Consider the following 90,842-nt stretch of genomic DNA (forward strand, 5'->3'; position numbering starts at 1 on the left):
CCAAGGACGGCACCGAGGCCATCCTGGAGGTGGCGGCCGAGCGCGGCGAGGTGGCGAGCAACTGGCACGCCGATTTCACCTTCGTGGACACCTATCCGCAGCTCACCTTCCTGCGGCCGGTGGTGCTGCCGAGCCACGGCGGTGACACGCTGTGGGGCAATACCGAGGCCGCCTATGACGAACTGCCCGAGTCCCTGAAGGCGCTTGCCGAGCAACTGTGGACCCTGCACACCAACGACTATGACTATGTGAGCGATCGTCCGGTCCGCGAAAAGGGCAAGATTCGCCACGGCGAGGTCTTCATCCGCAAGGTGTTCGAGACCGAGCAGCCGCTGGTGGCGGTGCATCCGCACACGGGCAAGAAGGTGCTCATCGTCGGCAATTTCATCCAGCGCATCATCGGCTACCGCTCGCCGGATTCCCACGACCTGCTCCAGATCTTCCAGCGCCACGCGACCAGCCCGGAAAACACCCTGCGCTGGTCGTGGAAACTGGGCGACATCGCGGTGTGGGACAACCGCGCCACGGTGCATCGCGCGGTGGACGATTTCGACCGCGAGCCGCGCACCCTGCGCCGCTCCACCGTGGTGGGCGAGCCGGCGGTGAGCGTCGATGGGCGCCGGGCCTCCACCCGCATCGTCGGCGAGAAGCCGAAGGCTGTCGTCGCCTGAGACCCCTGCGGTCCGGGCGTTCCCCGCCGCCTGGACCGCTCATTCATCCGGAGCGTCGTCCCATGTCCCTGCTGGTCCGTGTGGCAGCCCTGCTGCTGGCTGTCTTTCTGCCCGTCGCGGCCTTTGCCGAGTCGGTGGTCATCCGCATCGGCTTTGCCGAGGTGGGCGTCGGCGGACGCCAGTTCGGTACCCAGGGCGGTGCCAGCGTCGCCCACGCCAGGACGCTTCTGGAAAAGGAGTTCGCGGGCGAGGATGTGACCGTGCAATGGGTCTTCTTCCGGGGCGCCGGACCGGCCGTGAACGAGGCCATCGCCGCCGGCCAGCTCGATCTTGCGCTCCAGGGCGACCTGCCGGCCATCGTCGGCCGGGCCAACGGCCTGAAGACCAAGCTTCTGATGGGCTCGGGCGTGCGCAACAACATCTATCTCGCGGTGCGGCCCGATGCGCCCATCACTGGCATCGACGACCTGAAGGGGCGAAAGGTGGCCCAGTTCCGTGGCACCAACCTCCAGCTCGCCGCCGACCGGGTGCTCGCCGCGCACCACCTGACCGAGCGCGACATCCGTTTCCTGTCCATGGATTTCGAGGCGGCGGTGGCGGCCCTGCGGTCCGGCGACATCGACGCCACGTTCGGACAGGCGGACCTGTTCGCCTTGCAGGACCAGGGGCTGGCCAAGGTGGTCTATTCCACCCGTGGCGACGATCCCACCTTCACCCGCCACAGCCATGTGCTGGTGACGGAAGCTTTCGAGACCGCCCATCCCGAACTCGTGCAGCGGGTGGTGACCACTTTCGTGAAGGCCGCCGACTGGGCCAGCGACGAGAACAACCGCAAGGAATTGTTCGAGATCTGGGCGCTGTCGGGCCGCCCGGTCGCCGGCTTCGAGCATGATTACGAGGGCCAGACCCTCGCCTATCGCCAGAGCCCGCTGATCGATCCGTTCCTGATCGAGTCCTACGCCTCCAAGATCCAGCAGGCCAAGGACTACCGCCTGTTGCGCGGCAACGCGAGCGTGGAGGGGTGGTTCGAGCCGAAATACCTCAATACGGCCTTGAAGCAGCTCGGTCTCGAGCGGCGCTGGACCCCCCTCGACGCCGCCGGCAAGCCGGTCGCCACCAACTGAGGGGCCGGACATGACCTCCACCACGTCAGCGGTTGATCTGCCGCTGCCCTCCGGGGCGGTGGCCCGCCCCCGCCGCCTCTTCCTGCCGCACCCGCGCCGGCTGTTGCCGGTGCTGGAAGGGCTGGTGCTGCCGGCCGTTCTCCTGGGCGCGTGGGCACTGACATCCCATCAGGGCTGGCTGCCGGCGCAGATCCTGCCGGGGCCGGGCAGCGTCCTCGACGCCTTCCGCGAGCTTCTGGCCAGCGGCGAGCTGGGCGATCACATCCGCGCCAGCCTCTCGCGGGTGATCCTCGGGTTCGCTCTGGGCGGTGGCCTGGGGCTGCTGCTCGGCGTCGCCATGGGCGTGTCGCGTGCCGCGTCCGAGATCATCGAGCCGGTATTCGTCTGGTTCGCCCAGGTGCCGCCCATCGCGCTGGCGCCGCTCCTCATTCTCTTGGTGGGCATTGATGAGGCGCTGAAGGTGCTCATCGTCGCCAAGGCGGCCATGATCCCGCTCGCGGTCAATACCGCCGAGGGCGTGCGCAATGTGCCGCGGCAGTGGCGGGAGGTGGGGCGCGTGTTCGGCTTTTCGCCGGCGCGCACGGTGTTCGGCCTGGTGCTGCCGGCGGCGCTGCCGACCGTATTCTCGGGCGTGCGCACAGGTCTCACCCATGCCTGGCTCACGCTGGTGGCGGTGGAACTGATCGCCTCCACGGAGGGGCTCGGCTATCTCATGGTGTGGGGTCGCCAGTTGTTCCAGCTCGAATTCGTGCTGCTGTCGGTGGTGGTGATCGCCCTCATCGGCTTCGCCCTGGACCGCGGCCTCAACCGTATCGAGGCCCGCATCGGGGCTTGGCGATGACGGCCGGTCTTGCGCCACGTGTGCTGCGCTTCAGCCTGTTGCCATTGGCGCTGCTGGCCCTGTGGCAGGGGGTGACGGCGGCGGGCTGGACCGACCTTCGGGAATTCCCGGCCCCCGCCACCGTATTCGCCCGCGCGCTTGGCGAATGGCAAAGCGGTGTGCTGCCAGAGGCGTTGCTTGCGTCTCTGGCGCGTGACCTTGCGGGCTTCGCCTTGGGCGCGGCGGCGGGTATTCCGCTGGGCCTGACGCTCGGCCTCTCGCCGTGGTTCGGGCGCCTGGTGGGGCCGACGTTCGATTCCTTCAAGCAGATCGCCATTTTCGCCTGGATTCCTCTGTTTGGCCTGTGGTTCGGCATGGGGGAGAGTGCCAAGGTGGTCTTCATCGCCACCGCGGCGTTCGTGCCGATCACGGTGAATGCCTGGGCCGGGGCGCGGGCCCTGCCGCAGACCCTGGAGGAAGCCACCGCGGTCTTGCGCTTCTCTCCCTGGCAGCGACTCATATGGGCGCGGTTGCCGGCGGCCTTGCCGGACATTGTCGCCGGTCTGCGGGTGGGGCTCATCAATGCCTGGCTTGCCACCGTCGGGGCTGAATATTTCATGAGCGTGGCGCCCGGCCTCGGCTCGGTGCTCATCTCCGGGCGCGATCTCTATGCGATGGATCTGGTTCTGGTCGGGGTGCTGGTGCTCGGGTTGACGGGCGTTGCCCTCGACACCGTCGCAAGCCGGCTCGGCGCCATCCTCATCCGCTGGCAGTGACGGGAGCAGACCATGGCCGCGACGGCCCTCGAAATCCGCGATCTCAGCAAGTCCTATGTGGTGAACGGCGCGCCGCTGCCGGTGCTCGCTGGCATCAGCCTCGATGTGGCGCCGGGCGAATTCGTCTCCGTGGTGGGGGCGTCGGGCTGCGGCAAGTCCACCTTGCTGCGCCTCATCGTCGGGCTGGAACAGGAGCACGACGGGCGGCTCGCTTATGATGGGCGGCCCATCGACGGGCCTGGCCGGGAGCGGGCTATCGTATTCCAGGAGCACCGGCTTTTCCCGTGGCTGACGGCGGTGCAGAACGTGGAGGCGGGCCTTGCCCGGTCCGATCTCGGCAAGTCTGAGCGGCGGCGTATCGCGCTCGAACATCTCGCTTTGGTCGGGTTGTCGAACTTTGCCGAGGCGCTGCCGAAGCAGCTCTCCGGTGGCATGGCGCAGCGGGTCGCCATCGCCCGCGCGCTGGTGAGCCGGCCCGGCCTGCTGCTGCTGGACGAGCCCTTCGGCGCGCTCGATGCGCTCACCCGCAGCCACCTCCAGCGCGAGGTGCTGCGCATCGTGCGGCAAGAGGGTTTGTCGGCCATCATCGTGACCCACGATGTGGACGAGGCCATTCTGCTCGGTGATCGGGTGGTGGTGATGCAGCCCCATCCCGGTCGCATCGCCGAGGTGATCGTGGAGGAGGAGGGGCCGGCACGCGAGCCGGGCACGCCCGAAGCGGTGGCGCTGCGCAGGCGCATCCTGCATCGGCTCGGCGAGGACTGAACCGCATCGCCGCCGCCGGCCACAAGCTAAGGGTCCGATAGCCGGGTCCATGAAGCTTGGCTCAAAACCTGGTGTGCTGCTTCAGCGTCGCCGGCGTGGCGCTCCCTGGCGTGTCTTCTGTTCGTGCTGAATGATGTCATCTGCCCCAGGCTTTGCATTTACGCATTTTCTTCACGCGAACCGGAATCCACTTCGGTTGAAAATGCTCTAATACTTCAGCCGCGCGTAATAAGAATCCTCCGAAGCCGCGCGCGCCTCGCCCAGGGTGCGGATGCCCTGCTGGCGCAGCAGGGGCAGCAATTTCAGGAACACCTCGGCGCAGGCCAGCGCGTCGCCAAGGGCGGTATGGCGTCCGCAGACCGTCACCCCAAGCCGGGCCGCGATGGCCTCCAGGCTCTGGGCGTCCGCATGGGGATGCACGATCGAGGCGAGCAGGAGCGTGTCGAGCACCGGCTGGTCGAAGATGGCGCCGGTCGCGGCTTCCTTCAGCTTCAGAAACCTGAGGTCGAACGCCACATTGTGCCCGACGAGAACGGTGTCGGAGGCGAAAGCGTGGAAGGCGGGCAGCGCTTCGCCGATGGTGGGCTGGCCACGCACCATGGCGGGGCGGATGCCGTGGATGGCGATGCCGGCCTCGGGAATGGAGCGGCGCGGGTCCACCAATTGGTCGAAGCATTCCGCCCGCAGTAGCTTGCCGTTGACGATCCGGGCCGCGCCAATCTGGATGATCTCGTCGCCGCCGGCGGGATCAAGGCCGGTGGTCTCGGTGTCGAACACCGTAAAGCTCAGGTCCTCCAGCGGGCGATCGTCGCGCTCGTGGTGGGCGTCGCTGGCGGCGAACAGGTCGAAATCGTAGAATTCCGGGCGGCTCTCGCCGGGATGGGATGGGCCATCGACGCCGCCCGCCGCCAGCGGCAGCAGGAAGCGGAATGCCGCGCGGGGCGCCTCCGCCGTGCGCTTATGCTCCAGCCAGACTTCGCCGCCGTGACGCTCGGCCACGTCACGCACGCTCAGGGAGGCGCCCCCTTCGGTCCCGTCCATGGGACAGGCCTGCCAGCCGGCGGCAATGGCGGCGCCACCGGCGAAGGCAAGGTCCAGATGGGCGTGACCGTCGGCGCGGGCGAGGCGCAATTCCAGGCTTGGCGCGGCGCGCCCCTCGGCCGCCCGCCGTGCCAGGAACGAGAGGGCGGCGATAAGGGAGAAACTGTCGACGCTCAGCCAGAGTCCGGTATCCACGTCAGGGGTGGCCACCGCTTGCCCGGTCTCGTCGTGGATGCGTTGGGCCGCCGCGGCGACGAGGTCAGCGCCCAGCATCTCCTGAAGCGGCCAGCGGCTCTTGAGGGCGGTGGAGGCCTCGATCGCGAGCGCGGTGATGCGGGCGCCCAGCGCGGCCACTTCCTCCCGCACCACCTGTTGGAAGCGGTCCCGGTCGGCGCCGTCGAGATCGGGATAGTCCAGCATGTCCAGGGCCGCCTGAATACTGGCCAGGCCGGCGCGGCTGGTTTCGGTGAGGGCGAGCCATTGCCGGTCGGTGCGGGCCTCGGCCTCGTATTCGTCGGTGATGTCGTCCAGCAGCAGCACGAAGCCGGTGGCGGGCGCCCCTTCCGCCGCTTCGCGCACGGGGGCAAGGCTGACGCGGAGCAGATGGCCCGAGGGCGTATGGGTGACGAAACGGGCCGAGGGCGCCGGCTCACCCCGCACGATGCGCCGCTCCACGCCGTCGCGGGCATGGGCGATAAGGGCGGCGTCCACCACCTTGTGAATGGAGCGGCCAAGGCCGATCAATTCCGCGCCGGCCGCTCCGCCCGGCGCGCGGGAGATGCGGCGGCACAAAGCGCGCGCTCGGGCATTGTAGAGCAGGATGCGCCCGTCGAGATTGCAGACCACCACGCTTTGCTGAAGCTCCGCCACCAGGGCGCCGAGCTGATCGCGCTGATGGGCGACGGCGCGGCTGGCGTCCTCCACGAGGCGCGCCATCTCCTGCCGGAGCGTGCGACGCTCCAGGGCCAGCCCATTGAGGGCGTCCGCGAGCGCCCCATTGGCGGAAGCGCCTACCGCTGCCACCGGCGGGGCGCTGGCGTCGCTCACCAGGACGCGCGCACCCTCGGCAAGGCGGGCCGGGGCGGCCACATAACGGATGTGCAGCAACCGCACCGCCCAGGCGGCGCCGGCGGCCGCCACCAGCCACCAGAACCCCAGCAGCATGCCGTGGGTTTCCACGAGCGGGGCGAGGAGGGCGGAAAGGGCGGTCGCGGCCGAAGTATCGAGGGCGGCATAGACACCGGCCGCGCCCAGCGCCAGCCACAGCGCCAGGGCAAGCCCCGGCGCCAGCATGGCGGCGATCAGCGACCGGTCGAAGTTCATTCGGCGGCGTCCCGCGCCATCATCTCCTTCACCGTCTGCACCAGGTCACGGGTGGAAAACGGCTTGGTGACATAGGCATCCGCCCCGGCGCCGACGCCGCGCGCCTTGTCGGTCTCGCGTCCCTTGGCGGTGAGCATCACGATGCGGGTGTCGCGGGTGTCCACGTCGGACCGCACGGCTTCGCACACGTCGAAGCCGGTCATGCCGGGCATGGTGGCGTCCAGCAGCACGAGGCGCGGATGCTCGCGGCGGATGGCCTCCAGCGCGCCGAGCCCGTCGCGCGCCACCAGCACATGGAAGCCCTCGCGCTTCATCATGAATTCGAGCGACACGACAATGTTCGGCTCGTCGTCGGCGATCAGCACCTTCTCGCCGGCCTTGCCGCTTGCGCCCGCGCGCGCGTTCACCTGTCCGTTCATGGCGTTCTTCCTCCTCCGGGCTGGAGGGGCAGTCTGAACGCGAAGGTCGCGCCGCCGCCCGATTCTTGCTCCAGCCACATGGCTCCCCCGAAATGATCCACGATCTGGCGGCTGATCGGAAGCCCCAGACCCGTGCCTGAAGGCCGGGACAGGGCATCGCCACCTTGGCGGAACTTTTCGAATATGGTGTCCCCCTCGCCCGCAGGCACCCCCGGCCCATTATCTTTTACCGCCACCACCAGGCTGTCACCCTCCCGCCGCAGGGTCACATCCACCCGGCCGCCGCCTTCGGGCACGAATTTGGCGGCATTGGAGAGAAGGTTCATCAACACCTGCATCAGGCGGTCGGCGTCGGCCCGCACGGTGGGCAGGCCCTGCGGCAGATGAGCTTCCACCTGGGCGCCGCGGGCGCGGAACAATTCACCGGTGGCCTTCACGGCGGCTTCCACAAGGTGGGCGAGATCCACGTCCGCGGTGTGCCAGTCGGCAAGGCCGGATTCGATCTTGGCGAGGTCCAGCACCTGGTTCACCAGCCGCCCCAGCCGCTCGCTCTCGGCGACGATGATGCGCAGGAACTCCGCCTTTTGGGCCTCGTCCATGTCGGGGGCGTCCAGCATCAGCTCGGACAGGGCGCGGATGGAGGTGAGGGGCGTGCGCAATTCATGGGTGACGGACGAGACGAAATCGTCCTTGAGCTGGTCCAAGGTCTTGAGCTGTGCGTTGGCGGCCTTCAATTCGGCGCTCGCGGCCTCCAGCTTGTGCGCATAAATGCGCACCTGGGACGCCTCGTCGAGGATCTGGAGCACGTCTTCCATGTCCACCGGCTCCTCGTCCACGACCGAGGCCACCAGTACGCGGGCCGAGGCGCTGCCCACGGCGCCGGCAAGCGCCCGTTCCACCCGTTCCACGAGGCGGGCATCGGGCGTGAGGTCGCCGATATCGGCGATCCCGGTTTCCGTCGCATGGGCCTCGAACACGGCGCGGGCGCGCTCGGGGCCGAGCAGCCGCCCCGCCAGCGCCATGAGGTCGTCGAGCCGCGCCGCGCCGCGCCAGAACACCGGGGCGCCGGCCCCCGGATGGCGCGCGAACGCGTCGACGAACAGCAGGGCCTGGCTGGCCTCCGCGCCGGAAGGCGCGCGGCGCAGGGATAGCCCCACATAGAGCCCGATATTGACGAGGAGGCTCCAGAACAAGGCATGGGTGAGCGGATCGAGCGCGCTCAGGCCGAGCAGCCGCTCGGGCGCGAGAAGGGCGATGCCCAGCGGTCCGTCCCGCACGAAAGCGTCGGGGATCCAGCCCGATTTCGCCACCGACGGCAGCATGAGCGTGTAAGCCCACACCAGGAAGCCGCCCGCAAGTCCCCCGAAAGCCCCGGCGCGTGTCGCGCCGCGCCAATACATGCCGCCCAACAGCGCGGGGCCGAACTGCGCCACCGCCGCGAAGCTGATGAGGCCGATGGAGACAAGGGCATAGGCCTCCCCGGCCACCTGGAAATACAGATAGCCGAGCAGCAGCACACCGACGATGGCGAGGCGGCGGATGTTGAGCAGCAGCCCGGTGAGGTCGCCGGGCGCGCGCGCCGCAAATCCAGGCCGCCGCAGCACCGCGGGCATCACGAGGTCATTGCAGACCATGGTGGAGACGGCGATGGTCTCCACGATCAGCATGCCGGTCGCCGCCGAGAGCCCGCCCACATAGGCAAACAATGCCAGCGCCGGCGCGCCCTGTGTAAGCGGCAGGGACAGCACGAAGGTTTCCGCATCCATGCGGCCGGGGCCGAACAGCACCAGCCCGCCGATCGCTACCGGCAGCACGAACACGTTGATGGCCAGGAGATAGGCCGGAAACACCCAGGCGGCGCGCCGCACATGCCGCTCGTCGGTGCACTCCACGACCATCATCTGGAACTGCCGCGGCAGCAGCAGCACCGAGAGCATGGACAGAAGCGTCAGCGCGAACCACTGCGTGTAGTCGAACGCCCGGCTGGTGTTGGGCGAGAACAACGCGGCGATTTCCGGCACCGACTGGGCCTTGGCCCAGATGTCCGCCATGCCGCCGAACAGCCCGTAGGTGACGAACAGGCCGACCGCGAGGAATGCCACCAGCTTCACTACCGATTCGAAGGCGATGGCCGCCACCATGCCCTCGTGCCGCTCGGCGCTGTCGAGGTGGCGGGTGCCGAACAGAATGGTGAACAGGGCGAGGGCCAGGGTGACGATGAGCGTGCCGTCCCGCCACCACGGCAGGGCCGCGGCCGGCGTCGCGCCGCCGCTCGCGGTGAGGATCTGGTAGCCGGCGGATACCGCCTTCAGCTGGAGCGCGATGTAGGGAATGATGCCGATCACTGTGATGAGCGTCACCAGGGCCGCCAGGGTCGGGCTCTTGCCATAGCGGCTGGCGATGAAATCGGCGATGGAGGTGATGCGGTGGGCGTGGGCGATGCGCACCATCTTGCGCACCACGATCCAGGCAACAAGCATCGCCACCATGGGGCCGAGATAGATGGGCAGAAACCAGATGCCCCCCGCGGCCGCCCGCCCGACGCTGCCGAAATAGGTCCAGGCGGTGCAATAGACCGCCAGCGACAACGCATAGACCCAGGCATTGGAAATCATCGAGCGCCCGTGCGCCGCCGCACGGTTCGCCGCCGCCGCGATGGTGAACAGCAGCGCCAGATAGCCGATGGAAACGGCAAGCACGAGGGGCGCGGGGATCATGCCGGCCCGTCTCCGCCCTCGCGCCGGCGCTCGCTGACCATCGCCAGGATGGCCACCAGCCCGGCCCAGATGACGAACAGCGCCACCGGCAGCACCGGCAGGCCGAACACGGTGGCCGGCACGTTCCACACCGCGAGCAGCGGGAAATTGAAGAGCAGCAGCGCCGCCGCGAACAGGGCGAGCAGCACCTCCGGCCGTGGGCCTGGGTCATTGCCGGGCCGGTTGCGCGCGCCTTTCATAGCAGGTCGAACCGGTAGTGGCGGCCGAGCCATTGCTTGAAGCCGCGCACGATGGCGAGCGAATCCCTCAGGGCCTGTCGGTCCAGGGTGCCGAGCGCGCTCAGGGGCAATGTGTTGCCTGGTGCCTGGCCGGCGGCCATCTGGCGCAGGTTGTTGGACAGTTTCAGCCCCATCAGGCAATGGAGCGCGTCGGCGAGGTCACGGCCCAGGGGCGCGTCGAGCCGCCCCTCGTCCACCAGCGCCTTGATGCGCGCCACCGTGGCGAGCGGCATCACCCGATACTGAAGCGACAGCGCGCGCACCCCGTGCACGATCGGGAAGATGCCGAGCTTCTTCAGGTCGATCTCCGCCGCCGCACGGCCCCTGAGGCCCGGCAGGCGCGACCACCAGGCGCCGCCATCACCGAATTGCTCCACGGCGCGGGCGAAGCGCCCGAAATAGGCGGCATCATCCTGCAGCAGGAAATCCAGGTGGGCGCGGGCCTGCTCCAGCAGGTGCGGGTCGCCGGCCGCCACGGCGGCATCCAGGAAGATGGCGAGATTCATGGGGCCGTCGGCCTCGGCGGCGAACAGCCAGCGCTTCAACGTGTCCTTGAAGCCGGCGAGCGGCTGGCACCACAGGGGCCGGCTCACCATGATGCCGCCGGGGCAAGGGGGATAGCCGAAGTCGATCAGGCCGGCGGTAAAGGCTGCCGTGATGGCCTCCAGCCCCTCCAGGGCGAACCCGTCGCGCAGGATGAGGGCGTTGTCCTGGTCGGTCTTGATGAGCTGCTCGCCGCGCCCCTCGGAGCCCATCACCAGCAGGCAGGAGTTCTCGCGCAGGCTCTGCGGCGCCAGAAGCTCCCACAGCCGTTGGAACAGGCGGCGGTTCAGCTCGCCCACCAGCTCGCCGATCACCTCCACCCGCACGCCATCGTCCTGAAGGTCGGCGATCAGGTCGTCGATTTGCCGGGCGGCGGTCTTCAACTCGTCCTGATCGGTGGCTTCGGCGATCTCCAGCGCGATCAGGTGGGAATGGCTGGCCACGAAGGCCATGAGGTCGATCTGGCTCAGGAGCCCGACGATGCTCGGCCCCTCCCGCACCACCACGCGGTGGATGCGGTGGCGCAGCATCAGCAGCATGGCGTCATAGAGCTCGTCGTCGATGGAGACGGAATAGGGGTCGAACGTGGCCGCCTCCCGCACTGGCAGGAGATGGGGCGGGGTCTCGCGCAGGAGCGCGTCGCGCAGGTTGGTGGTGGTGAAGACGCCGATGCGGTCCCCGTCGCGGACCAGCGCGTCGGTCAGCCCGCGCTGGGACAAGGCGCGGCAGAGGCTGACGAGGTCGGTGCCCCCGTCCACGAAAAACGGCTTGCGCACATAGGCGTCGCGCACCCGCGAGGCCATGACGGAAACGAACTCCCGGCGCTCGCGGCGCCGGGAGCGGACCCGCCCTTGTTCGGGCAGGTCGTGGGGGGATGGTGTCCCGACGGGGAGGGACCCTGCGGAGGAAGCCTCCGCCGCGGGGTCCTGGGGCACCGATCCCCCTGCCGAGGAAGAGCCCGGCCGCGACATGGCTCCGGCCTAGTGGGCCGAGGCTTCCGACGCGCCGATGCCAGTCTCCGAGCGCACTTCCTGCGCCGGGAAGCCGGCACGGTCAATGCTGGCCCGCGGGCTCTTGTCCAGGATGGAGAACAGCCAGATGCCCGCGAAGCCCAGGGTCATGGAGAACAGGGCCGGCGAGGTGTAGGGGAACGGCGCGGAGCCGACCGGATAGCCGAGCGTGGCCTCCCACACCGATGGCGACAGGATGGTGAGGAGCACCGAGGAGGCGAGCCCCAGGAAGCCGCCGATCACCGCGCCCCTGGTGGTGCAGTCCTTCCACAGCACCGACATGAACAGCACCGGGAAGTTGGCCGAGGCCGCCACCGCGAACGCCAGCGACACCATGAAGGCAATGTTCTGCTTCTCGAAGGCGATGCCCAGCAGCACCGCGATGATGCCCAGGCAGATGGTGGTGATGCGCGAGACCTTCAGCTCGGACGCGCTGTCGGCCTTGCCGCCCTTCAACACGGTCGAGTAGAGGTCATGGGACACCGCCGACGCACCGGACAGGGTGAGGCCCGCCACCACCGCGAGGATGGTCGCGAACGCCACCGCCGAGATGAAGCCGAGGAACACGTTGCCACCCACCGCACGGGCGAGGTGCACCGCCGCCATGTTGTTGCCGCCGATCAGGGTGCCCTTGGCGTCCAGGAACTCGGGGTTGGTCAGCACGAAGGTGATGGCGCCGAAGCCGATGATGAAGGTCAGCAGGTAGAAGTAGCCGATCCAGCCGGTGGCCCACATCACGGACTTGCGGGCTTCCTTCGCGCTCGGCACGGTGAAGAAGCGCATGAGGATGTGCGGCAGGCCAGCGGTGCCGAACATGAGCGCCATGCCGAACGAGATGGCCGAGATCGGGTCCTTGATGAAGGTGCCCGGCCCCATGATGGCCTGCCCCTTGGCGGCCGCCGCTTCAGGGGTCGTGCCGGCGATCGAGGAGGCGAGCTTCGTCTTCACCTCGACGGCGGCGGCGAACATGGCCTCCGGGCTGAAGCCGTAGCGCCACATCACCATGAAGGCCATGAAGCTCGCGCCGCCCAGCAGCAGGCACGCCTTGATGATCTGCACCCAGGTGGTGGCCGTCATGCCGCCGAACAGCACATAGACCATCATGAGCACGCCGACGATCACAACCGCGATCCAATAGTCGAGGCCGAACAGCAGCTTGATGAGCTGGCCGGCACCCACCATCTGGGCGATGAGGTAGAACGCAACCACCACCAGCGTGCCGGAGGCCGCGAACACGCGCACCGGGGTCTGGGCGAAGCGGAAGGCCGCCACGTCGGCGAAGGTGAACTTGCCGAGATTGCGCAGGCGCTCGGCCATCAGGAAGGTGAGGATGGGCCAGCCCACGAGGAAGCCGATCGAATAGATCAGGCCGTCGTAGCCGGAGATCATCACCGCCGCCGAGATGCCGAGGAAGGAGGCCGCCGACATGTAGTCGCCGGCGATGGCAAGCCCGTTCTGGAAGCCGGTGATGCCGCCGCCGGCGGTGTAGAAGTCGGCCGCCGATTTGGTCTTGGCCGCCGCCCACTTGGTGATGAACAAGGTCAGCACCACGAACAGCGCGAACATGACGATCGCGGTCCAGTTGGTGGCCTGCTTTTCCGCGGTGCCAAGGTCACCGCCGGCGGCGAGGGCCGGCGCGGACAAAAGCGCAAGGGTCGCCACGCCCGCGGCATGGCTCAGAAGGCTGCGTACGCGGATCACTTGAGCACCTCCGCCTTGATCTTCTCGGACAGGGCATCGAACTCGCTGTTCGCGCGGCGCACATAGATCGCGGTGATGAGGATGGTGAACACGATCACCCCAAAGCCGATCGGGATGCCCCAGGTCATGACTCCCGAGCCGATCTTGGCGGCGAGCACGTCCTTCTTGAAGGCGATGAGGATGATGAAGCCGTAGTAGACGATGAGCATGGCGAAGGTCAGAAGCCAGCCAAACGTCGAGCGTGTGGTCTTCAGGCGTTGATAATCAGGATTGGCCGCGATGCGCGCGGCCAGTGACTGTTCCATGGGAAGCTCCCTCTCCAGCCCGTGGGCAATTCCGCGGGCCATGTTCTTCTGTGCGGACACCGGACGGTGTCATGGTGGAGAACCGCGCACACGCCCTCTCATCCGATGGCGGTCCGCCGTCGGAGGCATCAGCACGCGCGCAGTCCCATGGTTCCTCCGCGGAGCGGAATACACCGCTGCGCCGGGATCCAAGGTCTGGCGTTGACGTCCATCTCGCCCATGCGCCGGGACGGTTGCGTGCGCATTCCGCGCGCTCCGTCCTGATGCTGGCGACTCTTTCACAAGGTTTGTCGTTCCATGCTTCGGCATCCTCCCCATGCCGAAAAGCGAAACGGTTGGAAGTCAGCGGCGGATCGGTCGCTTTGGTTGGCCCTTGGCCGCATGTCGCGGTTGGTACCATGAGGCGATTCTCAATACGCCGAGGCTTCGTGAACAGACCCTATGCGACCACGGCTCCAGAGGCGACTCATACTTAGGTCAGAAACCGAGGGGTGCCGACGCTGCGGCAGGCCGCCAGGTCTGCCTTTAAGGCAGCTCCGGCTGCGGTGGCGCTTGGCATCTTCCCGCCACAATCGGCGCCACATTGTATCCGTCCGCCATATTGTTAATCATCTTCCGCTATAGATGGCCCCGGTAGGGGCGGTTGCGCAGCGGCCGTGTTCTCGAGACCTTGAGGGGTGCGCGTGCAGGATCGGACGGGAAACAGCGTGGGCCGCGCGGATCTGGACGACGTGTTCACCGAAGCCGCGAAGAACCAATATCGCGCGCTCTTCTCCACGGTGATGGCGGAGTACAGTTCCCGCGTCTCCAAGCGCTCGCTCGGTGTGATCGAGGAGCTTTTCAGTCTGGGCATCATGACGGGCGGCATGCTGCTTCTGCGTGTCCTGGCCGGAGCGCCGACGCACCATGGCATGCCGATCATCCCGTTCGTGGTCTCGGGCCTCGTGCTGTTCTGGATGCTCAGAACGACCATGTTCCGCGTCGCGACATTTAAGAGCGCGAAGGCAGCCTTCAAGAATAATCCGCGGGTGACGGCGCTGGATGTCCTGGCGTCTCGGGCGATATTGAATACGGCGTTTTATGTGGTGCTGGCCTATCCGATTTTCGGCCTCATGTACCTTTTTGGCGTGTCGCCACCCGTTCATGATCCCTGGGCGATGTTTCTTCTCATGCTCCTCATGGGGGTGTGGGCCTTTTCGCTTGGATTGTGCTTTGGCGCCTTGTTTCTCTATGTGCCCTTCGCGCGCACTGTGGTACAGGGCATGATGATGGCCGTGATGTGGACCAGTGGCATTTTGTTCATCTGGCCCGAGGCCCCCTACATGTTCCGCGGAGCTTTGTATTACAATCCGGTGTTCCATTTCATGGAACTGATGCGGACCGTCTATTTCAGCAGTTATATTACGGCCATGGGGAGCTGGTATTATATTGGCATCGTTGTCAGCGTGACCTTGGCGTTTGGGTTGATGCTTGAGCGGGTGGTGCGCAGGCGGGCGGAGAGTACCGTGCAGCGCGTGGCCGCGACTGAAGAGAGCTTCGATGGTGAAGGCCTATGATGCGCGCCGTCTGCCAGAATGATCGTTCCCACCTGATCATCGATGGGGTGGGGAAGTGCGGATGCTGAGATCGTTGTGGCATGTCCTTCCCCGTCGTCGCGCGGCAACCGCGGCAGAGCCTCGCCTTCAGGAGGCGCCGCCGCCGGTGCAAGAGGGGCGCTCGTCGGTCGTCACCCTCGATCAGGACCGGAAGCCGAGGGTGCGGGGGAGCGGTGCCATCGAGCTGCACGGTATCACCAAGACGATCGGTCTGCGCCCGCGCGAAACCCTCGTGCTGAATGGCTTGGATGCAATTTTTCCACGCGGACGCGCCATCGGCGTGCTCGGCGCGCCGGGCGCGGGCAAGACAACCCTCATCCAACTCCTGACCGGCAATCTGCGGCCGGATGCCGGGCGCGTGATACATGGCATGAGTGTGTCTTGGCCCATGAGTGCACGCGACATCTTCCGCAAGGAGATGAGCATTCGGGCCAATGTTCGGCTGCTCAGCACCCTCTATGGGGCTTGGGCGCCCGACATGATCGATGCGGTTAAGGAAATTGGAAAGATCCGTAGGCAAGATCTCGACATGCCGATCGGCGAGTTGGCCCCTGATTTTATGATTCGAGCCTCGACCAGTTTATGCTATGCACTTGATTTTGATTGTTATATCACTGACGACATGTTGTGTTTAGGTGCTCGCCCATTTCGCGATACAATTAAGGAATTGATGCTTGCGCGGCAAAAGACGCATAGTTTCATTATTGCCTCAAAGAGTGCGCCGGCGATTAGGGACTTGTGCGATGATTTCTATATACTTGAAGATGGGGTCATAAAGACCTTTGGGGATAGGCGTGCGACTTTCAAGGCGTTTACCGGTGTCGCTCTGACCGCGCGGCTTGATCCGCGGGGCGAAGCGAGAGATGATGAGTTCTAACGCGCGAAGAGGTTCAGCTTGAACAGTCCCGTGGATATGCGTCACCGTTCGGCTGCGCCGATCGACGTCGCCGACTTGCAGGGCGTGCCGGGAGAGGGCGCTCTAGCCGCACGTCGGCGTCGTCCGGCGGCCGTGGTGCCTTTGCCGGGCGTCTCGGGTGCGGAAACTCCGGCATCGCTCCGGCGGCGCCGCGCTGCGGCATTGCGGCCCGCGGCTGACGAACCCCGTGACTTCTTCGGTCGCCCCGAGGACGGCGGCGATGCGCCTCGGGTACGGCGCATCGAGACGGTGCCGGCGACGGATCCCGGTCAGCCGCCGGTGCGACGCGGATGGCGCCAGCGCGCGGCCAGCGTCAAGTCGATTTTCAATTGGCTGAAGGTGCCGGGCGACGATCTTCCCACGGAGGAAGAGAAGGCCTCGCTCCTGCAGCGGATGGCGGTGCGCGAATTCTGGCAGTCGAACATCAAGCTGTTCAACCGGCTGTTTCTCGCGCTACCGGTCATCGCGGCGGCCGGTTATCTCTATCTGATCGCGCCCGATGGGTATCAGGTGGACGCGGTGCTGGCGATCCGCAATCCGAGCAACAACGTGGCCCTGGGCGGTTCCATGGCCGGCATTTCGGCGGCGCTGGCGTCGACCGGACAGCCCTTTGCTGAGCGTGCCATCGATGAATCCTATGCGGTCGTGAACTTTATCCGGTCGCGCGAGGCGTTCAACGAGCTCGAAAAGAGCATGAATTTGAGCAAGCGCTTCACGGCGGGTAACATCGACTGGTTCCATCGGCTTCCGCAGAAGTCGGATTACGAGCAGCGCTACGCCAATTTCCTCGCCCACACGTCCGTTTCCTACTCGGATCTTGAAGGGCAGGTCACCCTGACGACCGATGCCTATGACCCCGAAACGGCGTTTCAAATGGCGCGGGAACTGGCACGGATCAGCGAGCGGCTGGTGAATCAGTTCAACGAGCGGTCGCGTAGCGACACCGTGCGGCTGGCAAGGGTTCAGATGACCGAGGCCGAGGATGGCCTGCGCTCGGCGATGCTGGCCATGACGGACCTGCAAATCAAGAACGGCATGCTCGACCCCACGGGCGAGGCCGCGAGTTACAACAACATCATCTCGTCCTTGCGGGAACAGGTGGCGGTGAAACGGGCTGAACTTGGCTCCCTCATGAGCAATGCGTCGCCGGATTCTCCGCGCGCCGTGGAAATCCGCAACATGCTGGCGTCTCTTGAGGCGCAGATCCGCATCGAGCAGAGCCGGTTGACCGGGCGCACGGATGCTTTGGCGCCATTGATCACGAAATTCAAGCTGCTGGGCATCGATATCGATTTGGCGCAGCAGAAGTACAATACCGCGGCGGCCATGGTGCAGAGCGCCATGCTGCAATCGGAGCATCAGAAGCTTTATGTGGTGAATGTGGTCTCGCCGTCGCCTCCGATGGAATCCACCATTCCCAAACGCTTCCTCATTCTTCTGAGTGTAGTGGCGTTGACGTTCCTGGCTTGGTTGATCGCGCGTCTGATCCTTGCGTCGATCCGCGACCACAGCGTCTGAGTGACAGTCCGGACCCTGCCATCAGGGTCCGGCATTCACCGTTCCGCATCGGGAAGATCGTGGGGCGCCCTCGGGACAGCGTCTCCGCGGCCTTGTTGCGCGGAGTGATGTCAGGGGCGGCTTACTGCGAGCGTGTGCGGCGCAAGCCTGAACTGCACGCCTGAACCATGCGCGGCATGGCGGAGCCCGCGGATAGGCGAGTTCGCGCCGAAGCACGTCAAGGGCGCGGTGAATACCCAAGACCAGTGAGCATGACGCGCGGACCTTTGCTTCAGCGCGCGGCGTCTGCGAGGACTCGACTGGCGCCGATCGCGGACCGGGGCCAAGGGTTTATGGGCGTCACGCATCCGGAACAGCGCTTTCTTTGTTCCGGCCAGGGCGGGACGCCGGGAGCAAAGTCGCGTATATGCGCGACACCTGCGGCGCGCGCCCCTTGGGAAATGGCCGGTTGTGCCGATGCGGCAACCGCACGTTGATGGCGTGCGGCATGCCGATGGCGAGCCTCACAGGCTCCTGGGTTGTCCGATGCTGTATTCGTCGCGCTCGTGGACGGCGTTGGCGCGACCGACCAACAGGCCGTCAATGGGGCCGATCCGGTCGGTGTCCTTGCCCTTGTAGGGCAGGGAGTGCAGCACGTAGCGCATGGCGTTCAATCGCGCGCGCTTCTTGTCATCGGATTTGATGACCGTCCATGGTGAATCGGGTGTGTCGGTGTGGAAGAACATGGCTTCCTTGGCCCGCGTATACTCTTCCCATTTGTCGAGCGATGAGAGGTCGATGGGGGAAAGCTTCCATTGCTTCAAGGGGTGAACTTTCCGTTCCTTGAAGCGCCGGCGCTGTTCTTCGCGGCTGACCGAAAACCAGAATTTGATGAGGTGAGTGCCGCTGCGCACCAGATTCCGTTCGAACTCGGGGGTCTGCCGCAGGAATTCGCGGTATTCGTCCTCGCTGCAAAAGCCCATCACGCGCTCGACGCCCGCGCGATTGTACCAGCTACGGTCGAACAGCACGATCTCGCCCATGGTCGGCAGGTGCTCGACATAACGCTGGAAATACCACTGGCCGCGTTCGACCTCGCTCGGCTTCTCCAGCGCCACGACGCGCGCGCCACGGGGATTGAGGTGTTCCATGAAGCGCTTGATGGTACCGCCCTTGCCGGCGGCGTCGCGACCCTCGAACACGATGATGAGGCGTTGCCGCGCCTCCTTCACCCAGGACTGGAGCTTGAGGAGCTCGCTCTGCAGGAGGAACTTCTGCTGCTCGTAGTCCCGGCGCAACATGCGGTATTTGAAGGGATAGCCGCCGGTGCGCCAATCGTCCGAGAGCGCGTCGCTGGTGCCGCGGCGCTGTCCCTTTTGCCGCGGCAGGCCGAGCGAGGCGCGCAGGCGCACGGCATCATCGGGCGAGGCGCCGGCGATGATCGCATCAAGCCCATCCTGCAGCCCCGGCGCGACGGCAATGTCGGTGACGGCGGAAACCTTGGCCTCTTGAGCGGCGGCAACGCGCTCCTCCGCGAGGCTGCTTTCGGCGCCCTGGGGGAGAGAGTCCGGCCGGTCGGCGGTATCGACCTCCTGGGGCGTGAAGTCGTCGGTCATCACGAGTGTCTTTCTCTCTATTCCGGCTTTGAATGCTGAGGCCCATTTCCGTTCGTGGCGCCTCTCGTAACCAATGCATGGCATCGGTGCGGGGGCCTGGAATCTTAAACGGAACAGTCGCTCAGCTTGATCTTAGTGCAATTTTCTCTTCGGAAGCTTTGCAGCATAGCCGACCAAGGAGCTTTGACCAAAATCAAAAAGGATGGGCCTGTCTGGGGAGCACCGAACGGGTGCGCGTACGGTCAGACAACGATCGGCTCCGGCGCGCGCCCGGCAACTCGTAGGGCGTGCATCCGCAGATAGGCGGTTTCGATGGCGCGGGTGTAGGCGCCGGTATCGAACAAGGGCGCGTGGGGACGCACTTCGAGCAGGTGGGCCTTGAATGCCGCGAGGCGCGCGGGGTCGCGGGCAAGGGCGAGGGCGAGGGCTTCATATTCGGCAGCGGACGAGGTCGCCAACTCCGGAAGTCCCACGGCGTGAAGCAGGCTGGCCGCGACCCGCGATGCGAAGCTCTCGCCGGGAAAGGTCACCACCGGAACACCGCACCACAAAGCATCGCTGGCCGTGGTATGGGCATTGTAGGGTCGCGTATCCAGGAACAGGTCCGCGTGAACGTAGCGGGCGAGGTGGTCCGCGGTGTCCACCAGCGGTGCGAAAATGAGGCGCTCGGGCTCCACGCCCTGGCAGGCCGCCACATAAGCGAGATTGTCCCGGGCCGCCGGATTGGCCTCATACAGCCAAAGCACGGATCCGGGCACCTGATCCAGCAATCGCATCCAGATGTCGAACACGGATGGTGTGATCTTATAGGTATTGTTGAAGCAGCAGAACACGAATGCCTCGTCGGGCAGTCCGCATTCGGCGCGGGTGGGGACGGTTATGGCGACGGCGCGCTGGCTGTCATTGGGCTGATAACTATGGGGCAACTGGACGATCCGCTCGTCATAATCGGATGCGGCCGACAGCGGCGTGACAATGGGATCGCCGATGACATAATCGATGAAGTCCGCCCCCATGGTGCCGGGATAGCCGAGGAAGTTCACCTGAACCGGAGCCGGACGCGCGGCCAGAATCCTGGGGCGGCACCCCTTCGTGTAGCCCTTCAGGTCGACCAGGATGTCGATGCCGTCTTCGCGAATGCGATGCGCCACCTCGATATCCGTCATGGCACCGACCTCGACGAAATGGTCGAAGGCGGCGACAATGCGGCGGCGCATGGCGGTCTCGTCATCGGGGCCGTAGGAATAGGCGAAGATCTCGAAGGTGTCGCGGTCGTGCCGCTCCAACATGTCCGCCGCCAGGAAAGCGGTGGCGTGTCGGTGCAGGTCGCACGACAGATAGCCGATGCGGATGCGCCGTCCGGGGTCGGCGGGCGGAGCGGGTGGGAGACGGTCGTGGGGCGCGACGGTCTGTTGGCGGGCATAATCGCGGGCCGCGCGCAGGTGATCGGTCGGTGTGACATGACAGGAGAGAAGAACGAATGGGTCGGCGTGCGTGTTCTCGTCCCGCGCCATCCGGCGGGCGAAGTCCGCCTCCGCCTCTTCCACGCCTGTCCATTGGCAGATGTGCCGGCTGTTGTTCATGGCACCGTGAAGCGCCGCTGGATCATCCGGATTCAGGGCAAGAACCCGTCGGTAATAGGTGAGAGCCTCCGCATATTTCTTTTCGTTGAAATACAGGGCGCCAAAATTCAGTAAGCTTTTTATGTGGGTCGGGTTGAGGTTCAATGCCTTCTGTAGGGCACTCGCGGCATCGCGAGGCCGGCGCAGATCCAGAAGCAGGGCGCCGATATTGCATTGGATCGCCGCATCGGAGGGCTTCAGGGCCGCGGCCACCTGAAACAGCGCAAGCGCTTCTCCCGGGCGGGCCTCCTGGGATGCGCGGGTGGCCTCCTCTATGACGCGGTCGAATGTGAGCATCCCCTGCTGCGCCGCCCGCAGCCATTCCGCGATGGCGCCGGCCGGGTCTTCACCGGCCGCGATCATGGCCTTGCCAAGCGCCACCACGGTGTCCGCATCCACCGGCTCCCGCGCCATGCGCTGGCGCAGGAGATCGACATCGCCGGTGATGGCCGCGAGGCGCATCACGGCGGCGCGGGCGCCCGTGTGATCGGGTGCGAGGGCAAGGGCGCGCAGAAGGGCCGCCCGCGCCTCGGCGTGCTGACCCATATCGGCCAGCACATTGCCAAGGCCGGCCGCGATGTCGGGGTTGTCCGGCAGGCCCTGAGCAGCTGCCCGCAGGGCATCCGCCGCCTCCGGCAGCCGGCCGAGCCGGCAGAGGCAGAGCGCCAGCATATGCTTGACCTGGGGATTTTTGGGCTCGCGCTTCAAGAGGCTGGCATAAAGATCCGCCGCCTCGGCGAAGTTGCCGGCGCGATGCACCGCCGCCGCCCGGCGCGCATCCTCCGCCCATTTCAGCGCGGCGCTTCTTGTTTGGACGTTGATCGCCCTTTGCCCTTTGGCCATGCCCTTTTCCTCTTGCATCCGCCCGGCCGTACCGGGAGGCGGATCACGCAATGCGGTACCCTCGGAGCCGACACTTGCCCGTGGCTTGTGTCGCGCGCGCCGCACCCGGTCTTCCCGCAACGACGACCGGGCGCGGCTTTCCACGCCATCAAGCTGGCGTGATCGGCGCCGGGCGCTCGGGTTCACGCGTTTTCGTCACGCGAACCGGAACCTGTGTCGCTTGAAAATGCCCCAGGTTTGGCCCAGGCAAACAGGTCTTGGCCCAGGCAAAACGAGGGCGCTGGCGCAGGCTCGCACGCATGAAAACGCCCGGTCCGAGGTGGACCGGGCGTTTTCATGGGGCTTCGGTCGGCAGCGGACAGGGCGTTCAGACGCCGCGAAAGACCGGTTTGCGCTTTTCCAGGAAGGCGGAGATGCCTTCCTCGTAGTCGGCGCTTTCATAGACCGCGCGCCGCATGTCCTGGATACGCTCGAACACCTGGGCGGCCACCGGCTGGAAATCGGTGAGCACGCGGAGCTGCTCCTTCACCACGGCGATGGCGAGCGGCGCCTTGGTGGCGATGTGGGTCGCCAGCTCAGTGGTGAAGGTCTCGATGTCCGCCGCCGCGACAAGATGGTTGATGATGCCCCACTTCGCCGCCTGTTCCGCCTTTACCGGATTGGCGGTGAAGAACATTTCCTTGACGAGGTTCAGCGGCAACCGGTTGAGGCAGTGAAGCAGGCCCGTGGTGTTGTAGGGCAGGCCGAGATTGGCCGGCGTGATGGCGAAGGCGGAGGTCTCGTCGGCGATGATCATGTCGCAGGACAGCACCAGGTCGAACGCCCCGCCCCAAACCGAGCCCTGCACCAGGGCGATCACCGGGCCGGGATAGCTCCGGATGGTCCGGAGCGCCCGCTCCAGCGGGTCGCCATAGCCCAAGGGATCTTCATGCCCGCGCGGCAATTCCTTGATGTCGTGGCCGGCGGACCAGACCTTGAGGCCCGGCGCCGCGCGCAGGATCACCACCCGCACGGACTTCGCCTCGAACGCGGCGATGGCACCGATCACCGCATCCAGCAGCGCGGCGCTGAGCGCGTTGCGCCGCGCATTGTCGTTGAGGGTGATGGTGCCGACCGCACCGACGATGGACGTCAACACCATGGGGTCCGTGGTGGACGCCGCCGGGGCGGGCGTGTCTGGCGCGTCGGTCATTCGGCCGCTCCCTCGGTGGAACCCACGAATTGCGCGAGGATGGCCGCGCGGTGCTCGTCGAGCTGGGGCGGCGGGGAAAAGGTCTTGGCGTCGGGCAAGCCCACCACCTTCACCGGATTTCCGGCGACCTTGATCTCACCGGCGACCTTATCCTGAACCGACACCACCATATGGCGCGCCTGGACCTGGGGGTCAGCGATCATATGGGGGATGTCGTTGATGGGACCGGCCGGCACACCTTTGGCCGTGAGGGCATCGAGCCAATAGGCCACCGTGTTCTTGGACAGCGCCTTTTCCATCTCGTCCTCGAGCGCGTCCACATTTTCGTGGCGCAGCTCGTTGGTGGCGAAGCGGGGATCGGTCACGAGGCCGGGTTCCTCGAGCGCCTGGGAGGTGAGATTGAACAAATGGTCGTTGCCGGCGGCGATGACCACATAGCCGTCGGAGGCCTTGTAGGCCTGGAAGGGCGCGATGGACGGATGGCGGGTGCCATGGGGGCTGGGCACCTCCCCGGTCTTGTCATAAGCGGTGATGGCGTCTTCCATGATCGCCACCTGGCAGTCCAGCATGGCGACGTCGATCTTGGAGCCGACGCCGGTCGCCGCCCGCTGGAACAGGGCGCCATTGAGCCCGATGGCCAGGTAGAGGCCGGCGGTGATGTCGCCGATGGAGATGCCCACGCGGACCGGCCTTCCGCCCGGATATCCGGTCAGGGAAATGATGCCGCCCATGCCCTGCACGACCATGTCGTAGGCGGCGCGCTTGGAATAGGGCCCGCTGTCGCCGAAGCCCGAGGCTGCGCCATAGATCAGGTGCGGATAGCGGGCGTGGAGGGTGTCCCAGCCATAGCCCAGCTTTTCCATGGTGCCGGGGCGGTAGTTTTCAACCAGCACATCGGCCTTTTCGAGCAGCTTTTCAAAGATGGCCCGGTCCTCGTCTTTCTTCAGGTTGAGGGCGATGCTCTCCTTGTTGCAGTTGATGGCCGAGAAATAGAGCGATTTGCCATCCGCGAACGGGCCAAAAGCGCGGGAATCGTCACCGGTACCCGGAATTTCCACCTTGATGACCCGCGCGCCCATGTTCGCAAGCGTCATGGTGCAGAACGGGCCCGCCAAGACGCGCGACAGGTCGATGATGGTCACGCCGGAGAGGAGGGGCGTCGGCGTGGGAAGGGGCGTTTCAACCACAGTGTTATCCTTGCCAATTCAGGTGGTAGCGAGGGGATGTGTCCAACACAAGCTCACCCCGTAATTAGCTACCTAAGCATTATTCATTTTGCTCTTGGAATCAGAGCTGTTATTTTCTGATTAAGCGCACAGTCGCAAAGGTCCGTGCCGAAAGCATTAAAAAAAGCGACAGTGAAGCCTGTCGATTTTTGCGGCGGGTTGAGGTCGTGGACGGACGCGACGGAAGCCGGGACGCTCCGGGGGGAGCCGGCCCGCGCAGCTCGATGGGTCTTGAGGCGGGGACGGGACCGTATTCCTCTTGGGCTACCGTCATCGGTCTCGCGGCGCGGCGGGGCACCGCGTGGCGTGGTGGTAATGAGGTGTGTGAGAGGCGCGCCGCGGGAGCCCGAAGCTCAGCTCCAGGCCAGATCGGCCCGCAGGCCGCTCCGGTCGGTTCGGTTCTCCAGCCGCAGCCGTGCCCCGGCGCGCGCGGCGGCCAGACTGGCGATGGTCAGCCCGAGCCCGCTGCCGGAGGCGCTGCGGTGCCGTCCGCGATAGAAGCGCTCCATCACCCGCGGCAGCTCTTCCTGGGGAATGCCCGGCCCTTCGTCTTCCACGCACAGCCCATCCGGCGTGCGGCGCCAGCGGATGAGCCCGGTGCCGCCCATGTGCTCCACCGCATTCTCATGGAGATTGCGCAGCACCAGATGCAGCGCCTCGCGGCCGCCGGGGCGCGTCAGGCCGTCCAGATCCGCGTCGATGAGCACCGTGACCCCGGCGGGAGGCGGCGATTGCTGCGCGATCTCCCGCAGCAGCGCACCCGCGTCCACCCATTCAGGCGCCTGGGGCGGATCGGCTTCGAGCTTTGCGAGCGCGAGCAGTTGGCGCACCAGGCGCGCGGTGCGGTCCACCGAAACGAGGATCTGCCGCAGCGCCCCCTCGCGGGTGGCGCCGTCAGGGGCGGAAAGGGCAATCTGGGCCTGGGTCTTCAGGCCGGCGAGGGGGGTGCGCAGCTCGTGGGCGGCGAAGGCGGTCACCTCGCGTTCGTGGAGCCGGGCGGCCTCCACCTTCCGGAACAGGCCGTTGAGGGCTTCGAGCAGGGGCCGCACCTCGATCGGCGCGTCGGCGGGAGAGACGGCTCGCATGTCCTCCCCGTCGCGCTGGGCAATGTCCGTCGCCACCGTTTCGAGCGGGCGCAGGCCGCGACCGAGGCTCACCCAGATCAGCAGCCCGAGCAGCGGCACCACCAGCACCAGCGGCCCCAGCAGTCCGGCCACGAGGTCCCTCACCAGGCGGTCGCGCAGGCCGGAGCGGTCGCCCACCATGACCCGCACGCCCTTGTCGGTGTCCAGGATGGTGTAGACGCGCCAATCCTCGCCATTCACCTCCCGCTGGGAAAAGCCTTCGTCCGGGCCGGATAGCGCCGAGTCGGGGGCGCCGCTGGAGCGGGCGACGAGCTTGCCGCCCAGGGACCAGATCTGGCACGAGAGCTGGCGTTCGTAGCCGGTGTCCGAGAAAGCGGGCGCCTGCGCCGCCGCAGTGACGTTGCCGTCCGCCACCAGCGAATGCACCATCCGCGCCGCCTCCTGCAGGCGGGTGTCGAGGACGCGCTCCAGCTCGCTGCGGCTCGACAGGGTGGTCCAGGCCGCCGCGCACAGCCAGATGGCGCCGGTGGCCACAAGCAGGATGAGAAAGAGCCGCCGCCTGAGGGAGTTCATTGCGGCCCCGGCAGCCGATAGCCCAGCCCGCGCACGGTCTCGATGACGCCGCGCCCGACCTTGGATCGGAGATTGTGGATGTGGACTTCCACCGTGTTGCTTTCCACCTCCTCTTGCCAGCCGTACAGCCGCTCCTCGATCTCCGCCTTGGAGCGGATGATGCCCGGCCGCTCCATGAGCGCCGAGAGCACAGCGAATTCACGCCGCGACAAGGTCACCGCATGCCCGTCCAGGGTCGCGGACAAGGTCGCGGGGTCGAGTTCCAAGCCGCCAGCCTTGAGGGTCGGCCCGGCGCGGCCGTGTCCGCGCCGGGCGATGGCCCGCACCCGCGCGGCCAGCTCGTCGAGGTCGAACGGCTTGCCGAGATAATCGTCGGCCCCCGCGTCCAGGCCGCGCACGCGGTCGCCGGTGTCGTCGAGGGCGGTCAGCAACAGCACCGGGGTGGCATCGTCGCGGGCGCGCAGGGCGGCGAGCAGCTCGAGCCCGGACCCGTCCGGCAGCATCAGGTCCAGCACCACCGCATCGAAACGGCTGGAGGCCAGGGCCGCGCGTGCGTCGGCGCAGGTGGAGACCTCGTCCACCGTCGCCCCGGACAGCCCGAGCCCCACCTTCAACCCATTGAGCAGCACCGGATCATCCTCGACCACGAGTATGCGCATTGCCTGTGCCTCCTGCCGCAACCTTCTATCCGCAGCTTAAGGCTGGCTTAAGGTGGGCATCCGAGGGAGCCCGTCATGATGATGAGAATGCTCCTTCGTATCGCTGTGCCGGTGCTGGCGGCGGTCTCGACGCTGGCGGGACCGGCCGCCGCCTCGAAGCCCCTGAAAGCGGACGAGGCCTTCCGCCTGGAGGCGACGCGCGCCGCCGATGGCACGCTGGCCCTGCGCTGGCAGATCGCGCCCGGCACCTACCTCTATCGCGACAGCCTGAAGGCGGCGCGCGCCGGCACGCCCGTTGCCCTCGCCACTAGCCCCGGCGAGGCGAAGGACGACCCGAACTTCGGTGCGGTCGAGGTGTATCACCACGCGGCGGAAGCCACCGTCGGGGGCCTGCCGGCGCAGGGCGAGATCAAGGTGTCCTACCAGGGCTGCGCGGAGGCGGGCATCTGCTATCCCGTGGTGGAACGCGTGGTGGACCTCGCCAGCCTGAAGATCGAAACGGCTGGGTCGGAGTTCGCGGGGGCGGGCGCGACGCTGGCGCGCCTGAGCCCGGCGCCGCTGTCGTCGCCGCCTTCGGCCGGGGTGCCGGCCGGTGCGCAAGGCTCTCCCCCGATGGCGATCGCGCCAAAGACGATCACGCAAATGCCTGCCGCCGCGGGCCTTCCGGAGGACGCCGCGCCGGATCGGGCGTCGGCGCTGTTCGGCGGCAACCTGGCGGTGCTGCTGGTGGCTTTCCTGGGCTTTGGCCTGCTGTTGGCCTTCACCCCTTGCGTGTTTCCCATGCTGCCCATTCTCTCCGGCATCCTGGCCGGGGCGGGGGAACGGCCGGGACCCGCGCGCGGCTTTGCCCTTTCCGCCGCTTATGGGCTGGCGATCGCCGTTGCCTATGGGGTGCTCGGGATCGCGGCCGGCTGGTCGGGCGCGAACCTTCAGGCGGCGTTGCAGACGCAATGGGCGCTCGGCGCCATGGCGGTCGTGTTTCTGCTGCTGGCCCTGTCCATGTTCGGCCTGTTCGAGCTGGCCTTGCCGTCGGGGCTGGCGCGCCGGCTGCCCCAGGGCCGCGGCGGCTCTCTTTCCGGGGCCGCAGCGTTGGGCTTTGCCTCGGCGCTGGTGGTCGGCCCCTGCGTGACGCCGCCGCTCGCCGCCGCTATGCTCTATGCCGCGCAGACGGGCGATGCCGCGCGCGGCGGGGCGGCCCTTTTCATGCTGGGCCTGGGCATGGGCGCGCCGTTGATCCTGGTCGGCACCTTCGGCGCCCGCATTCTGCCGCGCTCCGGGCCGTGGCTCGTGCGCATCAAGCAGGTGTGCGGCGTGCTGTTCGTCGGCGTCGCGGCGGTGCTTGCCACACGCCTCATGCCGGCGCCGGCCGGCCTTGCCCTGTGGGGCGCGCTGGCGGTGGGCGTTGGTGTGTTCCTGGGTGGCCTCGATCGGAGCCGGCCCGGCCATCCGCCGGTGCTGCGGCTGGCGAAAGCCGCCGGGCTCGTCGCCTTGATCTATGGCGGCACCTTGCTGATCGGCGCCGCCGGCGGCGCGGGTGATCCGCTGCGCCCGCTCTCGTTTCTCGCGGCGGGGGCACACACCGCGCCGGCGCCCGCGCAGGAGGTGCGCGTGTCCACCCCCGCGGCTCTCGATGCGGCCCTCGCGCAGGCCGACGGACGGCCGATGCTGGTGTCGTTTACCGCCGGCTGGTGCACCGTGTGCAAATCGAACGAGCGGGTGATGGACGATCCCGCCATCCGCAGCCAGCTCGCGGGCCTGCCGCGCATCGCGGCCGACGTGACCGCCTATGGCGAGGGCGAGCGCGCCCTGATGTCCCGCTTTGCCGTGGTCGGCCCGCCGACCCTGTTCCTGGTGGACGGCGCCGGGCAGGAGCTGCCCGGCAGCCGCATCACCGGCGCGGTGACCGCGCAGGACATCGAAAACCTTGTAGCCAAGGCCAGACTGTGACCCCCAATTCGGAGATTGATATGCGACGCCGGGACTTCATCCGCCTCGCCGCCTTGTTCCTCGCCCCGCTGACGCTTGCGGCGGGGATCGGCGGCGCGCACGCCCAGGGCGTGGACGTGGAAGGCATCCTGCGGGACCCCGACGCCCCCATGGCCGGCAATCTTGACGGCGACGTCACCATTGTCGCCTTCTTCGACTACAACTGCCCCTTCTGCAAGAAGGCGACGCCGGACCTCGTGCGGGTGGTGAAGGAGGATGGGCGCATCCGCGTGGTCTACAAGGACTGGCCCATTCTCACCGAAGCCTCGGTCTATGGCGCCCAGCTCGCCCTTGCCGCCAAGTACCAGGGCAAATACGACGCGGTGCACGACGCCCTCATGGCCATTCCGGGGCGCAAGATCCCCAAGGAACAGATGCTGGAGGTGGTGAAGGGCTCGGGTGTCGACATGGATCGGCTCAACCTCGACCTTGCCCTTCACGGACCGCAGATCGCGACGCTGCTGAAGCGCAACAACGCCCAGGCGGAATCCATCGGCCTCCAGGGCACGCCGGCCTATCTCGTCGGGCCATTGCTCGCCTCCACCCTGGATTATGCCAGCTTCAAGCGTGCCATTGCCGAGGCCCGCCGCCGTCAGGCGACCGGGGAGTGAGCGCGCCGATGGACAGGGATTGCCCCGCCGTGTCCCCGGCTCCGCGCCCGTTTCCCCGCATCCTTGCGGTCCTGCTGCTGCCGCTGGCGCTTGGCGCCTGCGTCACCGCCTCGCCCAACGGGCCGCCGGCCGATGGCAAGGCGGGCATCTCCCCCAACGATGCCCGCCGCTATGGAGCGGTGCGGGACGGCGGCTTTTCCATTCCCGCGGTGGATCCGCAGGAGATGCAGCCGCGCAACGTGCGCCAGCTCGTGAACGACCCCACCGGACAGACGCCGGGAACCCTCGTGGTCGATCCGAAGAACCGCTTCCTTTATCTGGTGCAGGAAAATGGCAAGGCGCTGCGCTACGGCGTGGGCGTCGGCCGCGCGGGCATGGAGTTTTCCGGCACCGCCAGCGTCGGCTCCAAGCGCGAGTGGCCGAGCTGGCGGCCCACCGATGCCATGATCGCCCGCGAGCCCAAGAAATATCAGCCCTGGGCCGGCGGCATGGCGGGCGGGGCGGAAAATCCCCTGGGGGCCCGCGCGCTCTATCTGTACAAGGGCGGGCAGGACACCCTCTACCGCATCCACGGCACCAACGAGCCCTGGTCCATCGGCGAGGCGGTGTCCTCCGGCTGCATCCGCATGATGAACCAGGACATTATCGACCTTTACGGCCGCGTGCCGGGCGGCGCCAAGGTGGTGGTGCTGCCGATGTGACCCTTTTGCGGCGGGTGGCGGCCCGGCGAGGCCCTTGACGTTCCACCCGCAACACGCCGTAGCTGCGCCGTGGGGGAGGCGCGTGGGGCGCCTCGCGCAGCATGGGATGGGCCGCACCGTGCCTCGTGATATGTCCAGCGTTCCCGACACCATCGCCACCGCCGCCGGCGTGCTCTTCATCAACGGACAGGCGTCGGAAGGCACCCGTGCCGCCATCCGTCGCTTCGGCACCGCGCTCGGCGCCGAAGCGGATCTTTTGCTGCGCTGGGGCGAGGTGGTCCTGTTCGTGGAGGGCCATCCCGCCCCCATTATCCTGTCCGCCAAGCCCACCAGCGTCGACATGGGTAAGGTGGCCGCCGTCCTGCACCTCATCGACGAGGTGGCCGCGGGCCGCATGGGGCGCGACCAAGCCGCCACCGAGCTTGACGCCATCACCCGCCGCCCCCCGGTGAACGTGATCCGTTTCGCTGCCCTGGCGGCTGCGGGCGCGGTCGCCCTGGGGGTGATCTTCGGCGCGGTCACGCTTGCCACCATGGCGGTCATCGCCCTCAGCGCCTGCTGCGGCGCGTTGTTGCGGCGCGCGATCTCCCATCTGTCCACCAACGCGCTGATCCAGCCGTTCGCCGCCGCGTTGCTCGCCGGCGTGGCCGGCGTCATCGCCATCCAACTCGACATCGGCGTCGATCCGCGCCTGGTGCTGGTGTGTCCGTGCATGGTGCTGGTGCCGGGGCCCCATGTGCTCAACGGCACCATTGACCTCGCCCGCTCCCGCATCACCATCGGCTCCGCACGGCTGGTGTTCGCCGGGCTCGTGGTGCTGATGATCTGCTCCGGGCTGCTGCTCGGCCTCACGGTCGGCGACTTCAGGCTTCCGACCGAAGGACCTGCGACGGTGGTGCCATGGTATCGTGATGTGGTCGCTGCGGGGATCGCGGTGGCGGCCTACGGCACCTTCTTCAACATGCCATGGCGCATGCTTCCGGTCCCGGTGCTGGTGGGCATGCTGGCCCACGGGGTGCGGTGGCTGCTGCTGGCCTCCGGTGTGAGCCTCGCCGCCGGCAGCCTCGCCGCCTGCCTGATCGTGGGGCTGATCGCGGCGCCGGTGGCGGCCCGGCTGCGCTATCCATTCGCCGGCTTCGCCTTCGCCTCGGTGGTATCAATGGTGCCGGGGGTGTTCCTGTTCGAATCAGCGGCGGCGCTGGTGGAGCTGACCACGCAGGGCGCCTCGGCCTCCGCCCAGCTTCTCGTGAGCGCGACCGTGAACGGCATCACCGCGCTCATCCTCATCCTCGCCATGACCGTTGGCCTCATCGTGCCGAAGATGCTGTTCGAGAACTACAAGGGCGGCCCGCGCCGGCTTGGATGACCGTCCGCGGCCGCCGCCGGAAGCCTGATGCTCGCAAGACAGCCACAGGCAATCATCGGCCCCTAAGGGAGGCCGTATTCAGAGCGCGGAGCGACCTGGCGGCGGGCCGTCGCGTGCCCTGGGGGGACGGCGGGCATGACGCTCGTGTTTGCGACCGGCGACCGCCAGAGGCGCCGAGCGGAGGAGCCAAGCGCCTGTGACCGGTCATCGCCGGCGCGAGGGGCGCGGCTCCGACTCATGGGCCGCAACGGTCCCGCCTTCGACGGCGCCCACCCGCTGGAGCAAGCCCGCCTTTGGCGTGGCGCGTCCCGCATTTCCGCCTTTCCCAGCCCGCGATGACGCAGCGGAGAACCACCTGCCATGATTAACCCCTTCATTCCGGAAATGCGGCCCAACGGTCGGTCGGAGAGGGCCGAGGAGGTCACCCTCAGCATCTGCATGCCGACCCGCAACCGGGCGCAGGCCCTGGACTATGTGCTGCCGCAGATCAGAACATGGAGCGAAGGGTGGGGCTTTTCGTATGAGATCGTGGTCTCGGACGACAGTTCAACCGATGCCACGGCCGATGTGGTCGAGCGTTTCCGCGCCCAGGGCATGCCCATCCATTATTTCAAGCAAGTCGAGGCGAAGGGGCCGTCCAACCCGCTCAGCGCGCTTCACCGCGCGCGCGGCAAGTATCTGATCGCGTTGGCCGACGATGCCCTGCTCATTCCCGATGCGGTGGCCGACACCATCCGCTTCATGCAGTCCAACCCGGACATCTGCGCCTGCTACGCGCCCTGGGAGATCTATGACGATGTCGGCAACGTCAACGGGGAATTGTCGCATCTGCAGCCGGATGAACTGAAGATCTTCCGGCCCGGCGACGAAGCGGACCTGATCGGACACATCGTCCAGCACCATATCGTTCCCGAGGTCGCGGTGTATCGCGCAGACGCGGTGCGCATGATCGTCTCGACCCCGCATCTGTGTCATTGGGCCTTCAGCCACCTCACGACGGTGTCGGCGAAAGGGCCCGTGGCGTTCCAGCGGGCGCCCTGCTACCGCGCGATGCCCCGCGACCCCGGACAGCCGGGCAACGCGCAGGCGGATCTCGCGGCGGCGGTGAACTCCTGGGACCAGTATCGCGGCGGTGTCGAATACATGGTGTTCAGCCTGCTGCGCCGCCGCAATATTTCCGCCACCGAGGAGATGGCGAGGTCGTTCCGCGGTCTCATCGACCATTTCATGGAACACCGCATGCGCCTGGCGCTGCGCGCGGCATTCAAGGCCAAGGATTACATCACCGTCTACGAGATCATTTGCCGTATCTGCCACCTCAATCCGAGCCTCACCGGCACTTTCGAGCATAGCGATCGGCTTCCGTTGATGGTCATGGCGCAGACTCTCGCGCGGTTCGCCAACAGCATTGCCGAGGTCGAGCGGCTGCTGGTCGCGGGCGTGGACGACGGGCAGGTTCTCGGGCAATTGCTGCGGGATGTGGGACTTGAGCGGCGCATCCTCGTGATCCCCCCACCGGCCAATCCCTCGGCGAAGAACTTGCGGACCTCCGTGGTGTTCATCGCCCGTGAGGAGCTGCGACAGTCCTTCCTGGACCAGGGCTATCCGCCGGCCATGATCATCAGCGAGGGCGAGGTCGGCGCGTCGCTGCTGCTTTAAGCGGGTTCACGCGCAACAGCTTCCGGTTCGCCGGCAGAAGATGCGTCGGATGACGCCCTGAACGCGATGGCCACGCGCCACGCGGGCGCCAATGGCGGGGCCGCCGGCGCGGCAGCTGGCGCGGACGGCCTGGAGCAGTACAGGCCGGCGCCAGCCTCCGAGCCTATCGTGACGATAAGGGGAGCGCATTCAAACTGCGCCCATGCGAGGAAGAGATGCCAGACGCCACGACAGCGCCGGCTTGGAACGGACGAGGCGCCTGATGCCTCGCCGTGCGAGCGCCCATCTCCGTCTTGTCTCCGACGCGCACGTGCGACGGCACTTCGATCATATTCCGGGTGAGGATACCGCGCGTGATCTTCTCGCCAGGGTCAATGCGCGTGCCCCGGCAGGCGCTCCGGTGCGGCCCGGAGCGCGGCCCCTCTGGATTTACGGTGCCTCCGCCCTCGGCCGGCGCGGCCACGCCTATTTCCGGGCGGTGGGCCAGGCGGTCTCCGGCGTGATCGACGCCGAGGCGTCCGCTTATGTGAACGATCCGGCCTGGGCGGGTATCTGCATGCTGGCGCCGGACGTGGTGCCGGCGGGAGTCCGAGCCGGGGCGCTGGTCGCGATCGCTGACGCCGGCCGGCCCTTTACGCAGACCGAAGAGATGCTGAACGACTTGGGCTGGCGCCATTGCGTCCCCCTCCACGACGTCACCGAGGCCTTCGTCGATCAGCGGCCCCTCGCCAGCGGCTGGTTCGCGCCGCGCCTCGGTGCGGACGAGCTGGAGGCCGCCGGGCGGGTCCTCGGGGGCTTCAGTGATGCGGAATCGCGGGCCCATTACCTGCGCGTCGCCGCCTGGAGATTCGCCCGGCAGGAATGGGACTTCGCGGGCGCTCCGGTGGAGCCGGCCACCTGTTTCTTCATTCCGGACGTCACGCGCGCGCTCCGGCCTGGAGAGCGGGCGCTGGACGGCGGCGCGCACCATGGCGCGGTCATCGCCCGGCTTCTGGAGCGGGCGCCCGGCCCGATCTCCGCCATCTGGGCCGTGGAGCCGGATCCCGACAACCGGGCCGCCCTTCAGGCCTGGGTCGATCAACTCGATCTGGATTTGCGCGCCCGCGTTCTGATCCTGGATGCCGTTCTCGGCGACCGCGCCGCTGCGGTTCGCTTTCATCGCGGATTGGGCCCGTGCTCGCGCATCGCCGCGAGCGGCCAGACCTTGCGGGCAGCGGTGCCGCTGGATGCGCTCGCGCTCGATCCGAGCTTCGTGAAGCTGCATCTGGAGGGCGGCGAGCTCAAGGCCCTGGTGGGTGCCCGGCAAACCCTGCTGCGCCACCGCCCGATCATTGCCGCCACGGTCCATCACGATGCCGCCGGCCTCATCGATACGCCGGCGTGGCTCATGCGTGAACTTCCCGATTACGCCGTGCTCATGCGCACCCATGGTTGGTGCGGCAGCGGCGCGGTCCTTTATGCCATCCCCAAGGAGCGCACCCTCCCATGACCGTCTTTGCCGATTCCAGCCGGTTCATCATGGACCTCGGCCTGAACACAGGCGACGACACCGCATATTTTCTGGCCAAGGACTTCGAGGTGGTCGCGCTCGAGCCCGACCCGACCCTGGCGGCCACCGCGCGCGCGCGGTTCGCCGATGCCATCGCCGCCAAGCGCCTCACGGTGGTGGAAGCGGCCGTGGACGCCGTCGAGACCGAGAGCGGTGCGGCGCCGGGTCTGACGCTCGGCGATCTGTTCGACCGGTTCGGCACGCCGCGCCACATCAAGGTCGACGCGGGCGACGCCAATCAGGTGGTTCTGAATCACCTGCTCCGGCAGCTGGTGAAGCCGCTTTCCGTCGCGGTGAAGGATGCGGGGGCGGGCCTTGCCCTCATCGCCACGCTGGGCGCCTGCGGCTACAACGGGTTTCAGCTGGTGGATCTGGCCGATGTCGAAGCCATGACCGATCCGGACGTGCCGGATTACGCCTTCACCGGCGCATCCTGCGGCCCCTTCGGGGAGGCGCTGCCGGGTCCCTGGCTGTCCCAGGAGGCGATTGAAGACCTCTACGCCGCCACGGTGAGCACCCGCGAGGGTGAGCGGCGCGCACCGCCCAGCCACGCCTTCTGCATCCACGCCGTTCGCCTTTAGAGCATGTCACGCGAACCGGATTCCGGTTCGCGTGAGGAAAATGGGGCTGCAAAGCGTGGAGCGGATGACGCGAGCCGGTGCGAAGGGAAAACGCCTTAAGGCGCATCCGCGCAGGGGCTGGCGCGATCGCGCAGCTTCTCTTCGCGCGGCGGCCGATTCGAGCGCGCTTGAAAATGCCCGAGGGGGTCCCTGGTGCGAACTTGGACCTGTTCTGCTCGCGGAACAGGGAGGGGGCGCCATAGGCTGGCTTCTCCACCGGCGCGACGCTGAGGGTGCAGCTTGGTGGCGCGATGCGACAAGGGTTCCAGGGGAAGAGCCGAAGATGGCCGCCACGCACCTTCTGAGGCGCTCTCGCGGCCGGTCTGGAGGACGCCGATCGGGTGGACCCTGCGCTGACCCGATGACGGCCTTCGCGCCCGCTGGCCGACCCTGACGGCGGCCTGTGTTTCGCGACAGCATCGCTGGCGCATCCCTGGCTGGGATGGAGGACCCGACCAAGGTTTGGGAAGTCAACGTGTGTGGGGGGAACCGGGCGAGGCGGACGTCCGGGAGCCGACGGCCTCCCTTGTCCAGGGGCGCGGGCATGAGTCCGAGGAAAATGTCCGTGAGAAAGAAATGGCTCCCCGAGCAGGACTCGAACCTGCGACCATTCGATTAACAGTCGAACGCTCTACCAACTGAGCTATCGGGGACCAGGTCGTTCGCGACCGAGGCCGGCGATATAGCAACCGGTTTCCTGCTTGTGAAGCCCAAAAGCGGACGGCGTGATCGCAGCCTGTGGAAATCCTCCGGCCGCGGCGGCCGGAGGACGGGGTGAAATCAAGCGGGCAGAAGGGCGCTCGGGTCGTCGCCGGCGGTGTCGCGCTCGTGGGTGAACTGCAGGTGATAGAAGCCGTAATAGCGACCCTTCCGGGCCAGCAGTTCCTCGTGGGTGCCTGATTCCATCACCCGGCCGCCATCGATGACGCAGATCTTGTCCGCGCGGACCACCGTCTGTAGGCGATGGGCGATGACGATGGTGGTGCGCTGGTGCTGAAGCTCATGCAGCGCCTTCTGCACTTCCGCTTCCGATTCGCTGTCGAGGGCGGCGGTGGCTTCGTCGAGCAGGAGGATCGGCGCGTTCTTCAGGAAGGCGCGGGCGATGGCGATGCGCTGGCGTTGGCCGCCGGAGAGCTGTGCGCCATGCTCGCCCACGGCCGTGTCGTAGCCGGTCTCGAAGCCCATGATGAAGTCGTGGGCATGGGCGGCGCGGGCGGCGGCGACGATCTCCTCCTCGGTGGCGCCGGGCCGGCCGTAGCCGATGTTGTCGCGGACCGTGCCCGAGAACAGGTAGACATCCTGGCTCACCAGCGCGACAGCGGCCCGCACGGAGCGGCGGGTGACCGCGCGCGTGTCCACCCCGTCGAAGGTCACCACGCCCGCCTGCGGGTCGTAGAAGCGCTCGATGAGGTTGATGACCGTGGTCTTGCCGCCGCCCGACTGGCCCACCAACGCTGTGGTCTGGCCCGGCTCGGCGACGAGGTCGATGCCGCGCAGCACCGGTTCGCCGGGGCGATAGCCGAACACCACGCCGCTGAATTCGACCCGCCCATGGGGGCGCGGCAAATCGGGCATGCCGGGCGGGTCCTCTTCCGGAGCCTTCGAATCAAGCAGCTCGAACAGCATGCGGGCGCCCATCATGTGGGTCACCAGGTCCACATGCAGGCGGGCGAGGCGCTTGGCCGGCTCATAGGCGAGCAGGAGCGCGGTCAGCACCGAGAAGAACTCGCCCGGCGACTTGCCCACCACGATCACGTTGTAGCCGGCGTAGAGGATGACGCCGCCGATGGCGAGCCCGCCCAGCGTCTCCATGAGCGGGCTCGACTTCGCCTGGGTCTTGACGAGGCGATTGGCGTTGCGCTCCACGTCATCGATATAGGCGTGGGTGCGGGTGCGCATCTCCGGTTCGAGCGTGTAAGCCTTCACCGTTCGGATGCCCTGGAACACCTCCAGCGCGATGGATGAGAGCTTCACACCCGACTTGAAGCCGGTGGTGAACAGCCCCTTGGCGCGGCGGATGAGCTTGCGGGTGCCGAACACGGCAACCGGCATCACCACCAGGGCGATCAACGCGAGGAACGGATCCTGCACGATGGCGACGGTCGCCAGCATGAGCAGGGACAGCATGTCGCGCCCGATGGAGGAGATGACCAGATCCAGCGTGCCGCGCGCGCCGTTGGCGCCGGCATTGAAGCGGGAGGAGACCTCCGCCGTGTGCCGCCTGGCGAAAAAGGACACGTCCTGAAGCATCAGCTTGTCGAAGGCGCGCTTCTGATTGTCGGCGACGATGCGGTTGCCGACCCGCGACATGGTGATCGACTGCCCGTAGGCCGACGCGCCCTTGATGATGGACAGCAGCATCACCGCGCCGGACACCAGCCAGACGCCCTCAGGGGTCGGGTGGATGAAAATGGCGTTGACGGCATCCTTCATCAAATAGGCGAGGGCGGCCGTGCAGGCGCCCATCATCGCCATGAAGGAAAAGGCGAGGGCATAGCCCTTCCAGTGTCGCTTGCCATCCGAGAGCAGGAGCCGGCGCAGGATCGACACCGTCTCGTCATTGCTCACGGGCTCCCGCGACGGGGGGACCGGTTTTGCTTTCATGCGGTTCTCCGGCGGCGGGCACGGGCCGGCCGCTTGGTGCGCAGTTCAAGCGCCATGGCCGCGGCAAGTCAATGGACGCCGTCGTGCGCTGCAAGCCGTGTCGGATCGGATGGCGCCTGGGCGGTAATGCCGGGCGTGATGGCCGTAAGGTTTGGCGGCCGACGCTGCGCGCGAAAATGGAGGCCACGGAGGGAATCGAACCCCCGTACACGGATTTGCAGTCCGCTGCGTAACCACTCCGCCACGTGGCCTCACGAAGTGCGGTTCTTACGGCGGGGGAACCTTATGCGCAAGGTCGCATCAGGCGATTTCCACGGGGTTTCGAAACCTCAGATGTCGCGTCGCGATTTCGAAACCGGCGGAAAAGATCGGGGAGTCCCCACACAAACCCTGTGTCTATCGTGCCGATGGAAAATATGAGGGTTGAGTTAAGGTCTCGGCCGGGCAGGGGTCTGAAGTATACCAAAAAGGGTATTGTTCAATGACGTAATGTCACGTACGGTCTTACCGTTGCAGCTTCCATGTGGACCGAGTTTCAAGGCCGTTTCTGATGCGTATAAAGTTTGGCGCAACTGGTATATTGGTAGCTATTGCGGTATTTTTAGCGCTAGTTTCAAGTTATTGGGTCTATTCGGAGTATTCATTTACCGCATCGCGGCGGGATGTTCTGGCTGCTGGGCGTCTGCGGGCGCAGCAAGTTGCCGAAGCGGCGCGCCAGCAGCTGTCTGCCACACTCCGGGGGGTGGACTATTTGCTTCAGACCTTGCGCCGGGATTACGCCCGCGCGCCCGAACGCTTCAAGTTGCTCGCGACGCAGGGGCTCGCTCTGTTGCCGGCATCGGCCGAAGCTCAGATTCTCATCTATGATGCGCAGGGACGCCTTATTGAAACCAGCGGCGTGGCCCCAGCTTGGCACAGCATCGCCGATGCGTCGTTCTTTCAGGAGCAAAGGGCACAGGCCTTCGACGACGGGCTCACCATGGGTGAGGCGCGGCGTGAAGAAGCCGGCACACGCTGGGTGGTGCCGATGGCGCGTCCGATCCTGACGACCGAAGGGTTCGGTGGCGTCATTGTCATGCTGGTGTCGCCGCAGTTTCTTTCCGAAGAGTTGTCGCTGGTGGTGCTGGGGCGCAACGACACGGTCGGCGCGGTTCATATCCCCGATGGTACCTACCTCGCGCGCAGCAGCGAGGTAGGTACCTTGCTGGGCCGGGCGGTGAAGGTTTCGCGCCCGTATCTGAGGCCCGATGCGCCTGCGCAGGGCGTGTTTACGGCGGTGGCGACCCATGAGCCCATCGAGCGCATCTATGCCTGGGCGCGGCTCCGCGATCTGCCGGTCGTCATCTTCGTGGGCTTGTCCACGGCCGATATGCTGGCGCCGCACGATGCAGCCGTCACCGCTCACCGTTGGACGAACCTGCTCGGGACATTGGCACTGATCGGGCTAGCCGCCGCCCTGATTCTTCTCGCCCTTCGGAACGTGCGCCAACGCGCGGCCCTTGCCCGGCAAGAAGCCCTTTATCACGCGCTGTTCGACCAGAACCATTCGGTCAAGCTGCTGACGGATCCGAGAGATGGACGGATTCTTGCCGCGAACGCCGCCGCCGCGAGCTTTTACGGCTATACGCGCGAGCAGCTGACCGGGATGAACATCGCCGATATCAACTGCCTGTCCCGCGATGAAATTGCCCGTTGCATGGCGGAGGCCAAGACCGGGGTGCCTCCCTCCTTCGTCTTTCCCCATCGGCTCGCGTCCGGCGCCATCCGCATGGTGGAAGTCTTTTCGGGGCCTGTAACGGCGGGCAAGGACACAGCCCTTTATTCGATCATCCACGACGTGACCGATCGGTTCGAGCTGGAGCGCAGCCTGAGGGAGAGCGAAGCGCGCTATCGCGGCATCTTCGAGGCTGTTCCGGCCGGCATGCTGCTGGTGGATGAGAGTGGCGAAGTGGTCGCGTGGAACGAGCAGGCCCTGCAGATTTTGCGCTCCGACGCGGCGGGCCTGAAGGCGCGCGCCATTCCTCTCCTGGACGCCAAGGGCGAGGCGGTGCCGCATGCGCGCCGTCCCTCGGTCCGCTGCCTCCAGGAGGACATTCGCGAGGAATTGTACATTGTGAGCGACGCTGAAGGCCGCCGCGTGTGGGTCAGCGTGGAGGGGCGGCGATTCCAGCCGGCGGGCGCAGGTGCGCCGACCGGTGCCATCCTTGCTTTTTCGGACATCACCCGCGCGGTGCAACTCGAAGAAGAGGTGCTCATCAGCGAGCGCGTCTTCGAGGCCGCGGCGGAAGGCATCATGGTCACCGACGGCAAATGGGAGATCATTCGCGTCAATCCGGCCTTTGGCGAGATCACGGGGTATCGCGCCGAAGATGTGCTGGGGCAAAAGCCCAAGATGCTGGCCTGGGGACGCAACGGGCTCAGCTTTTACCGGCCGATCTTCAAGAGTCTCGCCACCAAGCGGAGCTGGGAAGGCGACATCGCGAATCGACGCCGAGACGGCAAGCTGTCGGTCGAGCGCACGGTGGTCAGCGCCATCGTGCAGTCGGATGGCCGGCTTTCGGGCTATGTGGCGCTGATGTCGGACATCACGGCGCGCAAGCACCAGGAAGAGGAAATCTGGCTGCGGGCGAATTTCGATGCGCTGACCGGGTTGCCGAACCGCACCCTGCTCGCCGACCGGATCGAACAGGCGCTCACCCTGAAGCGCCATCCGCAGGGGCTGGTGGGCGTTCTGTTCATTGATCTCGACCGGTTCAAGCCCGTGAACGATCGCTGGGGGCATGCGGCGGGCGACGAACTGCTCACGCTGGTTGCCCGCCGCCTGTCGGGCGCCATGCGCGCCGAGGATACGGTGGCGCGCGTGGGGGGGGATGAATTCATCATTTTCCTGCCGCGAATCGAGACGCAGGACGAAGCCATGGCGGTCGCGACCAAGGTGCTCGACCTTCTGAACGAGCCGTTCACGTTGTCGGTCGGCGAGGCGAATATTTCCGCATGTGTGGGCGTGGCGGTGGGCCGCGCCGGGATCACGAGCGCCGAGAGCCTGATCCGTCGCGCGGATGCCGCCATGTATCGGGGCAAGACCAGCGGCCGCTCGCGCGTTGTCGCCTTCGCCGAACAGGAGGAGCAGGCGACCGCCTGATGGCCGCGACGGAGCCGGCGCGCGAGCGCGGTGGCGGGACCGTGGGGCCTCACGGCTCCTCGGGCAGGGGGCCGATGCGGGTGCTGTCCTCGCCTTTGTGAACGGCAATGCCCATGCGGAAGCTCATGGCCATGCGTTCGGCATGAGCGATGGCGCGCAGGGCCGCCTCGTGATCCAGCACCCGCCGCGCGACTGGGCGAAACAAGGTCAGCCAGCGGGCGAAATGGGCGTCGCCGACGGGGCCGAGCGTGAGATGCGGGGGCAGGGGACGCCCGTCATAACGCTTGCTCTTGCGCAGCACGGACGACCAGAAATCGCACATCTTGGCCAGATGGGCCGGCCACGCCTCGGGCGCGATCTTTGCCGCGAACACCGGGCCGATGAGCGGGTCCGCGCGCACCGCATCGTAGAAGGAGTAAACGAGATCGTGGATCGCGGCCTCGGATGGGGCGTCGGGCGCGGCTTCCGCGAGGGGGATGGCATTGGTCATGGCCGCAGTCTCCGCTTGCCTGAAGGTTGAGATGATGGTGCGTCGGAAATCGGCCGAAGCAAGGTCCCTCCGGTGCGGTGCGACGCGCTGCCACGGCGCGCGCCGCGCGCGACCTTGTGGCAGCCCGCGCGCGGGGGTGCGGCAAGCCTCCTTTGGCGCCTTGCAAAAGGGGCCGCAATGTGGCTCTTGAAGCCGAGTTGACCCGCCGGGCCGCCCCGCCAAGGCGCCCGGGCGTTGTGGTCCGGAGGGAAGACATGATCGATTTCGTCGAGCTTCGCCGCGGCATGGTGGACGGGCAGGTCCGCACCAACGACGTGACGGACCATCGCATCGTCGGCGCCATGCTCGATATCCCGCGCGAAAAGTTCGTGCCCCCGGCGCTGAAGTCGCTGGCCTATATCGACGACGATCTGCTGATCCGCCCGGCCGCGGGCATGACCCCGGCGCGCTATCTCATGGAGCCCATGATTCTGGCGCGGCTGGTGCAGCTCGCGGACGTGGACGAGAAGGACCATGTGCTCGACATCGGCGCCGGCACCGGCTACGGCGCGGCCCTGCTGTCGCGCCTCGCGCAGCAGGTGGTGGCGCTGGAGGAAGAGGCGGATCTCGCCGCCGCCGCCAACACTGCCCTCTCTGGCCTGGGCGTGGACAACGTGGCCGTGATGCAGGGGCCGCTCGCCGCCGGCTGGGCCGCCGAGGCGGATTACGACCTGATCCTGATCGAAGGCGCCGTGGAGGTGATTCCCGATCATCTGTTCGGCCAGCTCAAAGAGGGCGGGCGTCTCGTCGCGGTGATCGGGAGCGGTGGCGCGGGGCAGGCCAGCCTGTTCACCAAGATTGCCGGAAAGCCCAGCGAGCGGGTCGCCTTCAACGCCGCAGTGCCCCCGCTGCCGGGCTTCAAAGCGGCGCCGCGCTTCGTTTTCTGACCCCCCTGTGGCGCGATTGCCGCGCTAATCCGAAAAGCGACGGGGGAATCGAACCACTTGGTTTCGTTACCCCCGCGCTGCGGATATCTTGCCACTTCGTTACCGCGCGGCGGGTGCGTTGTGCGCACTGGGATGGCGTGCCGTGCCCGGTCCAGGAGATCTAGATGTCGGTTGCGACGAGCATTCGCCGAAACGTATTCGCTTTCCTGGCGGGGTTCGGGGGCATCGCGCTGTCGGTCACCGCGGCGGGCGCCCAGCCGCTCGATTCGGCCCTCGCCTCCGCTTATGTGAACAACCCCAGCCTTAATTCCCAGCGCGCGGGAACCCGCGCCACCGACGAGAATGTGCCCAAGGCCTTGTCCGGCTATCGGCCGACCCTGTCGGGCACCGCCTCGGTAGGGCCAGAAGCGCAGCGCCAGAACGTCACCGGAACCGGGGTGTCGAGCGGAAATCTGTGGTCGCGCACGTTCGCCTTGACCGCCACCCAGAGCATTTTCAACGGCTTCATCACCGGTAACTCGACCCGTTCGGCCGAGGCGCAGGTGCGGGGCTCGCGCGAGACCTTGCGCAATACCGAACAGACCGTGCTGCTGAACGGCGTCACCGCTTACATGAACGTCATCCAAGCGATTGCTTTGCTGGATCTTCAGAGGCAGAACCTCGCCGCCTTGGAGCAGGAGCTGCGCGCGACCCGTGACCGCTTCAATGTGGGTGAGGTGACCCGCACCGACGTGGCGCAGGCCGAGGCGCGGGTGGCGGATGCGCAGTATCAGGTGAGCCAGGCGGTCGCCGACCTCTCCTCCGCGAAGGCGGTGTATCGGCAGGTGATCGGTGTGGAGCCGGGAACACTCACCACTCCGAAGTCCATCGAGTGGATGATTCCCAATAATTTGGGCAAGGTGATCTCCTCCGGTCTCGGCAGCCACCCGGCAGTGAAGGCCTCCGAGTTCGCGGTGGATACCGCCGCCTTTCAGGTGAAGGTGGCGGAAGGCGCCCTGATGCCGAACCTCGCACTGCAGGGCCAGGTGTCCCAGAGCTATGACACCTCGCTGTCGGTCCAGTCGCAGGGTACCGCGGCGGTGGGGCTCAACCTGACGGTTCCGATCTATCAGGGGGGTGAAGAGTATGCGAACATCCGCCAGACGAAGGAACTGCTGAGCCAGGCCCGAATCGAGGTGGATGTGAACCGCGATGCGGTCCGCTCGCAGGCGGTGCAATACTGGGGCGCGCTTGAGGCCACGAAAGTGCAGATCCAGGCGGCGCAGGCAGCGGTTGCGGCAAACACTCTGGCCCTGGAGGGGGTGCGCGAAGAATGGCGGGTCGGCCAGCGCACCACCACGGATGTGCTGAATGCCCAGCGCGAATTGACCAATTCAAAGTCCGCATTGGTGACGGCGCAGCGTGATCGGGTCGTGGCTGCCTATTCTCTGATCGCCATCATCGGCAAGATGGATGCGACGTCGCTCAAGCTGAAGGTGAATGTCTACAATCCAGCGGTGCACTACAATCAGGTGCGCGACAGCTGGGCTGGTGTGCGCACGCCTGACGGTCAATAGGGGACAGCGAGGGTTGGCGCTGGTGCGGCGCGGACGGCCGGTGTCATACTTCCAATTGTTAATGATTCTGGTTCCGGGTGCGTGCGGCTCCTCCTTCCGCACCCGGCCTTTCCCGCCGAGGTCGCGACATGCCTGCAAGTCCGAAGGCGCAAGAGCCCTCGATGGAAGAGATTCTCGATTCCATCCGTCGCATCATCGCCGATGACGAGGTTTCCGCCGCTGACCTTTCGCCGCCTCGGCCGCGCCCGATGGTTTCGAATCGGCGGCCAGCTTCGGGTTACGGGCCGCGTCAGGGGGCTGAGCGTCGGGTCGCGTCGGAGGCCCAGCCGCGTCTTTATGGGCACCCCTTGGAAGAGTCCCTGTCCGATGCCGGGGAGGGGGAGCCCTTTCGGGATGCCACGCGCCTTGCGCCGGACGGCATGGGCGAGGCGGGCGCGGCGGCGCGCGGCGGGCGCTATGCCGCCGCGGACCACGGCGCCGAACCGGCTCAGCCGATGCTTGGAAGACCGGATGGCGAGGCCGGTCGCGCGGATGATGCAGGGGACCAGCGCCGAGGGGGACCGGTGGCGCGGGAGGAGGCATCCGGCGCGGTGATGCGCGAAGGGGTGCCGGTCGACGCCCGTCTCGCGTCGCAGTCGCGAGGGGCGGCACCGGCTGATGCGCCGCGGGGAGATATTCCGGCACAAGAGGGTGCGCCGACGCGGGCTGCCGGCCAGCAGGGGCAACCCGTCGCGGCGGCGCGACCGGTATCGGATTTGCCTCCGGTGCGCGCGCAGCCGGTCGGCGGTCGCTATGGTGCGATGCCAGCGGGGGCTGCCAATCCTCGGGTGCGAGAGCGCGGCGCGCAAGAGCCTGCCGTATCCCGCACGATGCCCAATGGCGCGGAGAGGCCCGCGAATCGCGCCGCCAGCGCCGTACCTTCCGGTGAGCGCCGCAGTGCATTGCCGCGAAAGGATCTCTTGTCGCCCGCCGTGGATGCGGCCGTGGGCGCGGCCTTCCGGTCGCTGGGCGATCTGGTGCTGCCGCAGCAGGAGCGCACGGTGGAGGATCTCGTGAAGGAGATCCTGCGCCCGATGCTCAAGGAGTGGCTGGATCAGAACCTGACCGGCATCGTGGAGCGGCTTGTTCGCGCCGAGATCGAGCGGGTCACCGGTTCACTGCGGTGACCTGCGCGGGGCCGAGGCGTGGCAAGTGGCGTTCGGCGATACCCCGGGGAAAGCGCCGGGCTGCTCTGATGCGCTGCGCAGTTGACCTTTTCTTTCCTGTGCGGCTTTAACCCCCGACGAAACCCATCTCGTGCCGAGCGCGACGGATGCCGGTCGCGCGGGGCTTGTCCCGCGCACCGGGGCGTCGCGGCTGTGGAGCTTTAGCCCATGCTCGAAAAAGTATTCGACCCCGCCTCCGTCGAGGCCCGCATCGCCGCCGCCTGGGAGCAGGAGGGCGCTTTCCGCTGCGGCCGTCCGGAGCGCAAGGACAAGCCGGGCTTTTCCATCGTCATTCCGCCGCCGAACGTCACCGGCTCCCTGCACATGGGCCATGCGCTCAACAACACGTTGCAGGATATCCTCGCGCGCTTCGAGCGGATGCGCGGCAAGGACGTGCTGTGGCAGCCGGGCACCGACCATGCGGGTATCGCCACGCAGATGGTGGTGGAACGCCAGCTCGCGGCCCAGAAGCTGCCGGGTCGCCGGGAGATGGGGCGCGCCGCCTTCATCGAGCGGGTGTGGACCTGGAAGGCGGAATCGGGCGGCACCATCGTCGGCCAGTTGAAGCGCCTCGGCGCGTCCTGCGACTGGTCGCGCGAGCGCTTCACCATGGACGAAGGGCTGTCGCGCGCGGTCCTGAAAGTGTTCGTTCAGCTCTATCGCGAGGGGCTGATCTACAAGGACAAGCGCCTCGTCAATTGGGATCCCAAGCTCATCACCGCCATCTCGGATCTCGAGGTGGTGCCGGTGGAGACGAAGGGCAATCTCTGGCACCTGCGCTACCCGGTGGAGGGCGAGAAGGGCCGCTTCATCGTGGTCGCCACCACCCGGCCCGAGACCATGCTCGGCGACACGGCGGTGGCGGTGCACCCGGAAGACGAGCGCTATCGCGACCTCGTGGGCAAGACCGTGATCCTGCCCCTGGTGGGCCGGCGCATTCCCATCGTGGCGGACGAGTATTCGGACCCGGAGAAGGGATCGGGCGCGGTCAAGATCACGCCGGCGCACGATTTCAACGACTTCGAGGTGGGCAAGCGTCATGCGCTGCCGATGATCAACGTGCTCGATGCCGAGGCGCGCATCGACACCTCGGGTATTCGCGACGATCATGCCGCCCGTCCCGAGGCCTATGTGGACACGCCTGATGCGGCGGGCATCCTGGCCCATCTCCAGGGCCTCGATCGGTTCGCGGCGCGCAAGCAGATCGTGGAGCTGCTCACCAATCTGGAGCTTCTGGAGAAGATCGAGCCGCACCCGCACATGGTGCCCCACGGTGACCGTTCCAACGTGGTCATCGAGCCCTGGTTGACCGACCAATGGTATGTGGACGCCAAGACCCTGGCGCAGCCGGCGCTCGCGGCCGTGCGCGAGGGGCGCACCGGTTTCGTGCCCAAGAATTGGGAAAAGACCTATTTCGAGTGGCTGGAGAACATCCAGCCCTGGTGCGTCTCCCGCCAGCTTTGGTGGGGTCACCAGATCCCGGCGTGGTACGACCCCTTCGGCAACGTGTTCGTGGCGCTCGATGAAGACGAGGCGTTCGAACTCGCGCTCAAGCACGATGTGGGCAATGAGTCGCTGTCTGCCGAAGAGGCGCAGGAGCTGATCGGGAACGCGGACAAGCGCGCCCAGTTCCTCACCCGCGACGAGGATGTGCTCGACACCTGGTTTTCGTCCGCCCTATGGCCGTTCTCGACCATGGGTTGGCCGGACGATACGGCGGAGCTGAAGAAATTCTACCCCACCAGCGTGCTGGTGACAGGCTTCGACATCATCTTCTTCTGGGTGGCCCGGATGATGATGATGGGCCTGCACTTTATGGACGGTGAGGTGCCGTTCAAGGACATTTACATCCACGCCCTCGTCCGCGACGAGAAGGGCGCCAAGATGTCGAAGTCCAAGGGCAACGTGATCGATCCCCTCGACCTCGTGGACAAATACGGCGCCGACGCACTGCGCTTCACGCTTGCCGCCATGGCCGCCCAGGGGCGCGACATCAAGCTCGCCACCTCTCGGGTGGAAGGCTATCGCAACTTCGCGACCAAGCTTTGGAACGCGGTGCGCTTCGCCCAGATGAACGGGTGCGCGCGCGTTGCCGGCTTCGATCCGGCGAAGGTGGAGGCCCCGCTCAATCGCTGGATCATCGGCGAGGCGGCCCGCGCGACCCGCGAGGTGAGCGAGGCCATCTTGGCCTATCGCTTCAATGATGCGGCGGGCGCGGTCTATCGCTTCCTGTGGAACGTCTTCTGCGACTGGCATCTGGAATTGGCGAAGCCCGTGCTTTCCGGCCCCGACGGGGCGGCCAAGGACGAGACCCGCGCCGCGACCGCCTATGTGCTCGATATGGCGATGGCGCTGTTGCACCCGTTCATGCCGTTCCTCACCGAGGAATTGTGGGCGGAGACGGGCAAGGAGGGGCCCGCGCGCGACAGCCTCCTGGCGCTGGCGCCGTGGCCGGACCTCTCCGGTCTGGAAGCGCCCGATGCCGAGGCCGAGGTGGGCTGGGTGGTGGATCTCGTGACCGAGATCCGCTCGGTGCGCGCGGAAATGAATGTGCCGGCATCGGCCCAGGTGTCGCTGGTGCTGGTGCAGCCGGGCGCGGAGACCGCCGCGCGCGCCGCCCGGTGGGACGATGCCATTCGCCGTCTGGCCCGCCTCGGCGCGGTCAGCATCGCGGATGCCATGCCCGCCGAGTCGGTGCAGATGGTGGTGCGTGGCGAGGTGGCGGCCCTGCCGCTTGCTGGCGTGGTGGACCTTGCCGCCGAGCTGGTCCGCCTGAAAAAGGAAGAAGGCAAGCTCGACCAGGAGATTGCCCGCATCGACGCCAAGCTCGGCAATGAGAGCTTCGTGGCCCGCGCTCCGGAAGAGGTGGTGGAGGCGGAACGGGAAAAGCGCGCCGAATATGTCCTGCGCCAGGAGAAGGTGCGGGCCGCCATCCGCCAGCTTTCGGCGGCTTGAAAGGGCGCCCGGGCGTCATCCCCGGTCGCTGACGGCCTCCAGGGTCGTTTGCTCGCGTGGCGCGCGAGAGATCAAAGGCCCGTGCGCCTTCGCGCATGGGCCTTTTGCCATGATAGGGTGTTGCCCTTTCGCCACAGCGATCCGGCGCGGCGCTCCTGGTGGCCGCCAGCCCGCGCAGCGGAAGGATTTCGGCGCCGCGCGCCCGGTTCTGCTGCATGTGACGGCAAAGTCACACCTCCATCGTTTCCATCGGCACCTCCGTGCCACCGCCCCAAACGCCGCGATCCCGCCACAAAACGCCACGACACCAAAGGCCGGGACGAGGGCGGACAACGTAGCTCGGATGAGAACGTCCGATGGCCGCGTTGAAGGTAGGGTCCGGATGCGCACGCATTGGGTGACACAGGGGTTTGAAATGCGGAGCGCCACGGGTGGATGCCCCAGAGAGGTCGCGACCTGGCCTTTCCTCGGCCCCGATATTGCCGCTGCCGCCTGCGATGACTTTCGCATCATGCAAGCGGATCGTCTTTCCAGCCTCAAAAGCCCCCTCGGGGGCGCGGACCGGTTTCAGCGCGTCCGGCGGATCGCCCGTGCCTCGGCGCGGGTGGCGGTCCGGGGGCGACGGGCGGCGGGCCTGTTCGCCGCGGGGATGATGGGCTTGTTGCTCGCGTCTCCGCCGGTCCAGGCGTTCGACGGCACCGCCCTCGACAGCAACATCAACGCGCCCCAGCATATCCAGCCGCTGACGCCGCCGGCGGATGTTCCGCTGGCGCCGGTGGCCCGCCCGGTGGACGAGGCCTTCCGGACCGGTGCGCAGGCGCTGCGGTCCGGCCAGACGGCCAAGGGGCTCGACGCGCTGGGCTACGCGGCGGCCCAGGGCCACGCGGCCGCGCAATGGAAGCTCGGTCGCATCTATGCCGATGGCGACGGGGTGAAGCGCGACGACGCCAAGGCCTTCAGCTATTTCAGCAAGATCGCCAATTCCCACGCCGACGACTATCCCGGCACGGCCCAGTCGCGATTTGTGGCCAGCGCGTTCGTGGCGCTCGGCGGCTATTACCTGGAGGGCATTCCGGCTGCCGGCGTGAAGCGGGATCCGATCCGCGCGCGCGACATGTATTCCTATGCCGCCTCCTATTTCGGAGACGCGGACGCGCAATACCACCTCGGCAAGCTGTATCTCGACGGGGTGGGCGGACCGAAGGATGCGCGCAACGCCGGCCGCTGGCTGACGCTGGCGGCACAGAAAGGCCAGTTCGAGGCGCAGGCCATGCTCGGACAGCTTTTGTTCCGTGGCGACGAGGGGGTGCCCCGCCAGGCGGCCCGTGGCCTCATGTGGCTGACCCTGGCGCGGGACGCGGCGGCCCGCCCGGAAGACCATTGGGTCGTCGTCCTGCACGAAGAAGTTTTCGCCGAAGCCTCCCCCGACGAGCGCGCCATGGCGCTCAGCTATCTGGAAAACTGGCTGAAGACGGCCAAGCGTTGAGATCTCGGCCTGTCATTCCCGGCTCCGGCCATGCCCGGGGCGGCGGGGGAGCGTCGTAGTGGGTGTGAGCCTCCCGGCTTGGCGGGGGCGCCGCCTCGGACTGGGCCGAGGTCGGCGGAGAGCTCAAAGCACAAAGCTTCTGCTGGTCAGCGTCGAGACACCGGTAAGCTCGATCGAAAGGTCCGCCACGCGGTCGCCGTTGGTGTCCGCTGCGACGATGCCGTGGCTGACGCGCAATTGGCCGGCTTCTCCGGAGAACGCCGACGCGCCGATGAAGACGAATGCGTCGTTGCTGGTGCCGTCGATGGTGTTGGCGTCGATGCCAGACAGATCAATATGGTCTCCCTGGAACGCTGAGAAGTCGGAGATCGTATCCTGGCTGAGCGAGGTGGAGTCCGAGATCGCCGTGTAGACGAAGATGTCGTTGCCGTCGCCTCCTATGAGGATGTCGTTGCCCTCGCTGCCTTCGATGAGGCCGAGACGACCGGCTCAAGCAAGACGAGTGATGGATCTACGCTGGATCTGCTGGTGCTTCCGCTGCGTGGCGCGGCAGGCCGGGACCGAGGCCGTCGCTCATGGCGAGGGCGGTTGTGGTCCAGATGTGGTGTGTTGGCGTCAGCCGATCCGGCAAATCCAGGGTGCCGATGGTGACGTCCACCGCCGCCTCGCTGGCCATGTCGAACAGGATCGGGCTGCCGCAACTGCCGCAGAAGCCGCGTTGGACGCCCGCAGACGAGGCGTAGGTCGTCAACGCCCCGTGCGTCACGTCGAAATCCCCGCGCGCCACGGTGGCCCAGGGCAGGGCGCTCGAGCCGGAGATGCGCTGGCACATGCTGCAATGGCACCAATAGGCGCTCTGAACCCGGCGGAGCCGATAGCGCAGGGCGCCGCACAGGCAGCCGCCCTCCAGAGGTGCGGGGGTATCGCTGGTATGCATCGGTCAGGCCGCGATGGCGAAATCGGCCCAGACGGGCACATGGTCGGAGGGCTTTTCCCAAGCGCGCACATGCTTGTCGATGCCGGTGGCGATCAGGCGGTCCGCCGCCTGGGGTGACAGCAGCAGGTGGTCGATGCGGATGCCGTTGTCCCGCTGCCAGGCACCCGCCTGGTAGTCCCAGAAGGTAAAGGTGCGCGCCGCATCGGTGCTGGCGCGGATGGCATCGGTGAGACCGAGATTCAAAAGCGTGCGGAAGCTCTTGCGGGTGCGCGGCAGGAACAGGGCGTCGCCCGCCCAAGCGGCCGGATCGGCGGCGTCGATGGCGGCCGGAATCACGTTGAAGTCGCCGGCGAGAATCAAGGGCTCCTCCAGCTTCAGGCGGTCGGCCGTGAAGGCATGGAGGCGATCCATGAAGCCGAGCTTGTAGGGGTATTTCTCGGTGTCGGGCGGGTTGCCGTTGGGCAGATAGATGCAGGCCACCCGCACCACCCCGCTTTTGACCGACACCACCGCCTCGATGAAGCGGGCCTGTTCATCGCCATCATCGCCGGCCAAGCCATGGGTCACGTCTTCCAGCGGCAATTTGGAGAGCAGGGCTACGCCATTGAAGGTCTTCTGCCCGTGCACGGAGACATTGTAGCCGAGTTGCTCGAACGGCTCCCTGGGGAAGGCATCGGTCTGGCACTTGATCTCCTGGAGGCACACCACATCCGGGCGCGCCTCGTTCAGCCACGCCACCGCATGGTCGAGCCGCTGGCGGATGGAGTTCACATTCCAGGTGGCGATGCGCATGGGGCAGCTCTCCTTCAAGATCCCGCGTTGCGGGCGCGCAAGCATACTCCGCCACGCCGGCCGGGCAACGGGGTAGAGGGCCGCCGTTCCCGCTCCAGGGCTGGAAAGAGGCCGCAAAGGGTTGCGGCGATGGCCAAAGGGTGGCATGCACGGGGCTTGCCGATGCATGGATGGCGGCCTTATGACGTTCGCGTCGATCGAGTTTCTATTCTATTTTTTCCCGCTCTTTCTCGTCTGCTACTTCTCCGCGAAGACGATTCAGACGCGGAATTACATTTTTTTGGCCTTCTCGCTGGTCTTTTACGCAGCGGGATATACGCCGCACATCCTCATTCTCTTATTTTCCGTCAGCGTGAACTTCTTCCTGGCCCGCGCCATCGACCGCCGGGATGGCGCACGCCGCAAGCGGGTTCTGGCGCTCGGGGTTGCCTTCAATCTGATCTTGCTGGGCATTTTCAAATATACGGGCTTCCTGGTGGAGAATATGAATGTTCTCCTGGAGTCCGTGCATCTTGCCTTGCCCGTTCCGCGGATTTCGCTGCCCCTTGGAATCTCATTTTATTCATTCCATGCGATTTCGTATCTTGCCGACATTTACAAGCGGAAGGTGAAGGTCAATTCAGATCCCGCCCAGTTCGGCCTTTACATGTGCATGTTCCCGCAGCTTGTGGCCGGGCCCATCGTGCGCTATTCCACCGTGGCGCGGCAGCTCGGGCAAAGGCGCACCACCTGGGGCCGCTTTTCCGCCGGGGCACGGCTGTTCGCCATTGGTCTCGCGTGGAAGGTGCTGATCGCCGACGAGGTGTCGCGTCTGGTGGTGGGCGTGTTCGATGCCACCACCAACCCCACTTTCGTGGAGGCGTGGCTGGGGCTTTACGCCTATACGGTGCAGATCTATTTTGATTTCGCGGGCTATTCGACCATGGCGGTGGGCCTTGGCGTCATGGTGGGGTTCGCGCTGCCGCGCAACTTCCGGCTGCCCTACACCGCGCGCTCGATCACCGACTTCTGGCGCCGCTGGCACATGAGCCTTTCGGCGTTCCTGCGGGACTATCTCTACATTCCGCTCGGGGGAAACCGGCGCGGGGCGCTGCGGACTTATTTCAACCTCTCGGCGGTGTTCCTGCTGTGCGGCCTATGGCACGGGGCGAGCTGGAATTTCGTCATCTGGGGCGCCCATCATGGCGCCTTCCTCATCATCGAGCGGGCGTTTCTCGGGCGATGGCTGAAGCGGCTGCCGGATGCGCTCTCCCATCTTTACGCCGTGGTCGTTGTGATGCTGGGGTGGGTCTGGTTCCGAGCCGAGACGCTGCCCGGCGCCCTCGACCTGTTCGCCGGATTGTCCGGGGCCAACGGCTTTTATCGGCCGTCCATGGCGCTGGGCTTCGGGCTCCATGCGCTGTCGATCACGGCCTTGGTGGTGGGCGGGCTCCTGGGCTTCTTCCGCTGGCGGCGCTGGACGGTGCTCTCGGGGGAGGGGCGGGCGGCGACTGCCAGCGATTTTGCCCTGATCGGAGCGCTCCTGGTTTTAAGCGTGGTCTGGGTGGGCGGCACGGTGCCGACGCCGTTCCTCTATTACCGGTTCTGAGGGGCGGGCGTCATGAACCTGCTGTCGCGTCACCGTCGCTATCTGGGGACCCTCGTCGCCGGCATCTTCGGCCTGCTGCTGCTCTCGAATGTCATTCCCGATCCCCTGGGCGGCTGGAAGGTGCGCACCCCCATGGAGGCCGATTGGGGGCTGCTGAAGCGGGTGCAGGTGATGCTGCGCAATGCGCCGGCCTTCGTGAACGACAATTTCGGCTTCCGCGCCAGCCTGCCGGTGCTGCGCCGCACCCTTCGCGAGGCGCTCGCGTCTCCCGACAGCTACCCCATCTATGCGGGACGTGACGGCCAGCTTTTCTGGGGCCTGGAGCGCACGCCCGAGCAGTCCTCCGGCGCCGTGGTGCGGTCGGTGGAGGTGGCTCGGTTCGTGACCATGATCGGGGTGATGCAGCGCCAGCTTCAGCCGCTCGGCACCAAGGTGGTGGTGGCGCTTCCGCCCAACGCCCAATCGGTGGAACTGGAGGCGCTGCCCGCCTGGAACGATCTTCTGCGTTATCCCACCACCGAATATGACGCGGCCTTGGCCGGACTGAGGGCGGAAGGCGTGAGCGCCGTGGACCTGAGGCAGGTGCTGCGCGACAGTCCGCGGCCGCGCTACCTGCTCACCGACACCCATTGGAACGAGCGCAGTTCCCTGCTCGCCTTCAATGCGGTGATGGTGGCCGCCGGCCACGCCGACTGGCAGGTGAACCCCGCCGGGGTGGTGGGGCTGCCGGTGCCCATGGGCCGGCGTGGCGATCTGCTGCGCGCCATGCGCATGCCGCCGGAAGTGAAGGAGGAGAATTTCAAGCTCCGCCTGAAGGATCGCGCCGGCGATGCGCGGCCGGACCCGGCCCTGACCCATCACAACACGCACCCCGCCTTCCGCTCCGTCGCGCGGGATTACGCGGCGACCGGCGCACGGGTGCTGATCCTCGGCGATTCGTTCAGCGCTGGGCTATGGCCGCGCCTGTTCGTGAATGGGGATGTGAGCGTGGTGGGGTGGATGCACGCCTCCCACACCGTGACCGGCACCTGCGACTTCAATTTCGACGATGTGGTGCGGTTCAAGCCGGATCTGTTGATCTACGCGCGCACCGAGCGCTTCTTCGTGTGCCCGCCCCACGCTTGGCCGGTGGGGCTTCCGGAACCGGATCCCAATGCCGTTCCTGCCGGCGCGGCGCCATGACGACCGCAGATCCTCCGGCTGCGGCAGGCGAGGGGCCTGCCGCTCGGGGGCCTGTGGGAGAGTATGCGTCAGCGTGCGGTCAGACCGCGAAGCTGGACCCGCAGCCGCACTTGGCGGTGGCCATGGGATTGCTGATCTTGAAGGCGGAGCCCATCAGATCGGCCACATAATCGAGCTGGGAGCCCTTGATGTAGTCGAGGGAGATCCGATCGACCACGATCTTGGCGCCTTCCTTCTCGATGACGAGGTCGTCGGCTTCCTGCACCGTCGTCATGTCGTACTTGTATGAAAAACCGGAACAGCCGCCGCCCTCCACGGACAGCCGCAGGAAGGTGCCTTCCGGCTCGGAGGAAAGGATGTGGCGGATGCGGCGGGCGGCCGCATCGGTGACGACGAAATCGAGAGCCTCGGCAGACGCGGGCTCCTGGGCGGTAGCGAGTGTGGCGTCCATGGTATCAACTTTATGAAATGAAGCTGGCAATGACCCACAAGGTAAGCCCAGAACCATTCGAGTTAAAGGGCGATGGGCACAAAAAGCCCAATTCGGGAGGAGCATGACATGGCGGTTTCCGGCGCAAGGCCCCGCGTTTCATGGGCTTGCGACCCCGATGCCTCGCGCGGGCGGCTGGTGTTCGAGCCCGAAATGCCGCCCCGCAGCGGCTTCCGGCGCGACTGCGACCGCATCATCCATTCCACCGCCTTCCGGCGGCTGCGGCACAAGACCCAGGTGTTCGTGTTCAACGAAGGCGATCACTACCGCACCCGCCTCACCCATACGCTGGAGGTGGTGCAGGTGGCGCGCTCCATCGCGCGGGCGCTCGGATTGGACGAGGATCTGGCGGAAGCGCTGGCCCTCGCCCATGATCTTGGCCATCCGCCGTTCGCCCATGCGGGAGAGCGCGCGCTCGACGCCTGCATGGCGCGGCACGGCGGCTTCGACCACAATGCCCAGTCGCTCCGGGTGGTGACGCGCATCGAGCGCCGCTATGCGCAGTTCGACGGCCTCAACCTGACCTGGGAGACCCTGGAAGGCATCGTCAAGCACAATGGTCCGCTCACCGATCGGGAGGGGCGCGGCATCGGCCATTATGCGGATGGGCTGCCCCATGCCATCGCGGTGCATTGCGCGCAGCAGGATCTGGATTTGTGGAGCCACGCCGGCCCCGAGGCGCAGGTCGCGGCCCTTGCCGACGACATCGCCTATGATGTGCACGACCTCGATGACGGCATCCGTGCCCGCATGTTCACCCTGGACGAGCTGGAGCCGCTGCCGTTGGTGGGCGAAGCCCTGCGCGAAGTGCGGACCCGCTATCCGGGCATCGACATGCCGCGCACGGTGAACGAGGTGCTGCGGCGCGTCATCACCCGCCTCATCCTGGATGTGGTGCGGCAGGGGGAGGCGGCGGCCACCGACAGCGCGGTCGCGTCCGCCGACCAGGTGCGGCGGCTGGGGCGCACGCTCATCACCTTCTCCCCCGAGATGGCGCAGGCCGAAAAGGCGCTGAAGGGCTTTCTCTACCCCCATATGTACCGGCACGAGCGGGTGAACCGCGTCATGGCCGAGGCGCAACGGGTGGTGCGGGAGCTGTTCGCCCATTTCATGGCGGTGCCGCAGGACATGCCGCCCTCCTGGCAGCAGGATCTCGAAAGCCTGGACGAGACGCGCCGCGCCCGCCGGGTCACCGACTACATCGCCGGCATGACCGACCGCTACGCCCTCGACCAGCACGCCCGTTTCTTTGACACGACGCCGGATCTGCGATAGGCGCCGCAGCGACCAACCCGATCGGACCTTTCCATGAACGTCTACGCGATCTTCGCCGATCACGTCCGCGAAGCCGTCGCCGCCCTCGTTGCCGAGGGCCAGTTTGCCGAAGGCCGGGGCACCGGCCTCGATCTCTCCCGCGTGGTGGTGGAGCCGCCGCGCGACGCGAGCCACGGCGACCTTGCCACCAATGCCGCGCTGGTGCTGTCCAAGGACCTCGGGGCCAAACCCCGCGACCTCGCCGACAAGATCGCCGCCAAGCTGAAGCTGGTCGCCCATGTGACCAAGGTGGACGTGGCCGGTCCCGGTTTCATCAACCTGACCCTCGACACCGGCTTCTGGCCGCAGGTGCTCGCGGCGACCCTGGCGAAGGGCGCGGTGTTCGGCCGATCGAGCCTGGGCGCGGATGCGCCGGTGAACGTGGAATATGTCTCGGCCAATCCCACCGGTCCGATGCATGTGGGCCATTGCCGGGGCGCGGTGTTCGGCGATGCCATGGCGAACCTGCTGGCGTTCGCCGGCTACAAGGTGACGCGGGAATATTACATCAACGACGCCGGCGCCCAGGTGGACGTGCTCGGCCGTTCCGCCTATCTGCGCTATCGCGAGGCCGCCACCGGCGAAAAGGCCGAGATCCCGGACGGGCTATATCCCGGCGACTATCTGGTGCCGGTCGGCAAGGAGCTGGCGGAGATGCACGGCGGGGCCTATCTCGGCTCCCCCGAGAGCGAGTGGCTGCCGATCTTCCGCAGCTTCGCCATCGGTCAGATGATGAACATGATCCGCAACGATCTCGAAGCCCTGGGCATCGAATTCGACGTGTTCTTCTCCGAGCGCTCCCTCTCCGTCGGGGCGGTGGACAAGGTCGGCGCCACCATCGAAGCGCTGCGGGAATCGGGTGAGGTCTATGAAGGCCGCCTGCCGCCGCCCAAGGGCGCGCCCATCGAGGATTGGGAGGATCGCGAGCAGACCCTGTTCCGCTCCACCGCCTTTGGAGACGACGTGGACCGGCCGCTGAAGAAGTCCGACGGCAGCTACACCTACTTTGCGGGCGACATCGCCTATCACGAGGACAAGGTCGAGCGCGGCTTCCTGACGATGATCGACGTGTGGGGCGCCGATCACGGCGGCTACGTCAAGCGCATGCAGGCGGCCGTGAAGGCCGTGTCGGCCGGCAAGGCGAGCCTGGACGTGGAGCTGATCCAGCTCGTGCGCCTGTTCCGCAACGGCGAGCCGGTGCGCATGTCGAAGCGGGCGGGCTCGTTCGTGACCCTGCGCGAGGTGGTGGATGAGGTCGGCCGCGACGCGGTGCGCTTCATGATGCTGTTCCGCAAGAACGACGCACCGCTCGATTTCGATCTCGCCAAGGTCATCGAGCAGTCGCGCGAGAACCCCGTTTTCTACGTGCAATATGCCCATGCGCGGGCCAAATCGATTCTGCGCAATGCCGCCGCGGCGCTGCCGGGTCTGCCGGTGGAGCCCACAGCGTTCGTTGCCGCGCCCCTCGGCCGCCTTGAAGACGAGGGCGAAATCGGTCTCCTGAAGCGCATCGCCTCCTGGCCCCGGCTGGTGGAGCAGGCGGCGATCGCCCGCGAGCCCCATCGCGTGGCCTTCTATCTGCATGAGCTGGCAAGCGATTTCCACGGCCAGTGGAACCGCGGAAAAGACTTGCCACATTTACGCTTCATTATCGAGAATGATCGAGATTTGACCTCGGCTCGCCTTGGCTTGGTGCACGGCGTGGCCACGGTACTCGCCTCCGGTCTGAAGGTGCTGGGGGTGGAGGCCGTCGACGAGATGAAGTGAGGGCGCGTCCCGCGGCGTCACACGGCTCCCAGGGTCACATGGTTCCTTGAGTCAATTGGCTCCTTGGGCCACGCGGCTTCTCGGGCCACACGGCTCCTGGGTCAGACAGTTCCTTGAGCCAGACAGCAGATCCGCCTGGGGCGGGACGGACGACAAGACATCGAGGCGACATGGTCGACGAAAGCAGGTTCCGCTACCGGCGTGATGCAGGCGCAAGGGACGATGGGGACGTCGGCGCGCGGGCTCCCTCCGCGCGTGAGGACACGCGCTTCGTGCAGGAGCGGCGGCCGGCGCCACCTGTTCCCGCGCGGCCTGCGCCGGCTGCTCCGGCAAGACCCGCGGCCCCTGTCGCCGAGGCCCCCGCAGCGCCTGCCCGTGCCGCGCCGCAGGGACCGGGACGGGCCGCCGCCCAGGTGCCACCGGTCCAGTCGCCGCCGGTCCAGTCTCCACCGGTCCAGTCTCCGCCGCGCGCGGCGGCGCCACGCGCCACGCAGCCGGCCAGAGAGGCACTCCCCCCCAGAGAGGCCTCCCCCCAAAGCGTCGCCGCCACACCATCCGCCCGGCCCGCTGTTCGCCCGGCGGGGGCTCCCGTGGCGCGGCCGGTGGCTGCCCCAGCCCCGGCCCGGACCGGCGCGCCGCGCCCGCAAGGTGGGACCGCCGGTGCCGTGGACCCCTTAGCCGAACTGGCTCGCCTCATTGGCGAGCAGGATCCCTTTGCGGACTTCGAGGGGCTCCAGCCCGCATCCGCCGCGCTGCCGGCCGCTCCTCCGGCGCGTGCAGCGGTCGCGCCTTCCGCGTCCCGTGCCGAAGCCTCCGCGGCGGAGTCCCGGACGGTCGCCCGTCAGGATGCGCGCGTCGCCCGACGGCCGTCGGAGGGTGAGCGCGCCGGCGGCGATGCCGCCGCGCCTGCGCCGCGCGTGCCTGTGCGCCCCGCCGCGCCCCGTCAGACGATCGAGCGTGTCGGCCAGGACGCCACCCGCGCTCCCGCTCCCGCGCGGCCCGCGATTCAGGATCCTCCGACGTCGCGCACGGTTGCCCCGCCTCAACCGCGCCCTGCCGATCTCGGGCGCGGCGATCCGGGATTTGGCGACATTGACCTCGGCGACCCGCCGAGTCGCGCGGCGCCGCGACCCGCGGCCGCGCCCAATCTGCCGCGGCGCCAGGCTTCCCTTGCCGCTCCGCCCCAGCGCGCCGCCCTCATGCCGCCGCGCACCGCTGGTGAGCCGGTGGACCGCAGCGCGACCTCGGTGCGCCTCGGCTACGGTTCGCTCGCCCATCAGGCGCAGGTGCCGCCGGTTGGCGGTCGCCCGGTTTCCGAACGGCGCCCCGCGTCCGAGGGGGACGATGCCTTTGATGAGCGGCCGACCCGTTCCGCGAAGGTTCGTGCGGCGGCGCCCGAAGAGCCCCGGCGCCCCCCGATCCAGGTTCAGCCCCCGCTCCAGCCCCAGGCTTATGCCCCGGCGCAGGAGCAGGCGGCCGGTTATGCGTATGCCTCGCCACGCCGCCCGGAGGGGGAAGAGGATTACGAGGACTACGACGAGGCCTATGACCCGCAATATGGGGAAGACGGCTACATGCCGCCCCACGGGGAGGAGGTCTATGACGGCGACGCCAAGCGGCGGAAGGGGCGATCGGCGCTGCTCCTGGTGGCTGCGGTGCTCGGCATCATCGTCGCCGGTACGGCGGGTGTGTTCGCCTATCGCATGGCGGTGCAGGGCTCGTCGGTGAGTGTTAGTGGTGGGCCTCCGGTGATCCGTGCCGACACGGCGCCGAGCAAGATCATGTCGCCGCCGAACAGCACGCCGCAGGATGCGCAACAAAAGCTGATCTATGATCGCGTGGGCGCCGGTGCCGGCGGCAACGAGAAGATGCTGCCGCGTGAGGAGCAGCCGGTGGACGTGAACACGGCGGCCCTGCGTTCGGCGACGCCGGCCGCGACCGATCCGGTCATCAATTCGCTGTCCACGGAGCCGAAGCGCGTGCGCACCTTGACCGTGCGGGCCGATGGTACCGTTGCGCCTGAAAGTTCCGCGCAGCCGAGCGCGCCGGCCGGTGGCCCGAGCGCCGGCGTGCAGGCCCTCCAGGCCTACGCCGCGAGCCAGATGCCCGGAGCCCCGCCCACACTGGTGACCGTGCCTGCTGGCAACGCAAAGATCGAGGCGCCGCCGGTGACCCGTGGTGGCGACTATGTGGTGCAGGTGGCCTCGCAGCGTTCGGAAGCGGACGCCATGGGCTCTTGGAAGGCGCTGCAAACCCGGTATCCCAATCTGCTCGGCACCTATTCCGCCGCGGTGAAGAAGGCGGATCTGGGCGACCGGGGCATCTATTACCGGGCGCAGGTGGGTCCGTTCGCCTCGAAGGATCAGGCGAACGATCTCTGCCAGTCGTTGCGCGCGCAGGGCGGAGACTGCATGGTCACCCGGAACTGAGTGCGGGCCGGATCGACCGGGCGACCGTCAGCGGCGCCCGGCTTTCCCCACGTGTTGCCAGACGCCCCCGGATCTGCCTGTGCGCAGATCCGGGGGCGTTCGCGTTTCGGGGCGATTGCCTCACCCCATCGGCCTCGGTCTCTGAGCGGCGCCAAGTGGGTACGCTCAAACGCCGCGCCGGCTTTGCCAAAGGCCCATGAGTTAGACTCATGGGCCTTTGGCATCAGCTGGGCTTGAGCGGCGCGCCGATGCGGCCGGCGAGATCCTGGATATATTGGTAGGCGGTGCGACCCGAGCGGGCGCCGCGGGTGGTGGCCCATTCGAGCGCTTCCGGGCGCCATTGGGCCTCGGCCACGGGCAGGCCGTGATGCGCCACATAGGCGGCCACCATGGCTAGGTATTCGTCCTGGCTGCATTTGTGAAAGCCCAGCCACAGGCCGAACCGGTCGGACAGCGACACCTTCTCTTCCACCGCCTCCCCGGGATTGATGGCGGTGGAGCGTTCGTTCTCCATCATGTCGCGGGGCAGCAGGTGCCGGCGATTGGATGTGGCGTAGAAGATCACGTTGTCGGGCCGCCCCTCGATGCCGCCCTCCAGCACCGCCTTCAAGGACTTGTAGGACGTGTCATCGGCGTCGAATGAGAGATCGTCGCAGAAGACGATGAAGCGATGGTAGGCGCCACGCACCAGTCCCATCAGGGCGGGAAGGGTCTCGATATCCTCCCGATGGATTTCCACCAGCTTCAGGCGGCGGGATTGATCGCCGGGCAGGGCGCCGTTGACCGCCGCGTGGGCGGCCTTGACCAGCGAACTCTTGCCCATGCCGCGCGCGCCCCACAGCAGGGCGTTGTTGGCGGGCAAGCCGGTGGCGAAGCGGCGGGTGTTGTCCACCAGTTGGTCGCGCACGCGGTCGATGCCCTGCAACAGGTCCATGTCCACGCGGTTCACGCGCGGCACCGGCTCGAAGCGCGGCGGTTCGGTCTGCCAGACGAAGGCGTCGGCAGCATCGAAATCCGGCGCGGGGACCTGGGGCGCTGCCAAGCGGTCGAGGGCGGCGGCGATCCGCTCCAGAAGGGTGAGAGCGGCGGAAACGGCGGTCGATTCCAAGTGTTCAGACATGTTTTCCTCCCCGCGTCCCGATAAGGCGCGCGCCAGGAGACGGCAAGGCGGATGGCGCGGGTCTGCCGCGCGAGCCATGCCGATCCCGCAGGGGTGCATATCCCGCAGGGTGCATATCCACCATGGGTGCAGGTGATCGCGCGGCCCTGGGGTGTTGCCGCGCCGCATCACGCGCGCGAAGGAATGTGCACTGCGGAAAGCTTGCCTTAACTTTTCCGCATCAGGCTGAGACCACTGGGGTGATCGGGGCGAACCAAGCCTGTGCTGAATGCGTGGGGTACGGCGCGCGCAGGCGGGGGATCGGTTTGAATCGAAGGGCGATGCCGGCCGGGCTGTGGTCCGCGGGCGTCACCCTTTTCAAGAGCAGCTTGCCGGAGAGGCCGATGCAACCCATTCGACACGCGCCCGTCATTGCCTTCGCCTGTGGTGTCCTGCTGGCGACAGGGGCTCACGCGCAAACCGCCGTCACGGCGAAACGCAGCCTGAACGCGGACGGCACGACAGCCATGACCTACGCCAGCGACCTGTCGGAGGTCGGCACGCAGGTTGGGCTCGACATGTCGGCCGCCAAGACCACGGTCGCGCCGGTCACGACGGCGGAGGCCAATACGGTAAGCGGCACCGCTTATGCGAAAGTGACACTGGCGGCCCTGCCCGACTGGCTGCTGTGGCAGAAGGGGGCTGTGAATGTCGCCGTCAGCCCCACCGATGAGGAAACCAAGCTCGGCACCACCCTGTCGCGGACCTGGACCGTCAACGACGGCCTCAAGGCCGAGCTTGCCGACAGCTATGTGGTCGGCCGCAGCGGGGTCGTGAACGGCTGGCAGATGGACAAGTCCTTGAGCGTGACCGGGCTCGCCACCGACACCACCCTTTCCGTGGGGGCGCGGCTGACCGACGAGGTGCAGCGCATGCTGCCTAGCGTGAGTGCCCAGCAGAAGGTGCTTGGCGGCATCCAGGTGACGACCACGGTGGCCGACACGGGCTCCGACATCAACAAGAGCATCACTGCAGGCTTCTCGCACCGCTGGTGACGGTGCGCGGGAAAGCCGGCGCTATCGCCAGACGATGGCCACCACGAAGCGGGCCGCGACCACCAGAAGGAACGCGCCGAACCCGATCTCCAGGTGGCGCCGGCTGAGCCGATGGGCGAGCCGGGCGCCCACCGGCGCGAACACCGCCGCCAGCGGCGCCATCAGCACGAAGCCGAGTACCGAGACATAGCCCAGAGACAGGGGCGGCAGCTCCGAAAGGTGGGGCCAGCCGGCGACCGCGTAGCCGATGACGCCCGGCAGGGGGATGAAGATGCCGATGCCGGCGGAAGTGCCCACCGCCGCGTGAATCGGAACGCCATAGAGCAGCAGGATGTTGGTGGCGATGCCGCCGCCCGAGATGCCCACCAGGGACGAGGCGAGGCCGATCACGAAGCCGTACAGGGACATGAGGCCCGGGCCTGGAAGCTGCGCGCCGATCTGGATGTCGTTGCGGCCGATCAGGCTTTTCACGCCGAGCACGCTCACCACCACCACGAACACCGCCTGCAACACCCAGCCCGGCACAAAGGCGGCGATGGCGCTGCCGGTGATGATGCCGGCAATGGCGGGCAGGCGCCAGCGCTTCACCACGCCGGGCAGCACCGCCCCCTTCTTCTGGTGGGCGCGATAGGAGGTCACGGCGGTGGGGATGATGATGGCGAGCGAGGTGCCGACGCACAGCTGCATGCGGACGCTTTGTTCCACGCCGATGACGCGGAACACCTCATAAAGCACCGGCACCATGACGCCGCCGCCGCCGACCCCCAGCATCCCGGCAATAAGCCCGGTGAGAATGCCGCCGGCGAGCAGCGCCAGGCACAGGCTGGCGAGGTCGCCCCAGGACATGGACGAGAGCACGCGGGACCTCCAAGGAAATGGCGGGGCCGCAGCGTGTCGAGGCACACGGGCGCCGGCCGCGAAGGCGGGTGAGGCCAGACGGAGAACCGGTCGCGGCTGCGCCGAAAAGGGTTTCACGGACGTGGCGGGTGGAACGGGGCCTGTTTGCTCCGGTTCGTCCGCCGTGTCCAGGGAAAGCCGTGGGAGGTATCAAGCAGCGGCGACATCGCGCCGGCGCACATGGTCGACCGCCGTGCGCAGCACCTCCAGCCCGGCCCCCGGCTTCACCGATTCGGTGGCGAGATGGCGCCGGAACAGGCGCGATCCCCTTTTGCCGCCGAACAGGCCCAGCATGTGGCGGGTGATGTCGGACAAGCGCCCGCCGGCCGCCAGATGGGCGGCCACATAAGGCTCGAAGGCCTCCAGGGCGGCGTAGGTGTCGGCGAAGGGGGCGGGCGTGCCGAACAGATGCGGGTCCACGTCGTGAAGCAGCTCGGGCTCGTGGTAGGCGGCGCGGCCGAGCATCATGCCGTCGAGCCCGGCGCTTGCCGCGAGGCCCGCGTCGATGCCGGCGATGCCGCCGTTGAGCGCGATGAGCACCTGCGGCAGGCGCTGCTTCAGGCGGCGCACGCGCGCGTAGTCGAGCGGCGGGACGTCACGATTCTCGCGCGGCGAAAGCCCTTTCAGCCACGCCTTGCGGGCATGGACGATGAGCCCGTCGGTGCCGGCCGCCAACACGGCGTCGGCGAGTTGGTCGAGGGCCTCCTCGGGGTCCTGGTCATCGACGCCGATGCGGCACTTCACGGTGACGGGGAGGGCGGCGGCCTCCTTCATGGCGGCGACGCATTCGGCCACCAGGGCCGGCTCGCGCATCAGGCAGGCCCCGAAATTGCCGCCCTGCACGCGGTCGGACGGGCAGCCTACATTGAGATTGATCTCGTCATAGCCATAGTCGGCGCAGATGCGGGCGGCCGCGGCGAGCTGAATCGGATCACTGCCCCCAAGCTGCACCGCCACCGGATGCTCCTGCGCGCCAAATCCGAGCAGCCGCTCCCGGTCCCCGTGGATAATGGCGGGGGCGGTGACCATCTCCGTATAGAGTCGCGCATGGCGCGAAAACGTCCGATGAAACGCACGGCAATGCCGATCCGTCCAATCCAGCATGGGGGCGATGGAGAAGCGCAAGCTATTCGGGTATAAGGACAAAGCTCGTTTTTCTCCTGTCAGAGGGGGCCTTTCGGGCCGTTCGGTCGACGCTTATTTTCCATCGTTTTTCTGGTTTCGCGGCGCCGAGTGCGGTGGCGCAGTACGTTCGCGGCGGTGCAGTACCGGGATGGTGGGGGCTGTGAAAACAATCATACCATGCAGGCCGAAGGATGGCTCAATCGACTATCACGCTCAGATCCCGCTGAAGCGCGAAGGGGCGATCGTTCGTTGCGGCTCGCCGACGTTCGATCGGCGCTAGGTGGCTGTGGTGAGGTGGGAGAAGCGGGAAACCGCCTAGCCCTTTCGGGCGCCCTAGAGAACGAATGGGCAAACAGCCCCGCTCTCCGCGAGGCGACTGATCGCCACATCCGCGAATCGGTTCGGGGAGATGGGCAGGCCAAAGGGAGGGCGGCTTTGCGCCGACTGAAGGCATCACGTCGTAAGGATATGATGCCAAACAACCAAGATTCGATATAAGAGATTAAGGGCAATGGATTTTTCGGGGGCTAGTATGGCACTAGGCGTCTTCACAGTTCACGCGGGCGATTTTCGAAAAGGCCGAAACCACCAATTCTTAAGGGGCGAATTTTTCATGAAGAAGCCTCAGGGCTTTTTCCGCGAGAAAGTTAATATAGACCAAGTAGAAGATATCGAAGTTGCATCCGAGGAATCCGTCAAACGCATTGGTGGGACACTGGGATGGGGCGTTGCTGGAGCCGTCTTACTTGGCCCGGTCGGATTATTGGCGGGGCTTTTGGCGGGTGGTGTCGGCAAAGACGTTACATTCATTTGTAAATTAAAAGACGGACGTAAATTTTTGGCAACAGCATCGTCAAGAATTTTTGCAGAATTACAGGCTGCAATGTTCAAATAATATAGCCTAAAATCGTAGAATATTTTCCATATAAGTTTGTTATATGGGATATTTATGACGAAATTAAAAGTATTAATTGCAAATAGTTCGTGCTATAAATTTGAATATATTAATTCATTCATTTGTTGTGATAAATTCATAATTTTATATATAAATCTCGTTAATACATTTCATTATTCAAATGATTTAAGTTTACGATATTTGGTGGATGGGTTTCTGGCCGCCCATACGTGTCGCAGAGTAAATTTAAAGAGAAAAATTTAGATATTTATTTATATTTACATTTACGGCGCGCCGACGCGGGTCCTCGGCGTTCGGCTGCCGGCAGTGCTCGATGGCATTTGCCTGATCTTTAATTCGGGCGCGTCCACGACGCCAGTGCGGCGGGTGGGTCCTGCTCCCGCTGGCGTTGGCATGGGCTTCGATGAATCGCTCCCCTGCGTTATCTGTTTTCGGCAGATCCCACGCGCAAGAAGGACGCGGCCACATGAGCAGAACGGTTCGGCTCCCCACGGGCGAGGTCGTTTCGGCCCTGGGGCAGGGCACATGGTACATGGGCGAGCGGGGGGAGTTGCGGGGGGCGGAGGTCAAGGCCCTGCGCGCGGGGCTCGATCTCGGGATCAGCCTCATCGACACGGCCGAGATGTATGGGGAGGGCCGCGCCGAGGAGGTGGTGGGCGAGGCCATCGCCGGACGCCGCGACGGCGTGTTCCTGGTGAGCAAGGTCTACCCCCACAATGCCAGTCGCGACGGCGTGGTCGCGGCCTGTGGGCGCAGCCTCAAGCGACTGCGCACCGACCGCATCGATCTCTATCTGCTGCACTGGCGCGGCGAGCATCCGCTGGTGGAGACCCTCGCCGGGTTCGAGGCGCTGCAAAGGGCCGGCAAGATCCGCCATTGGGGCGTGAGCAATTTCGACGTGGCCGACATGGAGGAATTGAAGGCCGCCGGCGGCGGCGCCTGCGCGGCCAACCAGATTCTTTATAATGCCAGCCGGCGCGGGCCGGAGTTCGACCTCATGCCCTACCTGTCCGCAGCCGGTATTCCGGTGATGGCCTATAGCCCCATCGAGCAAGGGCGGCTGCCGCGCGGCGGAGCGCTGGGGCGGGTGGCGCGCAAGCATGGGGTGGACCCGTTCCAGGTGGCGCTGGCCTGGGTGATGCGGTCGCCGGACGTGATCGCTATCCCCAAGGCAACCCATATCGCCCATGTGGAGGCCAATGCCCGTGCCCTGGCCCTGGTGCTCGATGCCGAGGATCTCGCGGAGATCGATCGCGAGTTTCCTCCCCCCGCCGGCAAGGCGGAACTGGAGATGATCTAGGCTGTAGTGACGATTTAACTATCTGAGCCAGATGGCGATTGCGGCGAGTTTGACGAAGCCCATGAAGTTGACGAGCAACTTGTCGTATCGCGTGGCGACGCACCGGAACTGCTTGAGCTTGTTGAAGAAGCGCTCGATCTTGTTGCGCTCCTTGTAGAGGTGGGTGTCGTAGATGCGCTGGATCTTGCGATCCCGCTTGGGCGGAATGACGACTTCGGTTGCGCGTTCTTCCATCGCATCAACAAGGTGGTTGGCATCATAGCCCTTGTCGGCCAGCAGGGCGGCCGCATCCATGTCTTCGATGAGGTCGTGGGCAAGGGCGATGTCATTGCGCTGCCCCGGCGTCCCGATTAGGCGGACTGGGAGCCCGAGGGCATCGGCGGCGGCGTGGATCTTGGTGCTCAGGCCGCCGCGAGACCGGCCCAGGCCCTGGGCATCCGCCCCCCTTTTGCGGCGCGGGCGCCGGCCGCATGCTGGTGCGCCCGCACGATGGTGCTGTCGATCATCAGCCATTCCAGATCGGCTTCGCGCGCCAGCACCGATAGCATCTCATCGAGAACGCCCATCTCGATCCAGCGGTAATAGCGCCGTTTCACAGAGCGATAGTCGCCCAGCCGCTCGGGCAGATCACGCCAGCGTCCGCCCGAGCGCGCCATCCACAACAGCGCATCCAGAAACTTCCGATTGTCGGTGCGCGGCCCTCGTTTGCCCTTGGTGCCCCCCGGCACGAAGCTTTTGATCCGCTCCCACTGATCATCCCGAAGACCATCGCAATCCATCGCCGATCCTCCAAAATCAGCGTTGAATCTGATTTGCGACCACTTGGGAAGCCCAAATCCTTAAATCGTCACTACAGCCTAGAGCCGTTTCAGCAAAAGTGGAAAGCGCTTTTCCATCTGGAATTGCGGAAAAACAAACAGCTAGAGCATTAACGCGCGCGGTGGATTCCACCTCGCGTGAAGAAAACGCCCTGACGGGCGGCTCAGGGCGCGCGGGCGCCGCGCAGGATCAGGCGGCTGCCGCGGAATTCGAACGCTTCGAGCCGCGACAGGAAGCTCATGCCGAGCAGGGAGCTGTTGAGCGCGCCCGGCGGAGAGATGAGCGCCGGCACGCGCCGCTCCACGATGCTGCCGACGATGATGTTGTCGATCAGCACGGAGGCCGCCTTCACCCGGCCATTGGCGGTATCCACCGGCACGTCGTATTTGAGGAAGTCGAGGGGCAGGCCGGCGGCGCGGGCGGCTTCCTGGGTCAGCACCACGGAGGAGGCGCCGGTGTCCACCAGCATGTTGATGCTGGCGCCATTGATGCCGGCCCAGACCGAGAAGTCACCGCCCGCCCCGCGCTCGATTTCCACCGTCGCTTCAGCGCGGGTCGAGACGGTCAAGGCGTGGCCGGGCACGAGCTGGGACATGAGCCGCGCGCCGAAGGCATTCAGTGGCGCGCGGTAGGTATAGACCCCCGCCAGCAGCACCGCCACCAGCACCCAGAACGCCATTGCCAGCACCGCATCGGCGAACCGGCCGTGGAAGCGGGACAGAAGCCCCCAGCCGATCCAGATGCCGATGGAGCCGAGCGCCACCAGCGCGCCGAACTGGTCGAGGCTCAAGCCCGCCACCTCGCCCTGATCGTGGTGGGCCACCAGCACCACGAGGCCGATCAGAAGGCCGATCAGAAGGACCCAGAGCAGGCGATCGCCGCGGTTGAACATGGATATCCCCCGGTTTTCAGTCCTTGGCGGGCATGCGGCGCCGGGTGAGCCGTCCGGCCATCGCCGTCACGCGCGCCATCGGGGGGCACGCCGCGCCGGCGCGCGGTGCGTGCTCGGGAGCGACGGCGCAGATCGGAAAAGGGATGTGCGACACGGCCTCAACCTCAGCTTTCGGCAAAGATAAGGACGGCCAGCAGGACCGCAATCTCGCTCACCTGTTGGGTGGCGCCCGCCACGTCTCCGGTCTGCCCGCCCACGAGCCGGGCGGAGAGCAGCCCCATGGCGCCGAGGACCAGAAGCGCCGTTGCCAGCGCGGCGAAGGACGCACCCACGCCAAAGCCGGGGACGAGGATCAGGGCCGCGATCAAGGCCGCGTTGAGGCCGCAGGCGAGCGCGGCCTTCGGCGCCGGCTGGCCGACCGCTGCCGAAGCGCCGTCGGTGCGGGCCGGGGGCAGGGCGCGCAGCAGCAGGATGCCGCTGGTGCGCGAGACAGCCGCCGCGACGCACAGCGCCAGGGCCGCATGCATGGGACCGCTGGCCTGGATGAGGGCCTCGAGCGCGCCGACGCGCAGGATCAAGGCCAGCACCAGGGCGGTGGCGCCGAATGAGCCGATGCGACTGTCGCGCATGATGGCGAGGCGCCGGGTCCGGTCCCGGCCGCCGCCAAAGCCGTCCGCCGTGTCGGCAAGCCCGTCCTCCTGGAGCGCGCCGGTGGCGAGCACCAACGTGGCCACCGCCAGGGTCGCCGCGAGGAAGGGCGTCAGGTGAAGGAGGCTCGCTCCGACCAGGACAAGGCCGGAAAGTCCGCCCAGCACCACACCCGCCAGGGGAACCGCATACGCCAGCCGGTCGAGATCGGGCGCGCCATGGGGGTCCGCGCCCCATTCCGGCAAGGGCAGGCGCGAGTAGAAGCGCAGCGTGGCGATGAGGTCTTCGACAATGGGCGTCAGCGCCATCTGAGATGCACGTCCCTGTGGGCCCCCGCCGCCATGGCGGCGCCCAGAATATCGGTTAGCAAGCCAAGCCTGAATGTGGGAGCCTGATTTGGCCGCCCGGTCAAGGGCCCGCGCACGAACTGTGTCGAAACTGCAACGGAGTTGGGAAAGTGTGGGTGGTGAGGCCGCCTCGGCGTTGGCTTAAGGCCGCATTTACGCCTGCGACCTCTAATGGGCGGCAGTTCTGTTGCGTGCGAGTACGGTCACATGCGTAATTTCAGTGAGACCAAAGGGCGCCGCGTCGTCGCGCGACTGGCCGTGATCGGGCTCATGTCCGGCGCCGTGGCCGGTTGCAGCTCCGACACCACGCGTTTCACCGGGTTTCCAGACTTCAACTTCGGTGGCGCCCAGGCCCAGGCCCCGGCGCCAACGCCCGATGTTACCGGGTCGCTGCGCGGGGCGCCGACGGGGCGGGTGGATTCCGCCGCCCTGCCGCCGCCGCCCACGGTCGCGCCCAATTCCTATGCGGCCTCCGGTGGCGGGCAGCCGCTCTATGGCGCGCCGGCCTCGGTCGCCGCCAATGGCTCCTATGTGGCGCCCGGCTACACCCCGCCGAATGCACCGGCCGCGCCGCGCACCGCGGGCGGTAGCCATGTGGTGCAGGCGGGTGAGACGCTGACTTCGGTGGCGCGCCTTTACAATGTCACTCCGGCGGCCCTCGGCGCCGCCAACGGCATCGCGCCGGGCAACACCGTGCGCACCGGTCAGTCGCTGGTGATCCCGCCCGCAGGGACGGCCGCGGCGGCGACCTCGGTCGCGGCGGCTCCGGCCGCGCCCCATGCGACGGGGACCCTCGGCACCGTTCCGGCGCCGGCGGTTGCGAGCGCAAAACCTTTGCCTCCGCCCGCCACCGGCGCCAAGCCGGCGCCTGCCGTGGCGGTGGCCCCTGCACCGGCCGCCCCGGTCCAGACCGCTTCCGCCGCGCCGACGCCGGCCGTAAGCCGTGCGCCTGCTCCCGCCATCGCCGCCAAGGTGGAGACGGCGGCGAAGGTGAGCGCGGTCGCCGACGCGGACGACGCGCCCCGCACCGCCGGGGGAGGCCCTCAGTTCCGCGCGCCGGTGCGCGGACGGGTCATTTCCTCCTTCGGCCCGAAGCCCGGCGGCGCCCGCAACGATGGCGTCAATTTCGCGGTGCCGGAAGGTACCTCCGTGCGCGCCGCCGAGGATGGCGTGGTGGCCTACGCGGGCAACGAGCTGAAGGGCTACGGCAATCTGGTGCTCATCAAGCACGCGGATGGCTATGTGACCGCTTATGCCCACGCCAGCGAGTTGGATGTGAAGCGCGGCGACACCGTGCGCCGTGGCCAGATCATCGCCAAGGCGGGACAGAGCGGCAGCGTGCAAAGCCCGCAGCTTCATTTCGAGATCCGCAAGGGATCGACTGCCGTCGATCCGTCGAGGTATGTGGCCGGGCTCTGAGCCGGTCCGTCACAAAACCACCTTCGGCCGGGCTCGTCCCGGCCGTTTTCATTTGCAGGGCCGGCCCGCCTTGACGCCGGGCGGGGTCGCTTATAGGGGCAGATCATGTCGTCACGGGCTTTCATCGCCGGCTGCTCCGGCCACCACCTTTCGGTCGAGGAGCGTCGCTTCTTCGCCGCCACGGCGCCGTGGGGCTTCATTTTGTTCGCGCGCAACGTGGAAAGCCCGGATCAGGTGCGGGCGCTGGTGGCCGATCTGCGCGCGGCCGTGGGCTGGCGCGCGCCGGTGCTGATCGACCAGGAGGGCGGACGCGTGCAGCGCCTGCGGCCGCCCCATTGGACCGATGATCCGCCGGCCGAGGCGTTCGGCACCTTGTACCTGACCGATCCGGCATCGGCGCTGGAGGCGGTGCGGCTCAATTCGCGGGCCATCGCGGCGGACCTCGCGGCGCTCGGCATCGATGTGGACTGTCTCCCGGTGGCGGACCTGCGGCACCCCGATGGCCACGGCATCATCGGCAACCGGGCCTATGGCACCGAGCCGGTGGCGGTGGCCGCTTTGGCCCGCGCGGCGGCGGACGGGCTGCTGGATGGGGGCGTGCTTCCGGTGGTGAAGCACATTCCCGGCCACGGCCGCGCGCCCGCTGACAGCCATGAGCGCCTGCCGGTGGTCCATGCGCCCCGCGCCGAGCTGGAGACGAGCGATTTCGCCGCCTTCCGCGCCCTCAACGACCTGCCCCTCGGCATGACCGCCCATGTGGTCTATGCGGACATCGACGCGGAGCGGCCCGCCACCACCTCCGCCGTGGTGATGCAGGAGGTGGTGCGCGGCTCCATCGGCTTTCAGGGCGCCGTGATGAGCGACGATCTGTCCATGGGCGCGCTGGCGGGCACCCTGGAGAGCCGAAGCCTTGCCGCCCTGGCGGCCGGCTGCGATCTGCTGCTGCACTGCAATGGGAAGATGGAAGAGATGGAGCCGGTGGCGGCCGTCGCACCGCTCCTCGCCGGTGACGCGGCCGTGCGGGCGGCGCGGGCGCTGGCCTTGCGCAAGCCGGCACCTGCGGTGGACGCGGCGGCGCTCCGGGCCGAAGTGGCGCGCCGGCTCGGCGGGTCAAGCTGACATGGGCGCGGGCGACTTTCCCGAACTGGGCGACGTGCGCCCGGACGCCGGGGAAGACGCTTTTGTGGTGGATCTCGAGGGTTTCGAGGGTCCGCTCGATCTGCTGCTGGCGCTCGCCCGCACCCAGAAGGTGGATTTGACGCGCATCTCGATCCTGGCGCTCGTCAACCAATACCTGGCCTTCATCGATGCGGCGCGGCGCGGCCGGCTGGAGCTGGCGGCCGACTATCTGGTGATGGCGGCGTGGCTCGCCTATCTCAAGTCGCGCCTGCTGCTGCCGGCCCCGCCCCAGGAGGAGGGGCCGAGCGCGGAGGAATTGGCCGCCGCTTTCGCCCGGCGCCTGCGCCACCTGGAGCGCATCCGCAAGGCCGCCGCCGAGCTGATGGCGCGGCCGCAGATGGAGCGCGACGTGTTCGCCCGCGCCCGGCCGGATCCGGGGAGCCTCCCCCCACGCCCGGTAGCCTACACCGCCTCCCTCTATGACCTCCTGTCGGCTTACGCCCGGCAGCGGCAGACGCAGGCGCTGTCCACCGTCACCTTGAAGGTGCGGGCGGTGTGGTCGCTGGCGGAGGCGCGCGAGCGGCTGGAACGCCTGCTGGGCAAGGCGCTACTGTCGGATTGGATGCGGCTGGATCAATTCCTGATAGAATATGTGCCGCATCCCGATCAGCGGGCGACCGCGCTTGCCTCCAGCTTTACCGCGACGCTGGAGATGGTGCGGGAGGGGCTTCTCGACATCCGCCAGGAGGCGCCCTTCGCGCCGTTGTGGCTCAGGGCCAGGGGCGCGGGCGTCCGGGGCGAGAACCGTGTTGCGGGTGATCCCGCCGCCGATGGCGGAGAGGAGGCATGAAGAAGCCGGCGCCACGCATCGACCTGTTCGACGTCCGTCCCGACGACGAGCGCGCGGCCACCTTCGTGCGCGATCTGCGGGTAATGGAGGCGCTGCTGTTCACCTCATCCGCGCCGCTGGAGGCGCGGGTGCTGCGGGCACACCTGTCGGCGGGCGCGGACATCGACGCTTTGACCGACGCCCTGGCGGCTGATTATGCCCGGCGCGGCGTGAACGTGGTGAAGGTCGCCGGCGGGCTCATGCTGCGCACCGCGCCGGATCTCGCGCCGCTGCTGACGGACATCGCGCCGGAACAGCGCAAGCTGTCGCGGGCGGCGGTGGAGGTGCTCGCCATCGTGGCCTATCACCAGCCGGTGACGCGGGCGGAGATCGAGGACATTCGCGGCGTGTCCACCTCCAAGGGCACCCTCGACGTGCTGCTGGAGACCGGGTGGATCCGCCTGCGCGGCCGGCGCAAGGCGCCCGGCCGTCCGGTGACTTATGGCACCACGCCCGCCTTCCTGGTGCAATTCGGCCTCGACGCGGTCTCCGACCTGCCGGGCATGGACGAATTGAAGGGGGCCGGCCTGCTCGACGGCCGGATTCCGCCGGGCTTCGCGATTCCGCTGCCTTCGGACGATCCCAGCCTGCACGAGGATGAGGAGCCGTTGGCGCCTGAACCGCTGGATTTCACCCTGTCGCCGCCGCCGGGGGATGATGACGGGGCCGGATGAGCGGCTTGGCGCGGCCTGTGGACGCCGAGCGCCTCCTTGTTTTCGCCGCGGGTGGGAACTAGTGTCAACGTTTGAATGACCCGTGGCCGCGAGGATCCGGGTTTCATGCCTTTCGGAGGATGACCGGAATGGGTAGTTTGGGCATCGGGCACTGGATCATAGTGCTGGCCGTGGTGCTCCTGTTGTTTGGCCGGGGCAAGATCTCCGACCTCATGGGTGACGTGGCGAAAGGCATCAAATCCTTCAAGAAGGGCATGGCCGACGACGACGAGCCGGCGAAGCCGTCTGCTGCGCCCGAGGCGCCGCGACCGCTGCCGGGCCAGTCCACCAGCGCCGCCACCGAGGGCGAGAAGAAGGTCGTTTGACGGCCGGCTTGCCCTTTCCGTGTTGAAGAGGGCGGCCTGAGGGCCGCCGGCGTGAGGCGCTCATGTTCGAGATCGGCTGGTCCGAGCTGATGCTGATCGGCATTGTGGCGCTGATCGTCATCGGTCCCAAGGAGCTGCCTTCGGTGCTGCGCACCGTCGGCCGCACGGTGGGAAAGCTGCGCCGCATGGCCGGCGAGTTCCAGGGACAGTTTCAGGAGGCCCTGCGCGAGGCGGACATCGCCGACATGCGCAAGGAGATCACCGACATCACCGACACCGCCCGCTCGTCCTTCACGAGCGTGGGCGCGGGTGAGATGTTCGATCCCCTGAAATCCATCCGCGAGGAGATTCGCGCCACCGTGGAAAGTGCCGCCAAGCCGAAGACCGAGGCCGCCGACGCGGCTGCGGGTGTTGGCGCGCCAGCGGCGCCCCTAGGTGCGCTGGTGCCGCCGCCTTCCGAGGATCCCCTGCCGCCGCCGGTCTTCCCGCCGGCTCCGGCGGCCGCGCCGATCGAGCCGCCGCTTTCCACCGTGATCCCCGCCCCAGGCATGACCCCTGCGCCCAGCACGAGCCAGCAATGAGCGACGCGGACGATATCGAGGCCTCGAAGGCCCCGCTGATCGAGCATTTGATCGAGCTGCGGGCGCGCCTCATCAAGTCGATGGTCGCCTTCCTGGCGGCGTTCTTCCTGTGCTTCACCTTCGCCAAGCAGATCTACAATCTGCTGTTGTGGCCCTATGAGTTTGCGTCCGGGTTCGCGCCGGGAATCAAGCTCATCTACACGGCGCCGCAGGAGTTCCTCTTCACCCAGATCAAGCTCGGCATGTTCGGGGCAGCGTTCCTGTCGTTTCCGGTGGTGGCGGCGCAGGTCTATATGTTCGTGGCGCCGGGGCTCTACAAGCATGAGAAGGCGGCGTTCCGCCCCTATCTCGTCGCGACCCCCATCTGCTTCCTGATCGGCGCGGCGTTCGTCTATTTCATCGCCATGCCGCTGGCCATGACCTACTTCCTGAACATGCAGCAGACGGGCGGCGATGGCCGGGCGGAAATCTCCCTGCTGCCCCGCGTCTCGGAATATCTGTCGCTCATCACCACGCTGATCCTGGCGTTCGGCATCTGCTTTCAGCTTCCGGTGATCCTGACGTTGCTGGCGCGCATCGGCGTCGTGACCCAGGACATGCTGAGGAAGGCGCGGCGCTACGCCATCGTCGGCGTGTTTGTCGCGGCCGCGGTGCTCACGCCGCCGGACGTCATCAGCCAGCTCTCCCTTGCCCTGCCGACGCTGCTTCTCTACGAGGTGTCGGTCTATCTGGTGGGCATCGTCGAGAAGCGGCGGGCGGCGGACGAGGCGGCGAAGAACGCGGCCGATTCCACCGCCGGCTGAGCCTTCCGGAACGTTGGATTTGAACGGTGACGGCGGCATGGCCCGGTGCACGGGTCGGCCAAGGCCGCTCCGTGCGGCAATCGAAGAGGCCGGCACATGCACGACATCAAGTGGATCCGCGAACAGCCGGAGGGTCTCGTGGACGCCCTCGCCCGCCGCGGCGGCAACGGAGCGGAGGCGCGCCTTGGCGCCGACCTTCTGGTCAAGAAGCTCCTCGGCCTCGACGAGCAGCGCCGCGCCGCGCTCACCCGCCTGGAAGGCCTGCTGGCGCGGCGCAATGCCGCCTCCAAGGAGATCGGCCAGGCCAAGGCGCAAAAGGACGAGCCCCGCGCCCAGGCCCTCATGGCCGAGGTCGCCCGGATCAAGGAGGATGTGCCGGCGCTTGAAGTCGAGGTGAAGGCCGTGGAGCAGGAGCTCGACGGCGAGCTGGCGGCCATCCCCAATGTTCCCCTTGCCGAGGTGCCCCTCGGCGCCGACGAGCACTCCAATGTGGAGCGCCACCGCCATGGCGCCCCGCGCGGCTACGCCTTCACCCCGAAGCAGCATTTCGAGGTGGGCGAGGCCCTCGGCCAGATGGATTTCGAGACCGCCGCCAAGCTCTCCGGCGCGCGTTTCGTGGTGAACAAGGGGCCGCTGGCGCGGATGGAACGGGCGCTCGGCCAGTTCTTCCTCGACACCCACACCGGTGAGCATGGCTACATGGAGGTGAACCCGCCGATCCTGGTGCGGGACGAAGCCATGTATGGCACCGCCCAACTGCCGAAGTTCGAGGATGACCAGTTCTCCACCTCGCGCGCCGTCGAGTTCGCCGCCGCCATCGCCGAGGCCCAGGCCACCGCGGCTCTGGAGATCACGGCGCTTCTGGCCTCCGGCGTGGATGTGCCCAGCGCGCTCGACCGGGTGAATCTCGCCGCCCACATCCGCAAGGTGCAGGTGGCCAACCGCCTGTGGCTGGTGCCGACGGCGGAAGTGCCGCTGACCAATCTGGTGCGCGAGGCCATCCTGTCCGAAGAAGAGCTGCCGCTGCGCATGACGGCGCTGACCCCCTGCTTCCGCGCCGAGGCGGGGGCGGCCGGGCGCGACACGCGTGGCATGATCCGCCAGCACCAGTTCAACAAGGTCGAGCTGGTGTCCGTCACCACCCCGGAAAAGTCGGGCGAGGAGCACGAGCGCATGCTCGCCTGTGCCGAGGCGGTGCTGCAGAAGCTGGACCTGCACTACCGGGTGGTGACGCTGTGCACCGGCGACATGGGCTTCGGCGCCCAGAAGACCTATGACATCGAGGTGTGGCTGCCGGGGCAGGGGGCGTTCCGCGAAATTTCCTCCTGCTCGGTGTGCGGCGATTTCCAGGCGCGGCGCATGAATGCCCGCTACCGCCCCGCCGATGGCAAGGACGGCAAGGCCGCGCCGCGCTTCGTGCATACCCTCAACGGCTCGGGCGTGGCGGTTGGCCGCGCGCTGGTGGCCGTGCTGGAGACCTACCAGCAGGACAACGGCGCGGTGGCCGTGCCGGACGTGCTCGCGCCCTACATGGGCGGGCTGAAGCTGATCGAAAAGCTGAAATAGTCGCAAGGTCCGGGGCGGCATCGGAGGTGCCGCCCCGGCGTTTGACAATGTGCCCACGGCGCTGCGGATGGTGAGAAGGCGGACGACAGATGCGGATCCTGGTGACCAATGACGACGGCATCCACGCCGCGGGCCTCGATGCCTGCGCCCGTATCGCGCGCACCTTTTCCGACGATGTGTGGGTGGTGGCGCCCGAGTTCGACCAGTCCGGCGTCGCCCATTCCCTGTCGCTCTCCGACCCGCTGCGCCTTCGGCAGATCGATGAGCGCCGGTTCGCGCTGAAGGGCACGCCCACCGACTGCGTCATCATGGCGGTGCGCCATCTCATGGCCGACCAGCCGCCGGACCTGGTGCTGTCCGGCATCAACCGGGGGCAGAACATCGCCGAGGATGTGAGCTATTCGGGCACGGTGGCGGGCGCGATAGAAGGCACGATCCTCGGCATCCCGTCCATTGCCCTGTCCCAGGCGTTCGGCATCAAGAGCCGGGAGAACCCGAGCTACATCACCGCCGAGACCCATGCCCCGAAGATCATCCGGATGCTGCTGGACGAAGGCATTCCCGCCGGCATCGTGATGAACCTGAACTTCCCGGACCGGGCGCCGGACGAGATCACGGGCATCGCCGCCACCGCCCAGGGCAAGCGCGACCAGAAGCTCATGCGCATCGAGGCCCGGCGCGACGGGCGCAACACGCCCTATTACTGGATCGCCTTCGAGCGTCGCGTATTCGAGACCTCGCCCGGCTCCGACCTGCGCGCCCTGGACGAGGGGCGCATCTCGGTGACGCCGCTCCGCCTCGACATGACCGACGAGCCGCTGATGACCCGGCTCGCCTTGCTGTTCGAGGGCCAATGACGCCACGCCGGCCGGTGAGGCCGGGCCCGCCTGCGCCCTCCGAGGGAGGCCGGGGATGGGCGACGACTGGGCCAATTTCCTGGTGGCGCAGGTGGGGGCTTCCGCCGCGCTGCTGGGTCTGCTGTTCGTCGGCATGCCGTTGAATCTGTCCGCGATCCTGGCGGAGCCCCATTTGCCCCGGCGCGCACGGCTCGCCATGGCGCAGCTGCTGGTGGTGATGCTGATTGCCATGGTGGCGCTCATCCCACATCTGCCGGATCGCCTGCGCGGCGGTGTCATCGCCGGCCTGGGCGCCGTGGTGTTCGTGCCCGGCCACCGGATCGAGCGGATCTTGTCCCGCAGCCGGGTGGCGCCTCCGACAAAGTTGCTCGCCAATCTCGTGCCGTTCGAATGCGCCGTGGTGCCCTATCTGGTGGCCGGATCGCTGTTGGTCCTCGGTCTCGCCGGCGGGCCGTACTGGCTCGCGGCCGGCATGATTCTCTCGATCACCAAGGCGGTGGTGGATGCCTGGGTGCTGCTGGTGGCGATCAACCGGTGAGGGAGGCGTCAGCGACCGCTGGCCAAGATCGGGCTGTTCCTTTTATAAGCGGGCGTCGCAAGACGCGCGGACGCACCCTTCCGGGGCGCGGCCGGTCGTGCCGTTTCATCCCGAAAGGTCTCCTCATGTCGGGCACCCAGCGTTCCAGCGCCGATCTCGATCCGCGCCGACGGCGCCTTCTCTATCGTGCCTGGCATCGGGGCATGCGCGAGATGGACCTCATCATGGGCAAGTTCGCGGACGCGGAGGTCGGCGGCTTTTCCGAGGCCGAGCTCGACGCTTTCGAGACGCTCATCGACGCCCAGGACCACGACATCTTTTCCTGGGTCTCCGAGACCAATCCCCTGCCGGCGGAATACGACACGCCCCTGTTCGCCCGCATGAAGGCGTTCCACGACGAGGGCCGCGGCCTGCCGGAATAGGCACGCCGCACCCGTTTGTTCTTCCGTTCCGCGCATCCGTCGCCCTGGAGTTCCAAAGTGAAGCGTCCCCGCCCGCTCGCCGATGCGCTGGTGCAAGGCCGACCCCTTTCTTTCTCCCGCGTCGCGGAGGGCATGGAGGGCCTGGTGGTGGGAGACCTCGCCCGCGCCGTGGCCGCCGAAAAGAACGCGCCCTGGCCTTCGCTCACCGTCATTTGCCGCGACGGCCAGCGCATGGCGGCGCTGGAACGCGGCCTTGCCTTCTTCGCGCCGGAAGTTGAGGTCTACAGTTTTCCCTCCTGGGACTGCCTGCCCTACGACCGCGCCTCGCCCAACGCCGCCATCGTGGCGCGGCGCATGGCGACGCTGGCGCGGCTGGCGCGCGTCACCGGCGGCAAGGCGAGCGTGCTGCTCACCACGGTGAATGCGACCGTGCAGCGGGTGCCGGCGAAGGCGCTGGTGGCGGCGCAGTCGCTCTCGGCGGCGCCGGGCAACGCCATCGCCCTCGATGGTGTCACCCAATGGGCCGAGCAGAACGGCTTCCTGCGCACGCCCACGGTGCGCGACACCGGCGAATATGCGGTGCGCGGGGGGCTCATCGACCTTTATCCGCCGGGGCTCGACGCTCCCATTCGCCTGGACTTCTTCGGCGATACTCTGGAGAGCATCCGCGCCTTCGATCCGGAAACACAGCGCACCACCGGGCAGTTGCGCGCGCTCGAGCTGGTGCCCATGGCCGAGTTCCAGCTCACCACCGCCACCATGAAGCGCTTCCGCATGGCCTATGTGGCGGAGTTCGGCGCGGCGCAGAAGGGTGACACGCTCTATGAGGCGGTGAGCGAGGGCCGGCGCCATGCCGGCATGGAACATTGGCTGCCCTTGTTCCATGAGCATATGGACACGCTGTTCGACTATGTGTCGCAAAGCCCGCTGGTGCTCGACCCCATGGTGGATCAGGTGGCCGACGAGCGGGTGGCGCAGATTGGCGACTATTACGCCGCCCGCAAGGAGGCGCTGGACCATCCGGCCGGGGGAGCGGTCTATAAGCCGCTACCGCCTGACCGCCTCTATCTGACGGGGGCGGAGTGGAACGCGCGCATTGGCGCCGCGCGCATCGCGCAGCTTTCCCCGTTCGCCGCGATCGAGAACCCGAAGGGCGAGGTGATCGACGTGGGCGGCGTGAAGGGCCATTCCTTCGCCGCCGAGCGCGCCGACCCCGAGGGCAATGTCTTCGACGCCGCCGTGGCCTATGTGCGCGAGCTGCAGAAGGACAAGAAGGTCATCCTGGCCGGCTGGTCGGAAGGCTCGCGCGAGCGCCTCGGCACGGTGCTGGCCGACCATGGCCTGACCGGCGCGGCGCCCATCTCCCGGTTCGAGAGTCTTTCCGCCTTTCCCCGGACCCAGGTGGCGCTGGCCGTTTATGGGCTGGAGTCCGGCTTTGAGACGCCGGACTTCGCGATCATCGGCGAACAGGACATTCTGGGCGACCGCCTGGTGCGCCCCAAGCGCAAGGCCCGCAAGCCCCAGGACGTCATTTCCGAGCTGACGGCGCTGACGGCGGGCGATCTCGTGGTGCATGTGGACCACGGCATCGGCCGCTTCATCGGCCTGAAGACGGTGGAGGCCATGGGCTCGGCCCATGACTGCCTCGAAATCCATTATGCGGGTGGCGACAAGCTGTTCCTGCCAGTGGAAAATCTGGAGCTTCTGAGCCGCTACGGCTCGGAGGAGACCGAGGCCCAGCTCGACAAGCTGGGCGGCGGAGCCTGGCAGGCGCGCAAGGCGCGGATGAAGAAGCGCATCCGCGAGATGGCGTCCCAGCTCATCAAGATCGCGGCTCAGCGCCAGCTCGGCGAGGCGCCCAAGCTGACCGCCGCCGCAGGCCTCTATGACGAGTTCCGTGCCCGCTTTCCCTATGAGGAGACCGACGACCAGGAGGCCACCATCCAGGCCGTCGTCGATGACCTCGGCTCGGGACACCCCATGGACCGGCTGGTGTGCGGCGACGTGGGCTTCGGCAAGACCGAGGTGGCGCTGCGCGCGGCCTTCGTTGTGGCGCTCTCCGGCAAGCAGGTGGCTGTGGTGGTGCCCACGACCCTGCTGGCGCGCCAGCACTTCAAGACCTTCTCCGAGCGCTTCAAGGGCCTGCCGGTGAACATCGCCCAGGCCTCCCGCATGGTCACGGGCAAGGCCCTGACGGCGGTGAAGAAGGGCCTGAGCGACGGCACCGTCGACATCGTGGTGGGCACCCACGCGTTGCTCGGCAAGGCGATCCAGTTCAAGGACCTGGGCCTTGTGATCGTGGACGAGGAGCAGCATTTCGGTGTCGGTCACAAGGAGCGGCTGAAGCAGCTTCGCGCCGAAGTCCATGTGCTCACCCTCACCGCGACCCCCATTCCGCGCACGCTCCAGCTCGCCATGACCGGGGTGCGCGAGCTGTCCATCATCGCCACCCCGCCGGTGGATCGGCTGGCGGTGCGCACCTTCGTGACCCCGTTCGATCCGCTGATCGTCCGCGAGGCCTTGCTGCGCGAGCGGTATCGCGGCGGCCAGAGCTTCTATGTGGTGCCGCGCATTGAACAATTGGCGGAGGTGCAGGAGTTCCTCGCCACATCGGTGCCGGAGGTGAAGGTGGCGGTGGCCCATGGCCAGATGGCGGCGGGCACGCTCGAAGATATCATGACCGCTTTTTACGATGGCCAGTATGACGTTCTGCTGTCCACCACCATCGTGGAATCGGGCCTCGACGTGCCCAATGCCAACACGCTCATCGTGCACCGGGCTGACATGTTTGGTCTTGCCCAGCTTTACCAGTTGCGCGGTCGCGTGGGCCGGGCCAAGGCGCGGGCCTATGCCATCTTCACGGTGCCGGCGGCGAAGCCCATCACGGCGCAGGCGGAGCGGCGGCTCAAGGTATTGCAATCGCTGGAGACCCTGGGCGCGGGCTTCCAGCTCGCCAGCCACGATCTCGACATTCGCGGCGCCGGCAATCTGCTCGGCGACGAACAGTCGGGCCACATCAAGGAAGTGGGCTACGAGCTGTATCAGGAGATGCTCCAGGAGGCGATCGCGCACATCAAGGCCGGCATCACCGAGTACGTGGACGACAAGTGGTCGCCCAACATCACCATCGGCACGCCGGTCCTGATCCCCGAGGACTATGTGGCGGACCTGCATGTGCGGCTCGCGCTCTATCGGCGGCTCGCGGATCTTCAGGAGGATCAGGAGATCGACGGCTTCGGCGCCGAGCTCACCGACCGCTTCGGTTCCGCGCCGCCGGAGGTGGGCCATCTGCTCCAGCTCGCCAAGATCAAGGCGCTGGCGCGCGCCGCCAATGTGGAGAAGGTGGACGCCGGTCCCAAGGGCGTGGTGCTGGGCTTCCGCGGCAATGAGTTCGCCGACCCGTCCGGTCTCGTCAAGCTGATCGCCCAGGAGGGGTCTCAGGCCAAGGTGCGACCTGACTTCAAGGTGGTGTTCCTGCGCGAATGGCCGAGCGCGGAGGCGCGCTTGAAGGGGACGCTGACGGTCCTCAAGAAGCTTGCGACCCTGGCCCAGAAGAAGGCGCTTTAAGGCGCCTCCAAGCGATGAGCCCCGAGGCGGGTCTGCTAAGGCGGGCTGGCAACGGGGTGAAGCGGGGGTCTTTGCGCACGGGGGGCCTTTGCGCGCAGGGGTGTTTTGGCGCGCAGGGGTCTTGGCGCGCATACCGTGGGCCACCGTAAGCCGAAACGCTTCAACGGGCGGCGCCTCGAGCCGCAAAAAAGGCGGGGGCATAAAAAACGCCGGTCCGCCCCTTGCGGAGCGTCCGGCGTTTCTGTGTTGGTCCGGCATTTCTGTCTTGGGACGGACGCGGGAGCCCCGCGCCTCAGGTCCTCACTTCTTGCCGTCGACGCCCAGGATGCCGCCGACGGTGCCGCCCACAGCGCCCACGGCGCCGCCCACGACCGCACCCACGGGACCGGCGGCCTTCTCGCCCGCCTTGACGCCTGCGCCGGCACCCTCACCGGCGCCCTTGACGCCACCGACCACGCCACCGGCCACACCGCCGCCGACCGCGCCCACGGTCCCACCAACGGCGCCGCCCACCGGACCCGCCGCCTTGTCGCCAGCCGTCGCGCCCTTGTCGGCACCCTGTTGGGCGCCCTGCACCACACCCTGCGCCGAAGCCGTGGTGGAGGCCAGGGCCAGAGCCAGCAGCGTCGCTCCCGTCGCAATGCTCATCTTCATGGCTGAGATCCTTTCAGGTTCGTCGTTTGCACGCCTGCCTTCCCGCAAAAGCCGGGTCAGAATGCAAGCGGCATAGAACGATTGCCGGCAGCCTATTGATCCACTGCCCGACGATATACATACCCCCGCTTGCCGTCGGCCGCCACCTCACACCAGGACTTGCAGGAATAGACCGTCACCTTGGTTCCCGCTTCGAGGGTGGCCAGCACGGCGGCGCCGCGCTGTGGGCCGCTGCGCAGGTTGATGGCGGTATTGATGCGGCCACTCTGGCCCACGGAACCGGTCTCTTCGGCGTTGTCCGCTGCGCTGGAGCCGCTCGCCTGGGCGAGGGCCGGGCGGGCGGGTGGCACCGGCGCCGAAGCTGTCGCGCGGGCCTCGGGCGAGGGGTCGTCGATGGGGTCGTCGGTGGCGTCGGCGTCGGCCTTGTCGGCGGCGTGGGGTTCAAGGAAAGCGGGTCGCGCAAAGTCGGCGGCCGTGGGTGCCGGAACCACCTTGGTCGCTGACGCGGCGGCCTGCGGTGGCGGCTTCGCGGCCGCGGCGGGCTCGTGGCTCAGCAGGGCCGCGATCTGGCGGGCGTCGGTGGTGGGCGTCGGCGGCGCTGTGCTGGGAACAAGCCCGCCGACGGCAACGGCGGCGCCGGGGCCGGGGGTCAGAACGCTCTCCTGCCTCTGTTCCAGCCCGAAGCCGCGCAGCAGGAAGAAGCCGCCCAGAACCAGCACCGCCACCGCGCAGGAAATGCCGAGGGCGCGCAGCACCACGCCGCCATCGACGCGCGCTGAGCCGCGTCGCGCTTGGGGCGTGCGTCCATGGCCCAAGCGCGGGCGCACCGCTTGTGTGGACCCGTTGCGGGGGGAGGACGGGGCCGTCGCGGGCCGTTCGGAGGCGAAGCCTTCGTGCGCACGCTGAAGGTCCGCCATTCAGTGCCTCCTCGGTCGCCGGCTCCGGCGGGAGCCGGCATGCCGCCGATTGATGCGTGATGGAGCCGCGCGGCCCCGCGAACACCGCCGCGAGATTGGCCGTCAATTGCGGCCAATCTGTGCCACGCCTGCGGTTCAATGGTAGGCACAAACCCTGTCTCGTCAATGTCCGGGCAGGCGCCACCAGGTCTCCGGCAAGGTCCCGTAGAGGGAGACGCGCTCCGGCCGGGCGATGCGCGTCCACCGCGCAAGCCACTGGCCCGGCGTGTGGAAAAGGGGAACGCCGTAAGCGCCGGAAATCAACGCTCTGTCGAGGGCGCGGGCGGCTGCGACATAATCGTCGGCATCGCCGGCGGCGATGAGCGCTGCGATGGCGGCATCGATGGCCGGACTCTTCGCGCCCATATAATTGCGCGTTCCGGGCGTGTCCGCCGCCGCGGAGCCGAAGTAGAACGCCTGTTCATTGCCGGGCGACAGGGATTGGACCCAGATGAAGGGTACCATGTCGAAATCATAGGCATTGCGGCGCGAATCAAACTGCACGGCGTCGACGAATCGCACCTGCGCGGTGATTCCAGCCCGTTTGAGCTGGGCCGCATAGGCCAAGGCAAGGCGCTCCTGGTCGCGGGTGGCCACCATGATCTCGAAGGTGAAGGGAGCGCCTTCGGCTGTCACCAGCGCGCCTTGTTTCAGGTGCCACCCCGCGGCGCCGAGCAGGGCCAGGGCCCCGCGCAGGCGCTCGCGATCGCGCCCGCTGCCATCGGCGACCGGTGGGCGGTAGGTGCCGGCCAGCACATCGGGCACGACGGAATCGGGATAGGGGGCGAGCAGGGCGCGTTCGCGCGCTACGGCGGGGTGGCCAAGGGCGGACAGTTGCGACCCTTCGAAGAAGCTCCCGCTGCGCCGGTAGAGGCCGTGGTAGAAGCTGCGGTCCAGCCACTCGAAATCGAACAGTTCGATCAGCGCCCGCCGCACCCGGATGTCGGCGAATAATGCGCGCCGGGTGTTGAAGACCAGGGCCGAATAGGGTTTGGGCGTGCCGGTGGGAATGACCTCCTTCACCACCTCTCCGGCGCGGGCGGCCGGGAAGTCGTATCCGGTCTCCCAGCGGGCGGGGTCGCTCTCGAAGCGTGCGTCGATGAGCCCTTTCTTGAAGGCCTCGAACTCGGAGTTGGTGTCGCGGAAATAGACGAAGCGCAGTTCGTCGAAATTGTAGAGGCCCCGGTTCACGGGAAGGTCGCGGCCCCAATAGCGCGGATCCCGCGCCAATGTCATGGCGGCCCCGGCATCCACGGCGCCGACGGTGTATGGCCCCGAGCCCACAAGGGGGGTGAGGCTCGTTTCCTCAAACCGGGTGGGGTCGATGCTGCCGCGGGCCAGGATCGGCATCAACCCCATGATGAGCGGCAATTCACGGTCCGGCGCGGTGAAGGTGAAGCGCACGGTGCGGATGTCGCGTGCTTCCGCCTTCGCCACCTTCCCATAATAAAGCCGATGGTTGGGGCGGCCCATGTCGCGCAGCAAGGCGAAGCTAAACAACACATCGTCGGCGGTGACCGGCGCGCCGGTCGAGAAGCGGGCGCGCGGATCGAGCCTGAACTCCACGAAGCTCCGTTCGGCGTCGGTGGTGAGGGACTGCGCCAGCAGGGGATAGAGGCTGAAGGGCTCATCGAAGGAGCGCGCCATCAGCGGCTCCACCATGTAATTGCGGATGAAGGCGGGCGCCGAGCCCTTCACGATGAAGGGGTTGAGGCTGTCGAAGGTGCCGAGCAGGGAGAGCGTCAGCCGCCCGCCCTTGGGCGCATCGGGATTGGCATAGGGCAGGGCCTCGAAGCGCGCGGGCAGGTCCGGCTCGCCGCGCATGGCGATGGCGGAGCGGGCGGGGCCCGCCGCGCCGGAGGCGGAAAGGCGCGATGGCTCCTGCGCGATCGCGGGGCCGCACAGCAGCAGCCAGGCCGCCGCCAGAGCCGATCCGACCGTCATCCGCATTGATTCGCGCATCAGGACCCTTCTCTTGCGGCATTCCGCGTGGATGCGGCTTGTTCTCCAGGACATCGGTCGTGTATTGGCCTTATTCGTCGGCAAGGTAGCACGCAAAGTCGAACCCAGCAGGCACAGTTTGCGGCCCGCCACCATCTTGCCTCAATTGGCCCAGAGACAGCGCGGGTCATGAAGCAGGTGCGGGCCAGCCGTCGTGGGCGAAGGTGAACGACCGGCAGGCACCACAGGAAAGGCCACAATGACCAAGACCCATTCCATCGCGCGGCTCACGGCGGGTGTCGCCGCAACGCTGTTCACTGTGGCGCTTGCAGGCCCGGCTTTCTCCCAGGCGCAGCCGGCGAAACCCGCCGCGCAGGCCCAGCCGGCGAAGCCCGCCCAGGGCGGCGCTCCGGCCGAGCCCGAGGTGAAGTTTTCCGCGTCGCCCTGGCAGAAGATTTGCCAGGAGAATCCGGAAAACAAGAAGCAGGTCTGTGTGCTCACCCAGATTCTCGGGGTGGAGAGCCAGGCCATCGCCAAGATCGACATCGTCGAGATGAAGGACGAGCCCAAGAAGCGTCTGAACGTCTCGGTGCCGCTCGGCATGCGCCTCCAGCCCGGCATGCGGATCACCCTGGACAAGGACCCGATCTCGGTGCCCTTCGTCATCTGCAACCCGATCCAGGGCGGCGGCGCCACCTGCATCGGTGATGTGGAGATCGACGCGTCTTTCATCGCCAAGCTGAAGAAGGCCAATGCGGTCTATCTGCAGATGGTGAACGGCGTCGGCCGCACCCTGTCCCTGCCTATCTCCAATGCCGATTTCGGCAAGGCCTATGACAGCCCCGGCGTCGATGCCAAGGTGGCCATGGAGCAGGAGCGCAAGCGCATGGAAGAGGCGCGCGCCAAGGCCATGGCCCAGGAAGAGCAGAACAAGGCCGCCCTGCTGAAGAAGGGTCAGGAGCTCGAAAAGGCCAACGCTCAGGGCGCCAAGTGAGGCGGCTGACGTAGGTGAGGCGGCTGGCGAACCTGAGGCGGCGGTGAGGATGCCGACCGCCGCGCCGGTTTGAGCATTCCGATCTGCTCCGGGTGGGCCCGGTGCCTATGAAAAAGGCACGCTTCAGTCAGAAGCGTGCCTTTTTGCTGGGTGGTGGAACCCCGCTTGCCGCGCGGATAGAGCGGCGCCCCGGCGCGCATCCGCTCTCCGGCAAGCGCCTGAAATTCCGGGTGTCCGCGTGTTCGAGAATGTTCCCAGGCGAAGCGCCGACGCTGTGGGCGTGGTGAGATGGCGTCCATCCATGCGGTGTGCGCTGTGCCCCATGTGAGCGCCGAGGCTCCGAACTCACCGCCCCGCCAATGGACTCATGACGAACGCCAGCGTTGCCGGGCGTAGCTGCCGCCCGGCAACGCGATCGGCCCGGTCGCGTGCCCGCGTTGCCGGGGTCAGTTCAGCAGGTTGGGCAGCACGCGCCAGCCACCGTCGCCATCCTCCCGCAGCATCTCGTTCACCCGCGGGTGTCGCACCGGCTCGTCGGAGGGATCGAGCTCTAAATTCTGCTCGGAGACATAGGCGACGTATTCGTTGTCCGCATTCTCGGCGAACAGATGGTAGAAGGGCTGCTCCTTGTCCGGACGGATGTCCTCGGGAATGGAGAGCCACCATTCCTCGGTGTTGTCGAACACCGGGTCCACGTCGAACACCACGCCGCGGAATGGGAAGTGCTTGTGGCGCACCACTTCGCCAATCCTGAACTTCGCCATCCGCATCTGCTGGGCCTCGACGTGCGCCGGGACCTCCACGGGCGGGGGCAGGGCTCCCGCCATCTCCACAGTGCCAACGGCGGAGGGAGAGCTCGTCTTTTCTGGTGTGCCCATCGTCCGCCTCCTTGTTCCTGGCGCATCCCGCCGTTTTCTGGAAACGCCGAACCGCGCCAAAATCTCGTGCTTTTTCATCGCTCTCGGCGCGGCGATGATCGCCGCGCCCGAGGATGCGTCGGCACGATTATGTCACAGGCCGTAAGCCTTGCCCATTTCGGGGTCTTTGGCGGCGACGATCCTGGCAAGATCGACGATCACTTTCGCCTGCTTCCAGGTGGCGTCGTCCTGCATCTTGCCGTCGATCATCACGGCGCCGGAGCCGTCCGGCATCGCTTCCACGATCTTGAGCGCGAAGGCGACCTCGCCGGGATCGGGCGAAAACACGCGCTTGGCGATGTCGATCTGGGTCGGGTGCAGCGACCATGCGCCGACGCAGCCCTGGAGGAAGGCATTGCGGAACTGGCTCTCGCAGGCCGCAAGGTCGGAGAAGTCGCCGAACGGGCCGTAGAAGGGCTTGATGCCGTTGGCGGCGCAGGCATCCACCATCTTGGCGATGGTGTAGTGCCACAGGTCCTGCTGAAAGCCGATGCGGGGCTTGTCGCCGTCGGCGTCAGCGAGCACCTTGTAGTCGGGATGACCGCCACCCACGCGGGTGGTCTTCATGGCGCGGGAGGCGGCAAGGTCGGCTGGGCCGAGGCTCATGCCGTGCATGCGCGGGGAGGCGCTGGCGATCTCTTCCACATTCTTCACGCCCTCGGCCGTCTCGAGAATGGCGTGGATGAGGATCGGCTTGCCGACGGAATATTTCGCCTCAAGCTGCGCCAGAAGCTGGTCGAGGTAATGGATGTCCCAGGCGCCTTCCACCTTCGGCAGCATGATGACATCAAGCTTGTTGCCGATGGCCGAGACGATCTCGACGATGTCGTCGAGCACCCAGGGGCTGTTGAGGCAGTTGATGCGGGTCCAAAGGCCGGTGGTGCCGAAGTCGGTGGCCTGGGCCATCTCGATGAAGCCCTTGCGGGCCGCTTCCTTGGCATCGCTCGGGATCGCGTCCTCGAGGTTGCCCAGCACCACGTCCACCTGCCGGGCGATATCCGGCACCTTGGCGCGCATCTTCTCCAGATGCGGCGGAACGAAGTGGATCATGCGCTCCAGACGCACCGGCAGGTCGCGGTAGGGCGCGGGAGCGCCGATGGCGAGCGGCTTGAAGAACTGACGCGGAAGCTTCATCTCTCCCCCCTGGCGCGGCGTGGCGGAACAGATTCCCCGCATCCGGGCCGTATTGAGTTGCACTGCATCATAGCTCGCGACCGGCCGCAACAGCGCACCCGCGGGCGGGCGGCGGTCGGTCGAAAAGCGGCCGTGGCCGCGCTTACCCCGCCTTGCGCAAGGTGAAGGTGAGGCGGCCTTCGTCCACGACGCGCGTTTCCAGCACGGCGCCGGTCTCCTGCGCCACATGGGGAATGTCGATGACCGCCATGGGGTCGGAGCACACCACCGTCAGCCGGCCGCCGGCCGGCAGCGCCGCCAGCGCCTTGCGGGTCCGCAGGGCCGGCAGCGGGCATTTCAAGCCCATCAGGTCCAGCTCCACGGGCGGGGGCTGGGGCGCGGGCCGTCTCAGGCCGATCACCGCGCTTGATCCTTCAGGCGGGCAAGGCTTTCCTCGCGGCCGAGCACGGTCAGCACGTCGAAGATGGGCGGCGAGGTGGTCTTGCCGGTGAGGGCGGCGCGCAGCGGCTGCGCCACCGCGCCGAGCTTCACGCCGGCCTGTTCCGCATAGGCGCGCACCACCGCCTCGGTGGCGGCGGCGGTCCATTCGGCCGCCTCCAGCAGCGGAACCAGCTTGCCGAGATGGCCGCGGGCGTCGTCCGACAACAGGGCGGCCGCCTTCTCCTCGAGCGGCAGCGGACGCGGGACGAAGATGAATTCCGCATTGTCGAGCAGCTCGACTAGGGTCTTGGCGCGCTCCTTCAGGCTCGGCATGGCTGCGGCGAGCTGGGCCCGGCGCTCCGGCGTCATGCGGGCAAGGCGATGGGCCGCGTCGGGCAAATGCGGCACCAGGGCATCCAGGGCCGCGAGCAGCTCCGCGTCCGAGGAGGCGCGCATGTATTGGCCGTTGAGGCTCTCCAATTTCTGGAAGTCGAACCGGGCGGCCGAGCGGCCGACCTTGTCGAGATCGAAGAAGCGAACCATCTCTTCGGTCGAAAAGACTTCCTGGTCGCCATGGCTCCAGCCGAGCCGCACCAGATAATTGCGCAGCGCCGCCGGCAGATAGCCCATGTCGCGATAGGCATCGACCCCGAGCGCGCCGTGGCGCTTGGAGAGCTTGGCGCCATCCGGCCCGTGGATGAGCGGAATGTGGGCCATGCGCGGCACATCCCAGCCGAGGGCGCGGTAGATCTGGGTCTGGCGGGCAGCGTTGGTCAGGTGGTCGTCGCCGCGAATGATATGGGTGACGCCCATGTCGTGATCATCCACCACCACCGCCAGCATGTAGGTGGGGGTGCCGTCCGAGCGCAGCAGGACCAGGTCGTCCAGGTCCTTGTTGGGGAAGGTCACGGTGCCCTGCACCATGTCGTCGATCACGGTCTCGCCATCGCGCTGGGCTTTCAGGCGGATGACCGGGGCGCGATCCTTCGGCGCCTCGGACGGGTCGCGGTCGCGCCAGCGTCCGTCATAGCGCGGCGGGCGGCCCTCCTTGCGGGCGAGCTCGCGCATCTCCTCCAGCTCCTCCGCCGAGGCGTAGCAGCGATAGGCGTTGCCCTGGGCGAGCATCTCCTCCACCGCCTGGCGGTGCCGCTCGGCGCGGGCGAACTGGTAGATGGGATCGCCGTCCCAGGTGATGCCCAGCCAGCTCAGGCCGTCCAGGATGGCGTCGATGGCCTCCTTGGTGGACCGTTGGCGGTCGGTATCCTCGATGCGCAGCAGCATCCGCCCGCCCTTGGCCTTGGCATAGAGCCAATTGAACAGGGCCGTGCGGGCGCCGCCGATATGCAGGAAGCCGGTGGGCGAGGGAGCGAAGCGGGTGACGATCTCGGACATGGGGCACTCGAAAGGCCGGGTGCGCTCCGCGGAACGCAGGCGAGGGAAACAGGCAAGGCGCGCCGCCGGCACCGCGACGAGTCTGCCGTGGCGCGCGCGAGGCGCCCGTGTAGCATAGGCGCATCGCACAAGAAACCGGGGCGCGATGCGGGGGCCGGGCACATGGAGGCGGGACGCGGCGGGGGCGGGCGGAACGAAGGCGGTCCACTGCCGTCGCGTTCTCGTGCGCGTGCGGTCGCGGTCGTCGCCGGCACGCGGGTGGCTGGCCTCCGCTTCGATCCCCTGTGGCGGTCGTTGGTTCGGCGACTTGGCGCGGATCTCGCCGCGGAAGCGGAGCAGGGCCGCCTCGTGCTGTGGCTGCCGGTGGCCTTCATGGGCGGCATCCTCGCCTATTTCGGGGCGCCGCGGGAGCCGTCTTTGGTGGCCGCGCTGGCGCTCACGGCGATGCTGGCGGTGGCGGCCGCGGCGGCGCGGCGGCACGCGGTGGCGATCGGGGTGTTCGCCGGCCTTTGCGCCTTCTCGGCGGGCTTTTCGGCGGGCGGCGTGCGCACCACCTTGATGATGCACGAGGTGCTGCTGCGCGCGCCTTCCTTTCCGGTGCGCCTGAACGGCTACGTCGAGCGCCGGGAGCAGCGGGTGAACAGCGACCGCATTCTGCTGCGGCTCGATCCAGGCCCCATCCGTGGGCTCGACGGCCCGATCGGGTTGGTCCGGCTTTCGCTCAAGCGGGGCACGGCGCCGCCGGTGGGCACCCATATCACCCAGCTGACCCGTCTTCTGCCGCCCCTCGGACCGGCCATGCCCGGCGCCCACGATTTCGGGCGCGCGCCCTGGTTCCAGGGGATCGACGCCGTGGGCTTCGGC

At 67.2% G+C, this 90,842-nt stretch carries 74 protein-coding genes, 2 tRNA genes and 1 pseudogene (1 of these 77 running past the window's edge); 43 read left to right on the top strand and 34 right to left on the bottom strand.

The window, feature by feature from the left end:
* The 5 genes from HUW53_RS07010 to HUW53_RS07030 form a co-directional block, all read left to right on the top strand.
* Nucleotides 1–671: the 3' portion of a TauD/TfdA dioxygenase family protein gene (locus HUW53_RS07010; RefSeq protein WP_237345034.1), read on the top strand. 232 nt of this gene lie to the left of the window's left edge; the window shows 671 of its 903 coding nt (coding positions 233–903); its start codon lies beyond the left edge, outside the window; its stop codon occupies nt 669–671.
* A gap of 62 nt (nt 672–733) precedes the next feature.
* A complete protein-coding gene (locus tag HUW53_RS07015; RefSeq protein WP_237345035.1) occupies nt 734–1,795 on the top strand; it encodes an ABC transporter substrate-binding protein in 1,062 nt (353 codons plus the stop codon).
* A gap of 10 nt (nt 1,796–1,805) precedes the next feature.
* Nucleotides 1,806–2,636, top strand: coding sequence for an ABC transporter permease (locus HUW53_RS07020; protein ID WP_237345036.1), 831 nt, complete (start codon nt 1,806–1,808; stop codon nt 2,634–2,636).
* Nucleotides 2,633–3,391, top strand: coding sequence for an ABC transporter permease (locus HUW53_RS07025; protein ID WP_237345037.1), 759 nt, complete (start codon nt 2,633–2,635; stop codon nt 3,389–3,391). Before HUW53_RS07020 ends, HUW53_RS07025 begins: the two co-directional genes overlap by 4 nt.
* A 12-nt stretch (nt 3,392–3,403) precedes the next feature.
* The gene (locus HUW53_RS07030; protein WP_237345038.1) at nt 3,404–4,156 is read left to right on the top strand and encodes an ABC transporter ATP-binding protein; all 753 of its coding nucleotides are present in this window, start codon (nt 3,404–3,406) and stop codon (nt 4,154–4,156) included.
* 207 nt (nt 4,157–4,363) lie between these two features.
* Here HUW53_RS07030 and HUW53_RS07035 read toward each other — a convergent pair whose 3' ends face one another.
* The 7 genes from HUW53_RS07035 to HUW53_RS07065 form a co-directional block, all read right to left on the bottom strand.
* A complete protein-coding gene (locus HUW53_RS07035; RefSeq protein WP_237345039.1) occupies nt 4,364–6,520 on the bottom strand; it encodes a 3'-5' exonuclease in 2,157 nt (718 codons plus the stop codon).
* Complete coding sequence (locus tag HUW53_RS07040) at nt 6,517–6,939, bottom strand: response regulator transcription factor (protein ID WP_237345040.1); 423 nt, start codon at nt 6,937–6,939, stop codon at nt 6,517–6,519. Before HUW53_RS07040 ends, HUW53_RS07035 begins: the two co-directional genes overlap by 4 nt.
* Complete coding sequence (locus tag HUW53_RS07045) at nt 6,936–9,656, bottom strand: sensor histidine kinase (protein ID WP_237345041.1); 2,721 nt, start codon at nt 9,654–9,656, stop codon at nt 6,936–6,938. Before HUW53_RS07045 ends, HUW53_RS07040 begins: the two co-directional genes overlap by 4 nt.
* Complete coding sequence (locus tag HUW53_RS07050) at nt 9,653–9,895, bottom strand: hypothetical protein (protein ID WP_237345042.1); 243 nt, start codon at nt 9,893–9,895, stop codon at nt 9,653–9,655. Before HUW53_RS07050 ends, HUW53_RS07045 begins: the two co-directional genes overlap by 4 nt.
* Nucleotides 9,892–11,280 (bottom strand): DUF294 nucleotidyltransferase-like domain-containing protein, encoded by a 1,389-nt coding sequence (locus HUW53_RS07055; RefSeq protein WP_237345043.1) that lies wholly within the window; start codon nt 11,278–11,280, stop codon nt 9,892–9,894. Before HUW53_RS07055 ends, HUW53_RS07050 begins: the two co-directional genes overlap by 4 nt.
* Nucleotides 11,281–11,457: 177 nt before the next feature.
* Complete coding sequence (locus tag HUW53_RS07060; protein ID WP_307499909.1) at nt 11,458–13,188, bottom strand: cation acetate symporter; 1,731 nt, start codon at nt 13,186–13,188, stop codon at nt 11,458–11,460.
* Nucleotides 13,185–13,493 (bottom strand): DUF485 domain-containing protein, encoded by a 309-nt coding sequence (locus tag HUW53_RS07065; protein WP_237345044.1) that lies wholly within the window; start codon nt 13,491–13,493, stop codon nt 13,185–13,187. Before HUW53_RS07065 ends, HUW53_RS07060 begins: the two co-directional genes overlap by 4 nt.
* Nucleotides 13,494–14,176: 683 nt before the next feature.
* Between HUW53_RS07065 and HUW53_RS07070 the strand changes: the two genes are divergently transcribed.
* From HUW53_RS07070 to HUW53_RS07080, 3 genes are all read left to right on the top strand, one after another.
* Nucleotides 14,177–15,049 carry an ABC transporter permease gene (locus HUW53_RS07070; RefSeq protein WP_237345045.1) on the top strand — a complete coding sequence of 291 codons (873 nt, stop codon included), beginning with the start codon at nt 14,177–14,179 and terminating at the stop codon, nt 15,047–15,049.
* Nucleotides 15,050–15,110: 61 nt separating this feature from the next.
* Nucleotides 15,111–15,965 (top strand): ATP-binding cassette domain-containing protein, encoded by an 855-nt coding sequence (locus tag HUW53_RS07075; RefSeq protein WP_237345046.1) that lies wholly within the window; start codon nt 15,111–15,113, stop codon nt 15,963–15,965.
* 18 nt (nt 15,966–15,983) lie between these two features.
* Complete coding sequence (locus tag HUW53_RS07080) at nt 15,984–17,522, top strand: KpsE/RkpR family capsule polysaccharide export protein (RefSeq protein WP_237345047.1); 1,539 nt, start codon at nt 15,984–15,986, stop codon at nt 17,520–17,522.
* Between the two features lie 503 nt (nt 17,523–18,025).
* Here the strand turns inward: HUW53_RS07080 and ppk2 are convergent.
* From ppk2 to HUW53_RS07110, 6 genes are all read right to left on the bottom strand, one after another.
* Entirely contained in the window at nt 18,026–19,117 is a 1,092-nt protein-coding gene (ppk2, locus tag HUW53_RS07085; RefSeq protein WP_237345048.1) for a polyphosphate kinase 2, read from the bottom strand.
* 242 nt (nt 19,118–19,359) lie between these two features.
* Nucleotides 19,360–21,582: a tetratricopeptide repeat protein gene (locus HUW53_RS07090; protein ID WP_237345049.1), complete on the bottom strand. Its 2,223-nt coding sequence runs from the start codon at nt 21,580–21,582 to the stop codon at nt 19,360–19,362.
* A gap of 367 nt (nt 21,583–21,949) precedes the next feature.
* Nucleotides 21,950–22,774 carry a methylmalonyl-CoA decarboxylase gene (gene scpB, locus HUW53_RS07095; RefSeq protein ID WP_237345050.1) on the bottom strand — a complete coding sequence of 275 codons (825 nt, stop codon included), beginning with the start codon at nt 22,772–22,774 and terminating at the stop codon, nt 21,950–21,952.
* The gene (locus tag HUW53_RS07100; RefSeq protein ID WP_237345051.1) at nt 22,771–23,961 is read right to left on the bottom strand and encodes a CaiB/BaiF CoA transferase family protein; all 1,191 of its coding nucleotides are present in this window, start codon (nt 23,959–23,961) and stop codon (nt 22,771–22,773) included. The genes scpB (HUW53_RS07095) and HUW53_RS07100 overlap by 4 nt, the downstream gene beginning before the upstream one ends.
* A gap of 392 nt (nt 23,962–24,353) precedes the next feature.
* Nucleotides 24,354–25,658 (bottom strand): sensor histidine kinase, encoded by a 1,305-nt coding sequence (locus HUW53_RS07105; RefSeq protein ID WP_237345052.1) that lies wholly within the window; start codon nt 25,656–25,658, stop codon nt 24,354–24,356.
* A complete protein-coding gene (locus HUW53_RS07110) occupies nt 25,655–26,317 on the bottom strand; it encodes a response regulator (protein ID WP_237345053.1) in 663 nt (220 codons plus the stop codon). The genes HUW53_RS07105 and HUW53_RS07110 overlap by 4 nt, the downstream gene beginning before the upstream one ends.
* Before the next feature lie 87 nt (nt 26,318–26,404).
* Here HUW53_RS07110 and dsbD point away from each other — a divergent pair, with 87 nt between their 5' ends.
* The 7 genes from dsbD (at nt 26,405) to HUW53_RS07145 (ending at nt 34,770) form a co-directional block, all read left to right on the top strand.
* Entirely contained in the window at nt 26,405–28,264 is a 1,860-nt protein-coding gene (dsbD, locus tag HUW53_RS07115) for a protein-disulfide reductase DsbD (protein ID WP_237345054.1), read from the top strand.
* 20 nt (nt 28,265–28,284) lie between these two features.
* Nucleotides 28,285–28,914, top strand: coding sequence for a DsbA family protein (locus HUW53_RS07120; protein ID WP_237345055.1), 630 nt, complete (start codon nt 28,285–28,287; stop codon nt 28,912–28,914).
* A gap of 29 nt (nt 28,915–28,943) precedes the next feature.
* Entirely contained in the window at nt 28,944–29,615 is a 672-nt protein-coding gene (locus tag HUW53_RS07125; RefSeq protein WP_307499904.1) for a L,D-transpeptidase, read from the top strand.
* 130 nt (nt 29,616–29,745) lie between these two features.
* Nucleotides 29,746–30,981 carry a threonine/serine exporter family protein gene (locus HUW53_RS07130; protein WP_237345057.1) on the top strand — a complete coding sequence of 412 codons (1,236 nt, stop codon included), beginning with the start codon at nt 29,746–29,748 and terminating at the stop codon, nt 30,979–30,981.
* A 360-nt stretch (nt 30,982–31,341) separates the two neighbouring features.
* Nucleotides 31,342–32,640, top strand: coding sequence for a glycosyltransferase family A protein (locus HUW53_RS07135; protein WP_237345058.1), 1,299 nt, complete (start codon nt 31,342–31,344; stop codon nt 32,638–32,640).
* A gap of 400 nt (nt 32,641–33,040) precedes the next feature.
* A complete protein-coding gene (locus HUW53_RS07140) occupies nt 33,041–34,129 on the top strand; it encodes an FkbM family methyltransferase (protein WP_237345059.1) in 1,089 nt (362 codons plus the stop codon).
* Nucleotides 34,126–34,770, top strand: a complete 645-nt coding sequence (locus tag HUW53_RS07145; RefSeq protein ID WP_237345060.1) for a class I SAM-dependent methyltransferase — start codon at nt 34,126–34,128, stop codon at nt 34,768–34,770. The genes HUW53_RS07140 and HUW53_RS07145 overlap by 4 nt, the downstream gene beginning before the upstream one ends.
* 616 nt (nt 34,771–35,386) lie before the next feature.
* On the opposite strand, the gene HUW53_RS07150 is transcribed toward HUW53_RS07145, so the two are convergent.
* The 3 genes from HUW53_RS07150 to HUW53_RS07160 all read right to left on the bottom strand — a co-directional run bounded on the left by HUW53_RS07150 (nt 35,387) and on the right by HUW53_RS07160 (nt 37,664).
* Nucleotides 35,387–35,462 (bottom strand) — tRNA-Asn (locus HUW53_RS07150).
* Nucleotides 35,463–35,589: 127 nt separating this feature from the next.
* Entirely contained in the window at nt 35,590–37,377 is a 1,788-nt protein-coding gene (locus tag HUW53_RS07155; protein WP_237345061.1) for an ABC transporter ATP-binding protein, read from the bottom strand.
* Nucleotides 37,378–37,590: 213 nt separating this feature from the next.
* A tRNA-Cys gene (locus HUW53_RS07160) sits at nt 37,591–37,664 on the bottom strand.
* A gap of 299 nt (nt 37,665–37,963) precedes the next feature.
* Here HUW53_RS07160 and HUW53_RS07165 point away from each other — a divergent pair.
* Nucleotides 37,964–40,555, top strand: a complete 2,592-nt coding sequence (locus HUW53_RS07165) for a sensor domain-containing diguanylate cyclase (RefSeq protein ID WP_237345062.1) — start codon at nt 37,964–37,966, stop codon at nt 40,553–40,555.
* A 49-nt stretch (nt 40,556–40,604) separates the two neighbouring features.
* Here the strand turns inward: HUW53_RS07165 and HUW53_RS07170 are convergent, their stop codons facing one another.
* Nucleotides 40,605–41,045 carry a group III truncated hemoglobin gene (locus tag HUW53_RS07170; protein ID WP_237345063.1) on the bottom strand — a complete coding sequence of 147 codons (441 nt, stop codon included), beginning with the start codon at nt 41,043–41,045 and terminating at the stop codon, nt 40,605–40,607.
* Nucleotides 41,046–41,299: 254 nt separating this feature from the next.
* On the opposite strand from HUW53_RS07170, the gene HUW53_RS07175 reads away from it, so the two are divergent.
* The 5 genes from HUW53_RS07175 to HUW53_RS07195 all read left to right on the top strand — a co-directional run bounded on the left by HUW53_RS07175 (nt 41,300) and on the right by HUW53_RS07195 (nt 49,173).
* Nucleotides 41,300–41,971 (top strand): protein-L-isoaspartate O-methyltransferase family protein, encoded by a 672-nt coding sequence (locus HUW53_RS07175; RefSeq protein WP_237345064.1) that lies wholly within the window; start codon nt 41,300–41,302, stop codon nt 41,969–41,971.
* A 164-nt stretch (nt 41,972–42,135) separates the two neighbouring features.
* On the top strand, nt 42,136–43,527 hold the full coding sequence (locus tag HUW53_RS07180) for a TolC family outer membrane protein (RefSeq protein ID WP_237345065.1): 1,392 nt from the start codon (nt 42,136–42,138) through the stop codon (nt 43,525–43,527).
* A gap of 959 nt (nt 43,528–44,486) precedes the next feature.
* Complete coding sequence (locus HUW53_RS07185; RefSeq protein WP_237345066.1) at nt 44,487–44,693, top strand: DUF2497 domain-containing protein; 207 nt, start codon at nt 44,487–44,489, stop codon at nt 44,691–44,693.
* 207 nt (nt 44,694–44,900) lie between these two features.
* Nucleotides 44,901–47,687 carry a valine--tRNA ligase gene (locus HUW53_RS07190; protein ID WP_237345067.1) on the top strand — a complete coding sequence of 929 codons (2,787 nt, stop codon included), beginning with the start codon at nt 44,901–44,903 and terminating at the stop codon, nt 47,685–47,687.
* Nucleotides 47,688–48,336: 649 nt separating this feature from the next.
* Complete coding sequence (locus HUW53_RS07195; RefSeq protein ID WP_237345110.1) at nt 48,337–49,173, top strand: tetratricopeptide repeat protein; 837 nt, start codon at nt 48,337–48,339, stop codon at nt 49,171–49,173.
* 123 nt (nt 49,174–49,296) lie between these two features.
* Here the strand turns inward: HUW53_RS07195 and HUW53_RS22040 are convergent, their stop codons facing one another.
* From HUW53_RS22040 to xth, 3 genes are read right to left on the bottom strand one after another with little or no spacing between them, the layout of a single operon-like run.
* A complete protein-coding gene (locus tag HUW53_RS22040; RefSeq protein WP_370877791.1) occupies nt 49,297–49,644 on the bottom strand; it encodes a M10 family metallopeptidase C-terminal domain-containing protein in 348 nt (115 codons plus the stop codon).
* A 40-nt stretch (nt 49,645–49,684) separates the two neighbouring features.
* A complete protein-coding gene (locus tag HUW53_RS07200) occupies nt 49,685–50,110 on the bottom strand; it encodes a GFA family protein (RefSeq protein ID WP_237345068.1) in 426 nt (141 codons plus the stop codon).
* 3 nt (nt 50,111–50,113) lie between these two features.
* On the bottom strand, nt 50,114–50,902 hold the full coding sequence (xth, locus tag HUW53_RS07205) for an exodeoxyribonuclease III (RefSeq protein ID WP_237345069.1): 789 nt from the start codon (nt 50,900–50,902) through the stop codon (nt 50,114–50,116).
* A 181-nt stretch (nt 50,903–51,083) separates the two neighbouring features.
* Here xth and HUW53_RS07210 point away from each other — a divergent pair, with 181 nt between their 5' ends.
* Nucleotides 51,084–52,490, top strand: coding sequence for an MBOAT family O-acyltransferase (locus HUW53_RS07210; RefSeq protein WP_237345070.1), 1,407 nt, complete (start codon nt 51,084–51,086; stop codon nt 52,488–52,490).
* A gap of 12 nt (nt 52,491–52,502) precedes the next feature.
* A complete protein-coding gene (locus HUW53_RS07215) occupies nt 52,503–53,672 on the top strand; it encodes an alginate O-acetyltransferase AlgX-related protein (protein ID WP_237345071.1) in 1,170 nt (389 codons plus the stop codon).
* A 79-nt stretch (nt 53,673–53,751) separates the two neighbouring features.
* Here the strand turns inward: HUW53_RS07215 and HUW53_RS07220 are convergent, their stop codons facing one another.
* Nucleotides 53,752–54,123, bottom strand: a complete 372-nt coding sequence (locus HUW53_RS07220) for a HesB/IscA family protein (RefSeq protein ID WP_237345072.1) — start codon at nt 54,121–54,123, stop codon at nt 53,752–53,754.
* A 108-nt stretch (nt 54,124–54,231) separates the two neighbouring features.
* Here HUW53_RS07220 and HUW53_RS07225 point away from each other — a divergent pair, with 108 nt between their 5' ends.
* The 3 genes from HUW53_RS07225 (at nt 54,232) to HUW53_RS07235 (ending at nt 59,672) form a co-directional block, all read left to right on the top strand.
* Nucleotides 54,232–55,437, top strand: a complete 1,206-nt coding sequence (locus HUW53_RS07225; RefSeq protein WP_237345073.1) for a deoxyguanosinetriphosphate triphosphohydrolase — start codon at nt 54,232–54,234, stop codon at nt 55,435–55,437.
* A 33-nt stretch (nt 55,438–55,470) separates the two neighbouring features.
* A complete protein-coding gene (argS, locus tag HUW53_RS07230) occupies nt 55,471–57,243 on the top strand; it encodes an arginine--tRNA ligase (RefSeq protein WP_237345074.1) in 1,773 nt (590 codons plus the stop codon).
* Nucleotides 57,244–58,442: 1,199 nt separating this feature from the next.
* On the top strand, nt 58,443–59,672 hold the full coding sequence (locus tag HUW53_RS07235; protein ID WP_237345075.1) for an SPOR domain-containing protein: 1,230 nt from the start codon (nt 58,443–58,445) through the stop codon (nt 59,670–59,672).
* A gap of 223 nt (nt 59,673–59,895) precedes the next feature.
* Here HUW53_RS07235 and HUW53_RS07240 read toward each other — a convergent pair whose 3' ends face one another.
* On the bottom strand, nt 59,896–60,792 hold the full coding sequence (locus tag HUW53_RS07240; RefSeq protein ID WP_237345076.1) for an ATP-binding protein: 897 nt from the start codon (nt 60,790–60,792) through the stop codon (nt 59,896–59,898).
* Between the two features lie 383 nt (nt 60,793–61,175).
* Between HUW53_RS07240 and HUW53_RS07245 the strand changes: the two genes are divergently transcribed.
* Nucleotides 61,176–61,826, top strand: coding sequence for a hypothetical protein (locus HUW53_RS07245; RefSeq protein ID WP_237345077.1), 651 nt, complete (start codon nt 61,176–61,178; stop codon nt 61,824–61,826).
* Nucleotides 61,827–61,847: 21 nt separating this feature from the next.
* Here the strand turns inward: HUW53_RS07245 and HUW53_RS07250 are convergent, their stop codons facing one another.
* Complete coding sequence (locus HUW53_RS07250; protein WP_237345078.1) at nt 61,848–62,684, bottom strand: sulfite exporter TauE/SafE family protein; 837 nt, start codon at nt 62,682–62,684, stop codon at nt 61,848–61,850.
* A gap of 189 nt (nt 62,685–62,873) precedes the next feature.
* Nucleotides 62,874–63,869: a tRNA dihydrouridine(20/20a) synthase DusA gene (gene dusA, locus HUW53_RS07255; protein WP_272903945.1), complete on the bottom strand. Its 996-nt coding sequence runs from the start codon at nt 63,867–63,869 to the stop codon at nt 62,874–62,876.
* 592 nt (nt 63,870–64,461) lie between these two features.
* Between dusA and HUW53_RS07260 the strand changes: the two genes are divergently transcribed.
* Together HUW53_RS07260 and HUW53_RS07265 are read left to right on the top strand one after the other, a co-directional pair.
* Complete coding sequence (locus HUW53_RS07260; protein ID WP_237345079.1) at nt 64,462–64,743, top strand: hypothetical protein; 282 nt, start codon at nt 64,462–64,464, stop codon at nt 64,741–64,743.
* A 487-nt stretch (nt 64,744–65,230) separates the two neighbouring features.
* Nucleotides 65,231–66,064, top strand: coding sequence for an aldo/keto reductase (locus HUW53_RS07265; protein ID WP_237345080.1), 834 nt, complete (start codon nt 65,231–65,233; stop codon nt 66,062–66,064).
* 18 nt (nt 66,065–66,082) lie between these two features.
* Here the strand turns inward: HUW53_RS07265 and HUW53_RS07270 are convergent.
* The 3 genes from HUW53_RS07270 to cobS all read right to left on the bottom strand — a co-directional run bounded on the left by HUW53_RS07270 (nt 66,083) and on the right by cobS (nt 68,731).
* Nucleotides 66,083–66,843 (bottom strand): IS5 family transposase gene (locus HUW53_RS07270; protein WP_237345081.1). Its coding sequence is split into 2 segments (ribosomal slippage): nt 66,083–66,504 and nt 66,504–66,843, totalling 762 coding nucleotides; the frame shifts between segments, so codons are not numbered across the junction.
* Nucleotides 66,844–67,046: 203 nt separating this feature from the next.
* Entirely contained in the window at nt 67,047–67,775 is a 729-nt protein-coding gene (locus tag HUW53_RS07275; protein WP_237345082.1) for a retropepsin-like aspartic protease family protein, read from the bottom strand.
* 164 nt (nt 67,776–67,939) lie between these two features.
* Nucleotides 67,940–68,731 carry an adenosylcobinamide-GDP ribazoletransferase gene (gene cobS, locus HUW53_RS07280; RefSeq protein ID WP_237345083.1) on the bottom strand — a complete coding sequence of 264 codons (792 nt, stop codon included), beginning with the start codon at nt 68,729–68,731 and terminating at the stop codon, nt 67,940–67,942.
* Nucleotides 68,732–68,977: 246 nt separating this feature from the next.
* Between cobS and HUW53_RS07285 the strand changes: the two genes are divergently transcribed.
* The 12 genes from HUW53_RS07285 to mfd all read left to right on the top strand — a co-directional run bounded on the left by HUW53_RS07285 (nt 68,978) and on the right by mfd (nt 81,570).
* Nucleotides 68,978–70,189, top strand: coding sequence for a M23 family metallopeptidase (locus HUW53_RS07285; RefSeq protein ID WP_237345084.1), 1,212 nt, complete (start codon nt 68,978–68,980; stop codon nt 70,187–70,189).
* A 105-nt stretch (nt 70,190–70,294) separates the two neighbouring features.
* Entirely contained in the window at nt 70,295–71,308 is a 1,014-nt protein-coding gene (gene nagZ, locus HUW53_RS07290) for a beta-N-acetylhexosaminidase (RefSeq protein ID WP_237345085.1), read from the top strand.
* Nucleotide 71,309: 1 nt separating this feature from the next.
* Nucleotides 71,310–72,158: a segregation and condensation protein A gene (locus HUW53_RS07295; RefSeq protein WP_237345086.1), complete on the top strand. Its 849-nt coding sequence runs from the start codon at nt 71,310–71,312 to the stop codon at nt 72,156–72,158.
* Nucleotides 72,155–72,871, top strand: a complete 717-nt coding sequence (gene scpB, locus HUW53_RS07300; protein ID WP_237345087.1) for an SMC-Scp complex subunit ScpB — start codon at nt 72,155–72,157, stop codon at nt 72,869–72,871. Before HUW53_RS07295 ends, scpB (HUW53_RS07300) begins: the two co-directional genes overlap by 4 nt.
* Before the next feature lie 128 nt (nt 72,872–72,999).
* Nucleotides 73,000–73,236, top strand: a complete 237-nt coding sequence (locus HUW53_RS07305; protein ID WP_237345088.1) for a twin-arginine translocase TatA/TatE family subunit — start codon at nt 73,000–73,002, stop codon at nt 73,234–73,236.
* 62 nt (nt 73,237–73,298) lie between these two features.
* Nucleotides 73,299–73,817 (top strand): Sec-independent protein translocase protein TatB, encoded by a 519-nt coding sequence (gene tatB, locus HUW53_RS07310; protein ID WP_237345089.1) that lies wholly within the window; start codon nt 73,299–73,301, stop codon nt 73,815–73,817.
* Nucleotides 73,814–74,620 carry a twin-arginine translocase subunit TatC gene (gene tatC, locus HUW53_RS07315; protein WP_237345090.1) on the top strand — a complete coding sequence of 269 codons (807 nt, stop codon included), beginning with the start codon at nt 73,814–73,816 and terminating at the stop codon, nt 74,618–74,620. Before tatB ends, tatC begins: the two co-directional genes overlap by 4 nt.
* Nucleotides 74,621–74,716: 96 nt before the next feature.
* Nucleotides 74,717–76,186: a serine--tRNA ligase gene (gene serS, locus HUW53_RS07320; protein ID WP_237345091.1), complete on the top strand. Its 1,470-nt coding sequence runs from the start codon at nt 74,717–74,719 to the stop codon at nt 76,184–76,186.
* 89 nt (nt 76,187–76,275) lie between these two features.
* The gene (gene surE, locus HUW53_RS07325; protein ID WP_237345092.1) at nt 76,276–77,043 is read left to right on the top strand and encodes a 5'/3'-nucleotidase SurE; all 768 of its coding nucleotides are present in this window, start codon (nt 76,276–76,278) and stop codon (nt 77,041–77,043) included.
* 55 nt (nt 77,044–77,098) lie between these two features.
* The gene (locus tag HUW53_RS07330) at nt 77,099–77,581 is read left to right on the top strand and encodes a hypothetical protein (protein WP_237345093.1); all 483 of its coding nucleotides are present in this window, start codon (nt 77,099–77,101) and stop codon (nt 77,579–77,581) included.
* 125 nt (nt 77,582–77,706) lie between these two features.
* On the top strand, nt 77,707–78,003 hold the full coding sequence (locus HUW53_RS07335; RefSeq protein WP_237345094.1) for an FAD assembly factor SdhE: 297 nt from the start codon (nt 77,707–77,709) through the stop codon (nt 78,001–78,003).
* Nucleotides 78,004–78,060: 57 nt separating this feature from the next.
* Nucleotides 78,061–81,570: a transcription-repair coupling factor gene (gene mfd, locus HUW53_RS07340; RefSeq protein WP_237345095.1), complete on the top strand. Its 3,510-nt coding sequence runs from the start codon at nt 78,061–78,063 to the stop codon at nt 81,568–81,570.
* 300 nt (nt 81,571–81,870) lie between these two features.
* Here mfd and HUW53_RS07345 read toward each other — a convergent pair whose 3' ends face one another.
* The 3 genes from HUW53_RS07345 to HUW53_RS07355 all read right to left on the bottom strand — a co-directional run bounded on the left by HUW53_RS07345 (nt 81,871) and on the right by HUW53_RS07355 (nt 85,142).
* Complete coding sequence (locus HUW53_RS07345) at nt 81,871–82,224, bottom strand: hypothetical protein (RefSeq protein ID WP_237345096.1); 354 nt, start codon at nt 82,222–82,224, stop codon at nt 81,871–81,873.
* Nucleotides 82,225–82,316: 92 nt separating this feature from the next.
* The gene (locus HUW53_RS07350) at nt 82,317–83,141 is read right to left on the bottom strand and encodes an SH3 domain-containing protein (protein ID WP_237345097.1); all 825 of its coding nucleotides are present in this window, start codon (nt 83,139–83,141) and stop codon (nt 82,317–82,319) included.
* A 162-nt stretch (nt 83,142–83,303) separates the two neighbouring features.
* A complete protein-coding gene (locus HUW53_RS07355) occupies nt 83,304–85,142 on the bottom strand; it encodes an extracellular solute-binding protein (protein ID WP_370877780.1) in 1,839 nt (612 codons plus the stop codon).
* A 238-nt stretch (nt 85,143–85,380) separates the two neighbouring features.
* On the opposite strand from HUW53_RS07355, the gene HUW53_RS07360 reads away from it, so the two are divergent.
* On the top strand, nt 85,381–86,115 hold the full coding sequence (locus HUW53_RS07360; protein WP_237345098.1) for an invasion associated locus B family protein: 735 nt from the start codon (nt 85,381–85,383) through the stop codon (nt 86,113–86,115).
* Between the two features lie 446 nt (nt 86,116–86,561).
* On the opposite strand, the gene hspQ is transcribed toward HUW53_RS07360, so the two are convergent.
* From hspQ to gltX, 4 genes are all read right to left on the bottom strand, one after another.
* On the bottom strand, nt 86,562–86,885 hold the full coding sequence (gene hspQ, locus HUW53_RS07365; RefSeq protein WP_237345113.1) for a heat shock protein HspQ: 324 nt from the start codon (nt 86,883–86,885) through the stop codon (nt 86,562–86,564).
* A 240-nt stretch (nt 86,886–87,125) separates the two neighbouring features.
* On the bottom strand, nt 87,126–88,166 hold the full coding sequence (locus HUW53_RS07370) for an HpcH/HpaI aldolase/citrate lyase family protein (RefSeq protein ID WP_237345099.1): 1,041 nt from the start codon (nt 88,164–88,166) through the stop codon (nt 87,126–87,128).
* 142 nt (nt 88,167–88,308) lie between these two features.
* A complete protein-coding gene (locus tag HUW53_RS07375; protein ID WP_370877779.1) occupies nt 88,309–88,566 on the bottom strand; it encodes a sulfurtransferase TusA family protein in 258 nt (85 codons plus the stop codon).
* Nucleotides 88,563–89,978: a glutamate--tRNA ligase gene (gltX, locus tag HUW53_RS07380; protein ID WP_237345100.1), complete on the bottom strand. Its 1,416-nt coding sequence runs from the start codon at nt 89,976–89,978 to the stop codon at nt 88,563–88,565. The genes HUW53_RS07375 and gltX overlap by 4 nt, the downstream gene beginning before the upstream one ends.
* A 258-nt stretch (nt 89,979–90,236) precedes the next feature.
* Here gltX and HUW53_RS07385 point away from each other — a divergent pair.
* Nucleotides 90,237–90,842 (top strand): annotated as a pseudogene (locus HUW53_RS07385) (hypothetical protein); the annotation flags it as partial.

This window comes from Xanthobacter agilis (genome assembly GCF_021730435.1).
Classification (GTDB): Bacteria; Pseudomonadota; Alphaproteobacteria; order Rhizobiales; family Xanthobacteraceae; genus Xanthobacter; species Xanthobacter agilis.

Coding starts and splice junctions, on each gene's coding strand:
- HUW53_RS07055 (WP_237345043.1), bottom strand. CDS start 11,280: ATGGCCTCGCGGGTGCGCGACGCCTATGTGCGCAAGCCGTTTTTCGTG.
- HUW53_RS07195 (WP_237345110.1), top strand. CDS start 48,337: ATGATGGGCTTGTTGCTCGCGTCTCCGCCGGTCCAGGCGTTCGACGGC.
- HUW53_RS07220 (WP_237345072.1), bottom strand. CDS start 54,123: ATGGACGCCACACTCGCTACCGCCCAGGAGCCCGCGTCTGCCGAGGCT.
- serS (WP_237345091.1), top strand. CDS start 74,717: ATGCACGACATCAAGTGGATCCGCGAACAGCCGGAGGGTCTCGTGGAC.
- tatC (WP_237345090.1), top strand. CDS start 73,814: ATGAGCGACGCGGACGATATCGAGGCCTCGAAGGCCCCGCTGATCGAG.
- tatB (WP_237345089.1), top strand. CDS start 73,299: ATGTTCGAGATCGGCTGGTCCGAGCTGATGCTGATCGGCATTGTGGCG.
- HUW53_RS07260 (WP_237345079.1), top strand. CDS start 64,462: ATGAAGAAGCCTCAGGGCTTTTTCCGCGAGAAAGTTAATATAGACCAA.
- HUW53_RS07355 (WP_370877780.1), bottom strand. CDS start 85,142: ATGCGCGAATCAATGCGGATGACGGTCGGATCGGCTCTGGCGGCGGCC.
- HUW53_RS07020 (WP_237345036.1), top strand. CDS start 1,806: ATGACCTCCACCACGTCAGCGGTTGATCTGCCGCTGCCCTCCGGGGCG.
- nagZ (WP_237345085.1), top strand. CDS start 70,295: ATGTCGTCACGGGCTTTCATCGCCGGCTGCTCCGGCCACCACCTTTCG.
- HUW53_RS07050 (WP_237345042.1), bottom strand. CDS start 9,895: ATGAAAGGCGCGCGCAACCGGCCCGGCAATGACCCAGGCCCACGGCCG.
- HUW53_RS07025 (WP_237345037.1), top strand. CDS start 2,633: ATGACGGCCGGTCTTGCGCCACGTGTGCTGCGCTTCAGCCTGTTGCCA.
- HUW53_RS07305 (WP_237345088.1), top strand. CDS start 73,000: ATGGGTAGTTTGGGCATCGGGCACTGGATCATAGTGCTGGCCGTGGTG.
- HUW53_RS07190 (WP_237345067.1), top strand. CDS start 44,901: ATGCTCGAAAAAGTATTCGACCCCGCCTCCGTCGAGGCCCGCATCGCC.
- HUW53_RS07370 (WP_237345099.1), bottom strand. CDS start 88,166: ATGAAGCTTCCGCGTCAGTTCTTCAAGCCGCTCGCCATCGGCGCTCCC.
- HUW53_RS07240 (WP_237345076.1), bottom strand. CDS start 60,792: ATGTCTGAACACTTGGAATCGACCGCCGTTTCCGCCGCTCTCACCCTT.
- HUW53_RS07075 (WP_237345046.1), top strand. CDS start 15,111: ATGCTGAGATCGTTGTGGCATGTCCTTCCCCGTCGTCGCGCGGCAACC.
- HUW53_RS07285 (WP_237345084.1), top strand. CDS start 68,978: ATGCGTAATTTCAGTGAGACCAAAGGGCGCCGCGTCGTCGCGCGACTG.
- HUW53_RS07105 (WP_237345052.1), bottom strand. CDS start 25,658: ATGAACTCCCTCAGGCGGCGGCTCTTTCTCATCCTGCTTGTGGCCACC.
- HUW53_RS07180 (WP_237345065.1), top strand. CDS start 42,136: ATGTCGGTTGCGACGAGCATTCGCCGAAACGTATTCGCTTTCCTGGCG.
- gltX (WP_237345100.1), bottom strand. CDS start 89,978: ATGTCCGAGATCGTCACCCGCTTCGCTCCCTCGCCCACCGGCTTCCTG.
- argS (WP_237345074.1), top strand. CDS start 55,471: ATGAACGTCTACGCGATCTTCGCCGATCACGTCCGCGAAGCCGTCGCC.
- HUW53_RS07110 (WP_237345053.1), bottom strand. CDS start 26,317: ATGCGCATACTCGTGGTCGAGGATGATCCGGTGCTGCTCAATGGGTTG.
- HUW53_RS07130 (WP_237345057.1), top strand. CDS start 29,746: ATGTCCAGCGTTCCCGACACCATCGCCACCGCCGCCGGCGTGCTCTTC.
- surE (WP_237345092.1), top strand. CDS start 76,276: ATGCGGATCCTGGTGACCAATGACGACGGCATCCACGCCGCGGGCCTC.
- dsbD (WP_237345054.1), top strand. CDS start 26,405: ATGCTCCTTCGTATCGCTGTGCCGGTGCTGGCGGCGGTCTCGACGCTG.
- HUW53_RS07245 (WP_237345077.1), top strand. CDS start 61,176: ATGCAACCCATTCGACACGCGCCCGTCATTGCCTTCGCCTGTGGTGTC.
- HUW53_RS07135 (WP_237345058.1), top strand. CDS start 31,342: ATGATTAACCCCTTCATTCCGGAAATGCGGCCCAACGGTCGGTCGGAG.
- HUW53_RS07175 (WP_237345064.1), top strand. CDS start 41,300: ATGATCGATTTCGTCGAGCTTCGCCGCGGCATGGTGGACGGGCAGGTC.
- ppk2 (WP_237345048.1), bottom strand. CDS start 19,117: ATGACCGACGACTTCACGCCCCAGGAGGTCGATACCGCCGACCGGCCG.
- HUW53_RS07215 (WP_237345071.1), top strand. CDS start 52,503: ATGAACCTGCTGTCGCGTCACCGTCGCTATCTGGGGACCCTCGTCGCC.
- HUW53_RS07275 (WP_237345082.1), bottom strand. CDS start 67,775: ATGTTCAACCGCGGCGATCGCCTGCTCTGGGTCCTTCTGATCGGCCTT.
- scpB (WP_237345050.1), bottom strand. CDS start 22,774: ATGACCGACGCGCCAGACACGCCCGCCCCGGCGGCGTCCACCACGGAC.
- HUW53_RS07330 (WP_237345093.1), top strand. CDS start 77,099: ATGGGCGACGACTGGGCCAATTTCCTGGTGGCGCAGGTGGGGGCTTCC.
- HUW53_RS07345 (WP_237345096.1), bottom strand. CDS start 82,224: ATGAAGATGAGCATTGCGACGGGAGCGACGCTGCTGGCTCTGGCCCTG.
- HUW53_RS07090 (WP_237345049.1), bottom strand. CDS start 21,582: ATGGCCAAAGGGCAAAGGGCGATCAACGTCCAAACAAGAAGCGCCGCG.
- HUW53_RS07145 (WP_237345060.1), top strand. CDS start 34,126: ATGACCGTCTTTGCCGATTCCAGCCGGTTCATCATGGACCTCGGCCTG.
- HUW53_RS07265 (WP_237345080.1), top strand. CDS start 65,231: ATGAGCAGAACGGTTCGGCTCCCCACGGGCGAGGTCGTTTCGGCCCTG.
- HUW53_RS07235 (WP_237345075.1), top strand. CDS start 58,443: ATGCCGCCGCGCACCGCTGGTGAGCCGGTGGACCGCAGCGCGACCTCG.
- HUW53_RS07065 (WP_237345044.1), bottom strand. CDS start 13,493: ATGGAACAGTCACTGGCCGCGCGCATCGCGGCCAATCCTGATTATCAA.
- HUW53_RS07350 (WP_237345097.1), bottom strand. CDS start 83,141: ATGGCGGACCTTCAGCGTGCGCACGAAGGCTTCGCCTCCGAACGGCCC.
- HUW53_RS07165 (WP_237345062.1), top strand. CDS start 37,964: ATGCGTATAAAGTTTGGCGCAACTGGTATATTGGTAGCTATTGCGGTA.
- HUW53_RS07360 (WP_237345098.1), top strand. CDS start 85,381: ATGACCAAGACCCATTCCATCGCGCGGCTCACGGCGGGTGTCGCCGCA.
- HUW53_RS07335 (WP_237345094.1), top strand. CDS start 77,707: ATGTCGGGCACCCAGCGTTCCAGCGCCGATCTCGATCCGCGCCGACGG.
- xth (WP_237345069.1), bottom strand. CDS start 50,902: ATGCGCATCGCCACCTGGAATGTGAACTCCATCCGCCAGCGGCTCGAC.
- HUW53_RS07035 (WP_237345039.1), bottom strand. CDS start 6,520: ATGAACTTCGACCGGTCGCTGATCGCCGCCATGCTGGCGCCGGGGCTT.
- HUW53_RS07030 (WP_237345038.1), top strand. CDS start 3,404: ATGGCCGCGACGGCCCTCGAAATCCGCGATCTCAGCAAGTCCTATGTG.
- HUW53_RS07225 (WP_237345073.1), top strand. CDS start 54,232: ATGGCGGTTTCCGGCGCAAGGCCCCGCGTTTCATGGGCTTGCGACCCC.
- HUW53_RS07120 (WP_237345055.1), top strand. CDS start 28,285: ATGCGACGCCGGGACTTCATCCGCCTCGCCGCCTTGTTCCTCGCCCCG.
- HUW53_RS07015 (WP_237345035.1), top strand. CDS start 734: ATGTCCCTGCTGGTCCGTGTGGCAGCCCTGCTGCTGGCTGTCTTTCTG.
- HUW53_RS07170 (WP_237345063.1), bottom strand. CDS start 41,045: ATGACCAATGCCATCCCCCTCGCGGAAGCCGCGCCCGACGCCCCATCC.
- HUW53_RS07295 (WP_237345086.1), top strand. CDS start 71,310: ATGGGCGCGGGCGACTTTCCCGAACTGGGCGACGTGCGCCCGGACGCC.
- hspQ (WP_237345113.1), bottom strand. CDS start 86,885: ATGCGGATGGCGAAGTTCAGGATTGGCGAAGTGGTGCGCCACAAGCAC.
- HUW53_RS07200 (WP_237345068.1), bottom strand. CDS start 50,110: ATGCATACCAGCGATACCCCCGCACCTCTGGAGGGCGGCTGCCTGTGC.
- HUW53_RS07210 (WP_237345070.1), top strand. CDS start 51,084: ATGACGTTCGCGTCGATCGAGTTTCTATTCTATTTTTTCCCGCTCTTT.
- cobS (WP_237345083.1), bottom strand. CDS start 68,731: ATGGCGCTGACGCCCATTGTCGAAGACCTCATCGCCACGCTGCGCTTC.
- HUW53_RS07045 (WP_237345041.1), bottom strand. CDS start 9,656: ATGATCCCCGCGCCCCTCGTGCTTGCCGTTTCCATCGGCTATCTGGCG.
- scpB (WP_237345087.1), top strand. CDS start 72,155: ATGAAGAAGCCGGCGCCACGCATCGACCTGTTCGACGTCCGTCCCGAC.
- HUW53_RS07040 (WP_237345040.1), bottom strand. CDS start 6,939: ATGAACGGACAGGTGAACGCGCGCGCGGGCGCAAGCGGCAAGGCCGGC.